Source organism: Nostoc sp. (assembly GCF_036919575.1).
Lineage (GTDB): Bacteria > Cyanobacteriota > Cyanobacteriia > Cyanobacteriales > Nostocaceae > Nostoc.
This window is the reverse complement of record NZ_JBALBY010000106.1, coordinates 288358-389622: the sequence shown is the minus strand read 5'-3', so window position 1 is coordinate 389622 and position 101265 is coordinate 288358. Positions and strand designations below refer to the sequence as shown.

Annotated in this window: 84 protein-coding genes, 4 pseudogenes and 1 CRISPR repeat array; of the genes and pseudogenes, 42 read left to right on the top strand and 46 right to left on the bottom strand. The window is 41.6% G+C overall.

Going from position 1 to position 101265, the window contains the following annotated elements:
* Nucleotides 1–98: 98 nt before the first annotated feature.
* Complete coding sequence (gene bchD, locus V7K27_RS27835; protein WP_334951581.1) at nt 99–2129, bottom strand: magnesium chelatase ATPase subunit D; 2031 nt, start codon at nt 2127–2129, stop codon at nt 99–101.
* Between the two features lie 103 nt (nt 2130–2232).
* Here bchD and V7K27_RS27830 point away from each other — a divergent pair.
* A pseudogene (locus tag V7K27_RS27830) lies at nt 2233–2322 on the top strand (Uma2 family endonuclease); the annotation flags it as partial.
* 144 nt (nt 2323–2466) lie between these two features.
* Here the strand turns inward: V7K27_RS27830 and V7K27_RS27825 are convergent.
* Genes V7K27_RS27825 through V7K27_RS27815 form a run of 3 tightly spaced genes read right to left on the bottom strand, consistent with a single transcriptional unit; the run spans nt 2467 to nt 7953 of the window.
* Entirely contained in the window at nt 2467–4044 is a 1578-nt protein-coding gene (locus V7K27_RS27825) for a TniQ family protein (protein WP_334951580.1), read from the bottom strand.
* A complete protein-coding gene (locus tag V7K27_RS27820) occupies nt 4034–5221 on the bottom strand; it encodes an AAA family ATPase (protein WP_334951579.1) in 1188 nt (395 codons plus the stop codon). Before V7K27_RS27820 ends, V7K27_RS27825 begins: the two co-directional genes overlap by 11 nt.
* A gap of 2 nt (nt 5222–5223) precedes the next feature.
* The gene (locus tag V7K27_RS27815; RefSeq protein WP_334951578.1) at nt 5224–7953 is read right to left on the bottom strand and encodes a TnsA endonuclease C-terminal domain-containing protein; all 2730 of its coding nucleotides are present in this window, start codon (nt 7951–7953) and stop codon (nt 5224–5226) included.
* A gap of 158 nt (nt 7954–8111) precedes the next feature.
* Between V7K27_RS27815 and V7K27_RS27810 the strand changes: the two genes are divergently transcribed.
* From V7K27_RS27810 to V7K27_RS27785, 6 genes and pseudogenes are all read left to right on the top strand, one after another.
* Entirely contained in the window at nt 8112–8300 is a 189-nt protein-coding gene (locus tag V7K27_RS27810; RefSeq protein WP_100898060.1) for a ribbon-helix-helix domain-containing protein, read from the top strand.
* Between the two features lie 195 nt (nt 8301–8495).
* Nucleotides 8496–9005 (top strand): annotated as a pseudogene (locus tag V7K27_RS27805) (Uma2 family endonuclease); the annotation flags it as partial.
* Nucleotides 9006–9235: 230 nt separating this feature from the next.
* Entirely contained in the window at nt 9236–9844 is a 609-nt protein-coding gene (locus V7K27_RS27800) for a hypothetical protein (RefSeq protein ID WP_334951577.1), read from the top strand.
* Nucleotides 9845–10513: 669 nt separating this feature from the next.
* Nucleotides 10514–11290 (top strand): NYN domain-containing protein, encoded by a 777-nt coding sequence (locus V7K27_RS27795; protein ID WP_334951576.1) that lies wholly within the window; start codon nt 10514–10516, stop codon nt 11288–11290.
* A gap of 137 nt (nt 11291–11427) precedes the next feature.
* Complete coding sequence (gene rnc / locus V7K27_RS27790) at nt 11428–12111, top strand: ribonuclease III (protein ID WP_334951574.1); 684 nt, start codon at nt 11428–11430, stop codon at nt 12109–12111.
* 304 nt (nt 12112–12415) lie between these two features.
* Entirely contained in the window at nt 12416–12634 is a 219-nt protein-coding gene (locus V7K27_RS27785) for a hypothetical protein (RefSeq protein WP_334951572.1), read from the top strand.
* Between the two features lie 88 nt (nt 12635–12722).
* Here the strand turns inward: V7K27_RS27785 and ribD are convergent, their stop codons facing one another.
* Entirely contained in the window at nt 12723–13826 is a 1104-nt protein-coding gene (ribD, locus tag V7K27_RS27780) for a bifunctional diaminohydroxyphosphoribosylaminopyrimidine deaminase/5-amino-6-(5-phosphoribosylamino)uracil reductase RibD (protein ID WP_334951594.1), read from the bottom strand.
* A gap of 135 nt (nt 13827–13961) precedes the next feature.
* Nucleotides 13962–14561 carry an MBL fold metallo-hydrolase gene (locus tag V7K27_RS27775; protein WP_334951571.1) on the bottom strand — a complete coding sequence of 200 codons (600 nt, stop codon included), beginning with the start codon at nt 14559–14561 and terminating at the stop codon, nt 13962–13964.
* Between the two features lie 381 nt (nt 14562–14942).
* Here V7K27_RS27775 and V7K27_RS27770 point away from each other — a divergent pair, with 381 nt between their 5' ends.
* From V7K27_RS27770 to V7K27_RS27755, 4 genes are all read left to right on the top strand, one after another.
* A complete protein-coding gene (locus tag V7K27_RS27770) occupies nt 14943–16133 on the top strand; it encodes a pyridoxal phosphate-dependent aminotransferase (RefSeq protein ID WP_334951570.1) in 1191 nt (396 codons plus the stop codon).
* Nucleotides 16134–16411: 278 nt separating this feature from the next.
* Entirely contained in the window at nt 16412–17773 is a 1362-nt protein-coding gene (locus V7K27_RS27765) for a cystathionine beta-synthase (protein WP_334951569.1), read from the top strand.
* 13 nt (nt 17774–17786) lie between these two features.
* A complete protein-coding gene (locus V7K27_RS27760; protein ID WP_334951568.1) occupies nt 17787–18923 on the top strand; it encodes a cystathionine gamma-synthase in 1137 nt (378 codons plus the stop codon).
* 329 nt (nt 18924–19252) lie between these two features.
* Complete coding sequence (locus tag V7K27_RS27755) at nt 19253–19624, top strand: four-helix bundle copper-binding protein (protein ID WP_334951593.1); 372 nt, start codon at nt 19253–19255, stop codon at nt 19622–19624.
* Between the two features lie 204 nt (nt 19625–19828).
* Here the strand turns inward: V7K27_RS27755 and V7K27_RS27750 are convergent, their stop codons facing one another.
* The 3 genes from V7K27_RS27750 to rplU all read right to left on the bottom strand — a co-directional run bounded on the left by V7K27_RS27750 (nt 19829) and on the right by rplU (nt 20988).
* The gene (locus V7K27_RS27750) at nt 19829–19963 is read right to left on the bottom strand and encodes a hypothetical protein (protein WP_334951567.1); all 135 of its coding nucleotides are present in this window, start codon (nt 19961–19963) and stop codon (nt 19829–19831) included.
* A gap of 290 nt (nt 19964–20253) precedes the next feature.
* Nucleotides 20254–20550, bottom strand: a complete 297-nt coding sequence (gene rpmA / locus V7K27_RS27745) for a 50S ribosomal protein L27 (protein WP_179068071.1) — start codon at nt 20548–20550, stop codon at nt 20254–20256.
* A gap of 30 nt (nt 20551–20580) precedes the next feature.
* Nucleotides 20581–20988 (bottom strand): 50S ribosomal protein L21, encoded by a 408-nt coding sequence (gene rplU, locus V7K27_RS27740; RefSeq protein ID WP_334951566.1) that lies wholly within the window; start codon nt 20986–20988, stop codon nt 20581–20583.
* A 492-nt stretch (nt 20989–21480) separates the two neighbouring features.
* Here rplU and V7K27_RS27735 point away from each other — a divergent pair, with 492 nt between their 5' ends.
* Nucleotides 21481–21714 carry a Nif11-like leader peptide family natural product precursor gene (locus V7K27_RS27735; protein ID WP_334951565.1) on the top strand — a complete coding sequence of 78 codons (234 nt, stop codon included), beginning with the start codon at nt 21481–21483 and terminating at the stop codon, nt 21712–21714.
* 495 nt (nt 21715–22209) lie between these two features.
* Nucleotides 22210–23298 (top strand): nucleotidyltransferase domain-containing protein, encoded by a 1089-nt coding sequence (locus V7K27_RS27730; RefSeq protein ID WP_334951564.1) that lies wholly within the window; start codon nt 22210–22212, stop codon nt 23296–23298.
* Between the two features lie 214 nt (nt 23299–23512).
* On the opposite strand, the gene V7K27_RS27725 is transcribed toward V7K27_RS27730, so the two are convergent.
* Nucleotides 23513–23809: a hypothetical protein gene (locus V7K27_RS27725; protein ID WP_334951562.1), complete on the bottom strand. Its 297-nt coding sequence runs from the start codon at nt 23807–23809 to the stop codon at nt 23513–23515.
* 175 nt (nt 23810–23984) lie between these two features.
* Nucleotides 23985–25109: a magnesium chelatase ATPase subunit I gene (gene bchI / locus V7K27_RS27720; RefSeq protein WP_334951561.1), complete on the bottom strand. Its 1125-nt coding sequence runs from the start codon at nt 25107–25109 to the stop codon at nt 23985–23987.
* Nucleotides 25110–25405: 296 nt separating this feature from the next.
* On the opposite strand from bchI, the gene V7K27_RS27715 reads away from it, so the two are divergent.
* From V7K27_RS27715 to V7K27_RS27705, 3 genes are all read left to right on the top strand, one after another.
* Nucleotides 25406–26443, top strand: a complete 1038-nt coding sequence (locus tag V7K27_RS27715; RefSeq protein WP_334951559.1) for a DNA cytosine methyltransferase — start codon at nt 25406–25408, stop codon at nt 26441–26443.
* Nucleotides 26444–27032: 589 nt separating this feature from the next.
* Entirely contained in the window at nt 27033–28223 is a 1191-nt protein-coding gene (locus tag V7K27_RS27710) for a glycoside hydrolase family 10 protein (RefSeq protein WP_334951592.1), read from the top strand.
* A gap of 46 nt (nt 28224–28269) precedes the next feature.
* Complete coding sequence (locus V7K27_RS27705; RefSeq protein WP_334951558.1) at nt 28270–28473, top strand: hypothetical protein; 204 nt, start codon at nt 28270–28272, stop codon at nt 28471–28473.
* A gap of 36 nt (nt 28474–28509) precedes the next feature.
* Here V7K27_RS27705 and V7K27_RS27700 read toward each other — a convergent pair whose 3' ends face one another.
* From V7K27_RS27700 to V7K27_RS27690, 3 genes are all read right to left on the bottom strand, one after another.
* Nucleotides 28510–28917: a type II toxin-antitoxin system VapC family toxin gene (locus tag V7K27_RS27700; protein ID WP_334951556.1), complete on the bottom strand. Its 408-nt coding sequence runs from the start codon at nt 28915–28917 to the stop codon at nt 28510–28512.
* Complete coding sequence (locus tag V7K27_RS27695; protein ID WP_334951555.1) at nt 28898–29161, bottom strand: hypothetical protein; 264 nt, start codon at nt 29159–29161, stop codon at nt 28898–28900. The genes V7K27_RS27700 and V7K27_RS27695 overlap by 20 nt, the downstream gene beginning before the upstream one ends.
* A 61-nt stretch (nt 29162–29222) precedes the next feature.
* Nucleotides 29223–29498, bottom strand: a complete 276-nt coding sequence (locus tag V7K27_RS27690) for a type II toxin-antitoxin system ParD family antitoxin (protein WP_334951554.1) — start codon at nt 29496–29498, stop codon at nt 29223–29225.
* Nucleotides 29499–29582: 84 nt separating this feature from the next.
* Between V7K27_RS27690 and V7K27_RS27685 the strand changes: the two genes are divergently transcribed.
* The 3 genes from V7K27_RS27685 to V7K27_RS27675 all read left to right on the top strand — a co-directional run bounded on the left by V7K27_RS27685 (nt 29583) and on the right by V7K27_RS27675 (nt 32318).
* On the top strand, nt 29583–29801 hold the full coding sequence (locus V7K27_RS27685) for a hypothetical protein (RefSeq protein WP_334951553.1): 219 nt from the start codon (nt 29583–29585) through the stop codon (nt 29799–29801).
* Nucleotides 29794–29934, top strand: coding sequence for a hypothetical protein (locus V7K27_RS27680; protein ID WP_334951552.1), 141 nt, complete (start codon nt 29794–29796; stop codon nt 29932–29934). Before V7K27_RS27685 ends, V7K27_RS27680 begins: the two co-directional genes overlap by 8 nt.
* Nucleotides 29935–30056: 122 nt before the next feature.
* Nucleotides 30057–32318, top strand: a complete 2262-nt coding sequence (locus V7K27_RS27675) for a DEAD/DEAH box helicase family protein (protein ID WP_334951551.1) — start codon at nt 30057–30059, stop codon at nt 32316–32318.
* Nucleotides 32319–32658: 340 nt separating this feature from the next.
* On the opposite strand, the gene V7K27_RS27670 is transcribed toward V7K27_RS27675, so the two are convergent.
* The gene (locus V7K27_RS27670) at nt 32659–33396 is read right to left on the bottom strand and encodes a Ycf66 family protein (protein ID WP_334951550.1); all 738 of its coding nucleotides are present in this window, start codon (nt 33394–33396) and stop codon (nt 32659–32661) included.
* Between the two features lie 421 nt (nt 33397–33817).
* Here V7K27_RS27670 and gndA point away from each other — a divergent pair, with 421 nt between their 5' ends.
* Both gndA and V7K27_RS27660 read left to right on the top strand, forming a co-directional pair.
* Nucleotides 33818–35248 (top strand): NADP-dependent phosphogluconate dehydrogenase, encoded by a 1431-nt coding sequence (gene gndA / locus V7K27_RS27665; protein ID WP_334951549.1) that lies wholly within the window; start codon nt 33818–33820, stop codon nt 35246–35248.
* A 520-nt stretch (nt 35249–35768) separates the two neighbouring features.
* Nucleotides 35769–36107, top strand: a complete 339-nt coding sequence (locus V7K27_RS27660; protein ID WP_334951548.1) for a hypothetical protein — start codon at nt 35769–35771, stop codon at nt 36105–36107.
* A 13-nt stretch (nt 36108–36120) separates the two neighbouring features.
* Here the strand turns inward: V7K27_RS27660 and V7K27_RS27655 are convergent, their stop codons facing one another.
* Nucleotides 36121–37260, bottom strand: a complete 1140-nt coding sequence (locus V7K27_RS27655; protein WP_334951546.1) for a serine/threonine-protein kinase — start codon at nt 37258–37260, stop codon at nt 36121–36123.
* Between the two features lie 294 nt (nt 37261–37554).
* Nucleotides 37555–38652 (bottom strand): annotated as a pseudogene (gene cax / locus V7K27_RS27650) (calcium/proton exchanger); the annotation flags it as partial.
* Between the two features lie 814 nt (nt 38653–39466).
* Between cax and V7K27_RS27645 the strand changes: the two are divergent.
* Nucleotides 39467–42214 (top strand): DUF3536 domain-containing protein, encoded by a 2748-nt coding sequence (locus tag V7K27_RS27645; protein WP_334951545.1) that lies wholly within the window; start codon nt 39467–39469, stop codon nt 42212–42214.
* 155 nt (nt 42215–42369) lie between these two features.
* Here V7K27_RS27645 and V7K27_RS27640 read toward each other — a convergent pair whose 3' ends face one another.
* From V7K27_RS27640 to V7K27_RS27625, 4 genes are all read right to left on the bottom strand, one after another.
* Nucleotides 42370–42615: an HNH endonuclease gene (locus tag V7K27_RS27640; protein WP_334951544.1), complete on the bottom strand. Its 246-nt coding sequence runs from the start codon at nt 42613–42615 to the stop codon at nt 42370–42372.
* A 4-nt stretch (nt 42616–42619) separates the two neighbouring features.
* A complete protein-coding gene (locus V7K27_RS27635) occupies nt 42620–43735 on the bottom strand; it encodes a Gfo/Idh/MocA family protein (RefSeq protein ID WP_442947652.1) in 1116 nt (371 codons plus the stop codon).
* A 310-nt stretch (nt 43736–44045) separates the two neighbouring features.
* On the bottom strand, nt 44046–44513 hold the full coding sequence (locus tag V7K27_RS27630; RefSeq protein ID WP_334951543.1) for a DUF4870 domain-containing protein: 468 nt from the start codon (nt 44511–44513) through the stop codon (nt 44046–44048).
* A gap of 380 nt (nt 44514–44893) precedes the next feature.
* Nucleotides 44894–46018, bottom strand: a complete 1125-nt coding sequence (locus tag V7K27_RS27625; protein WP_334951542.1) for an RNA-guided endonuclease InsQ/TnpB family protein — start codon at nt 46016–46018, stop codon at nt 44894–44896.
* A 234-nt stretch (nt 46019–46252) separates the two neighbouring features.
* Between V7K27_RS27625 and V7K27_RS27620 the strand changes: the two genes are divergently transcribed.
* From V7K27_RS27620 to V7K27_RS27605, 4 genes are all read left to right on the top strand, one after another.
* On the top strand, nt 46253–47764 hold the full coding sequence (locus V7K27_RS27620) for a BamA/TamA family outer membrane protein (protein WP_334951540.1): 1512 nt from the start codon (nt 46253–46255) through the stop codon (nt 47762–47764).
* Nucleotides 47765–47888: 124 nt separating this feature from the next.
* A complete protein-coding gene (locus tag V7K27_RS27615) occupies nt 47889–48911 on the top strand; it encodes an isopenicillin N synthase family dioxygenase (RefSeq protein WP_334951539.1) in 1023 nt (340 codons plus the stop codon).
* Between the two features lie 310 nt (nt 48912–49221).
* Nucleotides 49222–51280: a CRISPR direct-repeat array (repeat unit 37 nt; unit sequence ATTGCAATCCATCAAAATCCCTATTAGGGATTGAAAC).
* A 132-nt stretch (nt 51281–51412) separates the two neighbouring features.
* Entirely contained in the window at nt 51413–52300 is an 888-nt protein-coding gene (locus V7K27_RS27610; protein WP_334951537.1) for an NAD(P)-dependent oxidoreductase, read from the top strand.
* A gap of 329 nt (nt 52301–52629) precedes the next feature.
* Nucleotides 52630–53304, top strand: a complete 675-nt coding sequence (locus V7K27_RS27605) for an O-methyltransferase (RefSeq protein WP_334951535.1) — start codon at nt 52630–52632, stop codon at nt 53302–53304.
* Between the two features lie 86 nt (nt 53305–53390).
* Here V7K27_RS27605 and V7K27_RS27600 read toward each other — a convergent pair whose 3' ends face one another.
* Both V7K27_RS27600 and V7K27_RS27595 read right to left on the bottom strand, forming a co-directional pair.
* Nucleotides 53391–53570 (bottom strand): hypothetical protein, encoded by a 180-nt coding sequence (locus V7K27_RS27600; RefSeq protein ID WP_334951533.1) that lies wholly within the window; start codon nt 53568–53570, stop codon nt 53391–53393.
* A 91-nt stretch (nt 53571–53661) separates the two neighbouring features.
* On the bottom strand, nt 53662–54270 hold the full coding sequence (locus V7K27_RS27595; RefSeq protein ID WP_334951531.1) for a hypothetical protein: 609 nt from the start codon (nt 54268–54270) through the stop codon (nt 53662–53664).
* Between V7K27_RS27595 and V7K27_RS27590 the strand changes: the two genes are divergently transcribed.
* A complete protein-coding gene (locus tag V7K27_RS27590) occupies nt 54264–54386 on the top strand; it encodes a hypothetical protein (protein WP_334951529.1) in 123 nt (40 codons plus the stop codon). The two genes, V7K27_RS27595 and V7K27_RS27590, sit on opposite strands and share 7 nt — an antisense overlap.
* 224 nt (nt 54387–54610) lie before the next feature.
* Here the strand turns inward: V7K27_RS27590 and V7K27_RS27585 are convergent, their stop codons facing one another.
* On the bottom strand, nt 54611–55198 hold the full coding sequence (locus V7K27_RS27585) for a thylakoid membrane photosystem I accumulation factor (protein WP_334951528.1): 588 nt from the start codon (nt 55196–55198) through the stop codon (nt 54611–54613).
* A gap of 302 nt (nt 55199–55500) precedes the next feature.
* On the opposite strand from V7K27_RS27585, the gene V7K27_RS27580 reads away from it, so the two are divergent.
* The 4 genes from V7K27_RS27580 (at nt 55501) to V7K27_RS27565 (ending at nt 59252) form a co-directional block, all read left to right on the top strand.
* The gene (locus tag V7K27_RS27580; RefSeq protein WP_334951525.1) at nt 55501–56838 is read left to right on the top strand and encodes a Mur ligase family protein; all 1338 of its coding nucleotides are present in this window, start codon (nt 55501–55503) and stop codon (nt 56836–56838) included.
* Nucleotides 56839–56950: 112 nt separating this feature from the next.
* Nucleotides 56951–57769 (top strand): type 1 glutamine amidotransferase, encoded by an 819-nt coding sequence (locus V7K27_RS27575; protein WP_334951523.1) that lies wholly within the window; start codon nt 56951–56953, stop codon nt 57767–57769.
* A gap of 183 nt (nt 57770–57952) precedes the next feature.
* Nucleotides 57953–58576, top strand: a complete 624-nt coding sequence (locus V7K27_RS27570; RefSeq protein ID WP_334951522.1) for a Uma2 family endonuclease — start codon at nt 57953–57955, stop codon at nt 58574–58576.
* Nucleotides 58577–58628: 52 nt separating this feature from the next.
* Nucleotides 58629–59252, top strand: coding sequence for a Uma2 family endonuclease (locus tag V7K27_RS27565; protein ID WP_334951520.1), 624 nt, complete (start codon nt 58629–58631; stop codon nt 59250–59252).
* Nucleotides 59253–59371: 119 nt separating this feature from the next.
* Here V7K27_RS27565 and V7K27_RS27560 read toward each other — a convergent pair whose 3' ends face one another.
* From V7K27_RS27560 to V7K27_RS27550, 3 genes are all read right to left on the bottom strand, one after another.
* Nucleotides 59372–59557, bottom strand: a complete 186-nt coding sequence (locus tag V7K27_RS27560) for a hypothetical protein (RefSeq protein ID WP_334951519.1) — start codon at nt 59555–59557, stop codon at nt 59372–59374.
* 436 nt (nt 59558–59993) lie between these two features.
* Nucleotides 59994–62486 (bottom strand): cell division protein HetF, encoded by a 2493-nt coding sequence (gene hetF, locus V7K27_RS27555; RefSeq protein ID WP_334951518.1) that lies wholly within the window; start codon nt 62484–62486, stop codon nt 59994–59996.
* 1061 nt (nt 62487–63547) lie between these two features.
* The gene (locus V7K27_RS27550; RefSeq protein ID WP_334951517.1) at nt 63548–63838 is read right to left on the bottom strand and encodes a hypothetical protein; all 291 of its coding nucleotides are present in this window, start codon (nt 63836–63838) and stop codon (nt 63548–63550) included.
* A 703-nt stretch (nt 63839–64541) separates the two neighbouring features.
* On the opposite strand from V7K27_RS27550, the gene leuS reads away from it, so the two are divergent.
* The 4 genes from leuS (at nt 64542) to V7K27_RS27530 (ending at nt 70370) form a co-directional block, all read left to right on the top strand.
* The gene (leuS, locus tag V7K27_RS27545; protein ID WP_334951516.1) at nt 64542–67190 is read left to right on the top strand and encodes a leucine--tRNA ligase; all 2649 of its coding nucleotides are present in this window, start codon (nt 64542–64544) and stop codon (nt 67188–67190) included.
* 411 nt (nt 67191–67601) lie between these two features.
* Nucleotides 67602–67928 carry a DUF433 domain-containing protein gene (locus tag V7K27_RS27540; protein WP_334951515.1) on the top strand — a complete coding sequence of 109 codons (327 nt, stop codon included), beginning with the start codon at nt 67602–67604 and terminating at the stop codon, nt 67926–67928.
* Nucleotides 67929–67931: 3 nt separating this feature from the next.
* A complete protein-coding gene (locus tag V7K27_RS27535; protein WP_334951514.1) occupies nt 67932–68252 on the top strand; it encodes a DUF5615 family PIN-like protein in 321 nt (106 codons plus the stop codon).
* Nucleotides 68253–68795: 543 nt separating this feature from the next.
* Complete coding sequence (locus tag V7K27_RS27530; RefSeq protein WP_334951513.1) at nt 68796–70370, top strand: group II intron reverse transcriptase/maturase; 1575 nt, start codon at nt 68796–68798, stop codon at nt 70368–70370.
* Nucleotides 70371–70908: 538 nt separating this feature from the next.
* Here V7K27_RS27530 and V7K27_RS27525 read toward each other — a convergent pair.
* Entirely contained in the window at nt 70909–71160 is a 252-nt protein-coding gene (locus V7K27_RS27525; RefSeq protein WP_334951512.1) for a hypothetical protein, read from the bottom strand.
* Nucleotides 71161–71631: 471 nt separating this feature from the next.
* On the opposite strand from V7K27_RS27525, the gene V7K27_RS27520 reads away from it, so the two are divergent.
* Nucleotides 71632–72786, top strand: coding sequence for a pyridoxal-phosphate-dependent aminotransferase family protein (locus V7K27_RS27520; protein ID WP_334951510.1), 1155 nt, complete (start codon nt 71632–71634; stop codon nt 72784–72786).
* Nucleotides 72787–73217: 431 nt separating this feature from the next.
* Here the strand turns inward: V7K27_RS27520 and V7K27_RS27515 are convergent, their stop codons facing one another.
* The 7 genes from V7K27_RS27515 to petM all read right to left on the bottom strand — a co-directional run bounded on the left by V7K27_RS27515 (nt 73218) and on the right by petM (nt 78456).
* A complete protein-coding gene (locus tag V7K27_RS27515) occupies nt 73218–73445 on the bottom strand; it encodes a DUF2949 domain-containing protein (protein ID WP_334951508.1) in 228 nt (75 codons plus the stop codon).
* 516 nt (nt 73446–73961) lie between these two features.
* On the bottom strand, nt 73962–74456 hold the full coding sequence (locus V7K27_RS27510; RefSeq protein ID WP_334951507.1) for a DUF192 domain-containing protein: 495 nt from the start codon (nt 74454–74456) through the stop codon (nt 73962–73964).
* Nucleotides 74457–74555: 99 nt separating this feature from the next.
* Nucleotides 74556–75242, bottom strand: coding sequence for a response regulator transcription factor NblR (nblR, locus tag V7K27_RS27505; RefSeq protein WP_334830759.1), 687 nt, complete (start codon nt 75240–75242; stop codon nt 74556–74558).
* 61 nt (nt 75243–75303) lie between these two features.
* On the bottom strand, nt 75304–75510 hold the full coding sequence (locus tag V7K27_RS27500) for a hypothetical protein (RefSeq protein ID WP_334951505.1): 207 nt from the start codon (nt 75508–75510) through the stop codon (nt 75304–75306).
* 4 nt (nt 75511–75514) lie between these two features.
* A complete protein-coding gene (locus V7K27_RS27495; RefSeq protein ID WP_334951503.1) occupies nt 75515–76432 on the bottom strand; it encodes an NAD(+) kinase in 918 nt (305 codons plus the stop codon).
* Nucleotides 76433–77159: 727 nt separating this feature from the next.
* Nucleotides 77160–78158: an SDR family oxidoreductase gene (locus tag V7K27_RS27490; RefSeq protein ID WP_334951501.1), complete on the bottom strand. Its 999-nt coding sequence runs from the start codon at nt 78156–78158 to the stop codon at nt 77160–77162.
* A gap of 193 nt (nt 78159–78351) precedes the next feature.
* Nucleotides 78352–78456: a cytochrome b6-f complex subunit PetM gene (petM, locus tag V7K27_RS27485; RefSeq protein WP_292767545.1), complete on the bottom strand. Its 105-nt coding sequence runs from the start codon at nt 78454–78456 to the stop codon at nt 78352–78354.
* A gap of 307 nt (nt 78457–78763) precedes the next feature.
* On the opposite strand from petM, the gene pdxA reads away from it, so the two are divergent.
* A complete protein-coding gene (gene pdxA, locus V7K27_RS27480) occupies nt 78764–79837 on the top strand; it encodes a 4-hydroxythreonine-4-phosphate dehydrogenase PdxA (RefSeq protein WP_334951500.1) in 1074 nt (357 codons plus the stop codon).
* A gap of 247 nt (nt 79838–80084) precedes the next feature.
* On the opposite strand, the gene V7K27_RS27475 is transcribed toward pdxA, so the two are convergent.
* The 4 genes from V7K27_RS27475 to V7K27_RS27460 all read right to left on the bottom strand — a co-directional run bounded on the left by V7K27_RS27475 (nt 80085) and on the right by V7K27_RS27460 (nt 86315).
* Nucleotides 80085–81452: a diguanylate cyclase domain-containing protein gene (locus tag V7K27_RS27475; RefSeq protein WP_334951499.1), complete on the bottom strand. Its 1368-nt coding sequence runs from the start codon at nt 81450–81452 to the stop codon at nt 80085–80087.
* Nucleotides 81442–84105, bottom strand: a complete 2664-nt coding sequence (locus V7K27_RS27470; RefSeq protein ID WP_334951498.1) for a hybrid sensor histidine kinase/response regulator — start codon at nt 84103–84105, stop codon at nt 81442–81444. Before V7K27_RS27470 ends, V7K27_RS27475 begins: the two co-directional genes overlap by 11 nt.
* A 9-nt stretch (nt 84106–84114) precedes the next feature.
* On the bottom strand, nt 84115–85101 hold the full coding sequence (locus V7K27_RS27465; RefSeq protein WP_334951497.1) for an ABC transporter substrate-binding protein: 987 nt from the start codon (nt 85099–85101) through the stop codon (nt 84115–84117).
* Between the two features lie 494 nt (nt 85102–85595).
* Nucleotides 85596–86315: a response regulator transcription factor gene (locus V7K27_RS27460; RefSeq protein WP_334951590.1), complete on the bottom strand. Its 720-nt coding sequence runs from the start codon at nt 86313–86315 to the stop codon at nt 85596–85598.
* Nucleotides 86316–86857: 542 nt separating this feature from the next.
* Between V7K27_RS27460 and V7K27_RS27455 the strand changes: the two genes are divergently transcribed.
* Entirely contained in the window at nt 86858–89200 is a 2343-nt protein-coding gene (locus V7K27_RS27455) for an NACHT domain-containing protein (protein WP_334951496.1), read from the top strand.
* Nucleotides 89201–89407: 207 nt separating this feature from the next.
* Nucleotides 89408–89854 (top strand): annotated as a pseudogene (locus V7K27_RS27450) (rhodanese-like domain-containing protein); the annotation flags it as partial.
* Between the two features lie 1513 nt (nt 89855–91367).
* Here the strand turns inward: V7K27_RS27450 and V7K27_RS27445 are convergent.
* From V7K27_RS27445 to V7K27_RS27420, 6 genes are all read right to left on the bottom strand, one after another.
* Complete coding sequence (locus V7K27_RS27445; RefSeq protein ID WP_334951495.1) at nt 91368–92060, bottom strand: manganese catalase family protein; 693 nt, start codon at nt 92058–92060, stop codon at nt 91368–91370.
* Between the two features lie 142 nt (nt 92061–92202).
* Nucleotides 92203–92481, bottom strand: a complete 279-nt coding sequence (locus V7K27_RS27440; RefSeq protein WP_334951493.1) for a GlsB/YeaQ/YmgE family stress response membrane protein — start codon at nt 92479–92481, stop codon at nt 92203–92205.
* Nucleotides 92482–92973: 492 nt separating this feature from the next.
* Nucleotides 92974–94356: an oxygen-independent coproporphyrinogen III oxidase gene (gene hemN, locus V7K27_RS27435; protein WP_334951491.1), complete on the bottom strand. Its 1383-nt coding sequence runs from the start codon at nt 94354–94356 to the stop codon at nt 92974–92976.
* Nucleotides 94325–94504: a hypothetical protein gene (locus V7K27_RS27430; RefSeq protein WP_334951490.1), complete on the bottom strand. Its 180-nt coding sequence runs from the start codon at nt 94502–94504 to the stop codon at nt 94325–94327. Before V7K27_RS27430 ends, hemN begins: the two co-directional genes overlap by 32 nt.
* 4 nt (nt 94505–94508) lie before the next feature.
* A complete protein-coding gene (locus V7K27_RS27425) occupies nt 94509–95216 on the bottom strand; it encodes a biliverdin-producing heme oxygenase (RefSeq protein ID WP_334951488.1) in 708 nt (235 codons plus the stop codon).
* A 363-nt stretch (nt 95217–95579) separates the two neighbouring features.
* A complete protein-coding gene (locus V7K27_RS27420; RefSeq protein WP_334951486.1) occupies nt 95580–95837 on the bottom strand; it encodes a DUF433 domain-containing protein in 258 nt (85 codons plus the stop codon).
* Nucleotides 95838–95999: 162 nt separating this feature from the next.
* Between V7K27_RS27420 and acsF the strand changes: the two genes are divergently transcribed.
* The 3 genes from acsF to V7K27_RS27405 all read left to right on the top strand — a co-directional run bounded on the left by acsF (nt 96000) and on the right by V7K27_RS27405 (nt 100036).
* Nucleotides 96000–97076: a magnesium-protoporphyrin IX monomethyl ester (oxidative) cyclase gene (acsF, locus tag V7K27_RS27415; RefSeq protein WP_334951484.1), complete on the top strand. Its 1077-nt coding sequence runs from the start codon at nt 96000–96002 to the stop codon at nt 97074–97076.
* A 39-nt stretch (nt 97077–97115) separates the two neighbouring features.
* Nucleotides 97116–97241 (top strand): hypothetical protein, encoded by a 126-nt coding sequence (locus V7K27_RS27410; protein ID WP_334951483.1) that lies wholly within the window; start codon nt 97116–97118, stop codon nt 97239–97241.
* 524 nt (nt 97242–97765) lie between these two features.
* On the top strand, nt 97766–100036 hold the full coding sequence (locus V7K27_RS27405; protein ID WP_334951482.1) for a DUF1796 family putative cysteine peptidase: 2271 nt from the start codon (nt 97766–97768) through the stop codon (nt 100034–100036).
* 163 nt (nt 100037–100199) lie between these two features.
* On the opposite strand, the gene V7K27_RS27400 is transcribed toward V7K27_RS27405, so the two are convergent.
* A complete protein-coding gene (locus tag V7K27_RS27400; protein ID WP_334951481.1) occupies nt 100200–100886 on the bottom strand; it encodes a methyltransferase family protein in 687 nt (228 codons plus the stop codon).
* Between the last annotated feature and the right edge of the window lie 379 nt (nt 100887–101265).

The window sequence follows — 101265 nt, the reverse complement described above, 5'->3', positions numbered from 1 at the left end:
CTCATCCCCCTCATCCCCCTCATCCCCCTCATCCCCCTCATCCCCCTCATCCCCCTCATCCCCCTCATCCCCCTCATCCCCCTCATCCCCCACTCTACTCATCGAGATTTTAAATCAGCGATCGCACCTCTGGTCATAGCAGCAATAGCTTGATCTGTCGCTTTTGGCAAATGATAATATTTACCGCCTGCTGTTTGCGATAATTCCTTAGCAAAACCAGTGGACACAAATTTACTTTCCGTATCAATTACTAATAGTTGCATCCCCAAAGCCCGGATTCTGGCAGCAATTTCTAATAATTCTCCTTTGATATCTGGCTTTTCTCCTGGTTCTAGTTGCTCACCTAAAGAACGCGCTAAGGAAATATTACCCCGCCCATCGGTAATCGCTACAAGCACAACTTGCCCAATATCTCCGCTCATCTGGGCATTTAAGCCGACGCGCACAGCTTGGGTTAAACCATGTGCTAAGGGCGAACCGCCACCACAGGGCAACCTTTCCAAGCGATTACGCGCTAAAGCAATGGAACGTGTTGGAGGCAATAACACCTCCGCCTGTTCTCCCCGGAAAGGAATCAATGCTATTTGGTCGCGGTTTTGATAAGCTTCTGTCAACAGTTGCATCACCGCACCTTTAGCTGATTGCATCCGGTTCAAGGCCATTGAGCCAGAAGCATCTACCACAAATACTACCAACGCCCCGGCTTTGCGTACCAAGCGTTTCGAGCGAATGTCTGCCTGTTCGACAATAACTTTTCTATCTGGGTGTCTTTCTCTTCGGGCTTTTTGATAAGGAGCCGCAGCTCTGAGGGTGGCATCTACGGCAATGCGCCGCGCTTTCCCCTTGGGCAACATTGGCTTAATGTAGCGTCCCCTGTCATCGGAAAAGATGACACTACGACTACCAGATTTACCTTGCCGCTTCGCCATTTGAGTGAAGTAAAGCACGCTGTCATCAAGAATTACCCCTTCTGGATCAAAAATGAATTCTTCCGGGATGCTAGGGGGTTCTTGCTCTTGATTTTCTTCCTGTTCTTCTTGTTCTTCCTGTTCCTCTTCTGATTCGTCCTGGGGTTCTTCTTGATTTTGTGGTGGGGGTGGAGGCGGTGGTGGTGATTGTTCTGGTGGTGGTGTCTGCACAATTGTGGCGCGTGGTACAATCACCAGTTCGACAGCACGGCGCAAATCTTCGGCATTGACTGTTGTTCGTCCCTCCAAAGCCGCCGCCGCCTTAGCAACCCGCGTGGCGAATAACTCGGCGCGATGTCCCTGAACTCCGCCGCGAATCGCCTCATCTACTAAGTAAGCAATTTGTTCATGGGTGATGATTACTTCTTTCAACCATTCCCGCGCCAAGATGATTTGGGTTTTGAGGGAGTCTAAGTCTTCGTTGTACTGTTTGAGGAAGTCTTGGGGAGATTTAGAATAGGCGATCGCAACTTCTACTGCTGCTACTCTTTGATCTAAGCCGAGTACACCGTCAGCAGAGAGTGCGATCGCAATTCTATCTAGTAAATGCTCCCGTAATCCGCCTTCTTCGGGATTGTAGGTGGCAATAAATAAGGATTTACACGGATGCTGAAAACTAATCCCTTCCCGTTCAATCTGGTTGCGTCCGTCAGATAATACTGTTAAAAGCTGATTTGATATTTGGTCATCTAATAAATTAATTTCATCTACATACAACACGCCCCGGTTTGCTGTAGCGAGTAAACCGGGCTGAAAAATGGTATCACCTTCTTTTACCGACTTTTCCACATCCACAGAACCGAGGAGTCGGTCTTCAGTGATACCTAGAGGAATTTGCAAAAAAGGTGCGGGAATTATTTCGACGGGAACATCTTGAATGTCTTTGTCTGCATACTCCGCCAACAGTTGATCATCCCATTCTTCTGGGTGATTGGGGTCACAATTACTGATTGAGCCTTTGACAACTTCTATCGGCGGTAGTAGAGCGTGAATAGCACGAGCCATCACAGATTTTGCCGTACCGCGACGACCTGCGATCGCCACTCCTCCCAAACCAGGATCAACTGCGGCTAACAGCAAGGCTAATTTAATTGCTTCTTGACCGACTACGGCACTCAAGGGAAAGGCAGTGATCGTGGGATTGATAGTAGGCGCAGGCATGGTTTGCTTTCATAGCGAGTCTTGGTCTTTAGCATACCAATTTCTGACACATTTAGAATATAAGTGCGGTTACGCGATCGCATTTCCCTTGGGAGGAAGATTTATGAGTATTGCTCAAGCTAAACGCTTCACACTGGATGAATACCACAGGCTTACTGAATTGGGCTTTTTCCATGAAGATGTGTCACTGGAAGCATAACTTTTCCGTCACGGAAGGCTTATGCTTCTAATGCACCTCAGAAAAGTTATGCTTCCAAGCAGAGATGAACAAAAATATTGGTTGACTCCAAAAAAATAGGTTGAGCATGATTTATCAAATCATGATTATCGTGGTGCATCAATTTTCATAACCGAGTTCCTGTCGAGTTTTAAATAAGGCATCTTGAAAAAATTGATCCCGTGTATATCCTGGTTTTGTTAAAAGTTTCCTAACTTGAGCAAGGGTAGGTTCTTTTCCCTGCTTATGAAGCTTAGAAATAGCCTCATTCATTTCATTAATCACTTGATTTCTCTTCTCCAATGTACAAGCGTTTCGATATTCTTTGTGACGCTTGGAGATTTGATAGCAAAGTTCAGGAAAGAGTTTATACAACTTGGGACTCTTTATTCCAAGACTTTTCGTAAGAGATTGCATTGAAGGAGGAGGATTTTCTATCAGTGCTGCTTCCAAGAAATGTCTTGTTTTTAAAGAATACTTACTAAGGGTTTTCACATATTCAGCATGACGCAATTTGAGCATTTGATGTAGTTCAGGACAATAATTTTTGAGAGAATGACGAGAGCATTTAAGGCGTTTAGCAACCTCTGTGAGACTCGGAGGTGCTTCTTCACCAAGAGCTTTTGTAAGAACTTGTTGAATTTTTATCTTGTCTAATTTTGTTTTTTTTGGTTTATTATCTTGGTCTTGGACTTTGACAAATAGCTGAGAATTAACCTGGAGTTTACCAATAAGAGTATTGATATCTTCCGTAAAGAATTTCAATGGTGATACTTGTAGGGCATATGTAATTTGTAGTAGCTTATCAATTCTGGGAATTCGTTTATTATAAATGTAAACAAATATATTTCCAGGAGCAATACCAATAAAACGAGTAAATGTCGCTATCTTCCCTTTAGTTATGTTATTAGCACTAAAATAAGCATTGAGAACCTGAGCAATTCTGTCCCTCGTTGGCAGAGAAGATAGATGAGGAGCAGCAGCAATTAACTCGCCGATACTTATTGTTACATATTCATGCCACTTAATATTATCTTCGTATATGCTTTGAGGACAGGTTTTAATTGATGAGGAAGATCCTAACCACTTGCCACATTGTGAACAGTAACCAGGTTGCATTTGCTTCACAATTATCGGAAGCATCTTCTGGCAATGAGGACACTCCTCAAGTAAGTATTGGCAATGGTGAAGACAAATTTTAACTGGATGAAGAAACCAAAGTAGAGGAGCATACAAAGGTTTTTTATTCATCTGCCATTCTTCATAGCAAACTGGACACCAAGCTTGATGGTCACGAAATAGTTGATGATAAGTAGTAACCTCAGACCAAGAAAGCATAGTGAGAAAAGATAAATCATTATGTAAAGTTAAAGCTTCTAGCTGTTGAGATAATTTAGTGGTAGTTAATCCTAATCCATTGAAAGATTTTGAATTGTGAGGCGATCTAAGTAATCGGTAAATTATTTGGCTATAATCATATAAATCTTCTCTTTCAAAATGCTTGAGAATGTTGGGATGAAGTAGCTTGTTTACAGTCACACAATGAGCTTGAGATAAACGAATTATATAACTGGTCAAACTTTCACAATCAGGTGTTCCAATTCCAATTGGCTCTAAAGAATATAAACGGCTACATTCGGAAATTTCCGGTGGGTGTAATTCTAACGATTCATAAATACTTAATTTCTTATACTTCATGAGTTTCAATCCCTACGGAATCCCGTTGAGGTTTACGTTGACCTACAGTTTTTTTACGTTTTTTGAATTGAGAAGATTGCTCCTGTGACTGTTGAAGTTCTTTTGAAACTTTTTGTCTGAAGACGGGTTTGCCTCCCAAACCTAATTCGATACGTAGTTTTTCAACTTCACCTTCAATCCCTGTGGCTCTTTTTTCACCCTCTTTGATAGCTTTAAAAATGTTTCGACATTGACCTACTGATAAAGCTCGTCGTTCTAAATGATTAAGAGTGATTATGTTTGCTTCTTCTGCTAAGGCATCAGCCAAAGCATTGTTTAACCAATTTTTTAGAATGCCAACACATCCTAAACTGCGTTCATAGAGGTAGTTCCAATTGGATAAAAAATCAGGTTCTTCAACTGTTGGAATTTGACCTTGGAAATTCCAAATAACACTCTGCCAGATTTCTCTGTCTTCGATGAATTCCGCATTATAACGAGGCAAGTGAATGTAAACACTACGCCGACTTAATTGATCACCAATATCGTGAAGAGTTAGCAACTCATAGGTTCCAATTAAACCATGTAAAACTTCTGTACGATTAGCTAGAGATTTAATGGCTTCTGGCACATCGGTTAGTTTACGTCCACTGGCTACCGCTAGTAGATGATGAGCTTCATCAATAAAGAAAATCTGAGGTCGTCGGTGTTTCAGGGATTGTTCTAATGCCCATCCCAAATCAGTTTCAAGAATTTTTTGCTTAATGACAATTTTCCCTTCATTATCTGAGTAAATGCCTTGTACTCCGTAGTTAATCTTGTGATTAATAAATTCCTTTGGTTCATGAAGAGCATATAAACATCGTTTGAGATGATCTTTAGCATTGAATAGACCAGATTTTTGTACAACTGCTTCTACACTGGCAAATGGAATGCGCCCTCGGTCAACTTCCATTTCTTTCCATAACTCTTGGACTATCCATTTTTCAGTGAGCAAGCGTAATTTGGTTTTGCCTACTCCTGTGGGACCGAAAATAAAAATAATTTTGGACTCTCCGCAATGGCGAATAATAGGTTTGAGAGTTTCAAAAGCTTCATAAAGATAAGGGTGCGCCATTGTATAGTTATCATAATAATTCAGTCGGACTTGAAGTGGTGCAGTAAGTAGTTCTGGCGGAAATAGTCTGGCTGTTGACATGATTAGTAAATTTTGAAGATTTTGACTTTTTGAGGATTAACTAATTCATTAACTTCTAATTGAGATTCTGTTGAACTATTCAATTTATCCTGTTCTTTTTCTTCATCGACATTTGGGGTTTGATTGTAGGGACTTAGCAAGGGTAGTTCTCCTTCAATAACCTGAAAAACTTCCTGTGCTTGTTTATCCCGCAAGCGTTGTTCGAGTAAAATTTCCTCAACCTCAAGGCTGGCCAGAAATTCTCCGAGTTGTTTAGCTCGAATTCTGTAACTAGAAGCATGGTTTTGTTTTTGTTTCTTAAGTTGGGTAGTTGCTATTTGAATTTCTTTTTCAGAACGTCCTCGGAATAAAGAGTAATATTCACTAATACACTCAACCCATTGACCCCGAACATAAGCATAAGCAATTCCTGCATTAAAAGGGTCATATCTAACATCGACTGAAGTATTTTCTATTTCTGGGTCACGAAAGGTATTTGACCAGTAGTATTTCTGCTCAACTTTGATTCCTTTTCCCGGCTGTACTTTCGCTCTACTCTTGTTAGTAGTAGGCAAAGTTAGGATGCGGAAATTTTCGTCATAGGAAATGCGACGATGGTCACGACTACCATATTGAGCAATTCCTGCACTGAAGACTTCTCGTGGACTTTGCCCTTCTAAACCCGGATGTTCAATGGTGTCATAAATAGAGTAAGCCCATTCACAGAGGTATAAATACAACCACCCCAAAGTCCACAATGATAAATTCTTGGGACTGACTGATTTGGTCATCAGTCTGACTTTTTTTGTAATTTGGGTATTGCCTGCTAAATTGTAGAAAAACTGGGTGTTGGTGGTTCCAAATAACCGTTCACACACGCTACTAAATCGAGATTTGCTACTAGGACGATGCTTAAGAGTGCATTCAAACAAAGCTAGCAGAGTTTCAAAATAAGTGCTGTAAAATTCTTTAGCGTTATCTGTGACGATGGTTTGAGGCAGTCGTCCATAACGTTTTACACATATTCGCAGAACCATCATACAAGAACGATATGAAGGAGGATCATAGCTGGCATAAACTGCTAAAATCCGCCGAGAAAATGCATCCACAAGCAATGTTATCCAAGCTCTCCCAAGAACTTTTCCTGTTTTAGAGCATCTGAGTTCAATATCTGATTCTGTATGGTCAATATGGCAAATATGGAAGGGGAAATCCCCATGACGAGGTGTTGTTACTTCTAACTCCCAATAAAAGGGTTCTAACCGATAAGCAGACCGAAGTCCTTCTCTTTTGAGAGTTTGTTCGTAACCAGAACGTTTTTTAATTTCTTTGATAAAAGTTTTGTAACTGGGAACTTGAAGCTCAGAGATTCCGGTTTCGACACAGAAGTGGACAAATTCGTTATAAACTGACTGTTTGCGTTTTTGTTTTTTGGTTTCATATCTTTCTATAATAAATTTATCTATCAAGTTGAGAATATGTTGAGGTAACTTTCGATTTCGATTACCTTTTTTGTTTTCAAAATGCAGTATTCCTAAGTACCCATATCCATATTTCTGTTGTGCTTGTCTGTAAGCTCTTAACCAAATCCTTAAAGAGCGTTCTTGTGGTGTATTGGTTTTAATAGGTTGTCCATCCAAATAGGGTTGAATCAGACGATAACGACGATTAGCAGCCATTAAGTCTGGGAAGCTAGCTTTTTTGAACAAATCCATTACCTGGTTGTTAATTTCATCAGTTTTTTGAGTAGTGGATTTGGTAATTTTGCCCTGTTTTACTAACTCATCAAAAGTGGAGAGAGATAATGTGACAATTTGCTGTTCTGATGTTTGAAGTAAAACTTCTGTTTCTCCTACTAAAGTAATAGTCAGACTTTTGCCGCTATACAAAACAGTTATACCAGGGATAAGTTCAACTCCTAGTGAGTGAATAGTATTTGTCGTTGATTGAGATAGAATAATTGCGTTGTAGGTTTCTTCGTACAGTTGGTCAATAAATAAAAGACATTTTTCGGCTTCTACCAAAGGAGATGCTGTTAAATTTACATAGATTTCTTCATTAGCAATCAGATGATAAATGTCGTCTGTGCTGACCCCTTCGCCATGATGAAGGAGATTCGCTAAGGTTATACCTGGTTGTGCAGATATCATTGAAAGGATGGTATTTCGAGTCGCTTTTGTCACCTCAAAAGCATCTGATTTGTAGTAATCTGCTAAAAATTCTAGGTTCCCATGTAGCGTCCAATTAATCTCGGCATTTGACCAAAGGCGGAAAAAAAAGCCAAATTGTTGAGCATATTGTTCAGCTGGTGGGCTGTGCCACTGATTGTCATCACCTAAAACGTAACGCCGAGAGCTTTTTTGAGCTAATTGATTTAATTTATCTTCTGGTTTGCACTCTACCCATCCAACAGAGTTAGTATGAATAACGAAGAAGTCTGGGGTGATATAAAAACCAAGATTGCGTCCCGATGCTTCTTGATAACTGAGTTTAAAAGACGGAGGTTGGTCGTAATACTCTAGAACATCTTCATCATGTTCGAGTTGGTAGATAAAAGGGAGTTCTACTTTATGAGACTCAAATTGAATGCTCAATCCCATCTTTCGACTAGGGTAACGTCCTGTAACATTGTTATGAGCGCCTCTGACACGACGGGAGGGAGCAGATGAGCGGACGTGTTGGATTTCCTGTTGTGCTTTCTCTGATAGCTTTAGACAGCAGCACCATTGGTTAAATTCATCATCACTCAGCATGGCAATTTCCTCGCTATTCGACTCTCAGTATAGGGAGTATAAGAATAGATATCGCCTAATATACATCTATATTGACTTAAATCAGATGTAAATTAACTCAATTTAATCTGGCTGATATGGGGAAGTAAAATAAGCTGAAAATGAGCAGTAACTAATTTGTGAGCAAACGAATTAACATCACCTTACCCGATTCTGTATTAGATGATCTGGAGTGGTGGGCAGAATTCCAAGGACGCCCTACCGCTAATCTTGCTGCTTTTCTGATTGAGATGTCTATCAAAGAAGCAAAGGATAAGGGGATATTTCCTGATAAAACAGACTCTAATGACAATGTTTTAAAAAAGTAAGAGCTAAAGCTATTGTTTTTTATAAAAACTAACTTGAACTCACGGAAATATTATGCTTCCAAATTGGACTTTCGGAAAAGTTATGCTTCTAGTCGCTTAAAAATAAGCGTCATCATCCAACATAAATATAAGGATTACAGAGTTTTTAACAGAAATCTTATCCTTCCACTGGCAGAAAAGTTATGCTTCTAGTCACAAGATGACCACATTGAATTAATCAACGGCGAAATTATTGAAATGGCATCCAAAGGTACAGCCCATGAAACTTGTTTAAGAAAACTGTGGAAAGAACTCCCCAAAATCCTCCGAGACAAGGCTACTTTACAATCTCGATCCCCGATTGCTTTACCACCTAACAGCGAACCTGAACCGGATTTTGCGATCGTTCAAAACCGTGCTGATAATTATCTATCGTCTCACCCCAAATCGGCTGATGTCTTATTGGTGATCGAGGTTTCAGATTCTTCTTTGGCTTATGACCAAGATGTGAAAATTCCTCTCTATGCTAAATCAGGCATTACTCATTATTGGATATTTAATTTATTCGATAATTATTTGGAAGCTTACAGTGAGCCATATCAGGATAATCATGGTAAATATGGTTATTTAAATAAGCAAATTTTCTTGTCAAATCAGGTAATATTTTTTCCTTCCTTCCCTGATTTATCTCTTGATTTAGTTAAGGTGTTTCCGCCAAAGCCATAAAAAATGAAGTCGGAAGTCGGAAGTCGGAAGTATTAAATCAAGACAGACACTTCGGGGTGGGGTTTTTACCTACCTTCAGATACAAGGACTGTTTCGCCCACAAGGGGCAAGGTTTTGAACCTTCACTTTTTCCATAAAAATATGTTTAAAATGCAAAATCAAGGTTCTTAACCCACGGAGGTGGGTTTTGTCTGTGTAGCCGCGAATTCTATTCGCCAGCAGTAATTTTTATGGCTTATAGTGATTTTAAACTTATTCAAGTTATTGATTCTTTTGGGTTAGTTATTCACGAGTCATCTGGACTATTTGCAAATATACAGGAGCAAGAATGTAGTGATTTATTATCTACTATCCTTAAGGAGAATGTTGATTTAGCTGTAGCCATAAGTTCTGACAAAGCCCGAAGTGAAATGATAATTAGTCCAATTTTGTTAGAAATTAGACGTAAATTTAATTATGAAATAAGCTTTTTTTCTGGAGTTGATTTTACTGTTGATAGCCAACGAGGACTAAACGGCTTTTGTGATTTTATTTTGAGTCTTTCTTCAGAGCAGTTGCTTGTACGTTGTCCGGTGGTTGTCTTAGTAGAAAGTACAAATGAAAATTTAAGGTCTGGTTTAGCGCAATGTATTGCCGAAATGGTAGCTGCTCAGTTATTTAACGAGAGAGGTGGAAATCAAATCAAAGCTATATATGGTGCTGTTACTATCGGTACGATCTGGCAATTTCTCAAACTTGAAGGCAATCTAGTTTCGATTGATTTGAGTGAATATTATATCAAGGATATTAAGAAAATTTTAGGTATTTTATATAGTGCGATCGCGCAAAATAAGCCGTAAATTATTTATTAACCAAAATATTCTGAAAATATTTATGATTATATAGTTAACCATATTAGGATATTGAAAGTAAATATGGTTATTTAAATAAGCGTATTGTGTTACCTAATCAAGTGATATTCTTGCCTTGTTTACTTAATTTATCTCTCAAATTAGGTAGAGATTTCCGCTAAAGTTGTGTTCCTAAAGCTTATAGCTATCGAGTCGTTAGGTTTACAGTTCTTTACAAACGAGATGCTTGACACACAGATTAAGCTCATGTTAGATATAGAACAACGGCAAGCAAAATAACTGCACTCTAAAGCAAAACTCGACAAGTGCAAATATTGATTGTGGTCTAAGAAAGTATAATCCCTAGCTTACCGCTAAGTATCGCGTTATCCCTTCCGCTGAACATTCAGCCTGATGTCATGTCAATTAGTTGATTAGACTATCAGCCGGAAAACTAGATATTTAGGTGTATGCTCAACGGAATGAATAACGCGATACTTAGCAGTAAGCTAGGGATTTTACCTTCTTAGACTAGAAATCAAATTTGTAAATAGAGATCCTAACGAGAGAGAGAAACACTTTTTGAGTATAAATCTCTTTCATAAAGCTAGGCTGCTACTAGATGTGTGATTTGTTGAAGCTGTCCGGTTTCCTTAAACTAACTCTGGACATACTCGAATGACAAGCTATCATCTACCCTCCAACAGACAAGCAAGCCAAAAAAAAGATTCGACTGGCATTTTTTGTGATATTCAGAACGTTCCCTCAATCACAAAATTCGCTAGTTTAGTGCTGCAATTTGCAAAATCTGAGGGAACTGTATCTTGTAAAAATATTTACTACAATTCACAGCGTCAAGACCAAGTTGCTTCCAAGAATAAGCTAAAAGAGCTTGGTTTTAGATGTGTTGATGTTCCCGACTCCTCAAAGAATAGCGCAGATAAGCGACTTAAAGATGACTGTTATGAGGCAGTTGCTTTTAATCCTTCTCTAAAGAAGATTATCCTATTCTCAGGAGACAGAGACTTTGCTGTATTAATTTCCATTCTCAAAGCTATGGATAAAAAAGTTATTGTCTTTGCTCAACGAGGTAGTGAAAGTCCAAGATTGATTAAATTGGTTGGCAATCATAACTTCCATTTTATAGATCAAGTACCTCAATTAGTTGGGGACAAAAGTCAATGTCAATCCACTGTCATGGAGCCTAAGATTGATTTCAATGAAGCTGTAGGATATCTGATTGAAACTGTCAAAAACGCACGAAGTGAAGGTAAACCTACACACTACAGCTACATTGCTAAATTAATGCTTAAACAATTCCCCAAATATCAGGGTGTTTCTTCAATTTCTACATCTGATGGTAGTAAATTTAATAAATTTGGTCAGTTGGTTGATGCTGCTGTTGAGTCAGGTAGAATTACAAGACAAAATCAGGAATTGCTTTTAATAGAGTAATATAAATTAACTACCTGAATTTGCTTTTAAAAACCTAGTTTGATTAGTTGACTGGGTTTTACCAACATTACCGCTAATTGCGGTTTTTTCATTTTTGACGATAATAGTTAATTTCTGCAACAAGACAAAAGATAAAAATGCACAAACTTCTCACGTTTAATAATCAAAAGTTACTCCGCCAAGCACTTACTCACCGTTCTTATGTCAACGAACACCCAGAAGAAGGTGAACACAACGAACGTCTAGAGTTTCTTGGTGATGCTATCCTAAATTTTTTAAGTGGTGAATATCTCTATAAACGTAATCCAGAAAAAGGAGAAGATGAATTAACTCGTCGCCGTTCTGCATTAGTAGATCAGAAGCAATTAGCAAAGTTTGCTCTTGAAGTTGATTTAGAATTTAAGATGAGATTAGGACAAGGTGCAATTCGAGACGGAGGATATCAAAATCCTAATTTATTAAGTAGCACCTTTGAAGCAGTCCTTGGCGCGTACTATCTAGATAATAATTCCGAGATTGAAGTAGTTCGCCCAATTGTAGAAGATCTGTTTAAGTCAGTATCGGAAAATATTGTTGTGTCTCGCTCTAATGTAGACTCAAAAAATCGCTTTCAGGAATGGGTGCAATGCAATGTTACCCCAAATCCCCCTAAATATTTCACAGAACAAATAGGAGGCCCTTCTCACGCGCCAGAATTCATCGCAAAAGTATTGGTAGATGAAAACATTTACGGCGAAGGTAAGGGACGCAATAAAAAAGAGGCTGAAAAAGCTGCTGCTGAAGATGCCCTAACTGAGTTGAAAAAGAAAGGTTTGTTGTAGAGATGATTTTTTATCTCACGCCTTACCAATTTGACGCTAAAAATGCTAAATTCCTGTTTGAGCCAGATTGAGAATTAATGGATTTGTTTTCTAGGTTTTGCAACTCAATCCATGAAAATCTGTCTTTCCCATGCCCAATCCCGATTTTCCAAACTGAGTTTTAAATTCTTAATCTTTATAAAGTTATAAATACCATTATTAAGTTTTTTATAATACTTGTTTCAGCTTCTAGATTCATGATGTAAAGTGCGATCGCAATTGTGTAATCTGAAGATAGCAAAGCTAATTATTCAATTGAGGTCTGATGACTCCTACGATTATGCGTCAGCTTTGGTCAGTGGTTGAAACCGCCCAAGCCAAGCTCCTGTTGCAACTGGATGATGCTAACTTAGTGCAGTGGTTAGTAAAACAAACCGAAACCCAAGTGTTGTTAGATTCTAACGAAACTGATTATCTGTGCCACTACATTCAATCTCGGCTAGCCCTTATACGTGATATTGCCCATGAACGTCAATTTTCATGATGTCCAAAGAACGATGAATTAATTAATACTCAAGTTTTATCAATTCAGAATTCTGAATTCTGAATTCTGAATTCTGACTCCTGTGTTATTACTCTTGACTATTGGCTTTTTGGGGAAAATAACCTTCAACTAAGCAGTCAGAGCCGACTACACGCCAACGAACACGTTCTAGAGACAACGCCTCAGTCATGGTAGTAAAACCTAAATCGCCCACAGGTGTGGGAGCAATACTACCACCAATGATTTTTGGGGCGATAAATGCCAGAATTTTTTGCACTGCTCCTTGAGCGATCGCACTTGCAGCTAAGGTACCACCACATTCCCACAACACGCTACAAAAACCCCGCTCATATAAGTACGCCATTGCCTTATCTGGTGTCAGTGATGTTAATTTCACCACCTCCACCCCCTTTTTTAGCAACAGTTCTTGAAAATCGGGGTTAGCGCCCTCCTGTGTCAACACCAAAGTCGGAGCATCCGCAGTTTGCCACAGATGAGCATTTTCCGGTAAGTTGAGATGGCGACTCATCACCACCCGCAGGGGATTATGTGCGCCCTCCTGATGGCTGGTTAAATAAGGATTGTCGTGTCGGACTGTATTACCACCGACAATTATGGCATCAGAAGCTGCCCGCAGTTGATGTACTTCACTGCGGGAATCTTGGCTTGTCACCCAGGCGCTGTTACCAGAGGTGGTAGCAATTTTGCCATCTAAAGTCATGGCATATTTTAAAATTCCCAAAGGTCGTTTGTAGAGAATGCGATGCACAAAAGCTTCATTTAGCTGATGACAAGCTGACTCTTCTACTCCTACCAACACTTCGATCCCCGCCGCACGTAAACGGGCAATACCACCTCCAGCTACCAGTGGATTGGGATCAACCATACCTACCACCACTTTTGCCACCCCAGCTTGGATCAATCCTTCCGAACAAGGGGGAGTACGTCCGTAGTGATTGCAAGGTTCGAGGTTGACATAGATTGTCGCACCACGAGCGCGATTTTCCAGGGGAGAAGCTGCGCCAACGCCTGCTGCTTTCAAGGCAAACACTTCTGCATGAGGCTCACCTGCACGAGGATGAAACCCTTCGCCGACAATCTCGCCATCCTTGACAATCACCGCTCCCACTAGCGGATTTGGCGAAGTATGTCCTAAAGCGCGGCGAGCAAGTTCCAAACACCGCAGCATCATGCGAGAGTCAAAATCACTTCCTACCTTTTGCTTTATAGGAGAATTCGATCCAAACAATTCTTCTTACAGCCTTTTTTATCTATTTAAACCACAATCTCCTGTAGGTTAGCACAGCTAGCTGTGCTAACCACGCATTTACAGCGTCGCTGCAAGTTCCTGTAAGCGATCGCTTCCATCCCGAAAGACAGGCCAACCATCCCCCACCAGCACTGCTTCTACCCGACTCAGTTGAGCCAACCTGCGAACAGAAGCAACAGCCTCCTCTCGATTCAGCAGCTTGTCATCTGGTAAAATCGTTAAGCTACCGGCTTTGCGTGCCCTGACTAAATCTCCTGTAATCAAAGTCGTTTCCTCCAGTAACAGAGCCAATTCACCGGGAGTTTTCGAGCCTTGGAGTTCAATCACCTCCAGTCCTGGCACAAATTCTTCACCATCAGACAGCCAGCGATCGCAATGTATAGGGAAAGTGTCTTTTTCTGCCAGAGGGCCAGCAATCTTAGCATAGGTTTGATCGGCAATTTCTTTACTTGCCCTGACATGCTCAGAATTCGTCAGCACAATCCAAACTACACCACCGAGGGATTTCAGATGATTCCAATCATGGTTTGATAGGGCTACTGGGTCAATCAAGATGTTACCATCTGGCCGAATCCAGGCAATCCCATTGAAATCAATATTTCTTGCCGGATTGAAATTAGACCAGCTATACAGATCGGGACGGTGCAAAGATTTCATGATGATTCTGGATCAGTATCTTCAATAATTGACTATTAATCTCAATAATTAAGTATATAGATAATATGGGCATGGGGCATGGGGCATTGGGCATTTGTCATTTGTCATTTGTCATTTGTCATTTGTCATTTGTCATTTGTCATTTGTCATTTGTCATTTGTCATTTGTCATTTGTCATGATTATTTTCCTCATCTCCCCCATCTCCCTCATCTCCCTCATCTCCCCCATCTTCCCCATCTCCCTCATCCCCCTGATCTCCCTAATCCTTCCTTTGGATCTGGAATTTGAGTATACTACGATGAATCTATCGATATTATGGATTTTATCGGGTTTACAGAAATTCCTGCATAACCGCAATAGAGATCAATGGAGGTATAGGGGTGAGTGAGATTGTGCGCCAAAAAATATCAGCGAAGGCAGACCAGTTTACGGAGTCGGTGATTCGAGAAATGACCAGGGTAGCACTGCAATATAGTGCAGTGAATTTGGCGCAGGGGTTCCCTGATTTTCCCTGTCCCTTGGAGTTGAAACAGGCAGCTTATGAGGCAATAGAGGCAGATGTCAACCAGTATGCCATTACTTGGGGCGATCGCCCCTTTCGTCAGGCGATCGCCAACAAAGTTCGTTGGTATCTGGGCTTAGATATCGACCCCGAAACCCAAATCACCGTTACCTGTGGTTCCACAGAAGCAATGGCAGCTGTGATGCTAGCAACCGTCGATCCCGGTGAAGAAGTAATTGTATTTGAGCCGTATTACGAAAATTACGGCCCCGATGCGATTTTAGCTGGTGCTACGCCCCGCTACGTAACCCTACATCCCCCCAACTGGACATTTGATGAAGCACAGTTGCGTCAAGCTTTCAATGCCAATACCAAAGCGATTATTATCAACACACCCCACAACCCCACGGGTAAAGTCTTCACCAGTGAAGAACTCACCCTAATTGCTGAACTTTGTCAAAAGTGGGATGTGTTAGCGTTCACTGATGAAATCTATGAACATATTCTCTATGATGGCACTCAACATATTGCCCTAGCGACCCTTCCCGGTATGGAAGAACGCACAATTACCATCAACGGTCTTTCCAAAACTTACAGCGTCACTGGATGGCGAGTCGGCTACATTTTGGCCAACCCCGAATTGACAGGAGCCATTCGCAAAGTCCATGATTTCCTCACGGTTGGCGCTCCTGCACCCTTGCAACGAGCCGGAGTTGCCGCCATGCAACTGCCACCATCCTATTATGAAGAACTAGCTAAACTTTATCACCAGAAGCGAGACAATATTTTACAGATTCTAGATCAAGTTGGCATTCCCTATTTCGTTCCCCAAGGAGCCTATTACGTACTTGCAGATATTTCCAAATTCGGCTATAAAACAGATGTTGAATTCACTTACCATCTAATTAAAGAGATTGGTGTTGCCGTAGTTCCTGGTTCCAGCTTTTTCAGCCAACCAGAAAAAGGACATTCATTGATCAGATTTTGCTTCAGCAAAAGACCTGAGACATTACAAACAGCGAGCGATCGCTTACTCAAACTACAATCCAATCTACAACCCACATCTTAAAATTCTTCTCTTGTCCTCTCTTATCTTCGCGCCCTTTGCGTCCTTCTCTGCGAGACGCTACGCGTAGCTTGTCCTCCGCAGGAGTACGTGGTTCGTTTAACATCCAAATTAATTCAATACGAAAGACCCATCACAGCTTATTTTTTATTAATAGTAGGGAACAACTATAGCAATCTGATCTGAGTTGTCAAAATTACTTTTTTTTTACGAACCGCAAAGGACGCAAAGGACGCGAAGATAAGAAATCAAGGATTTTACAAATCATTTAGGACTGCTATATGGCTACTTACGACAATATTTTGCAAGCAATTGGTAGAACTCCATTAGTCAGACTTAACAAAATTACCGAAGATATTCACTCAACTATTTATGCCAAAGTAGAATATCTCAATCCTGGCGGGAGTACCAAAGATAGAATTGCTCTGACGATGATTGAAGCCGCAGAAAAAACAGGTCAACTGCAACCAGGTGGCACTATTATTGAAGCTACCGCAGGTAATACTGGTGTGGGACTGGCACTAATTGCAGCAGTAAAAAAGTATCGCTGTATTTTCGTCATGCCTGATAAAATGAGCCAGGATAAAATCAACCTACTCAAAGCTTATGGTGCAGAAGTAGTTGTTACTCCCACATCTGTACCGCCTGACTCGCCAGAAAGTTATAACGGTGTAGCGGAAAGACTCGCCAAAGAAATACCAGGAGCTTACAGACCAAATCAATTTGAAAACCCGAATAATCCTTTAGGACATTACTTAACTACCGGGCCAGAAATCTGGTCAGATAGTAATGGTAAAGTTGATGTTTTTGTTGCAGGGATGGGAACAGGTGGTACAATTTCAGGAGTTGCTAAATATCTCAAAGAGCAAAATCCAAATATAGTAATTGTTGGTGCAGATCCAGAGGGTTCAATTCTTTCTGGCGATGCCCCAAAATCTTACAAAGTTGAGGGAATTGGTGAAGACTTTATTCCCAAGACATTTAATCGTCAATTAGTCGATGAAATGGTTCGCGTTAGTGATAAAGAATCTTTTAATATGGCTCGTCGTCTAGCACGAGAAGAAGGTTTATTGGTAGGAGGTTCTTGTGGCACAGCAGTAGCCGCAGCGCTCAAATATGCAGCCAGATTAACAGAGCCGAAATATATTGTAACGCTATTACCAGATACGGGAAGAAATTACATTAATAAAATCTATTCCGATGCCTGGATGCAGGAAAATGGTTTTTGGGAAGGTACAACAGTAAAAAGTATCAAACTTGGCGAAATTCTCGCTCAAAAAACAGATTTTCCTTCTCTAATTGCCGTTAGTCCCCGTGATACCTTAAGCAAAGCGACAAACTACCTACAAAAGCTGAATATTTCGCAGCTACCTGTGATTGATAATAATCATGTAGTCGGTAGCGTCAATGAAGCCTCTTTAATGAAATTTCTCCATGATGGTATCAATTTTTCTAACCAGGAAGTTTCCGCAGTCATGGGTAAACCTCTGCCGATGCTTGATGAAGAAGTTGATGTTTCCGAAGCTTATCGAGTATTATTATCAGGAACAACAGGAATTATTATTAAGCGAAATGATATTCCTATTGGATTAATTACCAGAGCGGATTTAATCAGATATTGGATTAGTCAAACCCAAGAATAATCAAGGAAGAATCATGGAATTTGAGACAAGAGCAATTCATGAAGGTCAAAAATCAGACCCAAAAACAGGCGCTGTAATTGTTCCCATTTATTTGACTTCTACCTATGAACAAGAAGCCATAGGTAAACATAAAGGATATGAATATTCTCGCACGGGAAACCCCACCCGTACTGCTTTAGAATCGGCTTTAGCTTCTCTTGAAAATGGGAAATTTGGTTTAGCATTTGCCTCTGGCTTGGCTGCAACTACCACAGTATTAAGTCTGCTAAAAAGTGGCGACCATATTGTTGCTGGTGATGATTTATATGGGGGAACTTATCGTTTGTTAGAAAAGGTGGTGAAAAATTGGGGTGTGACAACTAGTTATGTAGATATTGATAACATCGCTGATTTTGAAACTGCCATTCAACCAAATACCAAGCTGATTTGGATTGAAACTCCTACCAACCCGTTGTTAAAAATTATTGATATTGGCGCACTGGCAAATATTGCCCGTAAAAACAACATCATCTTAGTAGTTGATAATACCTTTGCTAGTCCTTATTTTCAAACCCCCTTAGATTTAGGTGCTGACATTGTGGTTCACAGCACTACCAAATATCTAGGGGGACACAGCGATATTATTGGTGGCGCAGTCATCACATCTAATGAGCAACTATACACCGAACTGAAGTTTTATCAAAATGCGATCGGGGCGATTCCTAGTCCTTTTGATAGCTGGTTAGTGCTGAGAGGAATTAAAACTCTGGCTGTAAGAATGCGAGAACATGAAAAAAACGCTTTGTTTTTGGCTGAATTTTTAGAAAAGCATCCCAAAATTGAGCGCATTTATTATCCAGGATTAGCCAGTCATGAACAACACCAACTAGCAAAAGAGCAAATGTCTGGCTTTGGGGGGATGATTAGTTTGGAATTAAAAGGTGGTTTTGCTGAGGTTGAAAGATTCGCTTCCCGACTCAAGTTATTTTTGCTAGCTGAAAGTTTGGGTGGTGTGGAATCACTGCTTTGCTATCCTACCAAAATGACTCACGGTTCTTTACCAGAGGCGGAACGACTTAAGCGAGGAATAAAGGATAATTTAGTCCGCCTTTCGGTAGGAATTGAACATCAGCAAGATTTGCAAGCTGATTTAGAAAATGCTCTAGGTTAAATGCTTTGTTTAGGCGTTTGTTAAAAAACATGACATTATTTTCCATCCAGATTTAACTCTAACTTTTGATCCCCGACAGAAAATTAACTTGCTCAATAAAACCCCACTCCGAAACAGGGCTTTCTAAGCCTTAATGCGTACTAATCCACAGAAAAACAACACCAAAGTAGTGTAGAATTCGTTAAAAATTCCGGTAATTATATCGGGATAGTGGGCTTATGAATTCTGGATTAAAAACCCCATTGACTCTTTAAAAGGATAGGACTAATGTTATGAGTAGTCCTTTGAAGGACACTATCTATGCATCAAAAAACCAGGAGGTATTTCCGATGATGATGATGATGACTGAAACCATGACTCCCGAAATGCAAACCTGCATGGATGCTTGCATGGAATGTCACAAAATGTGCATGGAAACAATGACTTACTGCATGAGCAAAGGTGGTAAGCACATGGACAACAGCATGATGAGCATGATGAGCATGATGCGCGATTGCTCTGAAATGTGCATGATGTGCATGAATATGATGATGAGTGGTTCTGAGTTTATGGAACGCACTTGTATGCTTTGTGCCGAAATGTGCGATCGCACTGCAATGGCTTGTGAAATGATCAGCGATGACGCGAAAATGATGGAATGTGCTGCGGCTTGCCGTAAGTGTGCAGAGTCTTGCAGAAGTATGCACATGATGCCCGCATAATTCCCCGACTTAGCAGAAGTTTCTCTGCAACCTAATATTCAAGCGCTCAGACTCTTTGGGTCTGGGCGCTTGAAGTAAAGACTTATAGCAGAATTCAGAATTCAGAATCCAGAATTCAGAAGTAAAACAGGGTTTATACCTGGGTTTGAGACGAATCGTTGTGTACTTCACTTTCCTTGAAATCTGCTGTAACTAATTAAATAATTAGTCTAAACCAACACTTTGAAACTGATTAGGATTACTCAAATCAGTTTCGGGATGAGAAGCGATCGCGCTAACAATACCTTCGCCAAAAATAGAGCAACTTTCCGCAAAATCTAAAATTAAATCACACAGCAAGTGACTTTAGGCATGGGGTCAATCTAAAATCTAAAATCTAAAATCTAAAATCCAAAATTGTTTGACCATCATATCAGCAGACGTAGGTTGGGTGGAGCGGAGCGCAACCCAACTGATTATCAGGATGTTGGGTTACGCAAAGCCTCCACCCAACCTACAATTTTTTTTTGCAACATTTTAGCGTAGATAGTCCACTACAAGACTACCGAGATTTTTTCAGAAATCAAATATGATTCCTATATCAGCGCTAACTAGCGATTAGGGTGGACACTGTTATCCACCCTAAAACTCTAACTTGCTACTGCCTCAGCAGGGGCTGCCTCAACAGCAGCTACGGGTAAGTAAACACTAACTTTTTTACGGGTTTTGCCCTTTCTCTCAAAGGTTACAACCCCGTCGATTAAGGCAAACAGAGTATCATCGCTACCAATACCGACGTTGTTACCAGGGTGAAATTTGGTGCCGCGCTGACGCACGAGAATGTTTCCTGCACGTACAACTTGACCGCCATAACGCTTGACACCCAGACGCTGGGCATTAGAATCACGACCGTTACGTGTACTACCTGTTCCTTTCTTATGAGCCATGATTTCCTCTTGTTTATCTACTTCTTTTTATTATTCAGCAGCGATTTCAACTTCTTCGGCAGGAGTTTCATCTAGTACGGGGACTTCTTCCTCCGTTGGTCCTTGGGTAGCAAACACTGCACCGTTAAGGGTAATGGAGTCAATCATAAGTCTGGTAATTTCCTGACGATGCCCCCGCTTTTTGCGGGTTTTCTTTTTCGGCTTCATTTTGTATACCAGAACTTTACGACCTCTGTAATGTCGCATTACAGTCCCTTCTACGGTCGCACCTGTCACTAGTGGCTGTCCAATGGTGACTTCGCCATCGTGCTGCACGAGCAATACGGCATCTATTGTAACTTTTTCATCTGGTTCGTTCGTAAGCAGTTCAATGTCATAAAACCGCCCTGGCTCTACTCGTATTTGTTTGCCGCCAGTTTCAATAATTGCGTAGGTCATGGAATTGTCCTTGAGGTTGCCGTACAGGTAGCTGGTTTTTATCTCCTGTAGAGAAGCTTTTGCCAGCTTTTGTAATATGTCTACCTGATCCGAGCAGGAATTAGACAGACAATCTAATATACTATTTTATAAACAGGTGTCAAGTCAAGCTCTAACAGGATTTTTGGGTTTGGCATTGGCTTCAAGTCAGCCTGAAGATGAAAAATCAGCTAATTCACCCACCAGCATGAATGTCTATTGCATTTATAAATCACAGCTAATGCTTATTTAACTAAATTTTGCTACTATCTTAGGGCTGAATTTTACAAAAAATTAACGGCAGTATTAGTCTAAAAGTTATATTTTTTTTCAAAATCAACACATTTTTCTTCTTTGTTTTAAGATCAAATTATATGATGCTTAATTTAGAAATTCTTTCACAGAAGTTAGTGAATCCCCAGGAGTTAAATTACCACATTCAAACCTGATATTTCAAACAGGAGATGGATTGTTATGACACAGCAAAATGCTGCTCGACTTTTTCAAGCTGTAAAACAAGATCAAGCATTACAGGAAAGACTAAAAGTAACGGCTGATCCAGAAGCCTTCATTAAGATTGCTCAAGAGCGTGGCTATGAATTCAACGTCAAAGAACTAGACAATGAGATCAGCAAATTGTCTGAAGAAGATTTAGCCACCATTGTCAATCCAGGATGGGGGACTAGACACCACATTCATCCTAGATAATTCCTGCTCTAGGAAACCGAAGTATAAGAACAACTGAATTAACAAGTTTTGCTCCTTAAGGGGATATCGTTGCATCATCTCCTTTAGGGGCATTCCTGTTAAACGCAAGGCTCAGATCCCCGACTTCTTAGAGAAGTCGGGGATCTCGTTGTTCACGAATGATTAATAGGACTTACGCACTTTACAAATTGAGCATCATCTGGATATCAAGCTTATTAAGATAGAGGCTCTGCCTCCTGTCAAACTGGGAGGCAGAGCCTCCCACAAGAGCATTACAAGGCTCTGCCTTGTAACGAGAGGTGATTTCACATTTGGTTATGTCTGTCAATGCGTAAGTCCTAATTAAGTAGGGCTATATCTACCCATCCTTGGTTGTCTTTGTGCTGTGGCAGTATCTATGCAATATCTGAAGAGAGTTAAAAATCCTTTTTCTGCTTCCTATCTCGCCAGGTGCTTAACTCATAAGTTAGGATTGCTATATTTTAATTAGGTGATATGAAAAGAATAGAAGTTGAGCAAAGAACTATTTTAATTGGTTTGGCAGGTAGCCACGGTTATGGTTTAAATCGTCCTGATTCAGATTTTGATTATCGGGGAGTATTTATCGCACCCAAAAGGTATTACTTGGGATTTGATAGCATAGAACAAAAAGATGCTGGTTGGGATGAAGCAGGAATATTTCCATTTCTGGATGGCAACAAAGACACAGTTATATATGAATTAAGAAAAATCCTCCAGTTATTAGCGAACGCGAATCCCAATGTTTTAGAATTGTTGTGGTTAAATAACTATCCTTTTTTAAACGCAGTCGGACAGGATTTAATTAATCATAAACAGTTATTTTTGAGCAAGAAGGTAAAACATACTTACACCGGTTATGCTTTTGCCCAAATCAAAAAGATGGAAACTCATCGTAAGTGGTTATTAAGGCCACCGCAAAAAAAACCAATCCCATCTGACTTCGGCATAGAAGACGAAGCACCTTTGGGCAAAGATGAGCTAAATGCTTTTCTGGAATATCTTTATAACTTAATCAGAGGACGGATTGAGTTCTTGGAAGAAGCGGAACAATTATACCAATTGCTGACGGCAGATATTGATTTTAAAGGAGTGTTAAAACAATATACTTTACCCGATGAAACTTTGGAATATACCCAACATTTAACTAATAGCCGTAAAGATTTTATCCGCCTGCTTCAGAAAAGCCAAAGTTATCAAATAGCTTTAAGAGAATGGAAGGCTTACTTATCTTGGCAGGAAAATAGAAATCCGGCTAGGGCAGAAATGGAAAAAAAGTCAGGTTTTGACCTCAAACATGGGATGCACTGCATTAGATTGTTACGCAGTGGAGTAGAAATATTGCGTCAAGGTGAAGTGATTGTAGATAGGAGAATAGCTGGTGATCTTGAGGATTTAAAAGCTATTTTAAAGGGTGATTATTCTTATGAGCAGGTGATGAAAATGGCAGAAGATTTGGTTGCCGAAATGGAAATTGTTTACGAACAATCTGCGCTCCCTCACAAACCTGATTTAGAGCAAATTAATGAATTGTGTATGGAATTAGTGGAAATGCAGAATTGGTAGGTCAGGGAGCATCTCAATGAGTGTAAAAAGCCTTGTAAAACCTCACCCCAACCCTCTCCTTGGTAAGGAGAGGGAGCAAGAATCTTGTTTCTCATTTGGTAATTTGCAAAACTGAGATGCTCCCGTAGGTCATTGGGCATTGTTGATTAAGTTTCTTCCCCACTCCCCACTCCCTACTCCCATTCGGCTACGCTCACGGCAAGCCTACTCCCCATTAAAGTGTGTACATTAAGTCAGCAAAGCCATATAGACTGATGACGAGCAATAGAGATGCTGTTAGTTGGGTAATTTTGGTCTGGGGTGAGGGCGCGATCGCTTCCCGCACTAAGATAGAAATAGATGCCCCAACTACTAAGCTCAAGCCTAAGATTAAATATGGTCTGTCGGGTAAAATACTGGCTATTGCCAACATTGCGATCGCTAATAAGAGCATCAATAATTCTACAAATCTGGGCGGGTTATATTGGCTAGATAGAATAAAGCTGTTGAACCAAAAAGACCAAAATCTCATAGTCAGTGTTGAGTATTAAATGTTGAGTTAAAAGTGCTGAGTTAGACTCTGCCAATTTGAGATTTTGAATTTTGGATTTTCTCGTCAATCCCTTCGGGTTCAGCAGTCGCTCATGGGGGAAACCCCCAAGACCGCGCTGCTTCACCAAAATCCAAAATCGAAAATCCAAAATTAATTAACCCCTAGCCCCTAACTTTTGACCTGTGCCGTTTTTTTGTGCAGTATCATTTTCTGGTAGTTCGACGCCAAAGACCCGGCTAAAAACTTTGGCGACTTTGTAGCCAGAATCAATCGATTCTAAGGGGTCTTTCCGCAGTCTGTGACGCAAGCATAGCGTAATGACGCGATGGATATCATTAACTGTAACTTCAGTGCGTCCTTCATAAGCTGTTAAAGCTTTGGCGGCACGGTTACTAACAATGTCACCCCGCAAACCATCTACATCCAGTTCTGAACAGACTTCAGAAATTTTCACCCGCAGATCATAGTCCATTTTCACTTCTGGCAAAAGCTGTTGAGCATTGACAATTTGCTCTTGCAATGCTTCTTGCTGGGGTTTGTACTTTTCAAGAAATACTGGCGGATTTTGGTCAAAATCCGCCCGTTGTTCTACGATTTGTACCCGCAAGATTGGTTCTTTTACTGTGTGAATTTCTGCGTGCATCCCAAAGCGATCGAGTAGTTGGGGGCGCAGTTCGCCTTCTTCAGGGTTTCCAGAACCCACAAGAACAAAACGCGCTGGATGACGGATAGAAATACCTTCCCGTTCTACAGTGTTCCATCCACTGGCAGCAGAGTCGAGTAGCACATCTACGAGGTGGTCATCTAGTAAGTTGACTTCATCCACATAGAGAATGCCTCGATTAGCCTTGGCCAGCAGTCCCGGTTCAAAGGCTTTGACACCTTCAGATAAAGCTTTCTCGATGTCGATTGTGCCACAAACTCGGTCTTCTGTAGCTCCTAGAGGCAGGTCTACCATTTGGACTTTTTTCTGAGTTACAGGAATTTCCGCCCCTTGTTCTAACAGTTGGCGGACTTCATCGCTCATCAAGTCGGGGTCGCTAGGATCGCTACTAAAGGGGTCATTGGCAACCACAGAAATTTCTGGCAGCAGATCCGCCAGCGCCCGGATAGTTGTGGATTTCCCGGTGCCGCGATCGCCCATAATCATTACACCCCCAATTTTGGGGTCAATCACGTTCAATAGCAGCGCCAGTTTCATTTCTTCCTGGCCCACAATTGCCGTAAAAGGAAATACTACGCGACGCGCACTTACCGTGGATTGAGCAGTTGGACTCACTAAATTACCTTAACAATATTTTTCTTATTACAATTCTTTATTGTGACACAGGTAGGGCATGGAATAGATTACTAAATTTGAAAGTCTTATTTAACACATATTATTTAAGTATATATATTAATGATAATTATTTAGTTAAGTCTGTAGGTCTTTTTGGATTAGGTATATTTAATATAAATTTATCGCAAGTTAATAGTTTTTGACAAAAATAATTAAGTAATGAGATAAAATTTGATGGTACTATTCTAATTAATATAGAGAAATTTTATTAAAAATTAAAAGGCATATAAAAAAGTATGAGAGAAAAATATAGAGATGAGATAAAAAGCTCTTTATTTAGAGTTTTAGACCTTTTCGCCGGTTGTGGAGGGTTATCTTTAGGCTTTCAAAATGCTGGATCTAATATTGTAGCAGCATTTGATAATTGGAAACCAGCTATAGATGTTTATCAAAAAAACTTTAGCCATGAAATATTTGATTACGATCTTAGTAATTTGAGGAGAAACTATCAAATTTTTAGAGAAATGCGTCCTGATATTATTATTGGTGGACCCCCATGCCAAGACTTTTCTAGTGCTGGTAAACGTGATGAAGATTTAGGAAGAGGGGATTTAAGTATTGTATTTTCTGAGATAGTTACAAGTGTTCTTCCTCAGTGGTTTGTCATAGAGAACGTAGAACTATTTCGTAAAAGCAATAAATATAAAGAGGCTAGACAAATTTTGAAAGCTGCTGGATATGGTTTAAGTGAAATAATTTTGGATGCTAGTCTGTGCGGTGTACCTCAAAAGCGAAAAAGATTTTTTTGCTTTGGAGAGTTACAAGGACAAGACGAAAGTCTAGAACCTTACCTGAAAAAAAGGTTAGCAGATAAACCAATGACCATTAGAGATTATCTGGGAAATAAATTAGAAATTGAATATTACTACAGACATCCTAGAAGTTACCAAAGAAGAGGAATTTTTAGTATTGATGAACCCAGCCCAACAGTAAGAGGAGTTAATCGCCCTATTCCTAAAACCTATAATAAACACCCTAAAGATCCAGTCGCCGTTACAGAAAACTTGCGTCCATTGACTACAATTGAAAGAAGCTACTTGCAGACTTTCCCTGAAACATTTATTTTTGAAGGGACAAAAACAGACCTGGAACAAATGATCGGAAATGCTGTCCCGGTCAAGCTTGCAGAGTATGTTGCTCAAAGTATCCTTGAATATATTAAAGATAATTTAAATAAAGAAGAATTCAGAAGTCAGAATTCAGGAGCGGAGCCGGAGACGCTCCGCCTCCGGTCAGAATCAAGACGCTCACGGACTCGCTCTAAGCGAAGCTAAATATACTTCAGAATTCAGTTATTAAAATAAAAAGGGAGATTCCATTAAGTAGTTTAAATCTCCCAAAGTGTTTTTACTTTAGTTATTAGTTTAACTCATATTTCTTAAAGTGTACATCTAGTTAAGTTGATGTGCAGCTAAATTGTATAACACGAAAACCCAAAAATATTGTAGTGCGGGCAACATGAGCGCGTCCAATATACAAATTAAATACGCAACAGCTTATTCGCTTGAATGATTATCATTACTATATACTGGTGATTTTATGTTTTGAAAGTCCAATGGAGTATAAAATGCCCAATGCCAATATCTATTGGGCACTAATGACTACTAACTACGTCAAGCATCTTATAGTTTGCTAGGTCTGCTTTAGTTTTTATGGTGCAAAAGTTCCATAAGCAGGGAACGAACAACTACCAACTCATTAATCCTGTAGTAAGCATAAATACTTGTAACCTATGTGGTTAGTAGATTCAATTATAAAAGCAAGCAATGACGTGTGTGGGTAGCTAATGCATCATTCAAATCTATGAAATTATCTTTTATTGTTCAAAGTTGGCGGCGTAGATGCACAGCAGCTTGTCGTCAGATGTCGCTCAAGTATCTTTTTCCAATTCTCATTTTAATATCCTTTGTTACAGTATTGCTGGTAGACAGTTTCATCCCTGCGATCGCCTTCGGTGATGGCTTCAGCGCGATCGCACAGCTACCCCGTGAGGAAATTCGCGGGGTTTGGATGACGACTAATGATTTTGACACCCTCAAGAGTCGGGACAAAGTGCAGGATGCGGTGAGTCAACTGCGGCGCATGAACTTCAACACAATCTATCCTGTGGTGTGGAATTCTGGCTATGTGATGTATCCCAGCGCCCTAGCACAACGTGCAGGTATTCAACCTTTTGTTTACAAAGGTTTAGATGGACATGATATTTTCGCAGACCTGATTAACCAAGCCCATCGCCAAGGATTGCTGGTAATTCCCTGGTTTGAATTTGGTTTTATGGCTCCCCCAACTTCGGAATTGGCACTGAATTATCCAGATTGGTTCACACAAAAGCGGGATGGTAGCCAAACTTCGATCAGTGCAGGCGGTGAGGTTATGTGGCTTAATCCGTTCCATCCACAAGTGCAACAGTTTATCACCAATCTCGTACTAGAAACTGTTACCCAATATGATGCCGATGGCATTCAGTTTGACGATCATATGAGTTTGCCCTACGAATTTGGCTACGATCAATATACAGTTGCATTGTACACCCAAGAAACCAATAATCCTCCCCCAAGTAATCCCCAAGATGCAGCATGGATACAGTGGCGGGCAGATAAAATTACGGCGTTCATGGTACAACTTAACCAAGCTGTGAAGCAGAGAAAACCCCAGGCGATTTTCTCCGTTACTCCCAATTACTATGATTTTGCTTACAAGTTTCATTTGCAAGATTGGCTGAGTTGGATGCGGCTAAATATTGTGGATGAGTTAATTGTGCAAGTTTATCGTCCGAATCTGCAAAGTTTTGTGGGATATATTTCCCGCCCAGAAATTCAAGAAGCGCAACAAACAATTCCAACAGGAATTGGCATTATGACAGGATTACGAAATAATCCAGTTTCCATGCAGCAAATTAAGTCTCAGGTGCGGGCTGTCCAAGAACGCGGTCTAGGCATAAGCTTCTTTTATTATGAAAGTCTTTGGAACGATGCCCCAGAACCTTTAAGCGAGCGACAAGCTGGATTTGAAACTCTCTTTCCATCTCCTGCACTCCGCGCCAGAAATGAATAACTTTTCTGTTTAAGATGATCTTATTGTACTAGAAATTAAGGTTTTTATGGCTAATGGTGGTGCGATCGCCTGTTGTCCTGAAAGGCTCAAATTCCCGACTTTTAAAATAAGTCGAAAATCTAGACTTCACCCGACGCTAATTTTGCGCCGTAACACACTCTACAGGACTAAAATATCTGAAGCGGGGGATATGGAATTGCGATCGCTATATGCTTTTATATATTGTGATGGGACTGCGATCGCTGCATAAAATGGATATGGTAACTTTTATTGCAATCAAAGCACCTCAAGCTTGACTCCAATCTTGCAACTCTAGTGCTTCAATTCTACCGAAATGGCGCTGATTATGAGTGATCATAACTAGATTATTAGCAATGGCAACCCCAGCAATGAGCAAGTCAATATCGTCGATAGGAATCCCTTGGAACCGCAAATTTGCGTAGATATCTGCGGATAGGGTGACTGATTGTTCAGTAAGGGGCAAGACAGTATTTTGGGCGACAAACTCCAAAAACAAAGCGAGTTGCTTTTGGGCATCACGATGCTTTAAGCCGCTGAGAATTTCGTAATAAGTGATGATACTAATGTTGATTTGACGATAGGTTATCAAGTAACTCTGAAACTGAGCTACTACATTAGTATTGCCTCGGAAGAACAAGGACAGGATATCAGTATCAATCAATGCTGGTTTCACGGTTTCGTCTTTGAGAAAATGCTTGCTCACGACGGATAGCAATCTCGTCTGAAAATTCGCCGTATGCTTCATCTGACATATCGTTCCAGCAACCGGCGAACTGCATAATAGCAGCAGCATTGTGGCTGTTAGTTTCTGAGCTAAGTCGAAATCCGTGAATCATCTCATAGAGTTGTGCTAACTTAGCATCTGGGATTTGCTGCACTTCTTCTAAAACTTTAACTCTCCATTCAGAATGGTGCATTACCTAATCTCTCCTGATTTTCCAATTCTTCATTTTAATACAACTAACGCATTTCCCACGACTAAAGTTGCGGGATTTTAGTAAGCCGCGCTTTGCATAATTTCTCTGACAGTCCCGCCATCACGACTTCACCATCTACTACGTCTCCACGTTCGATAGAAGCAAGCCCAACAGCTATTTTTTTCTCTTGTTGTTCTTCCCATTCCTGATAACCTTTCTCCCATTCTTCTAGCAGTTTCAATGCTTTAGCAATCACATCTTCAGCATTTTCATATCTACCTGTAGCAATTCGGGTTTGTATAAATTGCTCGTATTCCGCTTTAAGTTGGATGTTCATAATTTTTATTCCTAGTTAGTTAAGAGCCTTCCCAAAACTATGCTCTAAAATTTATGTAACCTAAATTTATTAAAGCTTTAACTTATGCTTCTTAGCGAACTCATACCGCAGCTTAAAGAATTATCCCACACTGATAAACTCTTACTAATACATTTCCTGGCAGCCGAATTGTTGAAGGAATCAAGTATAGTCCCATTGGATGCTCAGAACAAAGTAGCTAGTCTCGGCTTATATGATTCTTTTGAAGCTGCTGCTGTTTTAGCGAAGGCACTAGCAGAAGAAAAAGCCACAACAAATGGTTGATAAAGTTAGATTTGCATTTACTGAGGTAAATCCAGAACTCGGTGCATTAAGTACGCTGCCTTATCTACCGCTAATTCTAACTTATCAGAATCGTTCTCTAAATTTAATCCTAAATAAATATCCTGCTAATTAGTTAGACATTGCTCTCAGTTTGGGAATACTGGTAATTAGGGTGATGAATTGCTGCAATCCGTTGAGGAAGACCTAGTTCCAGCCTCTCCCCTAAAGCACAGTCTTTCCAGGATTTTACTGTTTATGAAAACCGTTGAAGTTACCTACGCAGGTTGGATCAAAGTTGAAAGGGGTGAGGCTCCCAAAGAGCTATACTCCCACCAGAACGAAGCAATCAAGGCGCTGAATGAAACCAATAAAGGTGCCTTTGAAGGCTTGCTAGTTCTACCCACCGGTGGCGGAAAAACTTTGACAGCAATTCACTGGCTACTACGTAATTTTATTAACAACAACAAAAAGGTTCTGTGGATTGCTCATCGCCATGAACTACTTGACCAAGCTCTTGAGACACTTCGACTTAATGCATATTCATCATTGTTGAGTAATGTATCAGGATTTAGATACCGCGTTATCTCAGGTCATCCTAAACATGATATACCTGTACACATTGAACCCAGTGATGACATCATCATTGCCAGTAAAGATAGTCTAAATAGTGGGCTTGATTACTTGTTGACAAACTGGGTTAGTCACTTACAAGAAGTTCTTTTGGTTATAGATGAAGCGCACCATGCAACAGCTAAGACCTATCGTAAATTGATTAATGCTGTTAAGGATAATCTAAAAGAGCGAAGTCCTGATAACGGCTTTAAAATGCTGGGGCTAACGGCTACGCCCTTCAGAACAGATGAGAGTGAGAAGAGTTTGCTAAAGTTAGTTTTTCCAAATGATATTATCTTTTCAGAACACCTGAGAAATTTAATCGCCAGGGGAATCCTTGCTGAACCGATTTTTGAAAATCTCAAAACGAATATAGAAATCAAGCAAAAATTGAATGCATTGAATGCAAGGCAAATCAAGAATATTGAAGATTTTGACAGGCTGCCAAAGGACATTGCTGAAGAGATTGCTCAGTCTACTGAACGTAACAGGCAAATTGTTGACCACTATATCGAAAATCGGGAGAGATACAAACCTCTTTTAGTATTTGCTATCAATGTTATACACGCAGTTGCATTGAACAAAGTTTTTAAGGATAAAGGAATTAATTCTGATTTTATTGTGGCAGCAATTAATGCAACAGACAATAAAGAAAAAATACAAAAATTTAGAAATGGAGAGCTTGAAGTATTGATCAATGTAGAAATATTAACTGAGGGAATAGATTTACCTAACGTACAAACTGTTTTTCTCACACGACCAACCGCCTCTACAATACTAATGACACAAATGATTGGTCGGGCTTTGCGTGGGCAAAAAGCAGGCGGTACAGAAAAAGCTTATGTAGTCAGCTTTATTGATGACTGGGAAAACAAAATTAACTGGGTTAACCCAGAAAAACTTCATTTTGAAGAAGATGCGGAATTTCTTGTAAAAGGAATTCCATCAAGTAATAGAACTGCTCGGCTGATATCTATTGAGATGATCGAGGAATTCGCTCGCATCATGGATGACTCAATTGATACTAATGATTGGGAAAAACTAGACTTTTTGAAGAGGATTCCTATTGGGATTTATCATTTTTCTATTCTCGAACCATCCGAAGGATATGAGCCTAATCCTAGACCTTATGATGTATTATTGTATGACGATACAGAAGAAGCATACGACAATTTTGTTAATGATTTGAAGCCTCTATTCCAAAGTATTGATTTACAAGATAGGGAAATATTGACAGAAGCAGAACTTGAAGAACTTTGGCAAACTGCAAAGCAAATTTCTTTTCCTGACTATCAAACTTTGCTTGGTTACAGAGATGATGATATAAAAAATATCTTGCGTTTCTATGCTCAAAAGCAAATTCCACCAGCATTTCTAGCTTTTAGCGAGAGAAGAAAGTGTGATTTGTCTATCGTAGCAAGATATATCTACGATAATTCTTTAGGCGGTAAAGCAGAGGCTGACTATATCAAATCACTTTGGAATGATGAAAAGTCTTTTTGGCAAGTGCTATTCAGTTATAACAAAGTATATTTCATGAAGCAGTTGGCTATTGAAATTATGAAGATTACAGATCCAGAGATATATGGTGATTATGTAGTCGGAACAATACCAAATGTAATTCCTGACACTGTACCAATAGAGAAGTTAACTCTATATGAAATCAAAGAGCGAGATATTCTTGAATACATAAAAATTAAAAAAGCTGTATTCGCCAAGCACACAGATGCAAAAGGGTTTATATCTTGTGCAATCAGTGGAGTTAAAAGTCAGATGCGGAGAGATTTTCAAATTGATCACATTAAACCTATGTCTCAGGGTGGTTTAACTACCATAGATAATCTGCAATTGCTGACACGTAAAGCCCATGTAGAGAAAACTCGTAAAGAGAATACAAGACGCTAGTATTTGCGCTTTGTGTAATTTCTCTGACAGTCGTGCCATCACCACTTCACCATCTACTACGTCTCCACGTTCAATAGTGCTTTAGCAATCACATCTTCAGCATTTTCATATCTACCTGTAACAATTCGGGTTTGTATAAATTATTGACGGTGACATAATTTTAGTAGCCCAGGCTATAACTCTTAACGTTGCAGATGTTGCGTAGCTTGCCGCCGTAGGCATCGCAACAACTAATGTTGGTCATTTATCTAGGTTTGTTGCAGCCGATTTGTGGCAGAACATTAAAACAAATTGAGTGAAACCCAACATCATATTAGGTTAACGTTGGGTTTCACAGAATTCAACTAGCTTGATTAGGCGGTATTTGTTCCGATGGCGTTTCCGCCGGGGGCGCAAGTACCGCATCTGGAGCAATTTCTTCTACGGGAATCGGTTGCTTGTCCTCAGTTTCAGCATCTGCTTGCGCTGCTTCCACCAACTCAGGAGATGGGGGATGTGGTGGAATCGCTTGCGGTACACTCTCGATTTTCGCTTGGGTGTCAGTAGTAACTGTCTCCTTTGCTGATTGTTCTGGTATGACAGTAGTTTTGTCAATAATCTCAACAGCGGCTTGCTCAGTCAGAACAGAGGTAATGTCTTCAGGTTTGGGGGTTGTGGGTGTCTTTTTACTCACACTCTGTTGCACCTTGTCTTTCGCGCCACCGAAGGTGCTACCAAGACCTTTTTGCAACTGGCCCAGCCGTTCCTGAAGGGACAACTTATTCACCTGTTCCTGAATGCCAGTTTTCACCGTCTCAGGACTGGGTATTTGGGTTTGTTGTGCCTGCGGGGTCAGTTGCCGACGTAATGATAGAGTTTGCCAGCCAAACCAGACCAAAAGAGCCACACTAGCTACATGACCGAGCAACAAACCCCCAGAAATGCGTGGTGCAAACACCCATAAGACTAAAGCGTAGAACAGCCCTACACCACTCCAGATAAAATCATTCTTGCGGTGGATTTCGGGGAAAAAGAAAGCTGCTATATAAATGGCTAAACTACCAAAACCGACCACCAAAGCTAGGACATATGCCAGCATTATTGGGTTACTCCTTTGACTAGGGATTGGGGACTGGGGACTGGGGATTGGCGATTGGGGACTGGGGACTGGATATTAGGTAGTAGGAAGAAAAACTAATTTAGTGAATTATACCAAGTTGTGATAGAGAGTATTATTTGCTTGAAAGTCAGTCCAGTAAAGCTTAGATGCTAAACAATACTAACTTTGGCAACTTAGTATTAAATTTCTTCCCAGTCCCTAGTCCCCAGTCCCCAGTCCCTTAACTAACAATTTTGCAAGTCAATTGTTGATTTAGATACAATTTAAAATTAATTATCCGTGTTAGTTGTGGATTTTTGTCATTTATATCAAGTCTTAAGGTCTTCTTTAGGAGTTCGGCGAAAATCTCGGACTACCCTTATAGGTAAAAGGATCTGCAAGAGTTAGCCAGAAATTTTTTATGACACTACAAAGCTTTGGTGTGATTGGATTAGCCGTTATGGGTGAGAACATCGCTCTCAACGTAGAGCGCAATGGCTTCCCAATTGCAGTTTACAACCGGTCCCGAGAAAAAACGGATGCGTTTATGGCGCAGCGTGCGCCAGGAAGGAACGTCAAAGCCGCCTTTACGTTGGAAGAATTCGTTGCCTTATTGGAACGTCCCCGCAAAATCCTAGTAATGGTACAAGCTGGTAAGCCAGTTGATGCGGTGATTGCTCAACTCAAACCCTTGTTAGAAGAAGGCGATATCATTATCGACGGTGGCAACTCTTGGTTTGAAGATACGGAACGACGCACTCAGGAATTAGAACCGGCTGGGCTTCGGTATCTTGGTATGGGTGTCAGTGGCGGTGAAGAAGGGGCGCTAAATGGCCCATCTCTGATGCCTGGAGGTACAAGAAGCTCTTACGAGTTTCTATCGCCAATTTTCAACAAAATTGCTGCCCAAGTCGATGATGGTCCTTGTGTAACCTACATTGGCCCTGGTGGTTCTGGTCACTATGTCAAAATGGTACACAACGGCATTGAGTATGGCGATATGCAGCTAATTGCTGAAGCCTACGACTTGTTGAAAAGTGTCGCTGGATTAAACCCTAGTCAGCTACATGACGTGTTTGCTGAATGGAACACCACCGATGAACTCGATTCATTTTTGATTGAGATTACGAAGAATATCTTCCCATATATTGACCCAGAAACAAATCTACCCTTGGTGGATTTGATTGTTGACGCAGCAGGTCAAAAGGGAACTGGGCGCTGGACTGTGCAGACGGCGTTGGAATTGGGAGTCGCTATTCCCACAATTACAGCAGCAGTTAATGCCCGGATTATATCTTCGATTAAAGAGGAGCGGGTAGCAGCATCGAAAGTCCTCACAGGCCCCAGTGGCAAGTATGACGGGCAAACTAAGGACTTTATCAACAAAGTACGCGATGCTCTCTATTGCTCAAAAATCTGTTCTTACTCTCAAGGGATGGCGCTGCTATCTACAGCTTCTAAGACATATAACTGGGATTTGCAACTGGGTGAATTGGCGCGGATTTGGAAAGGCGGCTGTATTATTCGCGCTCGCTTTTTGAATAAGATTAAGAAGGCTTTTAGCGAAAATCCAACTTTACCTAACTTGCTGTTAGCTCCTGAATTTAAGCAGACAATTCTCGACAGACAAACAGCTTGGCGGGAAGTGATTGCGACAGCTGCAACACTGGGAATTCCAGTACCCGCATTTAGCGCATCCTTGGATTATTTTGACAGCTATCGCCGCGATCGCTTGCCTCAAAATCTGACTCAAGCACAACGCGATTACTTTGGCGCACATACTTACCTGCGTCTTGATAAGCCCGGAAGTTTCCATACCGAATGGGTACCAATTGCTGAAGCCAAGAAGTAAACTTTCACACTTCTAAATTCTCAATTTATTGGGAAAGTTTAGACTGTTTCAGAATAAATATTACAAGTGACTCTGAGTTTCAGAGTCACTTTCTTTTTAATGCTGAGTTAAAAGTTACAGCTATTTTCAGGTAAATAGACCACGCGCTAGGGGCACAGCATTGCTTGCTCATTGGTGTCATCAGCCAAAACCCTTTTAAAACCTCGTTTCCAGCCTCTTGCTGGAAATGCTGCTCAAAAGCGGCTCTGCCGGGAGTCTGGGAGGCGGAGCCTCCCATTAGGCATTCCCAGTCAGAGACTGGGAACGAGGTGTCAGACAACGTATTTACAGCGCATTTCAAGTTGGTGAGGTACACAACCAAAGTCTCAAACCCGTGTGTAAAAGCTGTTTTACTTCTGAATTCTGACCCCTGAATTCTGAATTCTGCTGTATATATTAAAAAAAATAAAAAGCAATGAATATTTATGATACTTATGGATTCAAATCTGAAGATTTAGAGTAAGTAAGAAAACTTTTTGAAATGGTATCAAGAGTTATTTTAGACAGGTATAAAAGTGACTACATGGGTGGAATCTATTACTCTAAAGGTCGAACCAATGAAGAAAATTACATACTACGAAGAAATTATTCTGATGAAGAAGGCTGGACTGAAGAAGAACATAAAAACTTGGGAGTGATATTATATATATCTCGATCTGAACGAATTGATGAATTACGCCGTTTACTTTTGAATAGTTCCCAAGGTGATATTTTCTTTATTGAAAGAGTTGTTATTACAGAAGATAGACTTTACCAAAAATATCAATATATACATGGTAAAGACAAGCTTATTTTTGAGAGAAACGTGATCTCGATGTAAAGATAAAATGATTTTATGGGTTATTCTTACCAAGATATTTAGCTTTTAATTCTTCTAATTCTTCATCTATTTTGCTTTTAATAGAAGGCTGAGATATTGGGTTTTGTGGCTGTATTTTATTTGGTTGAGGTTTGCTGCTACCCAAAAATTGGGTTTTCATTTCCTCTAATTCTTTCTCAACTTGACTAGGAGATTTCGATACAAAAGTGGGTGGTAAATTTGGTGGTGATTGAGGGATAGGTTTTGGTGCTATCGCTGGCGTGGCTGCAACTTGTGACTGTTGATTTAAGTCTTTGAGAACTTCATCAACTGTTTGATAACGCCGAATTGGAATACTTTCTAGCATTTTGTTGAGAATGTGACTCAACTGATTACTAACAGGAGTTTGCAAATATTGCTGCCAAACCCATGTACCGTTGTTGGTATCATAGGAATCGAAGGGCGATCGCACTGTTAATAAATTAATACAAGTCGCACCCAAACTGTAAATATCGCTAGCAAAAACAGCCCTACCTCTCATTTGTTCAGGGGCAACATATTCTGGACTACCAATACTAGTACCAGTTTGATTTAAGGCAGCGCCAATGGCAGATTTAGCAGCCCCAAAATCTACTAATACTAGTTTGCGATCGCTCTGGCGTAAAATAATATTTTCTGGCTTAATATCGCGGTGAATTACGTGTCTGGCATGACAAAATTGTAATACTGATAATAAATCATTTAGTAATTGCCAGATTTGCGTTTCACTAAAAGCCCCTTGATGTGCTAATTCCTGGGCTAAGTTTTGCCCGTCGATAAATTCTTGTACAAGATACTGTCGGTCTTCTTGGGTAAAATATGCCAGTAGTTCGGGAATTTGGGGATGTTTGCCCAATTCATCTAACTGCACCGCTTCTTGGTTAAATAATTCCACGGCTTTTGCAAGAGTGTTAGTGCCTTGGGCTTGAGGATAAAATTGCTTAATCACGCAGCGTGGTTTTGAGGGTTTATCCTCATCCACAGCTAAGAAGGTTTTGCCAAAACCACCTTGGCCGATTGGTTTGATAGCACGGTAACGTTCTTTGAGGAGTAGCTTAGAACCGCAAGTCCGGCAAAACTTGACATCATCAAAATTTTCCGGCTTGGGACAATGGGGATTAAGGCAGTAGCTCATACAGGCGATCGCTCTTATATATCTCTATTTTCTCCTGTCCCAGCCAAAAGGGTGTAATCAACAGATTTTGGATTTTAAATTTTGGATTTTGGATTTGTGTCACCCACAAGGGGTAAAAACGCGTGGCGGGACTTTAGAGACTAACAAATAAAAAAATACTCCACAAGATTGGGTAATTTATTTGTTGTCAGTCCCTTAGTCTGGCATGAACCAAAACAATCTAAAATCTAAAATCTAAAATCTAAAATTAACCCAAAGCGATGTCTAGGACGGACGTAGCTGCGGCGCTGCTAGCTACCCCACAACATCCATAACTGGATGGAAGTAGAAGGCGAACCCCAATACTGTATAGGCAGCTAATAATAAAGTGCCTTCCAGCCAATTGGACTTACCATCGGAACTAATACTGTTTGCAATCAACACTGACACAACCACAGCTACTAATTCAAAGGGTTTGAAATCCAAATCCATTGGTTGACCCAATATCCGCCCTGCTATTACCAACACGGGCGCGACAAATAGGGCAATCTGCATACTCGATCCCACAGCTACCGAAACGGAAAGATCCATCTTATTTTTCATCGCCACGGTGACTGCTGTGGCGTGTTCAGCCGCATTACCGACGATGGGAACCAAAATCACCCCTGTAAACAGCGCCGTCAAACCTAGCTGAGATGTCGCCACCTCCAGAGAATCAACTAGCATTTCTGACTCAATTGCTACTAGCAAGGTACATAGTAGCAGCACGCCAACCCACAACGCTATATTTGGTTTACCGTCAGGGATTTCCTCTGCTTCTATCTCCGCTACACCCACATCATATAGGTAGGAGTGGGTTTTCATCGAAAATATCAGCGTTAGGGCATAAACCAGGATTAAGACTACAGCAACAGCAATAGAAAAATTTTGCAGTGTTTCTTCGTTAATTCCTTGAGAAGTGTAATTCATCGCAGTTGGCATCAAAAGGGCAATCACCGCCAAATTCATCGAAGCAGCATTCACCCGCGCCACAATTGGCTGAAATGTCTGTTCTTTGTAGCGCAGTCCTCCCAAAAGCATGGAAAAACCCATCACCAGTAGTAAGTTGCTAATAATCGATCCCGTGATACTGGCTTTGACTACATCTATGAACCCAGCTTTCAGCGCTATTAGGGCGATGATTAGTTCTGTAGCATTGCCAAAGGTGGCGTTTAACAAGCCCCCCAATGATGGCCCCACTACCACAGCAATTTCTTCTGTGGCTGTACCCATCCAAGCTGCTAAGGGCAGAATTGCTAATCCAGCACTAATGAAAACTATCAATTCTCCCCATTTCAGAAAGTGGGCTGCTAGGGAAACCGGGATAAACAGTAATAAAGTCAGAAGAATAATGTTTTTAGTTGACATTTGTTGTCTTGAGTTGAGGGTATTTTACGGAGTTAGGAGTTAGGAGTTAGGAGTTAGGAGTTATGAGTTAGGAGTTATGAGTTATGAGTAAAACTTCTAATTAGTCTTCACTCCTAACTCCTCATATCATGTCCGCCAAATTACCCATAATAAAAGAACCCCACCCCCAACCCCTCCCCGCTCTTCGGGAGGGGAGCTAAAGCGCAGCTTTGGCGGGGTGGGGTTGGGGGTATTATGCTTAATTGCCCGGACATGATATCACTCCTCACTCCTCACTTCTGACTCAGCACTCCCATAGGATACTCGCAACCGTCTATATAGGACACTCCCTACTCCCTACTCCCTCCCAAATAAGTATGGCTACGCCACGCTGCGCGAACAAAAATCAAATCGGATTGCTATAGACGACCAATTTAGAAATTTTACTGTTTTCAGTTCACTGGTGCGGATGTTGTGTAAAATAAAATTACGATATAATGAGTTTTTGTAATCTTTTGTTGCAAAAGTATGAATTTGAGCCAAGATTTTACACCAGAAATGGGGTTTAATAAATTAAAAGACAATTAAAATTTTGATTGGCGCCCAAGAAGAGAAAACCCCTAACTGAGGCTTTGGTCAATGGCTAATTATTTTGAGCCTTCAGGGAAAGGGCTATGCGATAACGCAGATTTCCCCCTACAATAAAACAGCTTTGTCAAAAATTTGCTTGGATTCCATAGTTGTTGTTTATAACGGATTTTGTGTGAAAACCATTGTAGAAAGGTTTACGCACAATGTCTTCGGTGCAACTGCAAGTTTTTTTTGTTTTGGATAAATATACATGACTTCTGCTGCCCAAATGCCAGCTGGCTCTGGCTCAACGTTAACATTACATTCAGATCCCAATAACACCAAAGAAACCGATCCCCTGAGAAAGGCTAATGGTGTTTATGTGACGGTGCATGGTCATTTTTACCAGCCACCAAGGGAAAACCCTTATCTGGACGCAATTGAACGCCAACCAAGCGCTGCACCTTTCCATGACTGGAATGAGCGGATTCATTGGGAATGCTATCGCCCAAATGCCTTTGCCAGAGTCTTAAATGACCAAGGCGAAGTGGTGGAGATCGTCAACAATTATGAGTATTTCAGTTTTAATATTGGGGCAACGCTGATGTCGTGGCTAGAACGCTACGATGTGGAGGTTTATCAGCGAATTTTAGAGGCGGATACGAAGAGTAGCGATCGCTTGCATGGTCACGGCAATGCGATCGCGCAAGTATACAATCACATCATCATGCCTCTGGCGAACGAACGCGACAAATATACCCAAATTCGCTGGGGTAAAGAAGACTTCCGCTCCCGCTTTGGCCGCGATCCCGAAGGGATGTGGCTAGCAGAAACGGCTGTAGATTATGCCACCCTAGAAGCTCTTGTTGCCGAGGGTATTCGTTTCATTATCCTTGCACCGTCTCAGGCGCTGCGTTGTCGTCCCCTCCCCACTCAAGATTATCCCAATCCTGAATGGATCGAAGTCGGTGGTAGTCAGATTGATTCCACCCGTCCCTATCGTTGTTATTTGAAGCCCACACTAGACACTTCATCTTCACCTTTAAGTGCGATTAAGGAGGGGAGTAGGGAATCGGGAGTAGGGAATCGAGATAGTAACCACTCCCCACTCCCCACTCCCCCCTACATTGATATCTTCTTCTACGATGGGCCGATATCGCGGGACATGGGTTTTAGTGATGTTGTTTATAATTCCAGTCGCTTTACCGGACGTATCGGTTCGGCAGTGCGTGGGGATCATCGTCCAGCACAGTTGATTTCTGTGGCAACAGATGGGGAAACCTTTGGACACCATAAGAAAGGAACTGAGAAAACTTTAGCCTACGCCTTTACTAAAGAGTTTCTCCAACAGGGTTGGACGGTAACGAATTTTGCCCACTACCTCAGCTTAAATTCTCCCAGTTGGGAAGTGGAATTGAAGTCAGTCACGGCCTGGAGTTGCGCCCACGGTGTCGGCAGATGGGAAGATGATTGTGGTTGCGGTGGAGAAGGCGGTGTTTGGCATCAGAAATGGCGTCGTCCTTTGCGTGATGCCCTAAATTGGCTGCGGGATCAGCTAACTGAGGTGTATGAGGAACATGGTAGACAGTTATTTCGTGATCCCTGGCAAACACGAGATGAATATATTCAAGTGATGCGCGATCGCTCTGCTGCCAATGTTAACCGTTTTCTCTCTCGTCATCAAACCCACAAACTAACAGCAGCCGAACAAGTAGACGCTCTGCGCTTGTTGGAAATGCAGCGTCACGCTTTATTGATGTTCACTAGTTGCGGTTGGTTTTTTGAAGAAATTTCCCGTCCAGAAGGGACACAAATTCTGCGCTATGCCGCCCGTGCTTTGGAATTGGCAGGGGATGTGGCAGGTGTGCAGTTGGAAAAAGGCTTCGTCAAACGTCTTGGTTTAGCACCCAGCAATGTGGATGAATTCAAACACGGTGCGGAAATTTATCGGCAACTCGTGTTAACTGCCCAGCTTGGCTTTAAGCAAGTAGCAGCCCATTATGCCATTACTTCGTTATTTACCAATCACAAACCAGCAGAGACGCACAATTCTTTGCCGAGAAAAGATGCTGCTGATAAACAGTCTGGGCGTTACCATAAGCGGGTTTATTGCTACGCTGCCAATGAGCTAGATTACCAACTGCAACGGATGGGATCGCTAACTCTGGCTGTCGGAAATTTAAAGCTGGTATCAGAGATTACTTGGGAAAGTGAGCATTTGGTATTTGCGGTTCTGCATTTGGGAGGCTGGGATTTCCACTGCTGCATTCAACAATTTACTGGGCGGCGTGACTACAGCCAATTAAAAGAAAAGCTGTTTCGGGCACTGCAACAAGCTAGTGCGGCTCATACTATCTTGGTGATGACACAGGTATTTGGAGAAGAAGCTTTCAGCTTGCAAAATCTATTTGCTGAAGAACGCCACCGGATTATGGGGCTGCTTAGTCAGGAAACACTGACACGTTTAGGACAGCTTTATACTCAAGCCTACCGCGATAATTATGGGGTGCTGATGGCGTTTCATCGAGATGAACTAGCAGTACCGCAAGAATTACAGGTTGCAGCAGATATAGCTTTAGGTCATCGCTGTCTGATGACATTGCGATCGCTTGAGCAAGATATCGCTGATCCCCAAAAGAGTTGGAATCACATCTTAGAATTAGAGACGATCGCTACTGAAGCAAAACATCTGCGTTGTCGGCTGAATATTCCCGACGGTAAGCAGATGTTAGAACAGTTAATTGCGCGATCGCTCTGGCAATTGTTGCACGATGCCAATGGTAGTTTTAATGCAGATATCCAACTATTGGAACGGTTGATTGATGTCGGGGATCAACTAAATATTGACATTTCCCTACAGCGATCGCAAGAACTATATTTTAGTTGTCTGCAAAGTGAGATAGCGCCGGTGTGTCTCACTAACCTTGCGAATGAAGGAGATAATCAGTGTCTTCAGTTGCTCAAGTTGGGCAAAAAGTTAGCCGTTGATGTCAGCATGATTTCAAATCAGTTGAGATAAGAGTTAAAAGGGCGGTTAGAAACCGCGTCTACACAGACAAAACCCACCTCCGTGGGTTTCAAATCCTCTATTTTTCCTTAGTCCGCGCAGGCGGACTTTGTTTGTGTAGCCGCGAATTCTATTCGCCCGGCCTTATTCCATCCACACGAGAACCGTTATAAATCAAAATGGCGCCGGAAACGGGGATCAATATTGTCTGTTTTCTGCTGATTGCAGGTAAAACAGAGAGTTTGTAAATTACTGATATCATTTTGACCGCCACGGGCGAGGGGAATGATATGGTCAACGCTGAGGTTAGTTTCTATAGTAGTTTTACCGCAGCTTTGGCATTGGTATTTGTCACGTTGAAAAACATATTTCTTTACTTCTGGCGGCATACGAATGCGGGGAGTTTTGCTCATTTCCTTAGTTGCGAAGAAATTCTGACAAGCTAGGTACATCTACCCAACTTGCTTTTGTATGAGATTCATGGGATAAATCCATCAACAACTGAGAATAAATTCCTTCTCGCAGCGATGGTATAATTTCCTGATTGCGGTCAATTCCTTGTAGCCATTGGTCTATGACGCGGATAAATGCACAAATGCGCCCATCGGCATAATTTTTGGGAAAAATTAACCGATTCGGTATTTCTATTTCCGTTAAAGGTTTACCTGGCTGGGAACCCCAAACACGAAAACCATGTATATAATCTTTTTGATTTTCACTGCCCACAATTAATGTACCGCGATCGCCATATACTTCTACCCAATGGGTTCTTGGTGCATGAACAACCGCACTAATAGAAAGTTGGCAAGGTGTACCATCTGCCAATTCCAGCGTTAATATACAGTTGTCATCGCTATCTACTGGCTTAGATTCCCCACTAACAGGGTCAACTCGCGTGGGAATAGCAGTAGTTAAATGGGCGCTTAATCTGCTGACTGGCCCGAATAACCAGTGAATGTAATCGAAGGCGTGGGAACCCAAAGACCCCAAAGCACCGCCTCCTTTATCTTTGTCAGAATACCAATTCCAAGGGCGTGAAGTATCAGCACGAGAAGAACCTAACCAATCAATTTTAATTAAGCGCAACTTACCCACATAGTCTTCTGACAATAATTCCGCAAATAACTGCCATGCTGGTACAAAGCGAAATTCAAAATCTACAGTCGCAATCACGCCTTTTTCTTTAGCTAACTGATAAAGTTCTTTAGCTTCAATTGCATTTAAAGTTGTCGGTTTTTCTAGTAATAAATGTTTCCCAGCTTGCAATACGGTTTTTGCCATTTCATAATGCAGAAATGGCGGCGTAGAAATGCTAACTGCTTGCACTTCTGGTAATGCGACAATATCTGTAAGTGAGTCGTAAGCGTGGGGGATATTATGGGATTCTGCTATAGCTTTAGCTTTATTTATATCTCGGTGATAAACAGCAACCACCTCAGTTTGAGGATGTGCTTGGAATCCAGGGATGTGGACTTTTTGACCAAATCCAGTGCCGGCGATCGCAATTCCGATCATATGATTATTTACTCCCATACTTATACAAGTTACTATTTACTCAATATCACTTATTCTATAGTATTTACAGGAGTTTTCATGTATTTGAACCACATCTGTCGTAGGGGCACAGCATTGCTGTGCCCCTACCCGCGTGGTCTATTTACCTGAAAATAGCTGTAATTTCAGCTTTATTACGCAACCATGAAAATCTAAAAATTCTTTTAGCTCAAAAGGCAACCTTTAAGATTTGATCGTGCCAATATCCCATAAAGGGAGCGATAGAGATGTAAAATTTTAGTCTTTGTTGAAAATTGTAAGTGTTAAATAACAAAGGCTTAATCATTTTTTATCGCAAAACTCTAATTGTCAAAGGATAACGATAATGCTGACCATTGTAAGCTTTGATAGCAGCAAAAGTCACTATAAATGATTGGACTATTAGGATTAATAATATTAATGACGTGAACACAATTAGTAAGCTATCTAGAGTTATTTCTACTTGATTAACTGAACTATTAGTAGTCAGTGACCAACTAAAACTAGTTAATACCACAAATGAGGAGATTGCCATGACAAGCAAGCTATATAATGTCCAAGTAATTTGAAAATTCAAGGATTCCTTTCCTTGGAAATCAATCCAGGGATATTGTGCTTTTTTAAATCGCCAAATCATCAGTGGAGCCAAAAGATTTAAAGGTAAATATAAAGGGATGCCAATAAATACCAAAAGAAACAATAACATCCACCCTAACAAAGCCGAAAAATGACACAACATCGCCCAGATACGCATTTGTTGTTTAGGTTTTTCTCTCATGGCTTTTTATATGTAAGTGGATTTAAAATAATTCGTAATTCGTAATTCGTAATTAAGTTTTGTGACGAACGCGCTGCGTCTCTAAGAGTTGAGTGCTGTTGTGGGGACGGTTTCCGACTCGCATTACTTCGGGGGATCTAACCCCGACACAAAACGTGCTGCCTGTCTTGCTGGGGAATTAAACTGAACATACTTTGTTAACAAATAATTCTTCACTGTAATTATCTATAAAAAAGCCAAATAAGAGCTTAAATTTGAGTATTTCTCGGTCATAATTTTCGCGGATTGGTTCTATTTCCCAGACTATGCCTTTTTCTGGGTCTAAAGCAACTTCTATGTCTTGACATACTCCCTGCCCTTATAGGGCAAGGATTCTGGGGTCAAACAGCAATTGCAGTCTCGGACTGTCTGACATCGCCTAACCCAACCATTGATGCCCCAACGGTTTGAATGTTCTTCGCGGCGTTTTCATCACGCCCATTCACCGACTGGCAAGAAGGACAGCGCCACTCTCTGACTGACAAATCCAGACTTTCTAAAACGTGTCCACAGTTAAAACAAGTTTTACTAGATGGATACCACCGATCTATGTAGACTACTTGTTTGGTTTTTTTCTTGGCAATCCATTCTAGAATTTGCAGAAATTCCCCAAGGGCTAAGTCAGATATTTTACGTCCCCAAAGACGTTGCATTCCTTTGAGGTTTAACGTCTCAAAACACAATATATCAAACCGATCTGTTAACTCGTGAGCTAACTTCCAAAACCAATCACGCCTTCGATTAGAAATGTCTTCATATTTGCGGACTAAATTCTTTCTTGCTTGTTCTCGGTTGGCTGAACCTTTTAGCTTTTTGGAGTGATACCTACTAGCTTTTTTAACTATGTTGAGTGATTGCTTTAAGAATTGGGGTGATTCAATTTTAGTGCCGTCTGAACAGGTTAAAAATGCCTTGAGTCCAAAGTCAAATCCCGCTATCTGACCAGTCGCGAATTTGATTTGTGGTTCAAGACTGTCGTCAACTACAACAACCATAAACAATTCACCCAAAGGTGTACGTTTAATAGTTAGTGTTTTGACTGTCCCCTCTATTTCCCTAGACTTCCACCAATTGTAAACTCTCTGTCCAATTTTGACTCGATTACCACTCAGAAACTTATATCCTACTTGCTTGAGAGTAAATGACTTATATTTCTTGACCTTCTTGAACCCTGGCGGTCTTACTCCTTTCTTGTTGTGCTTAAAAAACAACTGATAGGCTTTCTCAATGCGCCCACATATATCTTGCGCCGCTTGAGAACCTACTGATTGCCAAAACGGGATACGTTTTCGCTGTTTAGCAATATGAGCCTGAAGTTTTGCACAATTCAAGTGTTTACCCCACATCCGGTAGTATCTTTTGTGGAGAGCAATACAATGATTATAAATTACCCCAGCAGCATTAATACTAGCTTTGAGGTGTCTATTCCGCTTGTGTTGGTACAACTTGAATTTCAGGGTTTTCATGATAATATTGTACAGCATATAGCCGGAATAATCAATGAAAAAGCGACTAGACTTTAGGATCGAAGAATTTGAGTTTCAGATTCTTGAAGAATATTGCGAATTAGTGGGACGAACAAAAACCGATGTTCTTAGAGAATTGATTAGAAGCTTGAAGATGAAGAAAAGCCGTCGTAGAACAACGGGGCTTTAAACCCAGTTTTTCGGTAAGCTTAATAAGACTAACGGATTTTCAATATGCTAGTTCAAATAACTGTAGTTGCGATCGCAGTAATCTTAGTGGGTATGCAAAATCTGGAAGCCCTTGCAGACTTGCAATCTTCTACTCAGGATAGGGCTGATGGTATTGTGACACCGGAAGCTACGATCCCGATAGAGGGAGGGTATGCCAAATATGGTGATTATGTACGAGCCACTTCAGTAGATACCCAGGCGATGGAATTTTCTCAGAAAGTTGTCAAAGATATCCAGATTCGCTTTATTAATCAAAAAGGTGGATTGCTCGATGATAAAGGTCAGCCGATCAAAGGGCGTACACAGAAGGATTTTATCATGGGTCTGCTCAGACTCAAACCCGGTCAGGTATTTCGTGAAGATTTACTTGCAGCAGACTTGCAACGATTGAGGAGATTAGAGTCATTTAATCAAGTCAATGTTTACCGAGAAGAAGATACTTCTAGCGTTAATATTATCTATGAAATCAAAGAGCGTAGCTTCCCTTCTCTAATCTTAGGAGGCGGTAATAACGATGATGTTGGGCTATACGGTCGGGTGGGTTATAAAGATGCAAATATCAGTGGTCTTAACGATAAATTAGATACAATTGTGCAGATAAGCACTAAAGATGTGCAGTTTAATGGTCAATTCACTAGCCCTTATCGTCCTGGAGAACCAAACCGCTTAGGCTATAGCATTAGAGCTTTTCGGCATCGAGATATATCGGGAACCTTCAACGAAGATATCAGATTAGCTAACGGCGACAAAGTGCGGGAGGGAAGATTTGGCGGTTCTGTGGCAGTTTTAGGAGCTTTTGATAACTGGGATACATCAGTAGCACTCAACTATACCAGAATTAGCCTACGCGATCACGAATATAACGTTACCCAGGTCGATAGCTTAGGGAGTCCCCTATCTGTGAGCGGTACTGGTATTGATGACCTATTTACAGTATCATTTGCTGTATCCAGAGATCAACGCGATCGCAAAGACAATCCAACTCAAGGATCAATCCTCACCCTCAGCACAGAACAAGCGATTCCCATTGGATTGGGCAATATTTCCAGCAACCGCCTACGCGGAGACTATATTCACTATTTACCAGTCAGTTGGATAGGTAAGGGTAGACCAAGCGACAATCCTGAAATGTTGGCGATTAATTTACAAATTGGTACAACTATTGGAGACTTTCCCCCAGCTGATGCCTTTAATATTGGTGGGCTAGATTCTGTCAGAGGTTACGGTTATGGTAAAGTTGCCAGTGGTCGGAGTTATGGTTTAGCTTCGGTGGAATATCGTTTCCCAATTTTTCAGTCAATAGGAGGAGTTTTCTTTACTGACTTCGCCTCAGATTTCGGGTCTAGTGACACCGTGCTAGGAGAACCAGGAGTCCTGCGAGACAAACCTGGAAGTGGCTTTGGTTACGGCTTAGGATTGCGAGTCAAATCATCCTTTGGGCTGATTCGAGGCGACTTAGGAATTAGCGACCAAGGAGAAGTTAGATTTGAAGTTACCACAGGTCAGCGATTTTAATCCCAACTGTAATTGATAATTAGTTTTTACTTTGCGTTCCTCTGCGTTTAAATCTTCTCTTCCCACAATCCATTTCAAGCCTCCTTGTGGGGATTAGTTGAGCAAAAAAAACTAAATCCATAACATGAAAAACTTGCAAGTTGTAGAAAAAGAGTTTTCATACGTCCCGATTATTGATATTCAGGCACTAGTTTCTGGAAAAGGCGATTACTATTCCCTCGCCTCTCAAATCAAACAAGCGTGTCGAGAATCGGGGTTTTTCTATATTATCGGACATGGCGTAGACGAAAATTTGCAGCAGCGACTCGAAGAACTCAGCCGCCAGTTTTTCGCCCAGGATTTGGAAACTAAACTTAAAATCCGCATGGCTTTGGCTGGTATTGCATGGCGAGGTTATTTCCCCGTTGGTGGCGAACTGACATCCGGTAAACCCGACTTGAAAGAAGGTATTTACTTTGGCGCCGAACTGGGAGAGGAACACCCACTAGTGCAAGCTGGTACTCCTATGCATGGTTCCAACCTCTTCCCCGCCAATATCCCCGAATTTGGCGAAACAGTGCTTGAATATATGGAGGCGATGACAAACTTGGGACACACTCTGATGATTGGTATAGCCCTAAGTTTGGGATTGGAAGAATCCTATTTTGCTGACCGTTATACCTCACATCCTTTAGTGCTGTTTCGCATCTTCAACTATCCTCCAAATTTATCACCGTCAGATGGTGAACCAATATGGGGCGTTGGCGAACATACTGATTATGGCGTTCTGACCATTCTCAAGCAAGACGACTCAGGTGGATTAGAGGTTAAATCCAAGTCAGGTTGGGTTGCTGCGCCTCCCGTTCCCGGTTCCTTTGTGTGCAACATTGGCGATATGTTAGAGAAGATGACCGCAGGTTTGTATCGTTCTACACCTCACCGTGTACAAAACCAGTCCGAAAATCATCGCCTTTCGTTCCCCTTCTTTTTCGATCCCAATTTCGATGTAGAAGTGAAGCCGATTGAATTAGATAATATAGTAGCGAATGATCATATAGGCGATCGCTGGGATCAAGCTAACATTCATGATTTTCGCGGAACCTATGGTGATTATGTGTTGAGTAAGGTGTCTAAGGTTTTTCCAGAGTTGCGGCGATCGGTATTATAGAGTTTCAAACCATTTCTTCTTGATGAGTCCCCTTCTGGTTAGGTTTTTGTATATCAAATGCGCGAATGGGTAGGTGTACAAAATCCACAGCCCTAAAAAAGTGCCTCTATCTCAACACCAGCAAGCATTTCACCTCACTAATCGCCCAATTGTGATCCGCGCAATGTCTGAAATGCTTACAAAAAGTGGGTTTCAGCCTTCAACCTTTCCCGACACTCTTCCCAAACAAATTCTGTAATGCTATGATTGCTCTTGAACCGCGCAACCGCACCTTGAAAACTAAATATAGCTTGGCTTTCCGGCTGCCGCGATTGCAATCCATCAAAATCCCTATTAGGGATTGAAACGCCAGCGATTAGCTCTAATCCTGATGTAAGTATAATTGCAATCCATCAAAATCCCTATTAGGGATTGAAACAGGCTATCATCAATAATGAGGTAAAATCTCAGATGATTGCAATCCATCAAAATCCCTATTAGGGATTGAAACATGCCCCGGGAATATATAAAGAACTGGGTCAATTGGATTGCAATCCATCAAAATCCCTATTAGGGATTGAAACAGCCAAAACATTAAGCGGTGTACCTTTGAAATTGATTGCAATCCATCAAAATCCCTATTAGGGATTGAAACTTTTATCTGGTAGTGCCAGATGATAAGCACGATAGCTCCTCAGTATTGCAATCCATCAAAATCCCTATTAGGGATTGAAACAGATTCCGCTACGCCTACTGTGAAATTCCGGGCGAATTGCAATCCATCAAAATCCCTATTAGGGATTGAAACGAAAAATCAAAATAATGGCAAGACGTAAAACAGAATTGCAATCCATCAAAATCCCTATTAGGGATTGAAACAAAAAGTAGCGATTAAGAAAACCAAAAAGCCACATTGCAATCCATCAAAATCCCTATTAGGGATTGAAACATATTGCCCGGTAATTTCGGTCTGTATCCCACCAGCATTGCAATCCATCAAAATCCCTATTAGGGATTGAAACTGGTATACCTTGGAGAATGGGGGTTAACCCGGCTAAATTGCAATCCATCAAAATCCCTATTAGGGATTGAAACTTGCCTCCCGAACCCTCGCCGTTGGCTGCTTAGAATTGCAATCCATCAAAATCCCTATTAGGGATTGAAACCCATTGGCCGACCGAGCGAGAAAAGTCCCAGCCCATTGCAATCCATCAAAATCCCTATTAGGGATTGAAACAAAGCAGTATTTACTTCTTGAGTCCACAGGTAGACTTGAATTGCAATCCATCAAAATCCCTATTAGGGATTGAAACCGCCTAAAACTATGCCTCGGCGTGTGCCTACTGAAATTGCAATCCATCAAAATCCCTATTAGGGATTGAAACGTCGATTGTCTGCCATTGATTCAAACCTACAATCATTGCAATCCATCAAAATCCCTATTAGGGATTGAAACGTTGGAAAAACTACTGGAATAGCCTGGGAAGAATTGCAATCCATCAAAATCCCTATTAGGGATTGAAACTTACAAGGTCAGAGCTAGTGGAGAAGATAGCGAATTGCAATCCATCAAAATCCCTATTAGGGATTGAAACTTGCAAATGTTCCCATTCATTAAAGTCATCTGGTAGTATTGCAATCCATCAAAATCCCTATTAGGGATTGAAACATGGGGGATTAGCGCCAAGTTCTACTCCAAATCATTGCAATCCATCAAAATCCCTATTAGGGATTGAAACTACGAATTGCCTTTTTGAAAAGCGATCGCTTTTATTGCAATCCATCAAAATCCCTATTAGGGATTGAAACTAAGATATTCAATCAAAGGATTTGGTAGTTGCTACTTATTGCAATCCATCAAAATCCCTATTAGGGATTGAAACATATTGCATCCGCCTGAAGGGACGGATACCTTGCATTGCAATCCATCAAAATCCCTATTAGGGATTGAAACTTTTAGAATCCCAGAACCAACCCAAGCGATTTAATTATTGCAATCCATCAAAATCCCTATTAGGGATTGAAACAACAGGAAGACTTCCCGCAACAATGAACGGCACCGGTGCAAGATTGCAATCCATCAAAATCCCTATTAGGGATTGAAACTAAGGCAACTTAAATAACTATGACAATTACAGCAATTGCAATCCATCAAAATCCCTATTAGGGATTGAAACTGGTATTTCATTCTCTGTGTAGCTGGCATTCTTAGATTGCAATCCATCAAAATCCCTATTAGGGATTGAAACGCTGGGCAAGCTTCAGATTATTTCTTCCGCAGTATTGCAATCCATCAAAATCCCTATTAGGGATTGAAACATATTCTCTGTGTATGCCAATTCAACAGGAAGACATTGCAATCGATCAAAATCCCTATTAGGGATTGAAACTCTCTCAGCAGATAGCTTGCTTGTTAAGCTGATCCGTGGTTTGATTAAAATACGGCATCTCTATCAATTTATCGGAGTTTGTTGACTTACCTGAATTAACTTGTCAACCACAAAGTAAATATAAAACTTTCCATGCCTATCCAAACTATTGGTATTTTAAGCCCAGGTGATATGGGACAGGCGATCGCAGCTGTTCTGAATCAAAATGGATTGAAAACTATTGCGGCTCTAGACGATCGCAGTGAACGAACTCGGCAATTAGCAGCCGCAGCCAACATCCAAGATGTGGGTTCTCTCACACAACTGGTAATTGAATCTGATGTAGTCTTATCAGTTCTAGTCCCCGCAGCCGCCACCCAAGTAGCAAAGGAAGTAGCTGAGGCGATCAGCAATGTTGGTAAACCCATTCTCTACGTTGATTGTAATGCGATCGCACCCCAAAAAGTCATAAATATTGCTCAACTTATCGAATCAGTTGGGGGAACATTCGTAGATGCATCAATTATTGGCCCACCACCGCGAGTTCCCAATCGCACCCGCATTTATACTTCGGGAAAACAGGCCAATCAACTCCAACAACTGCGAGATCATGGCTTGGATGTGCGGCTGATTGGTGATGAAATTGGTCAGGCTTCCGGGTTGAAAATGTCCTATGCAGCCCTGACAAAAGGACTGACAGCAATCGGCACAGAATTACTAATTGCAGCCCATCGTTTAGGCTTGGATCAGGAACTATGGGATGAAGTGTCTAGTAGCCAACAGGAACTTGCTAGCATTTTAACGCGTTCCATTCCATCGATGACACCGAAAGCGCATCGTTGGATAGGAGAAATGGAAGAGATTGCAGAAACCTTTAAAGAGTTAGGTCTGACTGAGCGCATTTTTTACGGTGCAGCCGATGTTTATCGGTTGGTGAAAGAAACCTCCTTGGGTAAAGAAACACCAGAAGAGTCTAATCGCGATCGCCCATTGGATGAAATCATTACAATCCTTTCTAACGAAGCGATATCTGACACCTAATCTTGAGTATTTTATAGCGGTTCTCAGGTGTGTGCTTACATCATATCCAAACCTCACCCCTCTCCTTAGTAAGGCTACGGTGTACACACAAGTTATCGAATCACTACCAGTCCTCGAATTACCCCACCCTAACCCTCCCCTTGTAAAGGGGAGGGAACGAGAATCTCTTGTTTCCCCCCAATACATCGGGGGGATTAAGGGGGGTAATTCAACTTGTGTGTACACACCGTAGCCTTAGTAAGGAGAGGGGAGATAAAGCCGGGTGAGGTTAGCTGTATGTCACTAGATTAGTAAACACTATAGATAGATGGGGAAAAAAGCGAGAATCTATGACTCAAGAGCAATGGACTGCGGTTGATCGTTACTTTACCGATCTGCTTGTGCCGCCCGACCCCGCGCTGGATGCGGCGCTCCAGACCAGCGCAGCGGCCGGACTGCCGCCACACAACGTTTCGCCAAACCAGGGCAAACTGCTGCTGCTGTTGGCGCAAATCCAAAGGGCGCGAACCATCCTGGAGATTGGCACGCTGGGCGGCTACAGTACTATCTGGCTGGCGCGGGCGCTACCCAGCGACGGACTTCTGATCACGCTGGAGGCTGACCCAAAGCACGCCGAAGTCGCCCGCGCCAATATTGCCCACGCTGGTCTATCCGACATTGTTGACCTCCGCCTCGGACAGGCACTCTCGACGCTGCCACAGATTGCCGCCGAGGGTAACAGCCCATTTGACTTGATCTTTATTGATGCTGACAAGCCAAACAATCCGCATTACTTCGCTTGGGCGCTCAAGCTTTCCCGTCGCGGCAGCCTGATCATTGCCGATAATGTGGTGCGTAACGGAGCGGTAATTGATCAAAGCAGCAGCGATCCTAGCGTCCAGGGAGTGCGCCGCTTCAACGAACTGCTTGCCTCTGAGCCGCGTGTGTGCGCCACCGCAATCCAAACCGTGGGCAGCAAAGGTTATGACGGTTTTGCGATCGCGATCGTCACCACTGACCAATAGGGCATTGAGCCGGGAGCCATCAGGCAATACGCTTGGTGTTAAGGCTACTTACCCTGTCCTGACGGACATCTCTCTCTTTACTCAGGCTACAGTCTACACACAAGTGTCTTGACCTGCAATGTTAATGCATCGACTGACAATGCCATTGCATCGACTGACAATGCCATTGCATCGACTGACAATGCCATTGCATCGACTGACAATGCCATTCTATCGACTGACAATGCCATTCTATCGACTGACAATGCCATTGCATCGACTGACAATGCTGTTGCATGACAATGAGCAAAGCCTTATCAAGCTAAGTTTTTAGGACTTGTATGTACACCGTAGCTTTAGTAAGGAGAGGAATTCAGGTCAACCAATTGGGCGATTACCAGGATTGACTGCATGAATATATTCACTACCCGATCGCGGTCTTCCTCGTTTATAATAAGCTTCTTCTGGTTTACCCCATCCTAGCTGCAAAATCATTTCCAAAAAGCTCGAATTTTCCCACTTGCACAAACTTGCCCATTCTGTTCTTTGAACAATTCTCTCTACATCAGATGTGACAATTTGTTGGTATTGTTTACTATTATTGAAGCTCAAGTATAAATCCATCCCCATAGAGACTTCATCCCAAAATTCTACGATGGAACTTTTAGCAGCTTTTAATATCTCTAAGTCGCTGATGAGGGCTATTAACTCGGTGTCTACTTCGGGATAGTTCAAGTTTTTACCTTTGACTGTTACCTCGCGCCAGATAATACCTGAAACTTGATTTTCCCTCTGATAGTCATGAATTGCAGTTTTGAAATCTTGATAGGCACTGAACTGTTGCAGCCCATCAGTTCTGAGAAACTGGTCAATTAGAGGATTGCCAGAGACTGTTATTTCTAATTTTAGGCGTTTTCCATTGAGGCAAGCTTGGCGTTCAGCTGCCAAAATTTGAATTAGTTCCTGGGTCGTGTAAACCTTTGACATCAGAATACACTCTAGTTAGTCATTGGTCATTGGTCATTGGTCATTGGTCATTGGTCATTGGTCATTGGTCATTGGTCATTGGTCATTGGTCATTGGTCATTTGTTACGGACTATAGACTATGGATTAACTTTCTAATCTGTTAAGTTGATGTGCAGCTAAATTGTATAACACGAAAACCCAAAAATATTGTAGTGCGGGCATCTTGCCCGCGTCCAATATACAAATTAAATACGCAACAGCTTAACACAGATATTTCAATATTATCCTTTGGCATCGGCAGAAATGTCGTAACAGATCGCACTAAAAATTAGGGCAGACCAAATTGGTCTACCCCATAAGTTACCTAGCTAACTCACTACTGAACTCATTGAAGGCTCGCCGCTTTAGCTGTGCTGTTTCTGTGCGTGGTAACAAATCAAAGATTTTGCGAAATTCATCGTCTATCTCTTCAAAAGCTACTTGACCTTTCTTATTCAAAACTACCTCACCTGATTTATTGAACACCACGACTTGAGGAACACCCCCAGAATAGTAATATCCTGGTTCTGTAGGGTCGTAGCTCTGTTTAGGCGGGATAGTATCTACATTAATCGGCATAATCTCTGCTACCCGACCATAGAATTCCTGTACTCGTGAAATGGAAATAGCGTATCTTTTGGAATCGCTGCTGTCATCCACATAAAAAGCCAAAAATACGGGTTTATGTTGCGCTAAAGACTGCGCTAGTGTCTGTCTGGGAGGAACCAATGAACCATTGCCAGCATAAACGACAAAGATGTTGCCATCATATAAATCATTATTAAGACCAGCATAGGCAGGTTGCATACTGAGAATGAACAGAGTTGCAAGCAACAACAGGCATTTGGACAACCACCTTCGCCAGCTAGTAATTTGTTTATGTAAAAAAAGAAACTTTGTGCTATTCATCAAAAGGAACCTTGGAAGCTACTACTTGTCGTGAGTTTGTGCTGAATTCGGCAAACTGGGCTGCATATGTAATTACACCCGCGCACTATTTTTTAAGATAATGCCTACTGAGATTATCTGGTATCGCTACGCGGAAGTCAAAACAGAGCTAAAGTAGCGGAACTGTCAAGCTCAACAATCCAAAATCTAAAATCCAAAATTGGTATGGCTGGCTTTTTCAGCCAGGATTCGCTAAACTCACAAGATTAAATTTGCAACTTTAAGACTTCAATTAGCAACCGCCAGAAGACTAGGGTACAGATGTGGGAAACAAAATACAATTCATAGATAGACTGCGATTGGGTTTTGCGGTGTCAGTGGCAAAAAGTGTGACGTTTATTGTGCAATTTTTGCGTCTGGGTGCTGCTAGTGTATTACCAGGTGCGATCGCTCGTCGCATTCAACCCCGACTTTTAGAGTTATTGAGTCAGCAAGTTAAAAATGGGGTGATTTTAATTGCTGGTACTAATGGCAAAACCACTACAGCCCTACTTTTATGCACGATACTAGAACGCAAGGGTTATCGCATCGCTCATAATTCTACAGGTGCAAATCTGGAAAATGGCTTGATGAGTGCGTTGTTAGAAAGCACCAACTTACTAGGTACACTAGATGTTGATTACGCCATTTTGGAAGTTGATGAAAATATTGTACCAAGAGTGTTAACCCCACTCCAGCCGCGAATCATTCTCTGTTTAAACTTGTTCCGCGACCAACTCGATAGGTACGGCGAAGTAGACACAATCAGTAAGCGTTGGACAAAAGTTATTTCTACGCTACCACCAGAAACGGTGGTAATTCCCAATGCTGATGACCCAACTTTATCTAACCTCGGTCAGCAGTTACCCCAACGGGTGTTATTCTTTGGCTTGAATGAACCAGAACATTATCTAGAAGCTATTCCTCACGCTGTTGATTCTATCTATTGTCCCAGATGTGGACATTCCCTAGATTACAAGGGTGTTTATTTGTCTCATTTGGGAGATTTTACTTGTCCCAAATGTGGTTTTACTAAAAGTAAACCGACTCTCGAAAGTAGTGAGTGGTCGCAAATTCTGGTGGGTTTGTACAACAAATATAATACTTTAGCTGCTGCGACTGCGGCTATTGAGTTGGGAGTTGATGAAGTAACAATCAGAGATACTATTAACAATTTCCAAGCGGCGTTTGGTCGGGCTGAAGATTTAGTAATTAACGGTAAACGGGTGCGGATATTATTATCAAAAAATCCTGTGGGAACGAATGAAACCATTCGGGTAGTTACTCAAAGCACAGATAAAACCACACTGCTAGTATTGAACGATCGCACGCCCGATGGTACTGATGTATCCTGGATTTGGGACGTGGATACCGAGAAATTAGTCGAACGGGGAGGGACTTTAGTAGTGAGTGGCGATCGCGTCTACGATTTGGCTCTACGTCTACGTTACAGCGAAAAGTCCCCTCAGAGTAACTTAAATTTGATTGTGGAAGAAGATTTGCGACAGGCGATCGCTACTGCATTAGAGCATACACCAGACAATGAAACTTTGCATATTCTACCTACCTATTCAGCCATGCTAGAAGTGCGAGAAGTTCTCACTGGGCGGAAAATTCTTTAAATTTGTCATTTGTCATTTGTCATTGGTCATTTGTCATTTGTCATTTGTCATTTGTCATTTGTCATTGGTCATTTGTCATCGTCCCATTCCCTATTCCCCATTCCCGAAATTTATGAGTTCTCAAAATTTAGAATTAACAATAGGTTGGCTTTATCCGACGCTGATGAGTACTTATGGCGATCGCGGTAATGTAATTACTATAGAACGTCGCGCTCAGTGGCGGGGATACGATGTTAAAGTGTTACCCCTAGATCAAAATGCCACAGCCGCAGATATTAAAACTGTAGATGTCATAGTTGGTGGTGGCGCACAAGACCGTCAGCAAGAAATTGTCATGCGTGATTTGCAAGGTGCAAAAGCTGATGCAATGCGCGAGAAAATCGAAAATGGTACACCGGGAGTCTTTACCTGTGGTTCACCCCAATTACTGGGACATTATTATGAACCCGGCTTAGGACAACGGATTGATGGTTTGGGAATACTCGATTTAGTTTCCGTTCATCCTGGTGAAAATACTAAGCGCTGTATTGGCAACTTAGTAATTGAAGTTACAGCTTCACGTTTGGCGCGAGATTTACAAGAAATGACGGGTAGCACACCGTATTTGGTAGGCTTTGAAAATCACGGCGGACGTACCAAACTGGGGAAAGTCGAAGCATTGGGGCGAGTAGTGTATGGTTTGGGAAATAATGGAGAAGATGGGACAGAAGGAGCATTTTATCAGAATGCGATCGCTACTTATTCCCACGGGCCATTGTTACCGAAAAATCCTTTTGTCGCCGATTGGTTAATTCAAACAGCATTGCGGCTAAAGTATCAGCAGGAAATTACCTTGCAACCTTTAGATGATAATCTCGCTGTCCAAGCACGAGAAGCGATGTTTAAGCGGTTAAAAGTCAGTTTACCAAATGCTGCTGCGGCAAAAGTTTAACCTCAGTTCGCTTATTAAGCCTCTCCCCGTGTCGGGGAGAGGTTTGGAGAGGGGTCAAATTTGACTAGGACTTACGCACGAGTTACGGAATAAGGAACCGCAGAGGCACAGAGTACACGGAGAAATCAGAGTTTCAGAGATATTTTGCGTAAGTCCTATTGAAATAAAGCAAGGGGGCAAAGTATGACTCAAGCCTTAGCCAAACAAATAACATTTGATGAGTTTATCGCCTGGTATCCCGAATCTTCAGACAGGCATTATGAACTACATGATGGGGTAATTGTTGAAATGCCTAAGCCAAGAGGAAAGCACTCAGAGATAGCAGGGTTTATTAATGGTTCTTTGTTTATTGAAATCACCCGTTTGTCCATTCCTTGTTTTATCCCTAAAGAATGCATCATCAAGTCAGTTAACACTGATTCAGGTTATGAACCAGATGTAATCGTTCTTGATAGACAAGCTGTTAGGAATGAACCTCGTTGGGAAAAAGAATCTATCATTACGCGGGGTAATTCCGTCAAGTTGGTTGTAGAAGTTGTTTCAACCAACTGGAGTGATGATTATGCTTTGAAGCTAGAAGATTACGAGTCTTTAGGCATTCCTGAATATTGGATTGTAGACTATCTAGGTTTAGGTGGTAGGCGCTTTATTGGCAATCCTAAACAACCAACTATCTCGATTTACCAACTAATTGAAGGTGAGTATCAGCTTAGGCAATTTAGGGGAAATGACCGCATTCAGTCCCTAGCGTTCCCAGAGTTTAATTTAACTGCTGAACAGATTTTTCAAGCTGGAGAAGCCGCGTAATTTAGGTGGCTAAGGTTGAAATTTTTATATAACTTTAAAGCAAGAGGAAAGTATGACTCAAGCCTTAAGCAAACTAGTAACATTTGATGAATTTATCACCTGGTATCCAGCAAACTCACAACGACGCTATGAACTACATGATGGGGTAATTGTTGAAATGGCTCCTCCCACAGGTGATCATGAACAGATTGTTGGATTTTTAGTTGGGGAAATAGTTACAGAATACAAACGTTTAAAACTACCTTATTTCATTCCCAAAACAGCATTCATTAAACCGACTCAGAGCGAAGCAGCTTACTCACCAGATGTACTGTTGTTGAATAATTCTAATTTAGTAAATGAACCTCTGTGGAAAAAAGAATCTACTGTAAGCCAAGCGGCATCAATTCCTTTAGTAATTGAGGTGGTAAGTACAAACTGGCGCGACGACTATTTTATCAAAGCAGGTAAATATGAAGAGGTCGGAATACCTGAATACTTGATTGTAGACTATTTAGGTTTAGGTGGTAGGCGCTTTATTGGTAATCCTAAACAACCAACTATCTCGATTTACCAACTAATTGAAGGTGAGTATCAGGTTAGGCAATTTAGGGGAAATGATCGCATTCAGTCGCTAGCGTTCCCAGAGTTGAATTTAACTGCTGAACAGATTTTTCGGGCTGGAGAAGCCGCGTAAAAAACGGCTAAAGAAGTAAAAGAACCATTAAAGACTCGTCCGCGAGTATCAAAGACTCGTTTACAAGCCAATCTAAGCTATTGGTAATGATAAATTATTTTTAGATTCAGTAAAAATTCTTAGCGATCGCGTAGTGTTACACAGGATAGTAGATTGCTTTGATATCTGGCAGCATTCTTAATTAGTAACTGCGATCGCCTGAAACTCGAACTTCTCGGAACCAATAGCCTAAGCCACTCAAGTAGACTAAAACCAAAGTCTGGAAAAAATTTAGTCCTCTTAAGAGGACTTTTGCTATTAGCCATAGGTTTTTAACCTGTGGCGGCTGGTGGGATTAGTGCAAAATATAGCGGTTCCCACTCAGATGCGGTACAACATTATATTGCGAGGTGTAGGGGCACGGCAGTGCTGTGCCCCTACGGGTGTACCTCACGTAAACGAGAACCGCTATATTAGTAGTTGCGAGATTCTACAGCGAATCAGGCGCATTAAATATAATTTTCGTTGACAGGTGAACCTGAGTATGGGAAACACTAATTGGCAATATTATTAAGCAGTTTTAAGGCAACAAATAAGAGTATAGAAAAATCCTATTTGAATTGTAAAAATTGCGAAACCTCTTGCAAAAATCAACATGCGTAGGGGCACAGCATTGCTGTGCCCCTACAAACCGACTGTATTATATGGAATTGAGAACTGCTATTTAATCAACCACGATCGCACTACCCCAACATATTAATGTTATTCACCTTTTTGCTGAAGGAGCGATCGCCAATCTTCCATCGCCTTCTCTGTCCACAGCCAATTTTTAGCTAATTTATCTACCTGGAAATTTACTGGATCAGACTTCAGAACCAATTGCCGTAACTTGATCGCTTCATTCAGATATTGTGTCTGCTTACCATTAGGTTGACTAAGTGCAGATTTATACAGTCCAAGAGCTAAACCGGCATAGGAAGTTAAAGCATCTTCAGGTACTGTCGATGTTGAGCCTGTCTTCTGTTCTTTGAGAGCTAAATTCAAAGCCTTGAACCAAGAATCATTGGCTCGATTTAGATTGCCTTCTGCGTAGTAGGCAAACCCCAAAGCGTTATTATATAAAAGCGATTCTGGTTTAGCTTTTGCAGCAGTTTCCCAGAAACGGCGGGCATCATCGACGCTATAGTTATTGTCTCCAGTTTGGATAGATTGCCAAGCTAATCGTCCCTTGTAAAAATTCACAGATGGATCATCAGCTTGTTTATTTGGAATCAGTTTCAGGGCAGTTTCAGCCGCAGCCAGTGCGCCACGATTGAGTAGTTCTTCTACAGCTAACAACCCACCTTGCAAATCTCCCTGGCTCATTTTTTCCGTAGCGGTGGCGGTGACAATTCCAGTTGGTGCTGTCTGTAAGTCGATATTTCGCGGCTTTTGATGTAGAGACGGAGTAGGAATTTCTGGTATGTTAGGCAGAGTTACTTGGTGTCGATTTTGCCACCAATTTAAACCGATCGCAGCTGCTAAGGCACTGATTCCCACAATACCCACAATCGGCCACAGCTTGCGGCGACGGGTACGATTTCTTAGTGGGGCTGGTTGCGATTGCGAAAAATTAGAATTATCCCAATTTCCTGCCAAGTTACCAGCAGCTTGAGGTGCTGCTGCTGGGGCTTCTCCCCACAAATCTGCTTCCTTTTGCAGAGAAGTTATTTCCTCTGAAACCTGCCTTTGCTGAAGACTATTTTCGTGAATTTGTTGATCCAGTTCAGTTGGAGCTTTTTGGTTATCTAGCTGACGAAACAAATCTGAAACTAGAGCAGAATCTTCTTCATAGCTTGGGTCATCATACTCAATTTCATCAACGAGATCGCCCCAAGTATCTTCACCTAGCCAGTCCAACCCAGAAGAGTCACGCGCCAAACCAGAAGGAATCATTTCCTCCATTCCTAAAGACATCTCAGAATCATCTGCCATACCAGAGTACATCGTCGAAGTTGCCCCTAAAGGCGAACTATACTGATTCAGCAACTCCGCACTTTCAGATAACTCAGCTTCCTGGCTCAAGAAACCGTCAAATTCTGGCTGGAGATATAAAATCGGTAATGCCCAGTACATCTGGTGAGAACCATAGGCAGAAATTAATCCTTGGCGCACCCGACTTACACACAAATCTACTGGATATCCCTGACTCAAATTACGGTAAAACAATTGTGTGAGGGTCAACGCCACCTCATCAGGAATCCGTTCTGACATCGCCAAAACGCTTCTAATTCCGCGCTTCACCAGACTTTCTGCCAAGTTACGTTCACCAGTATCAGAAGAGGCATCAGACGCAGCTGTGTACGCCCCCAAGCAGGAGTTAAACACTGCCATTTGGATGTTATTGTTGACGAGCAAACCTGCCAGATCGTCTCCAGTTAAGATTTCCGTTAAGCCAGTTCTGCGGCTAGCAAGATAAATTTCTCCACCATTAGAGCCGAAGTTACTATGACCAGAATAGTGTAGAACGTGGTATCTACCTTGTTCTAGAGCTTGCGTCAGTTCTTCCCGTCCTGGTTGGTCTAAGACAGTGAGTTGAATTTCTGGGAAACGATTGCTACCTTCAGCAAGCCGTGGTACACGGTGAAGTTCTGCTTGCAGTTTGATCGCTTCCTGTTTGAGTAAATCAAGACGGACTTGATCGGAGGGAGAAGCAATTACCATCAATACTTTTACACCACCTTCTTCTCGTGGTGTGGGCATATTTGGCGTAGGCGTAGCCCCCCGCAGCGATCGCATTGGGGAAGCCCCCAAAATTCCACTTTGGAAGCGGGAAAACGCGACATAAGGCCCAGTAGCCAGAGGGCGATCGCCTGCGTGCATCACTTCCCAAGGCAGACGAGCTAATCTAGTATCTTTTAGCCCCAACCGTAAGCGCAGTACTTGTTGGTGGTTCTGGGCAATACCTTGGGCAGTAATCCAACTATCTCTGAGAGTGCCTTGAAATAGGGCGTTATAAAATTGTTGACCCAACGCCACCAAATTCACAGAGTTTCTGGCGATATCGCTTTCATTCCCGCCAGAAGCGAATATATCTCCCTGCAACACCGACTTCAACGGATCATTCATCAAATGCCCAGCAGCCAACAACCAATCAGCTACAGGCCAAGTCACCAGTTCTTCTGCCAAAGGCACCCCAGGCGCGACTTGTTCCGTCCGCACCAAGTAGTCATTTTGCCCTACAGGAGTTACCGAAATGTGGAATTCCTGGGTCACAGTTTCTCCTGTCCGCCTCCTAAATCTGGTTGGAAACGCGAAAGTTTCAAGTCGATTTTTCGCTCCCTCTGATAATTAGATGTATCCCACCCCTGAATGTTTCTGATTCTAGTTGTTTTGCTTTTTCTGCCTTTACAACTTTATCCGGATCGGATTACTTAAGACTAGAACACTTAATTGGTAGATGCACCTTGATCTTCAACTCCCCTAGTTGGCTAACACCGACTGGGGGTTTTTTTCAATTTTGGCAAACAACAGCAACTTCTGATGCAGATATTCTCTACCAGAAAATAGTGCTTAACCCTAGAATACTTGATTAGTAGATGGATGTACCTTGATCTTTAACTCCCCTAATTCAGTCAATATCCACTCTTGTTTTTTTTGACACACGACGACAATCAATTTTCTAATAAATTTATCCGGAGAATGGTGGTTAAACCTAGAACATTTAATTGGTAGATGCACCCTGATAACTAGCTCCCCTGGTTGGCTAACACCCACTGGGGGGTTTTTTATTACTTAATAAGTACAAAACTTACGCACTGAAAACCTGAAATCTATATCTGAATAAGTCCACGCCACTTGCTTCTCCTGTACAAAGACGCTCTTGCTAGGAAGCCTTAAGAGTCGGAGAACCCTTTCAGTAGTTCCTACCCTGCGCGTTCCTATCTTGCTACCGCTAGTAGTCTGTCGCAAAAGTTAAGGCAAGAGACTGATTATTGTAAAGACGGCGATTTATCGCGTCTTTGCGAACTAGGACGTGTCATTAAAAAACCTTATCCGAACCGTATTCAGACCACTAGGCTAACAGCAAGGCACTGGCTCTCCTGAAAAAGGGAACTCTAAGAGCGAACTTTTTCAGGGATTTGGGGGATCTCTTGTGCATAAGTCCGAAATCAGTAATCATCTCTGACACACCCATTTTTGAAGGCAGCGCACCGGTCATTTGATTGGTAGGTCTGTCCTGATAACTAACCCCTCTGGGGTTTTTCTCTGATAAACAATAACAACTTCAACCTTTGCTAGTTTATCCGGTAGCTACCCATTTGCCTGAGAAAAGATTATTGGTAGATGCACCCTGATAACTCACTCCCCTGGTTGGCTAACACCCACTGGGGTTTTTTATTTAAAAAAATAACTGACGATTGTACAAATTTATCCGGGTTATGGTGTTCAACCTGAGAACATTTAATTGGTAGATGCACCCTGATAACTAGCTCCCCTGGTTGGCTAACACCCACTGGGGGTTTTTTTATGCGATCGCCCAGATAACTGGAATGCACCAATACTATTCTTGCTACTGCTGATAGACCTTGAGTATCCTCCTGTTGCCAGGATAGAGCATTGCTCACTCAATCTCTGAATCCCTTTCTTTTTATTGTGAGCTACAGATGCCACTTCAAAATGATTGTTATGATATTTAATCACATTCTTAATTTTTTTTCTATATTTTGACCTTTAACTCTTTGTCTACCAGCAATCCTGCTCTCAACCTCAGATCAGAGCTTCCTCGCCGACTACATCATAATTTTTCGTTCCCAGGTTCAGAACATTGATGACAAGTTAAGATTACAAACTATTTTTTGTCAATAAGCAATAGTGCTTAAAAAATTTTCAAACATCGGGGTTAGGGACTTCCAACAAATAAATTACCCAATCTTGTGGGGTATTGTTTTATTTGGAAGTCCCTTAGAAGCACAATTTTTAAGTCAGCGATCGCTACGCGTCATATTTAATCGTTTACCCTTGTTCTCAAAATTCAGTACGAGGCTAAATTTAATACTTGATATTTCAGTTGATTTAGGGCTTAATTACTGTTGACAAAACTAACTTTTTTTATGTCCATATTTCATGGGGAGTATATAGTCAAAGTTCTTAGAGTATTAGTCTAAGAACTTTCGGGATATAAAATAGAGAGAAATAGAGGATAAAGGTAAATTGATTTTAGAAATCAAATTAGAAAATTACTAGACAGATAATTCCCTGAACATAGTAGTTTAAATGTACTAATAAGTACAAATACTAGAAATTTAGTAGAAGTAAAGTGTAACAGGCATGAAAGCATTGGAAATAGGTCATTCTGTTGATTCTCGATATAACCCAGCAGCGATTGAGGAAAAATGGCAAAAAACATGGGTAGAACTTGGCTTAGATAAGACACCTACAGCTAGCAACAAGCCAAAATTTTACGCTTTATCCATGTTCCCTTATCCATCGGGCAGTCTACACATGGGTCACGTCCGTAATTATACGATTACAGATGTGATTGCCCGCCTGAAGCGAATGCAAGGGTATCGGGTAATACACCCAATGGGTTGGGATGCCTTTGGCTTGCCAGCAGAAAATGCCGCCATTGACCGTGGTGTACCGCCAGCAAAGTGGACTTATCAAAATATTGCCCAGATGCGGCAGCAATTGCAGCGTCTTGGTTTATCCATCGACTGGGAATGCGAACTTGCTACCTGTTCACCAGACTATTACAAATGGACACAATGGATTTTCTTGCAGTTTTTGCAAGCGGGGTTAGCTTACCAAAAAGAAGCAGCTGTAAACTGGGACCCCATTGACCAAACTGTACTGGCAAATGAGCAAGTTGATAACGAAGGACGTTCTTGGCGCAGTGGGGCAATAGTTGAGCGTAAATTATTGCGGCAATGGTTTTTCAAGATTACCGACTACGCCGAAGAATTGCTCAATGACTTGAATAAGTTGACAGGTTGGCCGGAACGTGTGAAGCTGATGCAGGCAAACTGGATTGGTAAATCCACAGGCGCTTACTTAGAATTTGCGATCGCTGGTATAGATGAAAAAATCGGCGTATACACCACACGTCCAGATACCGTTTATGGTGTCAGCTACCTAGTATTAGCACCAGAACATCCCTTAACAAAGCGCGTCACCACAAAAGAACAACAAGCAGCAGTAGAAACCTTTATTAAAGAAGTTTCCAATCAAAGTGAGTTGGAACGTACCTCAGAAGATAAACCTAAGCGTGGTATCTCCACAGGTGGGGTGGCAATTAATCCGTTTACAGGGCAAGAAGTGCCGATTTGGATTGCTGACTATGTACTATACGAATATGGTACTGGGGCGGTGATGGGTGTACCAGCACACGATGTCCGGGATTTTAAGTTTGCTAAAAATTACGATTTGCCAGTTAATTTTGTCATTGCTTCCCCAGATGATGTTGCAGATTTTGACTTAACTCCAACATCAGAGATAGATGAAGTTACACAACTCATCCAAATTGAATATAAGCAGGCATATACTGAACCAGGAATTTTAATTAATTCTGGGGCTTTTACTGGTAGGGCTTCCATAGATGCCAAACAAGCAATAATTGAATACGCCGAAAAACAAGGTTTTGGTAAAGTGCGGGTGCAATATCGCTTGCGGGATTGGTTAATTTCGCGGCAGCGTTACTGGGGCGCACCGATACCTGTAATTCACTGTCCCAACTGTGGGATAGTGCCAGTGCCTGATAAAGATTTGCCAGTACAGTTGCCCGAAGAGGTGGAATTTACTGGACGTGGCGGTTCACCTTTGACTCAGTTGGAAAGCTGGGTAAATGTGTCTTGTCCAACTTGTGGCACTCCGGCGAAGCGGGAAACCGATACGATGGATACTTTTATTGATTCCTCGTGGTATTTCTTGCGCTTCCCTGACGCTAAAAATGAACAACAGGTTTTCGATTCCAGTAAAATCAATGACTGGATGCCAGTTAATCAGTATGTGGGTGGCATTGAACACGCAATTTTACATTTGTTGTATTCGCGGTTCTTTACCAAGGTTCTGCGGGATAGAGGGTTACTGAACTTTGATGAACCCTTCCAACGCCTGTTAACTCAAGGTATGGTACAGGGTTTAACTTACCTAAATCCCAACAAGGGCGGTAAAGATAAATGGATTCCTTCTAATCTAGTAAATTCAGCCGACCCCCGCGACCCCGATACAGGTGAACCATTGCAACGTCTCTACGCCACCATGTCTAAATCAAAAGGCAACGGTGTAGCGCCAGAAGATGTAATTTCCAAATACGGTATAGACACAGCGCGGATGTTCATTCTGTTCAAAGCGCCGCCAGAAAAAGACCTGGAATGGGATGAAGCCGATGTGGAAGGACAATTCCGCTTTCTAAATCGGGTTTGGCGTTTGGTGACAGATTATGTTGCGGCTGGGGTATCTCGTAAGAAAGCCCAACTCTCTGATTTAACTAAGGCAGAAAAGGAATTGCGGCGGGCGATTCACACGGCTATTCAAGCGGTGACAGAAGACCTGGAAGACGAATATCAATTCAACACAGCTATTTCCGAATTGATGAAGTTGAGTAACGCCTTAACTGACGCTGACGTGAAAAATTCACCAATTTATGCAGAAGGTATTCGGACTTTAGTGATGTTACTAGCACCCTTTGCACCACACATTGCTGATGAATTATGGCATTTATTGGGTGAAAGTGATTCAGTTCACACTCAAACTTGGCCATCATTTGACCCTGTTGCTTTGGTAGCTGATGAAATCACTTTAGTGATTCAAGTTATGGGTAAAACTCGCGGCGCGATTCAAGTACCAGCACAAGCAGATAAAGCAGCGTTGGAGAAATATGCCCGTGAATCAGAAATTGCTCAACGTTACATCGAAGGCAAAGAGATTAAAAAGGTAATTGTGGTGCCTGGAAAGTTGGTGAATTTTGTAGTCAGCTAAGTACAGCTTTGCGTAAAACCGTAGCGTTTTTAATGCAAGCCGATGCATTAACAATGTAAGTCAACGCATTAACAATGTAAGTCAACGCATTAACAATGTAAGTCAACGCATTAACAATGCAAGTCAACGCATTAACAATGTAAGTCAACGCATTAACAATGCAAGCCGATGCAATAACAATGCAAGCCGATGCAATAACAATGTAAGTCAACGCATTAACAATGCAAGCCGATGCATTAGCATTGTCGGGTATTACCAAATTTAATTCGTAGCGAATTGAGGGTTGAAATTTAAACGCACAGGGAAGCGCGGAGGGACGCGGAGAATTTGCTATGAATTAATGGAATGTTGTACTTAGGAATCGATAAAATTGTAAATGTAGCCTGACAAAACATTAGAGGATTTACATCCGTGACACTCAAAGAGTTAGAACAACAACTTCTTGCCCTCAGTCCTGGTGAAAAATTGCAGGCTATACATTTGCTTGCTCAAAGTCTCGGCAACAATTGGCAAGGAATTGAGAAAACTCCTAGAGTCTGTGGTGGAGAGGCTCGCATCGCTAAAACTCGTATTCCCGTCTGGGTACTTGTGGAAGCTCGCCGTCTTGGATATAGTGATGCTGACCTTTTGACGAGCTATCCAACCATTACAGCTACAGATTTAGCTAATGCTTGGGTATATGCAGAAGCTCATCCCGATGAAATCGAATTGGCAATTGAGCGTAATCAGGTAGCCTAGTCGATGGCACGGTTTTACGCAGATGAGCAGTTTCCGTTTCCAGTTGTGGAATTATTACGCGCTTTAGGGCATGATGTTTTGACAGTTCAAGAAGCAGAAAATGCAGACCAAGGTATACCTGATGAGGAAGTACTAGCATTTGCTACAAGTCAAGAACGCTCAATATTAACTATCAACAGAGTTGATTTTATCGGTTTGCATCGTCGTGATTCTAACCACTTCGGTATTATTGTTTGCACGAACAATCGTAATTGGGAACAGTTTGCAGCACGGATAGATGAGGCTGTGACAGCAGAAGAACCCTTGGTGCGATTCGTTGCTTAGTGAATCTCGGTATCCAGTCCGTACATAACTAAGCCAGCCCGACAGCAGATTACTGTCACAAAAGGCTGAACTCTCGGTCAGATGTAGGTGAAAGCCCTACCATTCAGACTCAGAATTGACTCCTTACCTGCCCACACCGAACAAGCTCGGTTCTTGTAGAGTGAAGCTGGGAACAGGGCGCAATCAGATGACCGTTGCGGGTTAACACTGGCGCTAACAGGGAGTTCCTATGATGAAACAGAGCCTAGAAAAGCGACTTATCTTCAGGCAGGGCGCAACGCTAAATCCCTGACCCCACTAGAATTCATTCCCGCCGAACGTAAAAAGGGGCAATCGGCAAGAGTCTAGGGAATCTAGTAGTCGAAGTTGGCTACATCTAACGGGACAATCAATCTCTCCGAGGGAACGAATAAAAACGAGTTGTGGGTCAAGGGGCAGTCGAACCCCAAGTAGTCCAGACGAGCGGAGGAATCCCCACAATTCGGGTAGGACAGACCGTAATTGGTCTGAGGTGTTCAGAATACACTAACCAGAGAAGAGAAAATGATTAGACACAGTTACAAAACTAGTGAATCTTGGAAAGCCCTACCGTGGAAGAAATTCCGCCGAAATCTTTTCCGCCTTCAAAAGCGCGTGTACAAAGCTGTTCAAGTTGGAGACAAGCGGAAAGCTAGGTTACTCCAAAAGCTTATTCTAAAATCCACCTCGGCTCGATTTCTTGCAATAAGACAAGTATCTCAGCTAAATGCTGGTAAAAAGACGGCGGGTATTGATGGTAAGAAATCCCTTTCATTTGAGCAACGCTTCAACCTAGAAGAACTACTGAAAATGAATAGCGGAAATTGGAAGCATCAAGGACTACGGGAAATCCCCATCCCTAAGAAGGACGGGACTACCAGAATGCTTAAGATACCAACCATCGCGGATAGAGCTTGGCAATGCCTAGCAAAATATGCACTAGAACCAGCACACGAAGCCACTTTCCACGCTAGAAGTTACGGGTTTAGAACTGGGCGCTCTGCCCATGATGCACAAAAGCACATCTTTAACAACCTTAACTCCCAAGTCAATGGAATAGAAAAACGAGTAATCGAACTCGATATCGAAAAATGCAACGACCTGATTAACCACTCAGCAATAATGGATAAACTCATCGCCCCCAAAGGCTTAAAACTCGGTATTTTCCGATGCCTCAAGGCAGGGGTAAATCCAGAATTCCCTGAACAAGGAACCCCACAAGGGGGAGTGGTCAGTCCTTTGCTTGCCAACATCGCGCTCAACGGGATTGAGAGTATACACAGGCATCATACGAATCAGGGATACAGAATCACTGATAAAACCTCAGCCAGGGATATCATAGAACCATCAGTCCGATACGCGGACGACATGGTTATCATACTCCGACCCGAAGACGATGCGAAAGAGATACTTGAAAGAATCAGCGAGTTCCTCCGCCAACGCGGAATGCAAGTAAGCCAAAAGAAAACCAAAATTACCGCCGCGACAGATGGGTTTGATTTCCTCGGCTGGCACTTCAAAGTCCAGAAAAACGGAAAGTTTAGATGTACTCCCTCAGTGGACAACTTTAAAGCGTTCCGTAAGAAAGTAAAATACATCGTCAACAACTCGAATTATGGTGCTACCACAAAGGCTCAGAAATTAGCCCCGGTAGTTAGAGGTTGGAGAAACTACCATAAGTTCTGCAAGATGGACGGGTCTAGAAACTCGTTATACCACATCCAAAAAAGAGCTTACACGGTATTTAACAAGGAAACCAAACAAGACCGCTACTCTAGCAAGAAATTACTAGACAAAGCATTCCCAAAAGTCTCCTACTCCGAAAATAAACACGTCATGGTCAAAGACACAAAATCCCCCTATGACGGAAACACAGCCTACTGGAGCGAACGTAATAGCAAGCTCTACGATGGCGAAACCTCTATTGTTCTTAAGAAGCAAAACCATAGATGTGCTTCTTGCGGCTTAAAATTCATCGATGATGAACGGGTTCACCTGCATCACATCGACGAAAATCACGCCAACTGGAAGAAAAAAAATCTAGAAGCAATTCATGAGAGTTGCCACGATTACAAGCACATGAGCAAAAGCGCAAGCTAAGAACATCGGGAGCCGGATGCACAGAAATGGGCACGTCCGGATCTAACTGAGAGGTGCGGGAGATAATACTCCCCATCGACTCAACCCAAGGAAAACTAATTCGTGTTGTACGTCCAGCCACTTAAAAAGGTTTTAATGCGATGTCTACGACGGGCTACGCCTACGCACGGATGTTAAAGCCATCAAGCATCTGTTGCAAAAACTATTGTAACAGTAGTTTCCTTCTCTGGTATATGTGTATTTAAAAACATCTGTATGAGCGTCCAGAGAGTAGGACTGTTTTATTTATACACGAAAAAGCGCTTGAGGTTTTGCTCACTCAAGCGCTTTCCCGTAAAAGCTTATACCAACTCACTCGTTTGATGTAACATTTGAAATCTGCAACACTCCCTTAGGAGAGAGCATTGCGGGGATAACTTGTGACAAACATCTGGTGAAATGGTATCACTCCTTGCACTAACTAAGAATATCTCTTTTGCAATAATACCGGGGATCTGGTGAGTGACAGTTTATGAACTGAACACTAGTTAAAAACGACTCATCGTGGATGGTAACTAACAAAACTAAGCACGATTGTAGCAATTTTGTAAGTATAGTATAAAAACTTATAGTTTATTAGCGTAGGCGTAGCCCAACTTAGGCATCGCCTATCGCTGATTGTAGTTTCACAATATGCAGCAATTAGTAGCATAAATATCTCAAGTTCATCGGCAAATAAACCGCCATCAAGTAAGCCAGAGAAGTCTTGGATATTAGCATCAAAGGGATTTTGATTGGAATAAATTATCATCTCTTTAATGGATAGAGGTATTCTTTAGAGAATGGTCAATCAAAGAACAAATCCTCGACTCAAGCAGATTGAAAACTTTGGGTTGGGTATCTTCTATCTCTTAACAAACGGTAACATCCAAGTCTTCCGCATAGTGTAGGCGGTTACTTTCTTCGTTGAAGCAAAACACAGCTTTTTCACCAACGATTCCCGTGATATTGAAAACGATTTCGCGTGTTTCTATAAAAACAACAGAAGCAGATTATGGGTAAAATTTAAGAACTGATCATACCAGTGCCTAAAATTGTGAGAGTCTAGATAGACGCTTCAGCCTTGGCTAAAATAGCCACTTCCTTACGAGCAAACGCCTTAACCTGGCATCTAAGTATGTGGTAAGATTGCCTAGAACAGAGGTTTCATCGGAGTTGGAGTCTCGTATAAATTGCAAAGGTCAAACAATTTTGACTTTTATTTGACTTTTAGGATACACACATGAACGATAAGCTGATGCTGATGATTCCAGGCCCAACGCCGGTGCCAGAAGCTGCCTTACTGGCATTAGCCAAGCATCCCATTGGACACCGTACTAGTGAATTTAGCAACATTTTGGCAGAGGTGACGGAAAACCTCAAGTGGCTGCACCAAACTCAAAATGATGTGCTGACGCTGAATGTCAGTGGTACGGGTGCTGTAGAAGCCGCAATAATTAATTTCCTCTCTCCAGGCGATCGCATTTTAGTTGGTTCTAATGGTAAATTTGGTGAACGCTGGGTAGAAGTTGGCCAAGCCTACGGTTTAAATGTCGAAGAAGTTAAGGTGGAATGGGGAAAACCCTTAGACCCCGCAGTATTTGCCGAAAAACTCCAAGCAGATACCCAAAAGCAAATCAAAGCCGTAATCATTACCCACAGCGAAACCTCGACGGGTGTGTTGAATGACTTAGAAGCCATCAACCGCCACGTCAAAGAACACGGTGAAGCTTTAATTATCGTTGATGCTGTCACTAGCTTGGGTGCGTTCAATCTCCCCGTGGATGCTTGGGGTTTGGATATCGTCGCCTCCGGTTCCCAAAAAGGTTATATGATTCCACCGGGATTGGGTTTTGTCTCTGTCAGCCCCAAGGCTTGGGAAGCTTACAAAACTGCGAAGCTACCAAAATATTATTTGGACTTAGGTAAATACCGCAAAGCCACAGCCAAAAATACAACTCCATTTACTCCGCCTGTCAACTTGATTGTAGCGTTGCACACCACGTTACGAATGATGAAAGAGGAAGGCTTGGAATCAATATTTACTCGACACGAACGGCTTAAGAATGCTACCCGCGCCGGGATTCAAGGGTTAAATTTACCCCTGTTTGCAGCAGATAGTTCCGCTAGTCCGGCGATTACGGCTGTAGCACCACAGGGAATTGAACCGGATAAGATTCGGTCATTCATGAAAAAACGCTTTGATATTGCCCTCGCAGGCGGTCAAGACCATTTGAGTAACAAAATTTTCCGTATTGGTCACTTGGGTTTTGTGAGCGATCGCGATATCCTCAGCTGTATAGCATCCTTAGAAGTTACACTCTCAGAACTTGGCTACGAAGGCTTCACCCCTGGTTCTGGTATAGCAGCAGCAGTTAGAGTGTTTACTCACTCCTGAGTACTGAGTGCTGAGTATTGTTATTTATACTCAGCACTAAATCAAAAGAACGAGTTAAATTATCAACTCGCTCTCTTGATTTATCCTTTGTACAAGGTAGAGTCTATGTCATACGGCTAGATTCTCCTGAATCAGCTACTCATAAGCTAATATTATTAATTTCCACCCAATCAATGGCTAAGAGACTAGCACCATTGGGTTTCGCCATTTTGAATTTTAAATTTTGAATTGCTTATTTATAAGAAGAATTCAGAACTCAGGAGTCAGAATTCCGAATTGAATTCTGTACGACTGGGTAATGAATATTGGTTTAAAACCTTGCCCGCAAGTGGCGCGAAAAAAATTAAAATATTCTCGCTTTAAAACTCTATCCCTTTATGGGTGGAGTATTCTGAATTCTGAATTCTGAATTCTGTATTCTGACTCCTGTTTTATGCTGTCTCCAGCCAATCATAAATTTTTTCTAACTGATCTAGAGTAATCAACCCATACTGCCAAAGAATCATTGCCAAAGGCCCTGGGTCTTCCTCCCGATGCCGAAGCGCCACCGCCAGTGATGCTGTGGAAATTGCCAAATCTTCTTGCAAAAAACGAATCAGTCGAGAATATTTTGATGGTGACATTTGTATCTCACCTCCTTGTACAGAATGTATTGTCATATATCAGTTCACCATTGCTCGGTAGCCAGTAGCCAGTAGCCAGTATTTCATCTGTCACTGTGCCGTTATCGGCTATACACCCTAGCACAGTTTTTTTGATCTGCCTTTAATAGAGGCTTTTGATAGAGGGTCTGAGAAATAGAAATTTGCGTACAAATCATCTGCTCGATTATCAAGCAGTATTTTTATTTAGTTAAGCTGGCTCCATCTTGTTTACTTTTCTACTTTATTTAATTACACAGGTAGTAACAAAGATTCCATAAACTATACTCTCTTATTGGCGACTATTTTCACTTGCGCCCAAGGGAATATTTTTGCAACCAAACCTTAAGACCGCGATTTCAGGTTGGAGACAGTAGAATTTTAGATTATTACCACAGTTTTTAAATGGTAGCGTTACAGATGACTTTTTACCACAATACGTGATATTTTTTACAAAAAAAATATACATTTCGATAGTATAGGCTCTCAACAGAGAAACCACCCAAATCTTTATCCCCACAAAGCACCGAAGTCTTAAAACTCAATTTTGACAATATCACCCGCTTTCAACTTCAATTCGGCAGCTCTTCCAGAGCGAAGTTCAATCACCTTATCGATTGGTGTATTGGGGCCATAAGTAGGACAAGGCTCATTAGCACAAGGAGGTGCAGCAGCCTGAATATATTTAACTACCCCGTTACGTAGAAATACCATATCCAACGCCACAGGTACATTCTTCATCCAGAAACTGACTGATTGCGCTGAAGGGAACCCAAATAGCATTCCTCGGTCATCTGGCAAAGCTGGTCGATACATCAACCCCATCTCTTGCTGTTTTGGGGTCTGCGCTACCTCTAATTGAATCGTTGTGCCATTAGGAACAATGGCTTTTGCAGAAATTGGTAGTGTTTGACCTAAACTCTTCTGTGGTGCTGGAGTTTGAGTGGAAGGTTTAGCTGTTGTTGGCACAGAACAGCCCATCAGAAATATACTCAGCAACATCGAGAGCAAACTTAGCCGACGAGTCATATAGTTTTTTGATTTTGTAATTTAGATTTCAATTTTACAGAATTTACGGCGATTTGCATTTAAATAGACCAGCTTGTAGAGAGGTTTCATGAAATATCTCTAAGATTCTCTTAAAACGTAGCCGACACCGCGCACTGTCTGAATCAGGCGCTTTTGACCTTCATCTTCGATTTTTAAACGCAAGTAACGGATGTACACTTCAATGACATTCGACTCACCCAGAAAGTCGTAACCCCAAACATTTTCTAGAATTTGTTCGCGGGTTAATACCTCACGCGGATGTTCCATTAAGAATTTTAATAGTTCAAATTCCTTCATTGTCAAATCAATTGTCCGCCCGTTGTGTATGGCACGGCGAGTTGCGATGTCTAAAATTAAATCCCCAAAGCGTAACTGCTCCGTAGTATCTAAATCGGGTTTTAAGTAGAGGCGAATCAACTTCAAAAAGTCTTCTGAGCGGTAAGGCTTGAGGATGTAATCATCGGCTCCAGCTTCTAGACAAGCTACCCGATCATCAACTGTATCCCTTGCCATTAAGATCAACACAGGCGATCGCAGACCAGTGCTTCTGAGATTTTTGCACAATGAGAGTCCTGATTCTCCTGCTAGCATCCGGTCTAAAACAATTAAAGCAGGTTGGCGATCGCGACAGTGTTGCAAACCACTGGTCGCATCATGAGCCAAAATTGATTCATAGCCGGCTTCTTGCAAATCGCAAGAAAGCTGATTTGCTAGGCTCTCATCGGTTTCAATCACCAAAACACATGGACTTTGAGCAACTGTCATAACAATTTGGGATATTAGATTGGGGATTGTAAAGATATTCCAGAGAAAATCTTTACATCAGTTATAAAGTGCAATTAAGGGTTTTTAGTGATGGAGCAATCCTGATTTGATACGTGGGGAGTGGGGAGTGGGGAGTGGGGAGTGGGGAGTGGGGAGATGAGGGAGATGAGGGAGATGAGGGAGATGAGGGAGATGAGGGAGCAGGGGGAGAAATGACCAATGACAAATGACCAATGACAAATGACCAATGACAAATGACCAATGACAAATGACTACGGCAATTCTACCGAAGTTGGTTTGGCGATATGTGGCAAACCCCAACCTAATTTTTCTCGCAAAATTCGGAAAAACTCAGGCGGTTGCAGGCGAATAAATCGGACACTATATTGCGATCGCTCCATATAAACTCTATCCTCTGGTAAGATATAGCACCCACCATTACCATCTACGACCATCACCAGCCGAGGGATGTTTACTGGGTAGATGTTGACCGATTCCGTATCTGGAAATACCAATGCTCTAGAAGCTAGGGAATGGGGACAAATGGGTACTAGCTGTAAAACAGGTACGCCAGGAGTCACCACTGGCCCACCAGCACTCAATGAGTAAGCTGTAGAACCAGTAGGCGTAGAAACAATCACACCATCCGCCGCAATATCTACTGGTGCATGACGCCCTATGGCAATTTCAAAATGGCACATAGAGGTCAAAGGTTCCCGGTGCAGAACCATTTCATTTAAGCAGAGGGCTTCCCATAGCACTGAATCTCCCCGAAAAACTTTGACGGTGAGCATGGCTCGTTCTTCAATTTCATACTCACCCGCCATCACTTGTTCTAGTGCTTGGGGCAATTGATTCAGGAAAGTTTCTGTCAAAAATCCCATGTGGCCGGTATTCACTGTTAGCAGTGGAATACCACAGGGGGCTACTTGACGAGACGCTGCTAAAACAGTGCCATCTCCCCCTAACACCACTGCAAACTTCATGTCTGAATCAAAACCAGGAGGTGTCAGACCGTCAATCGGCGTGTGAAATACAGGACTCTCAGGGGTAGAGTAGCCCAGTATTCCACCGATACTCGATGTGATACATACATTCCAACCGGCTGCGGTTAGCTTGTCTTTCAACTCGATAGCGACACGACCCGCTATCGGTTTAACGTCATTGTAGATAATGCCTGCTTTCGGCACACTCAAATATCCAAATTTAGGCGATGCTCTTTATTATTTGACACTCCCCGCTCTCAGTATACGGAGATTCTTAGTTCAACGACATGCCTTAAAATTGTCCATCCTTGCGGCAATATTTAAACCTGATACCCGTTCAATAGAACAAAGTGCCGAGTCTAATTTAAACAACCCCAGTGGGCTTATCTCCCTAAGCGTTAGAGAATCGCTTCTCTAGTTCCCGTATGCCCTACGGTACTTTGTCCAATCAATAATAGTCTTGTTTTCTCGTATGGGTGCGCGTTAGCTACCCTAGCTATGTTTATCGTGGTTTTCGCCGCCCACTATCCATTATTATTTCCTAGCCAGTCGTTTTGGGGTTGGTTATCCATTCGATGCTCGCGGTTATTGTACCTGTAGTGTAGTCTTATTATACCCTCAAGTGTTTACAGAATATTGGCGGTGGTTAAAACCACCTGAGCAGTCACTGAGCTTGCTTGCCCTGAGCCCTTCGACAAGCTCAGGGTAACACCTACGCCGTTCGCGCAGCGTCTCGTAGAGAAGGGTCAAAGTGTCGTTTTTTATCGCCTACCTAAAGGAAAGAATATGGTACTATGTACCTATTCTTTAGAGGCGCTCATTGTTCCCAGCATTTCTTGTAATCCTTACACATTTTTGGTCATGTAGTCATTAATCTAGAGTCAAATGTCCAGAGTCTAGAGTTTAATGACTAATGTCTGTTTTGTAATGACTATTGACTATTGACTTTTGAAGACTGTTTGAAAGGAGTTTTTTTAGGTTTCTGCTTTTTATTTTTATTTTTTTGGTAGTCTACCTCTTTGAGCTTCTTCATGATTCGGCTGAAGTACTCTTGTAGATAGCTTTCTAAGGTTGTAGTTTGTTGCTGATCTAAACCAAATACTGTATATACTTCATCCATTGAAGCATTTAACTGTTTGCCACTAGCCAATACTTCTGTAAACGCTAGCCTGTCTGCGACGTTCCATCCCCACTGAAAGAACCGCATTATGCCCCGAACAGCACGCAGCAAGTTTATTGGCATCCGCGTTACCCTAGCGTCTTTTCCAGATAAGCGTTCGCACAGGCTGATGATTTCCTCTGCACTCCATGCACGAGTCCCGACTACAGGAAAAGCTTGGTTTTCCGTTTCTGGTACACTCAATGCTCGGATAGCAAACTTCGCAATGTCCTGAGTGTCCATATAAGCGATGGGAGAAGAATTACCTGTTACCCAAACTGGCTGTGCTTCCAGAATGGGAATCCCGTACTGACCGATTAACCCTTGCATAAATCCAGCTAGCCGCAAGATGGTATAATTCAAGCCCGACTCAGCCAGGAAGAGTTCTGTACATCGCTTAATTTCCATTAGCGGCACTTCTGGGTATTTATCAGCATCTAAAATCGAAAAGAAGATAAAACGCTTTACACCTGCTGCTTTGGCGGCTTGAATCAATGCTACTTTGCCGTCCCAGTCCACTTGTTTGATACTCAGTGAATCTGTAGGGCGAGATGTTGACGCATCAATAACTTGGGTTACACCTTCTAATGCTTGGACTAAAGTATCGGGGTAACGCAAATTTCCCGGTACTAGTTCTGCACCCCATTCTTTGAGAAAAGCTGCTTTTTTACTACTCCGCACAAGACAGCGTACTTTATACCCCTCATCGATAGCACGACGAGCCACTTGTCTTCCTAAGGTGCCAGTGGCACCGACGATTAATAATGTCATGAGAGTTGTAATAAATTTTAATGTTTTATCAAAAGAATGTTATCAGGATAACCTATGCAAACAAAAGTTTACATCTTTTCTCAGAAAATTAATTTATTTGGAGAGATTTATGGGAAAAAAGGGAGTGGGGAGTGGGGAGTAGGAAATGGCGAGAATAATACTCTTAACTCCTAACTCCTAACTCCTAACTCAATTATTCTTCTGTGCCCTGAATTTTCAGTAACAAGGCACCTAAAGCCCAGCCCACGAAGATTAAACCGAAAGACAATAGAGCTGCATTCAAAAGTTCGCCGCCCATTGGTGTGATTCTCCTTATGCAAAGTGGTGTGTAAACTAGGTCTACCAGAAGCTTTTCAATAGTTGCTAGGATTAGACCTGTGTAAACAATTTTAAACTAGTTTAGCAGGTAATCCCTACTGGTTTGGGGGCAATCCCTAGCGTGGAGGGGAGATGAGGGAGATGAGGGAGATGAGGGAGATGAGGGAGATGAGGGAGATAGGGAGATGGGAAAACTTGTTGAAAAAGAATGCAGAATCCAGAATACCCAACTGAATTCTGACTCCTGACTCCTGAATTCTGTTCGATAATAATTATGAAGAAATTTTATGTATCAAAATAATCAAGGTAATTTAGGAAATTTTGGCAAAGAGAATCGTCCGCGTTTGGCGCTGACGCTGGGAGATCCGGCGGGGATTGGGTCGGAGGTGATTTTGAAAGCTTTAGCAGATCCCCAAATCAGTCAAAAATATGACGTTACAGTGGTGGGAAACCGGGATTTGTTGGCACTGACTTATCGCAAACTGAATTTAAGTGAGAATTTAGCACCTTTGGCAAATCCAGATGAGTTGTCAGTCAGCGATGTGCTGTTGGATGGGAAAATTAAAGCTGAAATTATCCCAGGAATAGGTAATGCGGCGAGTGGTGCGGCTAGTTTTGCATATATGGAATATGCGATCGCTCAAACACTCGCTGGTAAATTTGATGGTATTGTCACGGGCCCCATCGCTAAATCTGCTTGGAAAGCCGCAGGGTATAATTATCCAGGGCAAACAGAACTTTTGGCGCAAAAATCAGGTGTTGAGCGTTTTGGGATGTTATTCGTAGCGCGATCGCCCCATACTGGTTGGACACTCCGCACCTTACTTGCTACCACACATATTCCCCTACGTCAAGTAGCGGATATGTTGACACCGCAATTGTTGACACAAAAACTGGATTTGTTGGTGGAGTGTTTGGAGAGGGATTTTGGTATAGATAGGGGTAGAATTGCGATCGCTGGGTTAAATCCCCACAGTGGCGAACAGGGACAATTAGGACATGAAGAACAGGATTGGCTAATTTCTTGGTTGGAGCAAGAGCGGCAAAATAGACCACAATTACAACTAGATGGACCGATACCGCCAGATACGATGTGGGTTAAACCTGGTCAAGCTTGGTATGGAAATTCTTTAGTACAAAATCCGGCTGATGCTTATCTAGCACTTTACCACGACCAAGGCTTAATTCCTGTGAAGCTGATGGCGTTTGATCGGGCAGTTAATACTTCTATTGGTCTTCCTTTCGTTCGCACTTCACCAGACCACGGAACAGCGTTTGATATTGCGGGTAAGGGAATTGCTGACGCTACGAGTATGAAAGCAGCAATACATTTAGCGGCTGAGTTGGTTAGTGGGACTTAGACAAAAAATACCCAAAAAAGACACAGCGTTATATATAGCGCAATACTGTTAAGTTAAGGCTAAAACTCTTTATCAAAGTCAATTTTTTTAACGAACCGCAGAGGCGCAGAGGAAACAGAGAGAAGAAAAAAATGCTTAACCCAAGCGTATTGATATATAGCGGTTCTCGCTTGAGTAGGTACTGAACCCCACCCCGCTCTTCGAGAGGGGGCTAAGATATACCTTGTGTGATTAGGAAATACTATATCTAATGAGTAGAATAGCGATCGCGCCCCTTTTGTTTGGCATTGTACATTGCTTTGTCGGCTGAAGCGATGAGTGTATCTGGCTTGGTGTCGCAAGTAGGTATGATAGAAGTAATACCCAAACTAACTGTGACGATATCCTTGATATCAGACTTTGCATGAGGAATCGCCTGATCGTGAATTGCTTGTTGAATATTTTGTGCTACTTTGATCGCTCCTACTAAATCAGTATTGGGGAGGAGTACCAAAAATTCTTCTCCTCCGTAACGCGCTACTAGATCAGCAGAACGACGAACTATCTCTTGCACTGTTTGCGCTATCCTAATTAGACAATCATCGCCTCCAAGATGACCATAGTAGTCGTTGTAAGATTTGAATTTATCAACATCAAATAAAATCAGTGACAGGGGTTGTTGTTCTCGTGCAAGGCGTTTCCATTCTGCTTCCAGTCGTCCATTGAAGCAGCGACGGTTAGCCACCTGAGTCAAACCATCTAGATTTACCAGTTGTTCTAGTTTTTGATTTACATCTTGGAGAGCTAGTTCAATTTGTTTACGTTCAGTAATGTCGCGTATGGTAATAGCAAACCCATCACCTTGCTTTACTGCCACAAAGTGATACCAGGAAGAATTGCCTAATGGATAGTAAAAATCCCCTTTTAAAGCTTCCCCCGTTTCGACGATATTAATCAAGTGATTAAAGAGTTCTGGTTCTAGATTAACTAATAATTTTTTGAGTAGTAATTTACCGATCATATCTTTACGGCTACTGCCGAAGGCTCTGGCAATGACAGGGTTGACAACTAAGCAACAGAAATCCTCGATGTCCCCGGTTGCGAGGTTGCGGACAGCTTGCATAGCGGCAATACCATCCAGTGAACTATTCAAAATGCTGGCTAGCATTGCCCTGGACTGATACAGTATCTCTTCTGTTTCCCTGCACTTAATATTTTCTTCTTCTAGAAGCCGTTGCTGGCGTTGAATGGTTAACTGATTTTCTAGACGCGCTACAACTTCTTGCATCTGAAAGGGTTTGGTGATGTAGTCTATTCCCCCTGACTCAAAGGCGGTTACTTTATCGAAAACATCATCTAAAGTACTAATAAAAATAACAGGAATGGTGCGTAAAACTTCATCCGCTTTGAGAGTTCTACAAACTTGATAGCCATCCATTTCTGGCATCTTGATATCTAAAAGGATGATATCTGGCCGCTTTATTTTTACTGTTTTCAGTGCCATCCGCCCACTAGTGACGCCGCGAACTGTGTAGCCAAGTTTGACAAGAGAATCGCTTAATAATTGTAAGTTTTCGGGAATGTCGTCTACTAGGAGAATATTACCTTTATTTTCTTTGCTAGAATCAAGATTCATTGCTTCTCAGGGGTTCGGCTAAATTAACCAATTCCTCAAATTCAAATTTACGAGCAAGTTTTGTTAAAGATTCTACTAGAGAAGTTTCTGTTTTGGGAATATCTCTAATTAATTCCATGACAAGATTAGTATTTGCTTCTAAAGCAGCTTCATAGAATTGACTAATCCATTCTTGAGACATACAAATTAGATGATCAGATGTCAAATAATTTTCTTCTATATATTCCAAATTTGAAGAATTATTTTCAGCAAATATATATTTGACACCTAGATGTTTCGCCAGTGTATCAAAAATCGTATGTTCTGCAAAAGGTTTGCGGAGAAAGTCATCACACCCGGCTGAAAGCACGATCGCTTTCTCTTCTTCTAAAACACTCGCCGTTAAAGCTATCACAGCCGTAGCATTGCCTTTGGTAGTGGACTTGATGTATTTTGTGGCTGCGTAACCGTCCATAATCGGCATTCGCATATCCATCCAAATCAGGTGGGGTTCCCATTCATCCCAAATAGCGATCGCTTCTTTTCCGTTACTGGCTTCTTTTATCTCAAACCCTAATGGTTCTAAAAGTTTAATTAGTAATTGACGATTAATAGATTTGTCATCTACTATTAAAATTTTGTAGGTAGGCTGACCAGGAGCAAGTGCCAACACACGCTGCCGTACTTCTGCACCATTGCTATTTGTTTTTTGACCCAATTTCACCTGAATATTAAATTTAAAATTTGTACCTTTTCCTAATCTGCTTTCTACTGAAATATCACCTCCCATCAGTTGTACAAAATTGCGACTTATTGCTAAACCTAAACCTGTACCTTCCTGCATCTCTTTTCCCGCTTTTGCTTGGGTAAAGGCTTCAAATAATTTTGGCAATTCTGCGGCGGCGATGCCTACACCTGTATCACGAACCATAAAATTAAGAGTAAAAACATCTTCTGTTATTTCATTTTCATTAACTACAGTCAAAGTAATAAATCCATCTTGGGTAAATTTAATCGCATTACTTAATAAGTTAATTAACACTTGATGAAGTTTGACGGCATCGGTGCAGATATGACGCGGGACATTTTCACTTCGTTCAAATATTAATTTTAATCCCGCATTAGTTGCCCTCAAATGAAGCATATCTTCTAAATCATCCAGTAAGCGATACAAATCAAAATCGCTAGGATTCAGAGTGGTTTTACCTGCTTCGACTTTAGACAAATCCAGAACATTATTAATTAGTGTGAGTAAATAATCACCACTACGATAGATGATACCTGCATTTTCATATTGGTCTGCGGAGAGATTGTTAGCGCGTACCATCAATTGAGAAAAGCCAAGAATAGCATTGAGAGGCGATCGCAATTCATGACTCATGTTGGCAATAAATAAACTTTTAGCTTGATTTGCTACTTCGGCTTTTTCTTTAGCAATTACTAACTCTGCTGTTCTCTCCTCTACCCGTTGTTCCAAAGTTTCAAAAGATGTTTGTAACTGAAATGCCATGTTATTAAACGATTTTGCCAGTTGACCTATTTCGTCTTTTGAGCTAATTTTGGCACGGATATCTAAGTTACCTGCGGTAAACTGAGAAACTATATTGGTAAGATAAATTATTGGCTTCGTTAGCAGTTGCCCAATGGCAAAAGCGATGATTGTCACAACTCCAGCGATAAATGCAAATAGAAACATTGCGTCACAAATTTGCTTTTCTACAGGTGCTAGGGCAACAGCAAGGGGCTGTGCGAACAACACAGACCAAGGTTTATATTTTAAGTGAGCGATCGCAATCAGATTAACCTGATTACCTGTTGCTTTCAAAGATGCAATTAAATACAACTGTTTATGATCCAATGCTTGCTGAAGTTTTGACTCATTAGTTGCCAATTCTTTGACAGGAGAATTAGGCAAACGCCCTGACCGTTGCAGTTGAGTTACAATATTGTCAGGCAGAGGCACAATTGATTTAAAAAGCAGTTCTGGTGCAGTGCTATGTGCCAGATAAATATTATTTTCATCTAAAAGAATAGCAAAGGATTTTGCCCCAGCCCGTTCAGTTTGTCGAGTTACTAACTGCTGAACAACAGTAGCATTGTATGAAACACGCAATACACCCAATATATCTCCCTTGGCATTGCGAACCGGACTGCTAAAAAAGAGGGTAACAAGGTCAGGAATTGTCGGCGATCGCTTCATGCTAGAAACAAAGGATAATCCAGTTTGTAGCGGTTTTTTAAAATAATCTTGAACTGATTCATCTTTGCCAATGTTCGCTGTATATGTATCCAAGACATTTTTCCCGTTTAAGTCCAGCAAAGAGTATGAGAGAATATTGAGCATATCTTTGCGACTCAGACGGGTTAATGTTTCTGTGGCCAATTGCATTTCGGGGCTGTCATCTCGCTGTTTTGCAGTTAGGCTGAGGTAGCGTGCCAAACCTGGTAAAATCGCCTCTACGCGCACGGCATTGAGATTTCCATCAATAAAGGCATCTATTCTGTTAGCGGTTTCGTTAGCCGCCGCAGATAGGGCTTGTTTTGCGTTATCCGTTAGTGCTTTTTCAGTTGTCTGTTTGTTGATAAATGCCAATAACAGCAACGGAATCAAAGCAACAATCAGAAACGAGGCGATCAACTTTGTACGGATGCCGCCCAAAAGGGAGTGCTGCATGGCTTTCAACTAGGAGGGAGGGTTCAAGAAGGAAGAATTGAACAAACTTTTTAGCTCAGGAATGCGCGTCACGTTTCCAGAGCGAATAAAGAAGTCTGCATATATCTTGGCAGTTTTGTAGATGGAATGAGGGTTGCTAGATTGAAAGAATTTCTGATTTTCACCTAAATCAGTTAGGTTTACTCCCTCCAGAGAGTTTGCATTGGTAGGAATTTTTAATGCTTTGCTGATGATAGCGTTTCCTTCTTCGACATTGGCTTTCCAGTAGGTTGAGGCTTGCAGCCATCCTCGCACAAATGCACGAATGTCTTCGGGGCGATCGCGGATTGTCTCACTGCGAAAGACAATCATATCTAAAATCAAGCCAGGGGTTTGTTTGCTGCTAAATAGAATATGTCCCCCTAATTTGATAGCTTCAGAGAGATGGGGTTCCCAAGTGTGTCCAGCTTGAATAGTGTTATTTTTTAGGCGTTGAGGAATTTCTGAAGCCTCTAATTTAACCAAGTTCACATCATCGCTGGTTAAGTTGGCTGTTTTCAACATCTCAGTCACGAAAACTTCGCTAAAACCGCCTAGATTTGCACCCAGCTTTTTCCCTTTCAAGTCAGCGACGGTTTTAATTTGTGATTGGGCGACTACTACATCTGCTCCTATTGATTCATCTATAACCACCACGCCTTGTATATCTGGATTTGTGGCACTCAAGATGATAAAACTTCCCAAGGTCAATATTATCCCATCATACTTACCCGCACTGAAATTTGCTATTTCCAATTGGGTGTATCGTTTAGAAATTAGTTCTACATCTACACCTTGAGCTTTGAAGAATCCTTTTTCTTGAGCAATAATGCCTGGATGCTCCCCAACAAAAGATGCAAATTCCACTTTCAAGGGAGGGCGTTTGAATTCGGTCGGTGCCCAAGTATGACAAGCAAATAGCAAACAGGCGGTAATGAGAAAAACACTAAGGTATCTGAGTAGTTTAAACCGTAGCATTGCCTTTGGTAGTGAACTTGATGTATTTTGTCGCTTCCTAACCGTCCATAATAATAGGCAAATCAGGTGGGGTTCTCATTTATCCCAAATAGCGATCGCTTTTTTCCGTTACCCAGGGCGATTTCATTCTAGACAGAAACTGCCCAGAACTGAAGTTCAGAGGCTCATAGCTAAAGTCCGTTAAAACGGACTATAACCTTTTCTTATATCATTTCTTTGTGAGGCTGCGCCAAACCCTTTTAACTTCTTTCTTTCTTTCTTTCTTTCTTTCTTTCTTTGTGTCCTTTGCGTCCTTTGCGGTTTGTTTTTCTTTCTTGTACTTAAATATGGTTTAGCGCATCTTCATACAGAATCAGTTTCAGTCCTTCGACCCTTCTCTACGAGACGCTGCGCGAACGGCGCAGGCTCAGGAACCATCGGGATTTCAGCCCCATCTGAAATGTCTTTAATTTTGAATTTTGAATTTTGAATTTTGAATTGTTATATCGGGAAACTTAGGAATTAGTATTCTCATCGGGCACTTCAAACTTGTAACCATAGCCCCGCACAGTTTTAATAAACTCCGGTATGCTGGTATCGACTTCCATCTTCTTGCGAAGCTGACCAATATGCACATCAACTACCCGGCCATCTCCTACGTAGTCGCAACCCCAGATTTTTTGGATTAGCTGTGGGCGACTCCAAGCCTGATTAGGATGACTTGCCAAAAAATGTAAAATATTAAATTCCAGCGCTGTTAAAGTCAGAGGTTTATCGTTAAGTGTTACCTCCCGACCCTCTGGGTTAATTGCTAGCTGCTTGAAGATGATACGTTGTGATGGGGAGGGGTTGATGTAGCGTATGCGCCTTAAAAGAGCTTCGACTCTAACTTCAACTTCTGCTAGACTAAATGGTTTAGTCATGAAATCATCAGCACCTGCGCTTAAGATTTTAATTTTATCAGCCTCATCAGTTCTACTAGTTAGTATCAGCACTAAAACATTAGTACGACTTTGCATTTCTTGGCAGAGGCTATAACCAGTAACATCCGGTAAATTCCAATCCAGAATCACTAAAGCCGGGTTGAATTGCTCAAACAACGATAAAGCAGTCTTACCATCTGCTGCTGACTCTATTTGATATTTCCGACTTAAAAAACGATTGACGAGATTTCGCACGCCGAAGTCATCATCGACGATCAGAATTTTGGGAGTAGTAGCAGTAACCATAACCATAATGTTGCCTATTGTAGATTGGGCGATTTGCTGTTGCACCAATTTTGCTTTACGTGTTTCTGTTGAAAGTGTATTCACTCGCGTCTGTGCTGAGTGCGATCGCTACTGTAGTACTTGTATACAATTAATTTTCCATGAAGTCTATCAAAACTTCAGCCATCATAATGCTTATAAAATGTATAAGTATTGTATGATTTTTGTATAACTTTGAATTTATATTCTCTGAATTTGAACTTTTATACTTAAGATAAGTGTAATTGAAGAGCATCTTTATAACCGCAAATAGTTCAGAAAAAAAACCAAACATCACGGCAATTGCTACAACTTTGTCAGAGCAACGCCCTCTCTGATTAATTAGGTATCTACAAAGACTCACAAACGAAGTCATAAGCCAATCTAGATTCTAAACTCCTACTTACCCAAATTTACTCGAGCCTACGGGTATATCTTCTTCAGATAGTCTACAAAAATTTACTTAGAGTGTATTTACATATATCTACTCTCTTAAGCATATACTATACTACAAGTTTCAGCCTGAGACTATGATAAGCCAAGGACTGAGAGCATCACCAGAAGGTATAAGGGCAGCAAAAACAGCTTTAACAGACAAAACTTGGAGTCAGCATAAATTAGCAACAGCTTTAGGCATTACACGCCAACCAGTTTCCAAATTTTTTGCAGGTGAGTCGATTTCACGCTCTTGTTTTGTGCAAATTTGCCAACAGCTAGGATTATCTTGGCAAAAGGTTGCTGGCTTACCTGAAGATGTGGCATTTGAGGTAACTACTAAGGCGCAATTCAAAGGTGCTGACCTCGATACATTGGTGCGGGAAGTGCATCAAAAGCGTCAAGATAAAATCCAAGACCAGTGCAACATTCTGCAAATATTGGACATTGCTCACACAGTCCAACTGATGGACATTTACACCAATATTAATGTTTTAGAGGAGATAACCAGCCTGCAATGGCGAGAAATTTCTGACCTGTTGAAAGACTTCAAATCTGAATCTGACTTTAATCAACTTGGAGGATACAAGTGTCAGAGAAGATTACCAGGGTTGGAAGCAGTATTGCGCCACTCAAAACTGATGGTGCTGGGTAAACCAGGGTCAGGTAAAACTACATTTTTACAATATCTAGCGATTGAGTGTAACAAAGGCGAACTTCAAGTAAATCGCATAGTAGCTTTTATTAGGGTGAAAGAATTTGCTGAAGATGCCAAAAGTGACAGCGAATTGAATCTTTTGAACTACATCAGCCAAGAATTTCTTAGTTGCGGTGTTGAACAGGAATCAACTAAAATTCTGCTGGCTGAAGGCAAACTGCTGATTTTGCTAGATGGATTAGATGAAGTCCCAGCAAAAAAGGCAGATGAAGTCACAAGAGAAATTCGGAGATTTACCCAAACTTTTTACAAAAATAAATTTGTTATTAGCTGTCGAATTGCTGCCCAAAAATATAGATTTCAGGGATTTACTGAAGTTGAAGTGGCAGACTTTGACCAAGAGCAAGTTGAAGTTTTTGCCAAAAATTGGTTTGTTGCAGTTGGTCTTAAATCCAGGGAAGATGAAGAAGCCAGAGGAAATTTATTTATTAATCAGTTACATCTCCCAGAAAATCAGCATATCCGAGAATTGGCAATCACTCCATTACTGTTGCATTTGATTTGCTTGGTGTTCCAAGTAAAAGATGAATTTCCTTTAAATCGAGCCAAGTTATATGAGCAAGCACTGAATATTTTGCTGGTAAGATGGGATGAAGTCAGAGGCATTAAACGCGATCGCATTGCTGATAATTTGACTTTAGGAATTAAGAAAAAACTGCTTTTTCAACTTGCAACTATCACTTTTGAGCAAGAATATTACTTTTTTGAACAAGAAAGAATCCTGCAACTTATTGCTGACTCTCTAAAACCATTACAAATAGATAACGAAGCAGTGATGAAAGCAATTGAGGTAGAAAATGGGTTATTGGTGGAAAGGGCACAAGGAATTTACTCTTTTTCTCATCTCACGTTTCAAGAGTATTTCACGGCTCGAAAAATTGTTGAAAGTTACCCAAACTATGCTTTAAACAATCTGGTCAGTCACATAACTGAAAAGCGCTGGTGTCAGGTATTTTTGCTAACTGTTAGTATGTTGCCAAATGCTAATGAAATATTACAGTTAATGAAGCAAAAAATTGATTTGCTAGTGGCTAGTGACGAAAGATTACAATATTTTCTAACCTGGCTGCATCAAAAATCTAGTTCAGTCTCTACCCGCAACAAAGCAGCAGGGGTTCGTGCCTTTTACCTCGTTTGCGTTGAGCGAAGCTGTTGCGATAGGGATAACGCCTTTGTCTATACTTCTGGTTATGACCTTGAGTGCGCTCTTGTTGGTAACATCGCCTTTGACCCTGACCTTGTACTTGATGAGTTTCTATTCAGTACTATTGCCTGCATTAACGAGCTTGACTTTGCCTTTGAGCATGCCCTCAACGATGCCCTTGATAATGTATATGCCCTGCTTATTGCCTTTGATAAAGCTATTGACCTTGTTGTTGATCCTAAATTGAAGCAAGTGCTGCAAAAACTCAAAAAACAACTACCAAAAATAGACAGCAATCCAGAGAAATTTAGGGATTGGTGGCAAGCCAAGGGTAAAGCCTGGGGTGAACAATTAAGAGATATGTTGATTAAGTATCGCAATATTGGTTACAACTGGCAGTTTAACGAACAGCAAAAAGAATTGCTTCAGCAATATTACGATGTCAATAAATTGCTGGTAGATTGCCTTAATAGCGCTGTTTGTGTAACTCCAATAGTGCGGCAAGAGATTGAGGAGACATTATTGTTAGCGATCGCAGATATTGAAAATGTACGCAATTCCTGTATTAATGGCTGAATATTTGGAATTTTTAGATGATCGAAAAAATGTCTTCCCATAGTCTATGTTGGCTGTATTTGCAATGTATTAAATGGTAGAAAATATTTCAATGAGCCACTCTATCTTAGGAGAGAGTTTGAGGATATTCATCCCAGAGAAAGAGCAATTAAATATGCTTAGTCCGTTAAATTACTATTAATATCGTCTCTGATTGAGGAATAAGTTATGACTAACAATTTAGTAGGCGGCATCATTCCCCCACAACCACCAATAGAAGCACAATCTGATGTTCATGTCCTGAAGACTCGTCTAGAATGGGGCGAACCAGCTTTTACAATACTGGATGTGCGCGATCGCCCCACCTTCAACCAAGGTCACATTCTGGGAGCGATACCGACCCCAATAGATGAATTGGTAGAGCGTGCAGTATCTTCTTTGCATAAAAGCCGTGATATTTACGTTTACGGTGCTAATGAAGAAGAAACTGCCCAAGCCGCACAACAACTGCGTTCTAATGGATTTGAGCGTGTCTCTCAACTCAAAGGTGGTCTTGCGGCATGGAAGGCGATCGGTGGTCCAACAGAAGGCATTATTGAATCAAAAACTCCCGCAGGTGCAGATGACTACAATGTTGTAGATCGGCTAAAAAATCACCAAGAAAATCTGCAAAAGGGAGGAAGTAGCGCGACAGAAGCGATTAAAAAGGGAGCTAGTAACCTCAAAGAAAACATTCAAGAGGGAGCCAGTAACCTCAAAGAAAACATTCAAGAGGGAGCTAGTAACCTCAAAGAAAACATTCAAGAGGGAGCCAGTAACCTCAAAGAAAATATTCAAGAGGGAGCCAGTAATGTCAAAGAAGGCATTAGTGAATCTAAAAATCCTAGAGACACTGAATGATTCCAATGTTGGCTCTTAGGCAAAAAATAACTTAGCCAAAATGTAAGAATTCAGCACCCAGGAGTCAGAAGTCAGAATTTAAAATGAATGCAGTATGATTGGTACATTGATGTATCAAAGATTTTTCTGATTCTTTAACTATTCTGACTCCTGAATTCTTAGGCGCATTCCCAGGCGGAGCCTAGGAAGGAGTCACACATGCGTTTGCCCTGCCACCGTAATTGCAATCAAAATAAATTAGAGCTTCACTAGTAGAGGAGAAATGTCGAGTTGTGGAGTATGAAGTACTTTCTGGACTTGCTTCACTTGACCAAATTTTCAAGTAGTAATCCTTGTTATTATCGCTAGACCATAATTCATAACGGTATTGACCTCCTGACCCATTGCTTGTTAAGTAGTCAGCCAGTGCTGCATTTGATGTAGATAGAAAACTAAATACAGTCAAAACAGGAATTACAGCTACTTTTAGTATCTGGATGAATTTCATGAATGCACAAAAAACTTATTTTTGAGATTTTGTTAAACATCTTATTTATAGCAACGGTACTTATATAGAATCATCTGTAATTATACCTGAGTTGGCTGCGTATTTAGCAGTTAGGAGAGGGTAAGTAGGGCGTGTTTTTAAACTTGTTATATCCTGAAAAACTTGTGAACAATTGACTAAAGCAATTTTGGCGTATTGCTAGCCGACATGAAAAACTTGCCATAAATTATACAGCTATGCTAGCGATCGCCAAATAAATTATCCAATCTTGTGGGGTGGGCATCTTGCCCGCCTTGGACTACGGGCTCTCGTGTCGCCCACCCCACAAGAAGTAGTTGAGTATTTTTTTATTTGTTAGTCCCTTAAGCCAAAAGTGATTTAAAATCTCGTTTCCAGCTTCTTGCTGGAAATGTAGCTCCTGGTGGCTCTGCCGCAAGTTACGGAGGCAGAGCCTCAATGAGGGGCATTCCCAGTCGGAGACTCTTAACGAGATAACGAGATAATCTGCTAAATGCTGGTTCTAGGCTGGCTTTCACGTTAAGTTGAGACCAATGAGCATTGCTGTGCCCCTGCGTGGTCTATTTAGCTGAAAAAAGCTATAGCTATTTTCAATTGAGTGTAATACCCAAATACTCAGATGAAATTCCCGACTTTTTTTAAGAAGTCGGGAATCTTTTTGTTCACGAGATGTAGCTAAATAACCCAACAATTGCTAAACAAGGTGGGCTATTTACCCACCGGATAATTGGGAGTTTTCCAGAATCTACCAAAAATCTCTTTGCTTCAAATCAATCTATGAAATTAAGAGTGACTTTCTAGCGGATTAGCAATATATTTGAATGTTGGCTCAGAATTCCAAGGGCCACGCTCATCTTTACCATCACCGTTTGTAGATAGGTTGTAGTAGAGAGCAACAGTTTCATCTGGCTTAATATTACCAAAGAATGGATCTGTCAACTTACCCAGTGAATCTAGAGCTTTCATAAACATCTGAGTATGAGAAATTTCTCGTGTTAACAGATGGACTAAAGTCTCTTCGGTTCCTTTGTCAGTTGCCAATTTGATCAATGCTTCGTAAGTCTGACGAGCGCCAGCTTCAGCTGCAATATTAGCTCTTAAATCACGCACTACATCTCCACCTTCATTTAAGTAACTTGCAGTCCAAGCACTACCCTGGCTATCTAGAAAATGAGGACCAGCCCCTCTAACTGCAAAGAGAGTACTCTTATAAGCCTCTGTTTGATCCACATTTTTGGTATGAGCTTCAATGAGTTTACCAACCATTTCTAAATGGCCGAATTCCTCGATCGCAATATCTTGGAGCATATCTTTAATTCCAGCATTTTCCACATGGAATGATTGAACCCAATATTGCAAAGCTGCACTAAGCTCTCCAGTAGCTCCGCCAAACTGCTCTAGAAGTAACTGAGCAAAACGAGGATTTGCTTCACTAACGTTAACTGCGTGAATAGGGTCTTTCTTGTGAAAAAACATAGATTTACACTTCCAAAAATTTGATGTTTGTTACAGAAGGGATCGACTTGTCTCCTAGTATTTTCCAGATAGAGCTAATTTGATGTTTGATAGCTTCTCAACCTGGTAAACTAGAAGACCAATAGAATACAGCAATCAGCGATTAGATGTTGCTGTTTCTTCTGATTAATCCCCATAGATAAATAGCAACAATTGCACCAAGCACAGCCACTAAAATACCAGGAAGAGTTAAACCAGCGCCAGCCGCAGTAATTTGCAGAGTTCCAGTTCGTAGTAGGGTAAACAGACTTCCACCGACGAAAGCACCAATGATACCTAAAATCATTGTGGAGAGAATTCCACCACCTTGATAGCCAGGATAAATAGCTTTAGCGATCGCACCTGCCAAAAGTCCTAAAACTATCCAAGCAATAATACTCATAACTGCCTCAACAATCTCACTTGTATCTAAGTTATCAACTCTGATTCAAAATTCTTTCTACCACATGGGATAAATGCTAAATCCAAAAGTTAGACAAAAGAGTTTATATCAAGATAGATTTGGAGGAACATTGGCATTTCTAGCATAAAAATGCTAAACGAAAGTTTTGCCAGATAAATCACAATACGGTTCGGTTAGTGACATTTTGCCCAGGAAGATCCCCCCAACCCCCCTTAAAAAGGCTTGCTCATAACCCTCTTTTACTCACTTTTTAAGGGGGTCGCCGCAGGCGGGGGGATCTTAACCGAACCGTATTGAGATAAATCAGGAGTTATTGAATATATGTTTTTTATATCTATCTGAAGATGGAAAAGTATTATCTAACTTTTTGGAGATGCGTCAAAATAATTTGTAATTATTTAAATCCCCTCAACCGTTATTTTCAAGGTAGATTGAGGGGATAACATCTAGCCAACATTTGCAGAAGTGGTATCAAATCGCGCGGGAGAATTTTGTCTCTCGCGTTCTTGTATGAGTATCAAATATAACGGCAATATTTCTGACTAGTAATCTACCGATGTCTGTAATCTGGATCTGATTTTTTGATAAACTAACCAAACCATCGGCTTCTAGTGGTTTTAACGCCTCTAGCTCCTCAGAGAAATATTCATCAAAACTGATATGATATTTGTTTTCAATGTCTTGCTTATACAACTGAAAATGAGACATAATGCCCATGATCACATCCCGTCTAATGATGTCATTCTGAGTAAGCTTGATACCTTTACTAACAGATAAAGCACCGACTGCAACTGTCTGATAATAATCCTTTAATTCCTTGTGGTTTTGAGCATAAGCATCTTCTAGCATACTGATGGATGTAGCGCCAAAACCAAAGAGTTCTGTTTCAGCGTGGGTAGTATAGCCCTGGAAATTGCGTTTGAGAGTGCCATTACGTTGAGCGATCGCTAGTTCGTCATTAGTTTTAGCAAAATGATCCATCCCAATAAATAGATATTGGTTATTTGTCAATTCTTCAATGGTCATTTTCAGAATCTCTAACTTTTCTTCTGCTGGGGGTAGCGCCTCTTGAAGAATATTTTTTTGCGTCGGTTTAAGCCACGGTACATAGGCAAAGTTAAAGACAACAATTCGGTCAGGATCTAATTCAATAGTCTTTTTCAGCGTCTCTTTAAATGTCTCGCGGGTTTGATAAGGTAAACCATAAATTAGGTCTACATTCACACTTTCAAACTTAGCTTCTTTGATCCAACTCATGACATCAAATAGCATTTCTTCTGGCTGGACACGATTGACAGCAACTTGAACTTGGGGATTAAAATCCTGAATGCCAAAACTAATGCGGTTAAACCCAATTTGTCTCAGAAAGAAAATGTAGTTTTTATCGATATAGCGGGGATTAATTTCAATTGAGATTTCTGCTTCTGGAGCGATGTTGAAATAGTGATTGATGTTTTTCCATAAAAATTCTACTTGGTCAACTTCCAAGTAATTAGGAGTACCACCTCCCCAGTGAATTTGCAGCACTTTTCTATCTGGATCGATTAAAGCTGCGGTGTTTTTGATATCTTGAACCAAAGACTCAAGGTAAGGTTTAGCAATATTCTTATTGTTAGAAATTACCGTGTTACAGCCGCAGAAGTAGCAAGCACTTTGGCAAAAAGGGATGTGGAAATATAAACTCATAGGAGTTTTGCGTTGATTCGATGCTGCGATCGCGGCCTTAAAATCAGTTTGGGTGAATGTTTCGCTTAACTCTGTAGCTGGCGGGTAACTGGTATATCTAGGTGCGCGAGTGTCGTACTTTTGGATCAGATCCAGATCAAACTTGACACCAGGTAATAGAAAAACCATTGAGTTGCTTTCCAATGAATGTATGGGGGAGTGGGGAGTGGGGAATGGGGAGTGAGGGGGATGAGGGGGATGAGGGAGATGAGGGAGATGAGGGAGCAAATGACAAATGACTAATGACCAATGACAAATGACAAATGACAAATGACAAATGACTAAGCTACTTCAGTGGTACCTGAATTCTGAGAACGAGTTAGGCTATTAAACAGGACTTGACCGAGTGCTTTAATTAAACTTCCCTCTAATTCTTGAGCCATCTGTAAATTGAACCCAAAGGCGTTATTAGCTTCGGCAATAATCCGTTCTGCTGTTGCATCATCGATGGGTAATGCATTTAATGCCTGACGATACTTATCCTTAAATGCCTTTTTATCAGGAATTTGCTCAAAATTGTAAAAGGACGTTCCTTCATAGCCAGAAAGCTTCAGGGCTGACTGAGCAACTTTTTGTAGCATTTGACCCCCAGAAAGATCGCCCATGTAGCGAGTGTAGGCATGACCTAGCAATAAGGCTGGTTCACGAACAGAGATTTCCCGAATGCGGTCAATGTAGGTCTTTGCAGCAGGTGAAGGGGTAACTTGCTCTCTCCAATTATCCCCATAATAGAACACCATGTCTTTTTCCAGCGAGGATTGGCGATTAAGTTGCAGAAAGTAAACTGCACTAATCACAGGATGCTCGACATGGCTTTCTAATGCCGCTTCTAGTTCGCTGTAGACGCAATACAAGTTGCTTAAGAACTTGGCGAAGCAGTCTTTATCCACAACTCCTTGCAGAAAACATTTCATAAATCCCACATTTTCCGCCGATGTGTGGGCTTGTTGAGTTCCAGAGCGCAGTTTGATGGCTAGATTGCTACTCATTGTTGCTTCCTTCATGTTCAAACGCAAGGTTTCTGGGCAGTCACCGACTCAGGATGCCTGCCAGGGCCAGCTAAAAAATTGTTATTCTAGGTTTAGAGAGGATCTGCATCACTATATCCAGCAAGTAGCACTGCCGATGTAAATCCCAGCTATTTTTATTTCTCCTAAGATTATTTAACTATTAATATTTGCATAACGATTAAGTTATTAATATTTATTTATTGTTTGGCGAGCCAGGAGTCTGAATACACAATTTCTATTTCTAACCAGTACCAAGGTTTAAATTTGTAACTTTTCCTGCATCGTTAATCAATGTAACTGAGCCAGGAATTAAAGATTGCAGTAAGCCGTTAATGTGAATAATTAATGGTAGTAGGTAATCTGGGCTGCTTTTGCAATCACTTCCAAAACTAGCAATGCCTGAGTCTGCAAATGTGGGAAATCTTCTAAGAATTCGGCTAAACCTGCTTCACCTTCGAGATAGTCGAAAAATGTTTGTAACGGAACTCTCGTTCCAACAAAGACTAGAGTTCCGCTCATGATCTCTGGATCAGAGTGAATAATTCGTCGGTCACTTAAAATCTTTTGAATATTCATCGTTAAGGTATTTGCATCTAGCAAAAGTAATTATGTGTGTTTAATTATGTACAACTTATGCATAAAGTCTAGCTTAGGCGATACAGCTTATTTCTCACAATTTACTTTCAATAATTTAACTGATGTCCTCAAGTACCTATTTATGGTTATATAAATTTTGAGGCATAAAAAGATAAAAGGATTCTTATGGTTAAGTCTCTGGAAACCTCCAAGTCTGAGTCGCTGAAGTCAGGTGTAAAAGCACCTGTTCAGGAAACATTATTAACACCCCGGTTTTACACCACTGACTTTGAAGCTGCGGCACAGTTGGATATTTCGGCGCAGGAAGCGGAGTTACTGGCAATTGTAGAGGAGTTACGAGCAGACTATAACCGCGATCACTTTGTACGTGATGAAGAATTTAAACAGTGTTGGGATCACATTGACGGAGAAACACGCGTCGCTTTTATTGACTTTTTGGAACGTTCTTGCACTTCAGAGTTTTCGGGATTTCTGCTGTTCAAAGAATTATCGCGTCGTCTGAAAAACCGCAATCCCATTCTGGCAGAAGCCTTTAATTTTATGGCACGGGATGAAGCACGTCATGCGGGATTTTTGAATAAGTCAATGGCAGATTTTAATCTTTCTCTTGACTTAAGTTATTTAACTAAAAATCGCACTTATACCTTCTTTCCGCCAGAGTGGATTATTTACACAGTCTACCTATCGGAGAAAATTGGCTACTGGCGTTACATTTTGGTGTATCGCCACATGGAAAAACATCCAGAACACCAAATTTATCCGCTATTTCGGAAGTTTGAGAGTTGGTGTCAGGATGAAAATCGACATGGGGATTTCTTTAAAGCGCTGCTGCGATCGCAACCTCAATTATGGAACAATTGGAGAGCTAGATTGTGGGTGCGTTTCTTCTTGCTGAGTGTTTTTGCTACTCACACCTTGACAGTATTTGAACGCGCAACGTTTTATCAATCCATTGGGATAGACCCGCGCGAATATAATACTAGAGTCATTGAAGAGACGAATAACACCGCCGCCCGCGCATTTCCGTTGATTTTGAATACAAATCACCCAGAGTTTTTCCGACGGTTAGAGCAGTGTTCTGACCTTAATCTGAAAATAGCAGAGATTAATCAGAGCAATCGTTCACCAATTGTCAAATTCTGCCAAAAATTACCCTTGATAGCCTCCATTCTTGGGCATCTATTGCAGACTTACCTAATCAAACCCGTTGATGCTGAATCATTGAGAGGGACAGTTCATTAACTGGTAACTGCGTACATTAGCTGAATCTACAAGTATCCTTTGGGAATCTCTTCACTCAAATTCTATAACCAATTGCATGGTTTACACAGCCGCAAATTTATCGCTATAGCTATTTTTACCACCTCAGATGGTGAGCGATCGCTAGCAAATACTTCCGTATTTTAGAGAAACTATTAACTTAATCTTATCCTTTTCTTGGTTTTTTCTTAGTTGTACCAAGACTTTTGATGCAATATATTTTACTTAATCAGTAAAAAACTTCTATAAAAATCCAATTTTATAAGAAGAATTCAGAACTCAGGAGCGGAGCCGGAGACGCTCCGCCGAGGCGTCAGAATTCAGAATTGAATTCTGTACGACTGGGTAATGAATATTGGTTTAAAACCAAGCCGAATTGCGATGCCCGTAGCTCTGTCGAAGGGTGGGCGAAAAAAATTAAAATATTCTCGCCTTAAAACTCTATTCCTTTATGGGTAGAGTATTCTGAATTCTGAATTCTGAATTCTGACTCCTGTTTTATTATTTTTTGAAAAGCTTGACCGTTAATAGCTTTGGATGATGTAACTTAGACCTTAAGTATATCTACTAAGATTGATCGCCGATTCTTAGTAGATGTGATATTGTCAAAGTAAGTTTAAGGATTCAGCCTGAGTGTTTGGTATCGTACTCACTAAATCAGGATAAACTCTATGTATCGATTTCAGATCAATGCATACACGCAAAGGGGCGAATCCATCGGTCTGGTCGGTTCTACTCCAGAGTTGGGACTCTGGAACATTAAAAAATGTATCCACCTACGTACAAGTGGCGATCGCTATCCTTTATGGTGGACAGATATAGAAATTGACATTCAGCCATCTTTGGAGTCAGGCGATGGCCAAAGAATTGAGTATAAGTACGTGCGTTTAGATGCAAACGGCAACGCGCAATGGGAGAGCTTACTAGATACAAATCGCTGGATTCCCATCGACCCTAACGATCATGCCAGCACAATTATTGTGGATGATGGCGCATTCGGTTATTTACAACCTTACCCCTTTGGATACATTGAGGAGCCGGCTGTCAGAATACCCCTACATGAAGAGTATCAAGGGTTAAAAATCGTAGTCATTGGCAGTTCCGTCGCATTAGGTCATAAAGCCTGGTTTTTGAGAGGTTGGGTCTGGTTGTTGGCACAGGCTTTACAGCAAAAATACGGGCATAAACTCGTGAATGTGTCGGAAGTGGGGGCGAATGTCAGCAGAACGATCGCTCGATTTCCCTGGGTTGTCACTCCAGAACACCCGGATGTTGTAATCATTGCCCTGTCTCTGGGCAACGAAGGGTTAGCTTACTGTCCCCCTCACCAACGGCGGGTAGTACAGAGGCGGTTTGAAAGTGGCTTGCAGCAGCTGGTGAAAATGACGCGGGACATCGGAGCAATTCCGATGCTGGGCGGAGTCTATCCCAATGGCGACTATTCCCTAGAACATTACTGGCTGATCCGAAACACACACAACCGGATGCTAACTTGGGGCGTAACCGTACTGGATTGGTTGGCAGCCGTCGATGATGGGCAAGGACGATGGAAAGCGGGGACATTTTTCGATCCGGCTCACCCGAACACCCTCGGTCACAGCCTGATGTATCAGCAGATCGACCAGCATCTTTTCGACATTCACAAAGACGAATTGGCAAAAGAAAAACAACGCTTCCAGCAACCGAATGAATTTTCCATCTACTTTGACAATGTGGGCTTTCATGTCTCAGTATGTATCGAAGAGAAGCGTTTACGGATCATTAATTCATCACAATATAGTTACACGATCGCTCCCTATTGGCAGAAACTACAAACTGCACTGCAAAGTCAGGCAGGATTGATACCCGGTATCTACATTGCCAAGGGTACCCAGCCAGGGACGCTCCCCTTCTTTGCCGTCCAAGAGGATGGCGCGATCGCAACCAGATTAAACATCCCCCCTAATACTGATCTAGAATATAGCGCCGCCTTCAATCTCTTTTCGCCGAGCAACTCACAAGTTTTGTTCTATGACGGGCATCTGGGGATTTTGCAAGCGGACGATCGCCACCTCTGGGTGATCAACGAATCAGACAACGAGTACAATATCCAACCGATGTGGCAGGAGGTTTGCAGCGCACTTAAAGCCATGCCGTCCGGTGTCTATGAAGATCCGCTTCATCCCGATGCCCCCTTTGGCACCATGATGATTAGCAACGATGGACTAGAAAGCCGGGTGAAAGCACCACCGAAGTCAGCAGTGTTTTTCCAATACAAATGCAAATTATCGGATATCAGCCGTGTGGCCATTCTTGCCCTTGGCGATCGCTGTGCCGTCCGCATGATGCTGTATAAGATGGAGTACGATGGTCCGGCCTTTCCATTTGATCTAACGCGTGCGACTAATATTGCAGATGTTGCCGATGCGATCGAAAACGGTTTTGATGATATGTGGAACCCTGCCTTCCTGCACTACAGTCCCGATGCAGGCAGAATTTACCACAGTAAGTGGTCGGGTTTATCTTTTGCCCATGAAGTCGAGGAGACAGACGACCCGATGGGCGATATGTCTCCCGTCCATGAACGGATGCGCGTTCGATACACAGCCCGCTCCCAAAGGTTTTGGTACGCACTGCGGCACTGCGATAAAGTGCTTTTCGTCCGCACAGGAATTAGCGATCGCGGTGGTGTGATAGATTTGGTCAACAAGCTGCAAAAACAATGCCAGGGGAAGCCATTTCATCTTTTGCTTCTTTCTCCCCAAAGCGATGATCAGTTTTTAGACCTTCCCAATGTGCTGCATTACAATGTCGAGTTTAATCCCGATCGTATGTATGAAGATTTGGGACACTGGATGTACTGCACAGAGATGATGCGAGGAATTTTAGAATCCCTTGGGGTATCTAGCAAAAACCTTTTCTGGTGTCCATCCAAACCTCCGAAGGATGTGGCAAAAGGGTAAGAAAAAAAGGTCGTAGGAGCAATCAGTCTTTGATTGCTCAATCCCTCGGATTTACTGTGGGTTGTCAGTCTAACGGCGAGGCTAACCGAACGCAGACAACCTTTGCAACCCAACAGATAACTTATGCTTTGTTCCGGTTCAGCGCAGTGTTATGCAGCAGGTGCTAATAGACGTATGGAAATAAGCGCTTGGTTTGCTGACAATACGATTGATATTCCTCGCCGAACCGCTCTTCTAACATCTGCTCTTCAATTGCAATCCGATTACCAAACCAAACCACACAGACCGTTAACAACAGACTTAAACCCCATAAACTCTGCAACATGACGCAAAATCCAAGAAATAGAAGAATGTAACTCGTATAGATAGGGTGTCTAATTAAACTGTAGATACCGTCAGTAACTAACTGATGATCTGATTTAATTATAAGACGGTCAAAGAATTTGCCTAAGGTTTTAATCGCAACCTGACTAACAAAAATTGCAGCACAAACTAAGGCAATGGCAATTACAGTTAAGCATTGATTAACGCTTGTATTCAATGCCTGGTCTTGAAGTGAAAAGGTGTATAGCGTTAGCCAGTGTACGCCCAGTAACCCAACAACTATAATCAGCGAGGCTACGCGCCCAGAAGTGGCTTGAACTTGGCGGTCTTCTTGACGACTCCCTAGCTGACCATACCGAATAACTCGCCAAATTGTTCCCAGGAAGAAAATGAAATAGCTGATTGATAAAAAGACTACTCTCCAGTCTCCTACGACTCCAAACTGTGCGGCTGGAATGACAATCAACACAGCGATAACAGTCAGCAAGGCAAAAATCAATCCCACAGGTTTCAGGAACGCCGCCATGAATATAAGCTCCTTAGCATTGAACTATGTAGATTTACACTGGACGCGGAACATCGATAAACAGGCTCAGACAATTGTCACACAAACAAATTGAAGCTGTATAACCTTCCCAATCACCCCAGATAGACCGCAACGCCCAACAGATAACTTTTAGCTAGTTATCTCGTTCCCAGTCTCCGACTGGGAATGCCCCTCATTGAGGCTCCGCCTCCGTAACTTGCGGCAGAGCCACCAGGAGTTGCATTTCCAGCAAGAGGCTGGAAACGAGGTTTTAAAAGGGTTTTGGCTTAAGTTGACACCAATGAGCGCAACCCAACTGATTATCAGGATGTTGGGTTACGCAAAGCCTCCAACGCCACTTGCTACAACGCGGGAAACC

Bases quoted from the DNA above. Each gene is read 5' to 3' on its own strand.
- bchD (WP_334951581.1), bottom strand. From the start codon at position 2,129: ATGCCTGCGCCTACTATCAATCCCACGATCACTGCCTTTCCCTTGAGT.
- V7K27_RS27825 (WP_334951580.1), bottom strand. From the start codon at position 4,044: ATGAAGTATAAGAAATTAAGTATTTATGAATCGTTAGAATTACACCCA.
- V7K27_RS27820 (WP_334951579.1), bottom strand. From the start codon at position 5,221: ATGTCAACAGCCAGACTATTTCCGCCAGAACTACTTACTGCACCACTT.
- V7K27_RS27815 (WP_334951578.1), bottom strand. From the start codon at position 7,953: ATGCTGAGTGATGATGAATTTAACCAATGGTGCTGCTGTCTAAAGCTA.
- V7K27_RS27800 (WP_334951577.1), top strand. From the start codon at position 9,236: ATGGCTTATAGTGATTTTAAACTTATTCAAGTTATTGATTCTTTTGGG.
- V7K27_RS27795 (WP_334951576.1), top strand. From the start codon at position 10,514: ATGACAAGCTATCATCTACCCTCCAACAGACAAGCAAGCCAAAAAAAA.
- rnc (WP_334951574.1), top strand. From the start codon at position 11,428: ATGCACAAACTTCTCACGTTTAATAATCAAAAGTTACTCCGCCAAGCA.
- V7K27_RS27785 (WP_334951572.1), top strand. From the start codon at position 12,416: ATGACTCCTACGATTATGCGTCAGCTTTGGTCAGTGGTTGAAACCGCC.
- ribD (WP_334951594.1), bottom strand. From the start codon at position 13,826: ATGATGCTGCGGTGTTTGGAACTTGCTCGCCGCGCTTTAGGACATACT.
- V7K27_RS27775 (WP_334951571.1), bottom strand. From the start codon at position 14,561: ATGAAATCTTTGCACCGTCCCGATCTGTATAGCTGGTCTAATTTCAAT.
- V7K27_RS27765 (WP_334951569.1), top strand. From the start codon at position 16,412: ATGGCTACTTACGACAATATTTTGCAAGCAATTGGTAGAACTCCATTA.
- V7K27_RS27760 (WP_334951568.1), top strand. From the start codon at position 17,787: ATGGAATTTGAGACAAGAGCAATTCATGAAGGTCAAAAATCAGACCCA.
- V7K27_RS27755 (WP_334951593.1), top strand. From the start codon at position 19,253: ATGATGATGATGATGACTGAAACCATGACTCCCGAAATGCAAACCTGC.
- rpmA (WP_179068071.1), bottom strand. From the start codon at position 20,550: ATGGCTCATAAGAAAGGAACAGGTAGTACACGTAACGGTCGTGATTCT.
- rplU (WP_334951566.1), bottom strand. From the start codon at position 20,988: ATGACCTACGCAATTATTGAAACTGGCGGCAAACAAATACGAGTAGAG.
- V7K27_RS27735 (WP_334951565.1), top strand. From the start codon at position 21,481: ATGACACAGCAAAATGCTGCTCGACTTTTTCAAGCTGTAAAACAAGAT.
- V7K27_RS27730 (WP_334951564.1), top strand. From the start codon at position 22,210: ATGAAAAGAATAGAAGTTGAGCAAAGAACTATTTTAATTGGTTTGGCA.
- V7K27_RS27725 (WP_334951562.1), bottom strand. From the start codon at position 23,809: ATGAGATTTTGGTCTTTTTGGTTCAACAGCTTTATTCTATCTAGCCAA.
- V7K27_RS27715 (WP_334951559.1), top strand. From the start codon at position 25,406: ATGAGAGAAAAATATAGAGATGAGATAAAAAGCTCTTTATTTAGAGTT.
- V7K27_RS27710 (WP_334951592.1), top strand. From the start codon at position 27,033: ATGTCGCTCAAGTATCTTTTTCCAATTCTCATTTTAATATCCTTTGTT.
- V7K27_RS27705 (WP_334951558.1), top strand. From the start codon at position 28,270: ATGGCTAATGGTGGTGCGATCGCCTGTTGTCCTGAAAGGCTCAAATTC.
- V7K27_RS27695 (WP_334951555.1), bottom strand. From the start codon at position 29,161: ATGCACCATTCTGAATGGAGAGTTAAAGTTTTAGAAGAAGTGCAGCAA.
- V7K27_RS27690 (WP_334951554.1), bottom strand. From the start codon at position 29,498: ATGAACATCCAACTTAAAGCGGAATACGAGCAATTTATACAAACCCGA.
- V7K27_RS27685 (WP_334951553.1), top strand. From the start codon at position 29,583: ATGCTTCTTAGCGAACTCATACCGCAGCTTAAAGAATTATCCCACACT.
- V7K27_RS27680 (WP_334951552.1), top strand. From the start codon at position 29,794: ATGGTTGATAAAGTTAGATTTGCATTTACTGAGGTAAATCCAGAACTC.
- V7K27_RS27675 (WP_334951551.1), top strand. From the start codon at position 30,057: ATGAAAACCGTTGAAGTTACCTACGCAGGTTGGATCAAAGTTGAAAGG.
- V7K27_RS27670 (WP_334951550.1), bottom strand. From the start codon at position 33,396: ATGCTGGCATATGTCCTAGCTTTGGTGGTCGGTTTTGGTAGTTTAGCC.
- gndA (WP_334951549.1), top strand. From the start codon at position 33,818: ATGACACTACAAAGCTTTGGTGTGATTGGATTAGCCGTTATGGGTGAG.
- V7K27_RS27660 (WP_334951548.1), top strand. From the start codon at position 35,769: ATGGTATCAAGAGTTATTTTAGACAGGTATAAAAGTGACTACATGGGT.
- V7K27_RS27655 (WP_334951546.1), bottom strand. From the start codon at position 37,260: ATGAGCTACTGCCTTAATCCCCATTGTCCCAAGCCGGAAAATTTTGAT.
- V7K27_RS27645 (WP_334951545.1), top strand. From the start codon at position 39,467: ATGACTTCTGCTGCCCAAATGCCAGCTGGCTCTGGCTCAACGTTAACA.
- V7K27_RS27640 (WP_334951544.1), bottom strand. From the start codon at position 42,615: ATGAGCAAAACTCCCCGCATTCGTATGCCGCCAGAAGTAAAGAAATAT.
- V7K27_RS27635 (WP_442947652.1), bottom strand. From the start codon at position 43,735: ATGGGAGTAAATAATCATATGATCGGAATTGCGATCGCCGGCACTGGA.
- V7K27_RS27630 (WP_334951543.1), bottom strand. From the start codon at position 44,513: ATGAGAGAAAAACCTAAACAACAAATGCGTATCTGGGCGATGTTGTGT.
- V7K27_RS27625 (WP_334951542.1), bottom strand. From the start codon at position 46,018: ATGAAAACCCTGAAATTCAAGTTGTACCAACACAAGCGGAATAGACAC.
- V7K27_RS27620 (WP_334951540.1), top strand. From the start codon at position 46,253: ATGCTAGTTCAAATAACTGTAGTTGCGATCGCAGTAATCTTAGTGGGT.
- V7K27_RS27615 (WP_334951539.1), top strand. From the start codon at position 47,889: ATGAAAAACTTGCAAGTTGTAGAAAAAGAGTTTTCATACGTCCCGATT.
- V7K27_RS27610 (WP_334951537.1), top strand. From the start codon at position 51,413: ATGCCTATCCAAACTATTGGTATTTTAAGCCCAGGTGATATGGGACAG.
- V7K27_RS27605 (WP_334951535.1), top strand. From the start codon at position 52,630: ATGACTCAAGAGCAATGGACTGCGGTTGATCGTTACTTTACCGATCTG.
- V7K27_RS27595 (WP_334951531.1), bottom strand. From the start codon at position 54,270: ATGTCAAAGGTTTACACGACCCAGGAACTAATTCAAATTTTGGCAGCT.
- V7K27_RS27585 (WP_334951528.1), bottom strand. From the start codon at position 55,198: ATGAATAGCACAAAGTTTCTTTTTTTACATAAACAAATTACTAGCTGG.
- V7K27_RS27575 (WP_334951523.1), top strand. From the start codon at position 56,951: ATGAGTTCTCAAAATTTAGAATTAACAATAGGTTGGCTTTATCCGACG.
- V7K27_RS27570 (WP_334951522.1), top strand. From the start codon at position 57,953: ATGACTCAAGCCTTAGCCAAACAAATAACATTTGATGAGTTTATCGCC.
- V7K27_RS27565 (WP_334951520.1), top strand. From the start codon at position 58,629: ATGACTCAAGCCTTAAGCAAACTAGTAACATTTGATGAATTTATCACC.
- V7K27_RS27560 (WP_334951519.1), bottom strand. From the start codon at position 59,557: ATGGCTAATAGCAAAAGTCCTCTTAAGAGGACTAAATTTTTTCCAGAC.
- leuS (WP_334951516.1), top strand. From the start codon at position 64,542: ATGAAAGCATTGGAAATAGGTCATTCTGTTGATTCTCGATATAACCCA.
- V7K27_RS27535 (WP_334951514.1), top strand. From the start codon at position 67,932: ATGGCACGGTTTTACGCAGATGAGCAGTTTCCGTTTCCAGTTGTGGAA.
- V7K27_RS27530 (WP_334951513.1), top strand. From the start codon at position 68,796: ATGATTAGACACAGTTACAAAACTAGTGAATCTTGGAAAGCCCTACCG.
- V7K27_RS27525 (WP_334951512.1), bottom strand. From the start codon at position 71,160: ATGATAATTTATTCCAATCAAAATCCCTTTGATGCTAATATCCAAGAC.
- V7K27_RS27520 (WP_334951510.1), top strand. From the start codon at position 71,632: ATGAACGATAAGCTGATGCTGATGATTCCAGGCCCAACGCCGGTGCCA.
- V7K27_RS27515 (WP_334951508.1), bottom strand. From the start codon at position 73,445: ATGACAATACATTCTGTACAAGGAGGTGAGATACAAATGTCACCATCA.
- V7K27_RS27510 (WP_334951507.1), bottom strand. From the start codon at position 74,456: ATGACTCGTCGGCTAAGTTTGCTCTCGATGTTGCTGAGTATATTTCTG.
- nblR (WP_334830759.1), bottom strand. From the start codon at position 75,242: ATGACAGTTGCTCAAAGTCCATGTGTTTTGGTGATTGAAACCGATGAG.
- V7K27_RS27490 (WP_334951501.1), bottom strand. From the start codon at position 78,158: ATGACATTATTAATCGTCGGTGCCACTGGCACCTTAGGAAGACAAGTG.
- petM (WP_292767545.1), bottom strand. From the start codon at position 78,456: ATGGGCGGCGAACTTTTGAATGCAGCTCTATTGTCTTTCGGTTTAATC.
- pdxA (WP_334951500.1), top strand. From the start codon at position 78,764: ATGTATCAAAATAATCAAGGTAATTTAGGAAATTTTGGCAAAGAGAAT.
- V7K27_RS27475 (WP_334951499.1), bottom strand. From the start codon at position 81,452: ATGAATCTTGATTCTAGCAAAGAAAATAAAGGTAATATTCTCCTAGTA.
- V7K27_RS27470 (WP_334951498.1), bottom strand. From the start codon at position 84,105: ATGCAGCACTCCCTTTTGGGCGGCATCCGTACAAAGTTGATCGCCTCG.
- V7K27_RS27465 (WP_334951497.1), bottom strand. From the start codon at position 85,101: ATGCTACGGTTTAAACTACTCAGATACCTTAGTGTTTTTCTCATTACC.
- V7K27_RS27460 (WP_334951590.1), bottom strand. From the start codon at position 86,315: ATGGTTATGGTTACTGCTACTACTCCCAAAATTCTGATCGTCGATGAT.
- V7K27_RS27455 (WP_334951496.1), top strand. From the start codon at position 86,858: ATGATAAGCCAAGGACTGAGAGCATCACCAGAAGGTATAAGGGCAGCA.
- V7K27_RS27445 (WP_334951495.1), bottom strand. From the start codon at position 92,060: ATGTTTTTTCACAAGAAAGACCCTATTCACGCAGTTAACGTTAGTGAA.
- V7K27_RS27440 (WP_334951493.1), bottom strand. From the start codon at position 92,481: ATGAGTATTATTGCTTGGATAGTTTTAGGACTTTTGGCAGGTGCGATC.
- hemN (WP_334951491.1), bottom strand. From the start codon at position 94,356: ATGGTTTTTCTATTACCTGGTGTCAAGTTTGATCTGGATCTGATCCAA.
- V7K27_RS27425 (WP_334951488.1), bottom strand. From the start codon at position 95,216: ATGAGTAGCAATCTAGCCATCAAACTGCGCTCTGGAACTCAACAAGCC.
- acsF (WP_334951484.1), top strand. From the start codon at position 96,000: ATGGTTAAGTCTCTGGAAACCTCCAAGTCTGAGTCGCTGAAGTCAGGT.
- V7K27_RS27405 (WP_334951482.1), top strand. From the start codon at position 97,766: ATGTATCGATTTCAGATCAATGCATACACGCAAAGGGGCGAATCCATC.
- V7K27_RS27400 (WP_334951481.1), bottom strand. From the start codon at position 100,886: ATGGCGGCGTTCCTGAAACCTGTGGGATTGATTTTTGCCTTGCTGACT.